This is a genomic window from Arthrobacter sp. TJ-254, assembly GCF_058269175.1.
In genome coordinates this window covers 452,378-565,059 of the sequence record NZ_JBZCNF010000001.1, presented here as the reverse complement: position 1 = coordinate 565,059, position 112,682 = coordinate 452,378, and the positions used below count along the sequence as shown (strand labels likewise).

Genomic DNA, 112,682 nt, shown 5'->3' with positions numbered 1-112,682 from the left:
GTGGCCAGCTGCCGAAACATCGACACCGAGTACCAGTTGGTGTGGCCGTCCGCCCACGCCCCTGCCGAACGGTCGTACCGCCGCTCGGTTGAGCACATCCGGAAGCCCGCGATTGCCAGGCCGCTCGGTGCAAGGTTCAGCCGCACGTCCGTTGCGACGTATCCCCGGACGGTGATGTTTTCGTTCATTGCAATTCCTCTCGCCTGACTCACTCAGCAGCCCGCCACGGGCCCGCATCAAGTCTCCGGCGCAATCGCTCCGCCAACGGGAGCCGGGGGTGCTATGTGGACATCCCCGAACGTGGTCACGGTACAGCCGGTGCGGAAGCCGGCGGCGGCTGTCATGATGGGACCTCCGGTGCGGCTACGGGAAGAATCAGGGGGAATCATGGCTCGGAGCGTGCGGGCACGACTGGGCATCGCGACCTTCGTTGCTGCGGCGTTGATTGTTGCGCTGGCTGCCGCCGCTGTAAGCCTTCGGGGCGATCCCGGTCCCGGTGCAGCGTCCGGACCCGGCGCCACCTCCACCGCAAACCGGCGGGCAGCGGATGTTCCCGCCGCCACCGTCCCGCCCGCCACCCCGTCAGCCACTTCGCAACCGACCGGCGTCACGGGGAGCACCCAAACGCCACGCCAAATCATCGGCATCCTCTCGGACTCCCACGCCTACGGCGCTGACTCCTGGTGGCGGCAGACGGTTGTCACCGGCACCGTGCCCGGACTGCGGTCCGGCCCGTTCGAGTCCCACCCCGGGGCACGGACGTCGGATCTCACCAGCAGGCTCGATGCCGCTGTTGCAGGGGCCGATCTCGTGGTGGTGCAGGCGGGCACCAACGACCTTCACCACGGCACGTCGCCCGAGGAGACCGCACGCGGCATCGGTGTCCTGTGGGACGGAATCACCGAACGGGGCGCATCACCGGTGGCCGCGCTCGTCCCGCCATCGGAGAGGTTGCCGGCACAGGCCGCCGACCTGAACCGCCGAATTGCCGCAGAGGCTGCGGCCCGGGGCTTGCCCCTGATCGACGTCTACACCGCGGTTGCGGAGCCCGACGGCTCCTGGTCGGCGGGTTTCACCGACGACGGAGTCCATTCCAGCAAAAAGGGCTCCGATCTGCTCGCCGCGAGCGCCCGCAGGCAGCTCTCCGCCCTGGCCCGGTGAGCCTGCGTCGGGAGCCAGGGATTGAGGCTTCCGCAACGGCGCGGGTGGCGCAAAAAGCGCCCCGGGGACGATTCGCCCGGTTCGATGACCCTGACGGCAATGGAATCGTCCTCCTGGCCGCGGCGGGGCAGCAGATGGGCTCTTAAACGAGCGGTTCCGGCCAAGCGCTGTGCTTGGCCGGAACCGCTTTTTCGTGTGCCCCCGGCAGGATTCGAACCTGCGACCAGAGGATTAGAAGGCCCCTGCTCTATCCCCTGAGCTACGGAGGCATCAGGCCCAGTTTACTATGCCCTCCGAGCCGGCTGCTGATCATCTCTGCACCGCTGGTGCCGGCTCCGGAGCCAACGGCAGCGGCCGCGCGGCCGATGCTACTCGGGCAGGGGTCCGAAGCTGACCCGCAGTTCAAGGCGGTGCTGCCCGTCGGGGTCCTGCGAGTAGATCGCCTTGCCGGCAATCCCGGCCAGGCCGTCAGTGCCCGAGCCGGGGATGATGTGCCCGGAGGCCGCGGCCGCCGTTCCCTCGGCCACGCCCCAGTGCTGAACGGTCATCGAGCCCGAGCGTTCGCCGACATATCCGGTGAACTGCTCGCAGGCCACGTACCCCGCGCCGACGTCGTTGCCGGTCATGAGCAGCTCCGCGGTGCTTGTGCCGGAGATCTCACCGCTGAACACTTTCACAGCGCGCACCCGTGAGAATTCGCCCGTGCCGCCCTGTACTTCCCAAGGCTGCGCATCCCACTCGGTGATCTCGAATTCGCCGTGGAACAGTGTTTCTCCAGAATCCATCATCCCCCCAGTATTGCCGGTAACCGGGCGGGGTGCATGCCGGCCGGACCCGGCGGCACTCCCGTCCGGGCGGAAACCGGCACCCGTCAGCGCAGCTGCCCGGGGGCTTTCGCCTGGTACCGGCGCCGGAAGAGTACCTTGGTGCGCCGGTCGAGGAACACGAGGTAAAGGGCGAAGCTGAGGGCAACCACAGCCGCGAACTGACGGGCCACAATGAGGCTCAGTTCGAAGTAGGGGAAGATGTCGAGCTGGTCGGAAATGGCGTAGATCATGAAGAAGGATACGAGGAAGTAGAGGGTCTTGACCTGCCAGTCCTCGCGGATCCCGGTGACCGCGAACAGTGGGATAAGCCACACCACGTACCAGGACTGGATCATCGGTGCGAGGAGGACGACGGCGGACAGGGCCAGCGCCAGCCTCCGGACGATCCGGCTGTGCTGCCCGCGGAACACCTGCCAGAGGATGATCCCTACCGACGCGAAGGTTCCGGCCTTATGGATGCCTGCGGCAAGGACCGCTCCGGGTAGACCGGCCGCGTTCGCGAGGGACTCGATCAGCATGCCGAGGAAGCCCACGGGCGCGTACCAGATCCATACGCTTCCCGGTGTGCTGAGCGCGCCGACCCAGCCGAATCCGAGCCCGTTGAGCATCCCCATGATTCCCAACAGCCCGAGCGAGAGGGCCGCGGTGATGGCCCAGTACCGGATCCTGCGCCCCCAGGAGGCTCCCTTCCCTGCCCAGATCAGCCCCAGGAAGGGGAGGAAAATCAGGGTGATGGGTTTGATTCCCACGGAGAGGGTCACCAGCAGGATGCCAAGGAGCGGGCGGCGGGTTGCCGTCAGGTAAAGCCCGGCCAGAGCCAGGCCCACCATCAGCGAGTCGTTGTGGATGGCGGCCACGAAGTTGATGAGGAACAGCGGGTTGGCCGCGGTCAACCACAGGGCGCGGTTCGGGTTGATGCCGTGGAGTTCGGCGAGCTTAGGCACGAAGTAGACGCAGAGCGCAACCCCGATCAGGGCCAGGACCCTGAACAGTGCAACCGAGAAGTCCGGCTGCCCGCCGGTGAGGCGGACGACCAGTTCCTCGAGCCAGAGGAACACCGGCCCATACGGCGTGGGGCTCTGCGCCCAGAAGTCGTCCGCGCCGATCTGCAGGTAGTTGGAGATCTGCGAATATCCGTCGACATAGGGATTCAGCCCCGCAACCATTACCTGGCCCTGGGCGATGTAGGCGAACACGTCACGGCTGAACAGCGGGAGTGCCAGACACATCGGAGCTGCCCACGCGACGATGGCGCGCAGCACGTGGGGCCGGGACTCCGGGCCCCACCCGCCAAGCCGCTGCCCCAGGCGCAGCCAGGACCGCACGAGCAGCATGCCCCCGAGCGCGAGCATGAGCACCGAGAACAGGGCGCCGGCCGGCTCGAAGCGCAGCCAGATGATGACCGGCACGCGCCGCAGCTCTACCGAGGCAAGCGAGAGCCAGCCAACCCCGAGGGACCCGACCCACATCAGGAGCGACCCGATGAACCCCTGGAGAATCGCCGTGTTGGGCCGGTCGGCACGCGGTGCGGACGATGGCTCAGTCACGGGGACCTGGGCGGTCATGTACGGGTATCCAATCGTTATGCGGCATGGGCAGTCGGTCGGCCCGTTCAGGCCGCCGCGCACTGCACGCCGGAACACCGACCGGACCGGCGTGCACTGCCTGTGTGCGTCCGCCGGCACAACCAATCGTTCCCCGGTGGACCGCGGTTAACGGGATTGGCCCGGCCAAGACCGGTCAAAGATGGCCTTCGGTGAACGCATCCAAACTGCCTCGATATTAGCACCGGGCCCTGGACGGCCGGCCGGAAGCCGCACCGGGCCGGAAAGATCCATACCGCCAGACGCATGGTGGCACGCGTCGTAATCCCAAGGCACCGGCTGGCCCGCCCCGGCTGCGCGGTACATTTGTCGGGTGCCGATATCAAATGAACACATCGTGTGGATCGATTGCGAAATGACGGGCCTCAACCTCGAGGCCGACGCCCTCATCGAGGTTGCCGTGCTCGTCACGGACTCGGAGCTGAACATCCTGGGGGAAGGGGTCGACGTCGTCATCGCGCCCGATCCCGGGGCACTTGCCCAGATGGGCGACTTTGTCCGCACAATGCACACCACCTCGGGGCTGCTCGGTGAGCTTGCCGACGGGATCAGCATGCAGGAAGCCCAGGAAAAAGTGCTTGAGTACATCCGCGCCTGGGTGCCCGAGCCGAACAAGGCCCAGCTCGCCGGGAACTCCGTTGGCACCGACCGGAACTTCCTGGTCCGGGACATGCCAGAAGTCGTCGCCCACCTCCACTACCGGGTCATCGACGTGTCGACGATCAAGGAACTCGCCCGCCGCTGGTTCACCCGCGCCTACTTCAACGCCCCGGCGAAGGTCGGAGGCCACCGCGCCCTCGGTGACATCCAGGATTCGATCCGTGAGCTGCGCTACTACCGGCAGGCCGTGTTCGTGCCAAGCCCCGGCCCCGATTCGGCGGCCAGCAAGGCCCTCGCCCAGCAGCTCGACGCCTGATCCGGCCCGCCTTCGCAGGCGCGGCGACACCCCGGACCGGCCCGCTGGCAAAAGCATCCGGAAAAGTGTGTAAACTTGTTTCCGCTGCCGTTACACAACGGACCGGCTCCCAGCAGGATCAGGGTGCGGGTCCAGCGAGGCTGCATGGTGGGTATAGCTCAGTTGGCAGAGCGCCTGGTTGTGGTCCAGGAGGTCGCGGGTTCAACCCCCGTTACTCACCCGCGCGGCGGATTGCACAGCGATCCGCCAACACCAGCCGTTCCGGAGATTCTCCGGGACGGCTGGTGTTTTTTACGGCCGCCCCCGGCGGCCTGCCCCAGGTTTCCAGTTATCACCGACCACGTTTTGAGAGGTCTGCCGCATGGAGCGCCGAGTGTTCGAAGAAGATCACGAGCTATTCCGCGAGGTAGCGCAGGAGTTCAACTCCCGCGAAGTCTCCCCCTTCTACTCCCAGTGGGACGCAGAGCACCGGATGCCGCGCCGGGTCTGGGAGGCTGCCGGGGAACAGGGCCTGTTGGGCATGGCCGTACCCGAGGAGTTCGGTGGTGCCGGCATGGGCGACTACCGCTTCCGCGCCGTCCTTGACGAGGAGTTCGCGCGCAGCAACCACCTCGCCGTCGGGCTCGCCTTCCACCTGCACGACGACATGGTGCTGCCCCATCTGCTCGCCTACGGTTCCGAGGACCTCAAGGAGCGGTGGCTTCCGGCCATGGTGTCGGGGGAAAAGGTGACCTCGGTGGCATGGACGGAACCCGGCGCCGGCAGCGACCTGCGCGGAATCCGCACCAAAGCCGTCCGCGACGGCGACGACTGGCTGCTCAGCGGCCAGAAGACCTTCATCGGCAACGGCATCACCGGCGACGCGTCCCTGGTGCTTGCCCGGACCGACGGCGGAACCGGGCGCGGAGCCAGCGACTCCTTCTCCCTGTTCATGGTCGAAAAGACCGAGGGCTACACCACCGGGCGCCAGCTGGACAAGATGGGCCTTCGCGCGTCCGATACAGCCGAGCTGTTCTTCGACAACGTGCGGGTTCCGGGAAACAACCTCGTGGGCGAGGTGGGCTCCGGCCTGCGGTACAGCCTGGAGCAGCTTCCCCAGGGCAGGCTCGGCATTGCCGTTGCGTCATCGGCCCTGGCCCGTGCCGTCTATGAGCAGACCGTGACGTACACCCGCGAGCGCAATGCGTTCGGCGAACGGGTCATCGACTTCCAGAACACCCGGTTCGAACTTGCCGATATCCTCACTGAAGTCGAGGTCACCGAGGCCTACGTCGATGCCGCGATGACGGCGTTTAACGAGGGCAGGCTCGACGCTGTCGCCGCTGCCCGCGCCAAGCTGTGGGCCAGCGAACGGGTCAAGTCGATCGCCGACCGCTGCCTTCAACTTCACGGCGGTTACGGGTACATCCTCGAGTACCCGGTCTCCCAGGCATTCCTTGCGGCCCGGCTGCTCACGATCTTCGGCGGCACGAGCGAAATCATGCGCGACGTCGTCGGCCGTTCAATCGCCCGCTGACCCACCGCACGCCCGCCCGATCCCCTGTCTACCCGACCACCGGAAGGAACCATGGCTGTCCACCCCGTGACCATCGCAGGCGAACCCGTGCTGCACCGCCGGGCCGCGCCCGTCGAGGCGTTCGACGACGAGCTGCGCACCCTGATAGCGGACATGTTCGAGACAATGGACAAAGCCAACGGGGTGGGCCTCGCAGCACCCCAAATCGGTGTGGGCCTCCGTGTCTTCGTGTACGGGATGGCCAACGACGACGGCGTGCCGCCCCGCGGCGTCCTGGTCAATCCGACGCTTGTCACCTCGAAGATCTCGGGCGCGGACCCGGACCCGGACGAGGAATCCGAGGGCTGCCTTTCCGTGCCGGGCGAGTCCTTCCCCCTGAAGAGGGCCGAGTGGGTCAAGGTCACGGGGTTCGACGGCGATGGGCAGCCGGTAGAGTTCGAGGCAACCGGCTGGTTCGCGCGCTGCATGCAGCACGAGTACGACCACCTGGACGGCAAGCTGTACATCGACCGGCTCAACAACCGCCAGGGCCGCAAGGCACGCAAGGCGATGAAAGCCCACGGGTGGGGCGTTCCCGGCCTGACCTGGCTGCCCGGCGTCGACCCCGACCCCTTCGGGCACTAGCGCCTCAGGCTGCTCCGGGCGACGGGGCAGGTTCAAGGTCCTCGAGCCGCTGCACCTTCCGCAGCGGTCCGAAGATGGCGATCAGGGGCGCCCCGAAGGCGATCACCACGCCGATCAGGACCGCCGTCCTGACCCCGAAGGCCTCGGCGAGGATTCCTGCCGAGAAGCTGGCGACGGCAAGCATGCCCCAGCTCACCGTGCGCGATGCCGCTCCCAGCCTGCCCATCATGTTGGGGGGGCACACCCGCTGGCGGAAGCTCGTTCCGACAACGATGTTCCATGCGACGCACGCGCCCATCACGAACATCCCGGCGACGCCGGGCAGCATGCCCAGGCCTGGGGTCATGACCAGCAGCGATGCGTACCCGAGCACGCCGGGCACCATGGACCAGCGCCACAGCGGGCCCGAGCCGAGGCGTTCACTTATCGCCTTGGCCGTGATGCCGCCGACCGCGCCGCCCGCCGAGGCCCCCGCGAGCAGGAATCCGAGCCAGATCTCCGACTCGCCCAGTGTGCGCAGGACGAGCAGCACGATCAGCGACGCCGCGATGTTGCCGCCGAGGTTCCACAGCGCGGCGTTGAAGAGGATCGCCCGGAGTGGGCCCGTGCTGAAGGTGTAGGCCATCCCGTCGGCCATTTCACGGAGCAGCTTGCGTTTGGTGGGAGGTGGCGGAACCTCCTTCACCTTCAGGGTCGACACGGCGGCAAGCGACACCCCCGAGGCGCCCACCTGGACCAGCAGCGAGTTCGACGCCCCGGCGGCACTGGTGAGCCAGCCGGCTACGGCCCTGCCTGCGGCGTCGGCGGCGGCCCCCCACCCGGTCATCAACCCATTGCCCTCAACCAATTCCTCCTTGGTGACGACCTGCTGAACCAGTGCCTGGTCGGCGAGGTTGAAGAAGACGGAGGACACCCCCGCGAGGAAGGCGACGAGGAACAGCTGCGGGGTGCTCAGCACGCCGTACCAATAGGCCAGAGGCAGGGACAGCAGCGCAACGATCCGCAGGACGAGCGACCAGAGGATCACCGGCTTGCGTGGAAGCCGGTCGACCCACACGCCGATCACCAGGCCAAAGAGCAGCCATGGGAGGAAAACCATGCCCGCGAGGGCGGCCACCTCGAAGTCGCTGGCGCGCAGTTCAACCGCCGCTATCACCGGGAGCGCGACGGAGGCGACCGCGTTGCCGAACACTCCTGCCGTCCCGGAAATCCAGAGCGACCGAAAGTCCGTATTGCGGAGCAGGAGGTGCCTCCGCGGCGCTACGGTGTCGGTCATTGACACAGGGTAGCGGAGCGCCGGTGTTCCTCAAGGGCCCAACGAGGATTCTCCCGGCACCGATTGATGCAGTATTGACGGCGGTCATTCTTGCTGATAGCTCCGCAGTCATATCTGCGCCGGTTTTATGCAGGTTTCCGGGGTGTTTGGGTGGATGGGTTGACCGATACGCCGGGTTCTGTCATCCCGCGCTGTTGCCGGCGCGGGAGTGGCGGCCATCCATCTACGAACACCGTTGCCGGTGCCCTCCAGCGGCCTACCCGGACACTCGAGCGAGCAGCCCTCAAGCGCGTCCTGTCTGGCCTTGCTCCGGGTGGGGTTTACCGAGCCGTGCCGGTCACCCGGCACGCTGGTGGTCTCTTACACCACCGTTTCACCCTTACTTCCACCCCGGCGGAACCGGGAGGAAGCGGTCTCTTTTCTGTGGCACTGGCCTGCGGGTTACCCCGAGTGGGCGTTACCCACCACCCTGCTCTGCGGAGCCCGGACGTTCCTCGGTGGGCGTTCCGGTCTTGCAACCGGGGCCCAACGCGACCGCCTGGTCAACCCATCCGGAAGCCATTCTACGTTGCCGGTGGAGCGGGAAGAGGCACGCGGCCCGGAAGGTAAAGTGGACCAGTGCTGATTTTGCTGCCCCCGTCCGAAGGAAAAACCGCAGCCTCCCGGGGGCTCCCGTTGTCCTTTGAGGACCTCCATTTCCCGGAGCTCAACGCCGCACGCCGGGTGGTGCTCACGGCACTTCAACAGGCGAGCAAAGCCCCCGACGCCCTCGCAGTCCTGGGAGTCGGAGCCACGCTTCACGCCGAGGTCCTGCGGAACGCCGAACTCGAGGCCGAACCGGCCGCCCCCGCCCACAGCGTATATTCCGGCGTCCTCTACGACGCCCTCGACTACCAGGGGATGACGCTGGCCCAGCGGCGGAAGGCACGCGAACACATCGTCGTCGTCTCGGCGCTCTGGGGCGCCGTCCGGTTCGGGGACCCCATCCCCGCGTACCGCCTGTCGATGTCGGTTGACCTTCCGGGCACCGGGAGGCTCGGCGCGTTCTGGAAGCGGGAACTGGACGGGTCGCTGCGCGCCCACTCCGAGGGGAACCTCATCGTCGACTGCCGCTCAAGCACCTACGCGCAGGCGTGGGCTCCCCCCGCCGAGCGCACCGCGGCGGTGCACGTCTTCCAGGAGCGGAACGGGAAACGCACAGTCGTCTCGCACTTTGCCAAGCACACGCGCGGCGAGCTCGCCCGGCACCTGCTCACACGGCGGGGCAAGGCGCCGTCAACGCCGGCCCAGCTGCTGAAGGCGGCGCAGGAGCGGTGGACGGCGGAACTTGAGCCGGCTTCGGCCACCAAGCCCGCCCGCCTGAACATCATCCTGGCCTCCTGAAGCGGCGGGAAGCCCCGGGTCAGGACGTTCCGGCAACCAGCTCGATCTCGCACCCGTCGGCGTTCTCGAGGTACGCCGCGTAATGCTCGGCTCCCCCGGCGTACGGATGGCGGTCCGCGAAGAGCAGCGTCCACCCATGGCTGGCCGCGCGACGGGCCAATAGATCGACCTCGCTGCGGGTTCCGGCGTCGAAGGCAAGGTGGTTCACTCCGGGGCGGCGCCGCTGATGCGGCTCGGCCGTGACGTCGGGCCCGGCTTCGAGGACGATGTAGCACCCGTCCCCCGCATAACTCAGGCCGTCCTTCCAGGTGTCCTTGACGATGAATCCGAGCCGCTCCAAGAGCCAGCCGAGGCTGGCCTTCGCGGCTTCGAGGTCCCGCACCCACACCTCAACGTGGTGCAGCCTGCCGCGGGCGCGGGGTGGTTCCACCACCTCAGCGGTACCCTGATCCGGGACCGGCGTGTTCGCCGCCTTCGCTGCGGCGTTGCCCTTGGGAACCCACGGCACCCCGGCCATGCCGGCATCCATCGCTTCGTTGGACAGCCGGTCGGCGTCCTTGTTGCGCTCCCGCGGGATCCACTCGTAGGTCACCCGGCGGGGGTCGACGATCTTCCGCGCCTTCGCTGCCAGCACCCGCATGTCGGCGTGCTTGATCTGCCAGCGGCCCGACATCTGCTCCACAACAAGCTTCGAGTCCATCTTGACGTGGATCCGGCTCGCCGGATTGAGTTCGTGCGCGAGTTCGAGGCCCGCAACGAGGCCCGAGTATTCGGCAACGTTGTTCGACGCCTTGCCGATGTATTCGGCCTTCTCAACGAGGATCGTGCCCGTGGCCGGATCACGGACGAGGGCACCGTATCCGGCGTGCCCGGGGTTGCCGCGGGAGCCGCCGTCCGCCTCCACAACGAGCATGGGGGCGTCCTGGGCGGCAGCGACCGCGGTGTCGTTCCCGTCGGCGGCGGGAAAGAGGAAGGGGTCGGCCGTCACCGGGTTCAGTGTCCCCACTCGCTTGAGCGGACGAGGATGCACCCCGAGTCGGGGCACATGACGACATCGTCGGGTGCGGACCGGGAGATGTCCGCGAGGTCGCCGGGGCTCAGCTGCATGCCGGAGCCTTCCGACTTTCCGTGGAACAGCCGGGCGGCGCCGACGCCGCGCTTGGCGAGCGTCTTCTCGTAGAGGCCGAGCAGGCCCGCCTCGAAGCTGCCGGCAAGCTCGTCGCGCTGCGCCTGGACCTCGTCGCGCTGCACCTTCAGCGCCTCGAGCTCGGCGTCTCGCGCCGCTTCGAGGGCGGCAAGTTCGCCGCGGACGCCGTCGGTGGCCTGCCGAACGGTTTCCTGCTGCGCACGCGCAGCCTCAACGCGCTCCATGACGTCAAGTTCAACGTCCTCGAGCGCCGAGCGCCTGCGCGTGAGGGAGGCGACCTCGCTCTGGAGGGCTGTGAGGTCCTTCGAGGTGCCGGTGCCGCTGTTGAGCCGCTGCTCGTCGCGCTCCAGCCGGGTCACAACGGCCTGGACGTCGTCCTCGGCACGGGTGAGCTCACGCTCGAGATCGGCGAGCTCGGTTGTCGCCTTCACGAGCTCACCGTCCGCTGTGGCGGCCCGTGCTGCGAGCGCCGCGATTTCGGGGTTGTTGCGGACCGTTGCTGCCTGCCGCTGGAGCTGGTTCAGGCGCGAGTCGAGCGCCTGCAGGTCGAGCAGGCGCAGTTGTTCCTCTGGTGCAGCCTTAGCCACGTGTACCTCCGCGTTGTGGACGATGACTTTCCTTCTAGCCTATTGCACCGGGCAGCAGGCGGAACCGGTCGGCGCCGGAGCGCCCCCGCTTAGGAGCGGCCGGGCGTCAGCACGAAGTCCCATGGATCGGTGTTGACGGAGCTGACACGGATGTCGGAGGCGAAGCCCTGGTCGGTCAGGACGTTGCCGAGCGCCGCCGCGGCCGGGGTCAGCCACAGCCACTCACTGCCGAAGTGGGAGACGTCGATGAGGTAGGGACGTCCGCTGATTGCGCCTTCGCGGGCTTCCGAGGCCGGATGGTGGCGCAAATCCGCCGTGACGTAGACGTCGGCCTGGCTGAGGCGCGCCTGCCCCAGCAAAGAGTCGCCGGCGCCGCCGCACACCGCAACGCGGCGCACCAGGCCGTCCTTGTCGCCCGCAACGCGTACGCCGCCGGCGACGGCGGGAAGGATCGAGAAGACGGCCTCGGCAAAGCCACTGAGCGTGGTGGGCTCCCGGAGGTCACCCACCCGGCCAATTCCTTCCTCGGGCAGTCCGTCCTGCGCGCGGACCAGGGGCTGCACGTTGGTCAGGCCGAAGGCGTCGGCGAGGACGTCCGAGACCCCGCCGACCGCGCTGTCCCCGTTTGTGTGGACAGTCGCCAGCGCACAGCCGCTCTCGATGAGCCGGTGAAGCACATCTCCCTTCGGGTTTGATGCGGCGATCGAATTCACGGGCTTGAGGAGCAGCGGGTGGTGCGTGATGATGAGCTGTGCGCCCCACTCGAGCGCCTCGTCGAGGACGGCGCTGGTCGGGTCGACCGCGAACAGGATGCGTCCGGCCTCGGCGCCGGCCCTGCCTGCGACGAGGCCCACGGAGTCCCAGTCCTCGGCAAGCGATTCGGGCCACAGCTCTTCGATTGCGAGGAGAACTTCTCCGACCGTCGGAACCGCCCCGGGGCCGGACGGGGCGGCGGGGGATGTCTGCTGGTCATCTTCCATGACACCAGTTGTACCCCGGGCTCCGCGCCGCCGACCAATTAACCGGAAGGTCATCTGGGCCCCCGATGGGGAATGTTCCGGAGGGCAGGCGCATTGTATATAGCATGAAGACATTTGTGCTTGGCGGCGGGTGCTTTTGGTGCTTCGACGCCATCTATCAGAAAACCGTCGGTGTGAAGGAAGTTCTTTCCGGTTATACGGGCGGACACGACCGGAGCCCCAACTACGAAACCGTTTCCTCGGGTATCACGGGCCACGCTGAAGTCGTGGCTGTGACCTTCGACGAGACGGTCATCCCCGAAGACGTGATCCTCGACATGTTCTTCGTCTCCCACGACCCCACAACGCTGAACCGGCAGGGCTACGACGTCGGAACCCAGTACCGCTCAGCGATGTACTACGAGGACTCCGAGCAGAAGGCGCTTTTCGAAGCGGCCCTGCAGCGCAACCAGAAGAATTGGGACGATCCAATCGTGACGGAAATCTCGCGGCTTCCCGAGTTCTTCGTCGCCGAGGAATATCACCAGAATTTCTACGCGAAACATCCCGAGCAGGGTTACTGCCAGGTGATTATCAACCCGAAGCTGGCCAAGGCGCGCAAATATTACGCTGAATGGCTTGTCGCATAGGCTGTCAAGACCGGCGTCGTTAAGCTGACCATGGGCACGGCCGGGCACCGGAGAACGGTGCCCGGCCGAAGCCACCGTCCCTCGGCTCACCTCCCTTAGGCAGGCTTTCTCATGGCACGTATCTACGACAACGTCACGCAGCTGGTCGGACGCACTCCCCTGGTGCGCCTTAACCACCTGGCCGAGGGCCTGCCCGCCCAGGTTGCGGTGAAGCTTGAGTTCTACAACCCGACGAACAGCGTCAAGGACCGCATCGGCGTTGCAATCGTCGACGCCGCCGAGAAGTCGGGCGCACTGCGTCCGGGCGGCACAATCGTCGAGGGCACCTCGGGCAACACGGGGATCGCGCTCGCAATGGTCGGAGCGGCCCGCGGGTACAAGGTCATCCTGACCATGCCCGAGACCATGTCCACCGAGCGGCGCGTGATGCTCCGCGCCTACGGGGCCGAGATCATCCTCACCCCCGGTTCCGAAGGAATGCGCGGGGCGGTCGAACGCGCGAAGGAAATCGTCGCGACAACCGAGAACGCAATCTGGGCGCAGCAGTTCGCCAACGCCGCCAACCCCGAGATCCACCGGACCACCACCGCCGAAGAGGTGTGGGAAGACACCGACGGCGAGGTCGACATCTTCGTCGCCGGAGTGGGCACCGGTGGAACCGTGACTGGCGTCGGCCAGGTGTTCAAGGAGCGCAAGCCCGGGGTGCAGATTGTCGCCGTCGAACCGGCCGACTCGCCGATCCTCAACGGCGGCTCACCCGGCCCGCACAAGATCCAGGGCCTCGGGGCGAACTTCGTTCCGGATATCCTCGATACCTCCATCTACGACGAAGTCATTGACGCCTCCGTCGAGGACTCGGTGCGCGTCGCGCGTGCCCTCGGGACGAAGGAGGGAATCCTCGGCGGAATCTCCTCCGGCGCGATCGTCTGGGCGGCACTCGAGCTCGCCAAGCGGCCGGAAAACGCTGGCAAGCTCATTGTCGCCATTGTCTGCGACTTCGGCGAGCGCTACATCTCCACGGTACTGTTCGACGATATCCGCGGCTGACCAGCCCGGCCGACCGACCACCAGCGAACAGGATGCATCGGTGAGCTTTTTCAGCAGACTCCGCGAGGATCTTCAGACCGCGCGCGACCACGATCCCGCCGCGCGCGGCCCGGTGGAGAACGCGATCGTTTACTCGGGGCTCCACGCCATCTGGACGCACCGGCTTACCCACCGCATGTGGTCGCGTCCCGGACTGCGGTTTCCGGCCCGGGTCCTTGCCCAGCTGGCCCGCTCCGCCACGGGCATCGAAATCCATCCGGCCGCCACGATCGGCCGGCGGTTCTTCATCGACCACGGCATGGGCGTCGTCATCGGCGGCACCGCAGAGATCGGCGACGACGTCATGATGTACCAGGGCGTCACCCTCGGCGGGCGCTCCCTTGAGAAGGTCAAGCGCCACCCGACGATCGGCGACCGGGTCACCATCGGTGCCGGCGCCAAGGTGCTCGGCCCGATCACGATCGGCGCCGGAAGCGCCGTCGGTGCCAACGCCGTCGTCGTCAAGGACGCTCCGCCGGATTCGATCATCACCGGCATACCGGCAACGCACCGCCACCGCGACTCGACCCGGGAGAACCTCCCTGCCGTCGACCCTGCCGAATACGTGGACCCGGCGATCTACATCTAGCGCCGGCGGATCCCGCTCCGCTGCCTGATTACACGCGAAGGCGGTAACGCGAAAGGCCCCGGGCAACCGGGGCCTTTCGCCGTTTCATGGATGTGCCGCTGGGAATGCGGCACGCCTTCGGTTAGTGGGTGTCGACCGCTTCGACCTCGGACCGGTCCTCGCCCCACAGGGTGTGGAAGGTGCCCTCGGCGTCGACCCTGCTGTAGGTGTGGGCGCCGAAGAGGTCGCGGAGGCCCTGGGTGAGGGCCGCGGGGAGGCGCTTGCGGCGCAGCCCGTCGTAGTAGGCAAGGGATGCGGAGAAGACGGGCACCGGAATCCCAAGCTGGACTGCTGTCGCGATGACGCGCCGCCAGGCCGGGACCGCCTCGGCGATTGCCTCGGTGAACGCCGGAGCCAGCAGCAGGTTCACCGGGTGGTCACCGCCCTTGTAGGCCTTCATGATGTCGTCGAGCAGTTCGGCGCGGATGATGCACCCGGCACGCCACAGTGCGGCGATCTCGTCGAGCTTGAGCTCCCAGCCGTACTCCTTCGCAGCAGCGGCCAGCATGTCCATGCCCTGCGCGTAGCTGACGAGCTTCGAGGCGTAGAGGGCAAGGCGCACGTCTTCGACGAACGATTCCGGAAGCTCGACCTCCGCTTCCCTGCCCTGCAGCGCCTCCTGGGCCTGCAGGCGCTGTTCCTTCTGGGAGGAAAGCCCGCGCGCGAACACCGATTCGGCGATGCCCGATGTCGGGCTGCCGAGTTCGAGAGCTGAGACGACGGTCCAGCGGCCGGTTCCCTTCTGGCCCGCGGCATCGACGAGGACGTCAACGAAGGGCTTTCCTGTGCGCACATCGGTGTGTCCGAGCACCTCGGCCGTGATCTCGATCAGGAACGAGGAAAGCGTTCCCTTGTTCCACTCCTTGAAGATCTCCGCCTGCTCGGCCGGTTCGATGCCGGCTGCCGAGCGAAGGACGTCGTAGGCCTCGCCGATGACCTGCATGTCGGCGTACTCGATGCCGTTGTGGACCATCTTGACGAAGTGGCCGGCGCCGTCGGTGCCGATCCAGGAGCAGCAGGCCTCGCCCTTGTACTTCGCCGAGATCTTCTCGAGCATGGGTCCGAGCGAGTCATAGGACTTGCGGGATCCGCCGGGCATGATTGAGGGCCCGAGCAGCGCCCCCTCCTCACCGCCGGAGACTCCGACACCCACGAAGTGGAGGTTCTTTTCGGCAAGGGCAGCTTCGCGCCGCCGGGTGTCTTCGTAGTGCGAGTTGCCGGCGTCGATGATGATGTCTTCAGGCTCAAGCAGCGGCACCAGCTGCTCGATCACCGCGTCAACGGGCTTGCCGGCCTTGACCATGATCAGGACCCGGCGCGGCTTTTCGAGCGAATCCACGAGCTCCTGAAGGGATTCGGTGCGGATGAAGTTCCCTTCATGGCCGTGCTTCTCAAGCAGGGCGTCGGTCTTTTCGACCGATCGGTTATGCAGGGCCACCGTGTACCCGTTGCGGGCAAGGTTGCGAGCAAGGCTTGCGCCCATGACAGCCAGTCCGGTCACACCAATTTGTGCACTCAATGATCTCTCCGATGAGTCGGGGCGCCTCATACGCGCCGGTGCTGGATGTGCGCCTCAACGCGCCCATCCCTTAAAACTCAGCCTATTACCGACCGTCAGCCCGAAGCCATAACGGGCACTGTGCGCTCAGTAACATTCGAGCGGGAAGCCGACCAGCACAGCCCGGACCGCCCTCACCCGCCCCTGCGCCGTCCATGAAAGAATGGAGGCAATGTCTGATGTAACGCTCTCCCCTGTCCCCGCCTCTTCCCGCCCCCAGGTTCGCCCGGAGGTGGAAGGTGCAACGCCTATTGTCGCAACCGACGGCCGCCCGCTCCTTCAGTTCAAGTCCCCCCGGGTCAAGCAGCCGCCGGTGCACCTGGCGGACCTGACCCTTGCTGAGCGGCAGGAGCGGCTGAAGGAACTGGGACACCCGGCCTTCCGGGCGAAACAGCTCTCGACCCACTACTTCAGCCACTACACCACCGACCCCGCGCTGATGAGCGACCTGCCCAAGGACGGACGCGAGGAACTGGTCAAGGCCGTGTTCCCGCCGCTGCTCACCGAGGTGAAGCGGCTGACCACCGACAACGGCGACACGATCAAGTTCCTCTGGCGGCTTTTCGACGGCGCCCTGGTCGAGTCGGTCCTCATGCGCTACCCGGGCCGGGTGACACTTTGTGTTTCCTCCCAGGCCGGCTGCGGCATGAACTGCCCGTTCTGCGCCACGGGGCAGGCCGGGCTCACCCGGAACATGTCGACGGCGGAGATCGTCGACCAGGTTGTCGCCGCCAACCGCGCCCTCGCCGAGGGTGCCCTCGGTGGCAAGCGCACCGACGGCGGCCACGACGCCGACCGCGTCACCAACATCGTGTTCATGGGCATGGGTGAACCGCTGGCCAACTACAAGCGCGTGATGGCCGCCGTCCACCGCTTCGTCGACGACTCCCCCGAGGGCCTGGGCATGTCTGCGCGCCACATCACCGTCTCGACAGTGGGCCTGGTGCCGGCGATCAATAAGCTTGCCGCGGAGGAAGTCCCCGTGACCTTCGCCCTCTCCCTGCATGCGCCCGACGACGAGCTGCGCGATGAGCTCATTCCGGTGAACACGAAGTGGAAGGTGGACGAGGCCCTCGACGCCGCGTACAACTACTACGCCACCACCGGCCGGCGGGTCAGCATCGAGTACGCGCTGATCAAGGACATGAACGACCACGCCTGGCGTGCCGACCTCCTGGCGAAGAAGCTCAACAAGCGTGGCCGAGGCTGGGTTCACGTCAATCCGATTCCGCTGAACCCGACGCCCGGCTCCATCTGGACGGCCTCTGAGAAGGACGTCACCGCCGAATTCATCAACCGGCTCCGGGCCGCCGGTATCCCCACGACCCTGCGCGATACCCGCGGCGAGGAGATCGACGGCGCCTGCGGGCAGCTCGCCGCGGCCGACTGACGCACCGCAAAGCGCCCAGCGCACCCGATAACGACGGACGCACCGGATTCTTTCGGTGCGTTCGTCGTTTAAGGGTGCGTTCGCCGCGAGGTGGTGCGCCGGCGGAAAGCAAAAACCCCGCCGCTCCAAGGTCTTGGCCTGAAGCGGCGGGGTTTCGCGGTGGTGGGTCCTACCGGGATCGAACCGATGACATCCACGGTGTAAACGTGGCGCTCTACCAGCTGAGCTAAAGACCCGAAGAGGGTTTCGGCGCCGCCCGGGATTCCCCCGAAACACGCCTCATTCCGAAGGAAGACTCTACCCGATCAACGGCCGACGGCGCCAATCGGCCTAGGCCTGGAGGTCGGGAAGCTTCTCGGCGAGGTAGGTCAGCGCCTCGGAAACGCCGGCATCAACGAGCAGCGTGGCGAGGTCATCGCCCCGTGTCTTGCCCCGGTTGATGATCACCACCGGTTTGCCCGTCTTCACCGCATGGCGGACGAACCTGAGCCCGCTCATCACGGTCAGGGAGGAGCCGGCGACGAGCAGCGCGTCGGCGTCGTCGACGATCTGGTACGCGGTCGCGACCCGGGGCTTGGGAACGTTCTCGCCGAAGTACACGAAGTCCGGCTTGAGTATCCCGCCGCAGACCGGGCAGGGCGCGACGACGAAGTCTTCGGTCTCGGTGATGTCCGCGTCGGCGTCAGGGGCGATATCACCGGCATCGGAGACACGCTCGAGGTAGCCCGGGTTGAGTTCTTCGAGGAGTTCCGCGATGCGCGCCCTCGGGAAGGATGAGCCGCAGGAGAGGCAGATCACTGAGTCATAGGTGCCGTGGAGGTCGACCACGGCCGTGCTGCCCGCGGTCGAGTGGAGACGGTCGACGTTCTGCGTGATGAGCCCGACCATCAGTCCGCGCTGTTCCAGCTTCACGAGCGCCGCGTGGCCGGCGTTGGGGTCCGCGTGGCGCAGGTGCCGCCATCCAACGTGGTTGCGCGCCCAGTAGCGCCGGCGGAGGACTTCGTCGCCGACGAACTGCTGGTAGGTCATCGGGTTCCGCGGCACCGCCGTCGGCCCGCGGTAGTCGGGGATGCCGGAATCGGTGCTCAGGCCCGCACCGGTGAGCACTGCGAGCCGGCGGCCCGACAGCAGTTCAACCACTTCATCGAGCCGCTCCCGTATCCGGGGATCGAGCGGAGCCGGCACGGCCGGTCCCGACGTCCGGAACCCGGTGAGGCCGAAGCCGGGATTCGCCTCGGGCCCGGGTGTTTCCGGCGCCCCGCTCATGCGGCACCGTCCAACCGGGCGAGGGCGTCGGTGTAGTCCGATACCTTCCGCGGTTCACCCGGCGCCGAGCCGAACACCGAGCTGACGATTCCGTTCCCGTCGATCGCGAAGCTGTACCGCTCCGCATGGCCGGACTCAGCGTTGAACACGCCATAGGCCCGTGCCGCTGCTCCGTGCGGCCAGAAGTCGGAGCAGAGATCGAAGCTGAGGCCCTCGGCCTCCGCGTACGCGCGCAGCGTGTACTTTGAGTCGGTTGAGACGGCGACAAGCCGGATCCCTGGCCCGGCCGCCGGGCGGACCTTTGCCTGAAGGTCGGCAAGCTCCGCCGTGCAGATCCGCGAGAAGGCGAAGGGGATAAAGACGAGCAGCACCCGCTCCCCGCGGCGCCCGGACAATTCCACGGGCTCGCCGTGCTGGTTCAGCAGCTCGACTTCGGGAGCACGCTCACCCTGGGAAGGGAGCCGCGGCACGCTACTGTTTCCGCCCTCGCACCAGCCGGGTGGCCGCCCATTCCTTTGAGACACCGGCCGACGACGTCGAGTACAGGCCCGCGGTGGGTGCGGCCTCCTGGATCTCGGATGGCGCTACGTAGCCGTCACGGCCGGGCTTCGGGGTGAGGACCCAGACGACGCCGCCGACGTCGAGGGCGGTGAGCGAGTCAACAAGAGCGTCGACCAGGTCGCCGTCGCCGCTGCGCCACCACAGGATCACCCCGTCGACGACCTCCTGATCATCTTCAGTGAGCAGTTCCGAGGCGATATCCGCTTCGAGGTCGTCGCGGAAGTCGAAGTCGACATCCTCGTCGTATCCGAGCTCCTGAACAAGGTCGCCGGACTTGAAACCCAACTTGCCCGCCACGGTTACTGCAGTGGCGGCTTCGGCCTCGCTCACTTAGTTCCTCCTGAGAAACACGGGAACCGCCCAGGTGGCGGTTCCACAAAAAGGTAGTCATGCATTACTACCAGCCAACACCTTTATACGCCACGCATCAAGCCAGCACGACCAATTGGGGAACCCATGGGATTCGAAGGCGCAGGCAACCCTACTCAGCAGTCACATCCATCCCACTCACCGGGGGCGGCGAACTCCCGGCTACGCATCATTGCCGTACCGGAGATAGAGTGATTCGGTGAACGGCCTCGGTTCAACAGCCCCCGGCCGGACCTGCACAATCTTTCGGGCAATCGATCCGAAGCACAAAGTCATAAGCGTCGCAGACATAATCGGCGACAAGTGGAGAGGTTTTCGCGTGGCTGCAGAACAAGGTACGGCAGATATTCTCAGCGGTCTGACCGTGGGCAAGCCGGATGCGGATCCTGAGGAGACGGCAGAGTGGGTCGAGTCCCTCGACCAGCTGATCCGGACCCAGGGAACGGAGCGCGCGCAGTACATCATGCGTTCGCTGCTTCAGCGGGCGGGTGCCCAGAGCGTTGGTGTTCCGATGGTGACCACCACGGACTACGTCAACACCATCCCGGCGGACCAGGAACCCGAGTTCCCCGGCGACGAGGAGGTCGAGCGCAAGTACCGGGCGTGGCTGCGGTGGAACGCCGCGGTCATGGTGCACCGTTCCCAGCGCCCTGAGGTCGGGGTCGGCGGGCACATCTCGACGTATGCCGGCGCCGCAACACTCTACGAAGTAGGGTTTAACCACTTCTTCCGCGGCAAGGACCACCCCGGCGGCGGCGACCAGGTGTTTTTCCAGGGCCACGCCTCCCCCGGCATGTACGCCCGCGCCTTCCTTGAAGGCAGGCTCACCGAGGAGGACCTCGACGGGTTCCGCCAGGAGAAGTCGAAGGAAGGGCACGCACTGTCCTCCTACCCCCACCCGCGCCTCATGCCGGACTTCTGGGAGTTCCCCACCGTGTCGATGGGCATCGGCCCGATGAACGCCATCTACCAGGCGCAGTCCAACCGGTACCTGCACAACCGCGGCATCAAGGACACCTCGGACCAGCAGGTCTGGGCATTCCTCGGCGACGGCGAAATGGACGAGCCCGAATCGCGCGGCCTCCTGCAGCTCGCCGCTAATGAAAACCTTGACAACCTGAACTTCGTCATCAACTGCAACCTGCAGCGCCTCGACGGTCCCGTCCGCGGCAACGGCAAGATCATGCAGGAGCTTGAAGCGTTCTTCCGCGGCGCCGGATGGAACGTCATCAAGGTCGTCTGGGGCCGCGAGTGGGACTCCCTGCTCCAGAAGGACACCGACGGGGCGCTCGTCGAGATCATGAACAGCACCCCGGACGGCGACTACCAGACCTACAAGGCCGAGTCGGGCGGATTCGTCCGGGAGCACTTCTTCGGCAAGTCCCCGGCGACGAAGGACATGGTCGCCGACCTGAGCGACGATGAAATCTGGAAGCTGAAGCGCGGCGGCCACGACTACCGCAAGGTCTATGCCGCCTACAAGGCCGCAACCGAGTTCAAGGGCAAGCCGACCGTCATCCTCGCGAAGACCGTCAAGGGCTACGGCCTCGGCCCGCACTTCGAGGGCCGCAACGCGACCCACCAGATGAAGAAGCTCACCCTCGAGGACCTCAAGAAGTTCCGCGACCACCTGCGCATCCCCATCTCCGATGAGCAGATCGACAACGACCTCTACAACCCGCCGTACTACCACCCGGGCCCCGACGCACCGGAGATCAAGTACCTGCTTGAGCGCCGCAGGGAGCTCGGCGGTTTCGTGCCGGAGCGCCGGACCAAGCACGCGGACGTCGCGCTGCCGCCGGAGAAGGCGTACGAGGTTGCCAAGCGCGGCTCGGGCAAGCAGCAGGCCGCCACAACCATGGCGTTCGTGCGCGTGCTCAAGGACCTCATGCGCGACAAGGAGTTCGGCAACCGGATCGTGCCCATCATTCCCGATGAGGCACGGACCTTCGGCATGGACTCGTTCTTCCCGACGGCGAAGATCTACAACCCCAAGGGCCAGAACTACCTGTCGGTCGACCGCGACCTTATCCTGGCCTACAAGGAGTCGATCCAGGGCCAGATCCTCCACGCGGGCATCAACGAGGCTGGTTCCGTTGCGGCCTTCACCGCCGCCGGCACCGCCTACGCCACGCACGGCGAGCCGCTGATCCCGGTCTACGTGTTCTACTCGATGTTCGGTTTCCAGCGCACCGGTGACTCCATCTGGGCGGCCGCCGACCAGATGGCCCGGGGGTTCATTATCGGAGCCACCGCCGGAAGGACGACGCTGACGGGTGAGGGCCTGCAGCATGCCGACGGACACTCCCCGATCCTCGCCTCGACCAACCCGGCCGTCGTCACCTACGACCCGGCCTACGGATACGAGATCGGGCACATTGTGCGCGACGGCCTCGAGCGCATGTACGGCAAGAACTCCGGGCCTGAGTCCTCACGGAACCTCATGTACTACCTCACGGTGTACAACGAGCCGATCGTGCAGCCGGCCGAACCCGAGGAACTCGACGTCAACGGACTGCTCAAGGGCATCTACCTGCTGGCCCCGGCCAAGGTCGACGGCCCCCGCACGCAGCTCCTTGCTTCGGGCGTCGCAGTGCCGTGGGCTCTCGAGGCGCAGCAGATCCTCGCCGAGGACTGGGGCGTTTCAGCGGATGTCTGGTCGGTGACCTCGTGGAACGAACTGCGCAGGGACGGCCTCGAAGCCGAGGAGGAGGCATTCCTCAACCCCGGCGGCGAAGCGCGCAAGCCCTTCGTCACCCAGCAGCTCGAAGGCGCAACAGGCCCGATCGTTGCGGTCAGCGACTACATGAAGGCCGTGCCGGACCAGATCCGGCAGTTCCTGCCGAATGAGTTCGCCACCCTCGGCGCCGACGGCTTCGGCTTCTCGGACACCCGCGCCGCGGCACGCCGCTTCTTCAAGATCGACAGCCACTCCGTGGTGGTGCGGGCCCTGGAGATGCTTGCCCGCCGCGGTGAAGTCGACGCCGAGGCGCCGCGCGAAGCCATCGAGAAGTACTCGCTTCTCGATGTCAACGCCGGAACCACCGGAAATGCGGGCGGCGAAAGCTGATCAGCCACTGACCGGCGGCTGAAAAGCGCGCCGTGAACGACGGCGGGGAGTGGGCGGAAGCCCGCTCCCCGCCGTCGTTGTCCACCGGCTTCTTTTGTAGCCTTCGCACAAATGGAGCTTCACCAGGGAAAACCGTATGCTCAGTGCATGCCGCTCTCCCAAACGCCAGTGACCCCGTCCCGAAACGGCGGCGCAGCGGGCGGGTCCGCTGCGGCTCCCGATCCAGATACCGTCGAAAGGCTGCGCGGCAAAATCGGGGCCCTGTCGACCGCGACGCTGAAGCAGCTCGAGTCGGACCTCCCGTGGTACCGCAGTCTCCGCCCCGACGAGCGGTCGGCCCTGGGGATGGTCGCGCAGAAGGGAATTGCCTCCTTCGTCAACTGGTACCAGCGTCCGGTGTCCCCCGCCTGGGTGCTCAGTGACGTCTTCGGCACCGCCCCCACCGAACTCACCCGCTCGATCAGCCTCCAGAAGGCGCTCCAGCTCATCCGCGTCGTCGTCCAGGTCGTCGAGGACCAGGTCCCCTTCCTTGCGCCGGTCGCCGATCAGGCACCCCTGCGCGAGGCGGTCCTGCGCTACTCGCGCGAGGTGGCCTTCGCCGCTGCCGACGTCTACGCCCGGGCGGCTGAGACCCGCGGCTCGTGGGACACCCGCCTCGAGGCCCTCGTTGTCGACGCGATCCTGCGCGGCGAGAGCTCCGACGCCCTCCGTTCCCGGATTGCCGCCGTCGGCTGGAAGTCACAGGGCCGGATCACCGTCATGGTGGGCAGTTCCCCGCCGGAGCCCAACGCGGCATTCCTCAACGAACTGCGCCGCATCACCGGGCGGCTGGCTGAAGACACGCTCGTCGGCATCCAGGGCGACCGCCTGATCCTCGTACTCGGCGGGATCCACGACCGCGATGCTGCCTACGCGCGCCTCAGCGAACTGTTTGGGCCGGGTCCGGTTGTCTACGGGCCCGAAGCTGAATCCCTGGTGGCCGCGAGCAGTTCCGCGCAGGCGGCATTCGCCGGGCTGACCGCGGCAAAGGCCTGGCCCTCGGCCCCGCGCCCTGTTTCGGCGGAGGACCTCTGGCCGGAGCGGGTTGTGTCAGGCGACGACACCGCGCGCAGAGCGCTGGTGCGCCAGATCTACCGGCCCCTCGTCAACGCCTCAAACGGGCTCGAAGAGACCCTCTCGGCCTACCTCGCGCTCGGCCACTCACTCGAGGCCACGTCGCGCGAACTCTTCGTCCACGCCAACACAGTCCGGTACCGCCTGCGAAGGGTGTGCGACGTCACCGGATGGGATCCGCTCCTCCCCCGGGAGGCCTACGTGCTGCAGACTGCGCTTGTCGTCGGACGGCTCTACCAGCCCGGGGCAACCCCCTCCGAACGTCAATCCCAGCGCTAGCGCGGCCGGCCCACCTTGTAGACTTCCTACAAAGCGGGCCAAAGAGCTTCGTTCGAGTAAACACCCGAGAAAGCACACCTCATTTGGAAAGGTGGAAACGTGCTCGCAATCGCCTGCCCCGGTCAGGGGTCCCAGACACCAGGATTCCTCAGCCCGTGGCTCGAACTGCCGGGCGTCGCCGAGCACCTCGCAACCCTCAGCGACAGGGCCGGCGTCGACCTCGTCCGCCACGGCACGACCTCCGACGAAGAGACGATCAAGGACACCGCCGTCGCCCAGCCGCTGATCGTCGCCGCGGGGCTGATGACCGCCCGCGTGCTGCTCGAGGGCCGTTCGATGACCGCCGGTACCGTTGTGGCGGGCCACTCCGTCGGCGAGCTCACCGCAACCGCGATCGCCGGCGCGCTGTCCGAAGCCGACGCGATCGCTTTCGTCCGCGCCCGCGCAACGGCGATGGCCACGGCCGCCGCGGCCGTCCCGACGGGCATGAGCGCCGTCCTCGGCGGTGATCCAGCCGACGTCGAGCAGACCCTCGCCGGGTTCGGCCTGACCGCGGCGAACGCCAACGGCGGCGGGCAGGTGGTGGCCGCCGGCACCCTCGAACAGCTCGCAGCATTGGCCGCCCATCCTCCGGCCAAGGCCCGGGTCATCCCCCTGAAGGTGGCGGGAGCGTTCCATACTGCACACATGGAGCCGGCGATGACGGCCCTTGAGGAACTGCGCCCATCCCTCTCTCCCGCGGATCCGGTGCCCACCCTTCTCTCGAACTACGACGGCCAGCCGGTAAGCACCGGTGAAAAGAACCTTGACAGCCTGATCGCCCAGGTGTCGCGTCCGGTGCGCTGGGACCTGTGCATGGCGTCAATGCTGGAAATGGGGGTCACCGGGCTGCTTGAACTGGCCCCGGCGGGCACGCTCACCGGCCTTGCCAAACGCGGAATGCGCGGTACCGCGGCATTGCCCGTAAAATCTCCGGAGGACCTAGAAGCGGCGCGCGCGTTCCTCGACGAGCACTGGCGCACCTTGGATTCGGATTCATCCCTTATTGCAGAAGGAAATCAGTGAGCACTCCGGTGATACAGCAGGCTCCCCTGCGTGAACACACACGCATTCACGGCGTCGGCGCCTACCGTCCCGAGTTGATCGTCACAAACGACGACATCGTCCAGTGGATCGACTCCTCCGATGAGTGGATCCGCCAACGGACCGGCATCGTCACCCGGCACCGCGCCCCGCGCGAGGTCAGCGTCATCGACATGGCCGAAGCGGCCGCCCGCGACGCCCTGGCCAGCGCCGGAATCGACCCGAAGCAGCTTGGCGCCGTCCTCGTTTCGACGGTGACCCACCCGTACGCCACGCCCTCGGCCGCCGCCCAGCTTGCGGACCGCCTCGGTGCGACCCCCGCTCCGGCCTACGACATCTCCGCCGCGTGCGCCGGCTACTGCTACGGGATTGCGCAGGCCGATGCGCTGGTACACGCCGGAACCGCCGAGTACGTCCTGGTCGTCGGCGTCGAGAAGCTGTCTGACTTCATCGACAACTCCGACCGCACCATCTCCTTCCTGCTCGGCGACGGCGCGGGAGCGGTTGTTGTCGGCCCTGCCGACGCACCGGGCATCGGCCCGTCGGTGTGGGGCTCGGATGGAAGCAAGCACGAGTCAATCCGGATGACGCGCTCGCTCATCGATGTGCGCGACTTCGCCCTGGGCACCGCCGCGGCCGACGACGACGGCGCCGGGGACTCAGCCGACGGGCGCTCCGACCTGTGGCCGACGATGCGCCAGGACGGGCCAACTGTCTTCCGGTGGGCGGTCTGGGAAATGGCGAAGGTGGCCCAGCAGGCACTGGACGCCGCCGGAATCACCGCCAATGACCTCGTTGCGTTCCTGCCCCATCAGGCGAACATCCGTATTATCGATGAGATGGTCAAACAACTGAAGCTGCCCGAGCATGTGAGTGTCGCCCGCGACATCGTCGATGCCGGCAATACTTCGGCGGCCTCAATCCCGTTGGCGATGCACCGCCTCCTCAAGGAAGAACCTTCCCTCAGCGGCGGCCTTGCCCTGCAGATCGGGTTCGGTGCGGGTCTCGTCTTCGGGGCGCAGGTTGTAGTACTTCCCTAGGTTTACACGCACAGACCGCAGAGCGCGGTTGACCAACCACGCCGGGGTTCGCCGGCATCAACAGAAAAGGAGCCACAATGGCTAGCAACGAAGAAATCCTGGCCGGTCTGGCAGAGATCGTCAACGAGGAGACAGGCCTCGCTCCTGAGTCCGTCGAGATGGACAAGTCCTTCACCGACGATCTGGACATCGACTCCATTTCCATGATGACCATCGTGGTCAACGCCGAGGAGAAGTTCGGCGTGCGCATCCCCGATGAAGAGGTCAAGAACCTGAAGACCGTAGGCGACGCCGTAACTTTCATCGCTGGCGCACAGGCCTAGTACCTGCTCCGCGGGAGCATCGGCGGCCGTGCCGGCAAACCAACCGGGGCGGCCGCCTTCTTTACACCCAGCACCCGTTTCGCACGGTGCTAACCAAACGCTTCGAAAAGAGTGACACCATGCCACGCAAAGTAGTCATCACCGGTCTCGGTGCAACAACGCCGATCGGCGGTGACGTTCCCACGATGTGGGCCAATGCCCTCAAGGGAGTCTCCGGTGCCCGGACCATCGAAGCCGACTGGGTGAAGCAGTACGAGCTCCCCGTCACCTTTGCCGCGCAGATCTCAACGCCGGCCACCGAAGTGCTCTCCCGGGTCGAAGCCAAGCGGATGGACCCCTCCACCCAGTTCGCCGTCGTCGCGGCACGGGAGGCCTGGCGTGACTCCGGCATCGAAGAGGTCGACAAGGACCGCCTCGCCGTCGCCTTCGCCACCGGCATCGGCGGTGTCTGGACCCTGCTCGACGCCTGGGACACGCTTCGGGACAAGGGCCCGCGCCGCGTGCTCCCCATGACCGTACCCATGCTGATGCCCAACGGTCCGGCCGCTGCGGTGAGCCTTGACCTTGGTGCGCGCGCGGGCGCGCACACCCCGGTGTCGGCCTGCGCCTCGGGCACTGAGGCGCTCCACCAGGGGCTTGAGCTCATCCGTTCCGGCAAGGCCGATGTCGTGATGTGCGGTGGCGCCGAAGCGGCGATCCACCCCATGCCGATCGCCGCATTTGCCTCGATGCAGGCCCTCTCACGGCGCAATGACGACCCCGAGCACGCCTCACGGCCCTACGACGTCAACCGCGACGGCTTCGTCATGGGTGAAGGCGCCGGTGCGTTGGTCATCGAAGCCGAGGAGCACGCCCTGGCCCGGGGTGCCCGCATCTACGGCGAGCTCGCCGGCACCTCGGTGACCGCCGACGCGTACCACATCACGGCACCCGACCCGGAGGGGCTTGGCGCCACACGCGCCCTGAAGGCGGCACTGTTCGACGCGCGGGCCCTGCCCTCGGACGTGGTCCACGTCAACGCCCACGCAACGTCGACGCCGGTCGGCGACAAGCCGGAATACACCGCGCTCAAGGCCGCGATGGGCGACCACGTCGGCAACATCGCGGTCTCCGCCACGAAGTCCCAGACCGGGCACCTCCTTGGCGCTTCCGGTGCTGTCGAGGCGGTGATGACAGTGCTCTCCGTCTACGAGCGGAGCGCACCTGTGACGATCAACCTTGAGACCCAGGATCCCGAGATCCCCCTCGACGTCGTGACCTCCGAGCGGAAGCTGCCTTCGGGCGACATCGTGGCTCTGTCGAACTCGTTCGGCTTCGGCGGACACAACGCCGTTGTCGTCATCCGCAACGTCTAGGACCGGCAACAGGACACAGGGAACAGACACAGAAAAGGCGCCTCCCGGAAGCGGGGGCGCCTTCTCTGTGTCCGGTCGGTGGACGTATCACCGGCCGGCGGGGATGGCGGGTTGTCTGGCGGCGGTGCTAGCCGACCTGATGGAGCCAGCGGACCGGGGCACCCTCGGCGGCGTGCCGGAAGGGCTCGAGCTCCTCGTCCCAGGACTCTCCAAGCGCGAGCGAGAGTTCATGGTAGACGGCTGAGGGGTCGCCGGCTCCGGCTTCATAGGCGTAACGGATGCGGTCCTCGGACACCATGATGTTCCCGTGGACGTCGGTTGTGGCGTGGAAGATCCCGAGCTCGGGGGTGTGGGACCAGCGTCCTCCGTCGACCCCGGCGCTCTGTTCCTCGGTCACCTCGTAGCGGAGGTGGGCCCACCCGCGGAGGGCGGAGGCCAGCTGCGCTCCCGAGCCCTGGGGTCCGACCCAGGAGAGCTCGGCGCGGTGCATTCCGGGCGCGGCAGGCTGCGGCCTCCACTCGAGGTCGGCCCGCTTGTCGAGGACCGAGCCAATGGCCCACTCGATATGGGGGCACAACGCAGAAGGAGCCGAGTGCACGTACAAAACGCCGCGCGCCATCACAACAGACATTCCATCCTCCATAGCTTTAGGTACGTCTTCCCCTACGACCCTCATGCTGAAGTAATGGTTTGCTGTTCGCTTCCAGTGGTGTCGACATCCGAAATTGATAGACGCCGGATGACTAGTCTTCATTGTGCCGTACAAGTTCCGATAACGCCACTGTAACTACTCGCCAAAATCGAAAAACTACTTGGTTTTCGTTTGGGACCCTGTCAAAGTCAAAGCGCTCACTATTATGCGCTGATGAATTTCGGGCGTGCGGGTGCGTTGTTGACGGAAGTGTGATCAGGCGCGAGGATGCGACTGCTCGTAGCTCCGGCGGAGCCGATCAACTGAGACATGGGTATAGAGCTGGGTGGTGGCGAGGCTGCTGTGCCCGAGGATTTCCTGAACGGCCCGCAGGTCCGCCCCGCCGTCAAGCAGGTGGGTTGCAGCGCTGTGCCGAAGGGCGTGGGGTCCCGACGCCGACGTTCCGCCGAGGTCGGCGAAGATTGTCTGCAGCAGGTGCCGAACCGTCCTCTGGTCGATGCGCCCTCCCCTGCGCCCCAGGAAGACGGCGGGCCCGCTTGCGGAGGTGGAGAACTGCGGGCGGCCCCGGCGCAGCCACGCATCGAGGGCATGGGCGGCCGGCACGCCGAAGGGAACCGTCCGCTCCTTGTCCCCTTTGCCAATGACCCGCAGCGTGCGCCGTTCCATATTCAGGTCGTCGATGTCCAACCCCGTCAGCTCTCCGACCCGGATGCCGGTGCCGTAGAGGATCTCCACGAGGGCCCGCGCCTGCAGTGCGCCGCCTTCGCCCTCTTCGGCCGCCGCGGACAGTGACGCGAAGATGCTGTCGAGCTGGGCGCGGGTTAGGACGTGCGGAAGCGATTTTTCCCGCTTGGGTGCCCTCAGGCGCAGGGCAGGATTCGTCTCAAGAAGACCCTCGTTCACGGCCCACGCCATGAAGCTTCTCGCCGTCGCGGCCCTGCGGGCAATGGTTGCCCGCGCCAGCCCGGAACCGTCGAGGCTCCCAAGCCATCCGCGGAAGTGCCGCAGTTCGATGTCCTCGAGCCGCTCGGCACCCTGCGCCTGGGCGAAGCGGAACAGCTGCTCCAGATCGGTGGTGTAGGCCCGCAGCGTGTGGGCCGACCGGTTCCGCTCTGCCGACAAGTGAAGGCGGTAGGCGTCGACCGCCTCCCGGAAGGAGGTCGGCAGGGCCGGTACCGTGACGTCGCTGCTGGAGGGTGGAGCGGCCATGTCCCTCCTTTCGGGTCTCGAGGCGGTGTCGAAGCTTCAGCGCGGCGTGGGGCGGAGTGCGGTCAAGGCCGGAACGTTCACTGTGGTTCCCATTGTTCCATTCCGGGAGGCGGTGCCCTGCAACGCCATATTGTGCCGCCGGGTTTTATTATTCGGCTCGGGGTCATTATGCTGCCCCGGAATTGAATTCGCGGATTCAAGGACGAGGAGGAATTGTTTGGCCTCCACCCCGGCGGCGTAGCCGGTCAAGTTACCCCTGCCGGAGACGACCCTGTGTCCGGGGATGAGGATGGACAGCGGGTTCAGGCGTATCGCTGCTCCGACAGCCCTGCCCATGGCAGGGTTCCCAAGCAGGGCAGCCACGCTTCGATAGGTGCGTGTCTCGCCGTACGGAATCTCCAGGACGGCGTCCCACACCCGGTGCTGGAAGCCCGTTCCAGTCGGGTCCATGGGCAGGTCGAAGCGCCGCCGGGCACCCGAAAAGTACTCCTCCAACTGGATGGCCGCTGCCGCAAGCAGCTCCGACACGGCCGTTGGAGGCCCATCGTCGAGTCGTTTCCCGAGGAGGACCTCCCCCGGTGGCGGGTCGTGCCGCAGGTGGTAGATGCCCACGAGCTTTCCCTCGGCGGCGACGAGAATAAGGTCGCCGACCGGGCTCTGGATTCTGCGGTGTTCCCTCATGTCATTTTCCCTTCTGTGATGTGGTGGCTCTCCGCTGCCGGGAATGGGAAGTCCCGTGCCGTGGATTGACGCATTCATGAAGCGGGCGGATCGGGGCTCGTCAGGATCTCGTTGTTCTTCGCCACCCGCCCGCGTTCCGTGAGGCAAGTCCCTCGATTTCCAGCCGGGCAAGGCCTGCGAGGACATCCCTTTCGCTCACCCCTGCGACTGTTGCGAGCTTCTCAACGGTTGAGGACACCCGGACCGGCAGCGCGTCGAGGACGAGCAGGTCCGGCACTGTCAGTCCGTCATGGTCCCGGAGTGGGGTGTCAGGTTCCGGTACCGGCGCGGCCCCGATCGGACCGGCGAGTTCGGCCACTTCCGCGGCGTCGGTGACGCAGACGGCGCTGCCGTCGCGCAGCAGGCGGTGGCACCCGGCGGAGTTTGCGGAAAAGACCGATCCCGGAACGGCACCAACCGAGCGTCCCAGCCCTGCCGCATGGTGAGCGGTGTTCAGGGCTCCGGAGCGCCAGCGGGCCTCGACGACGACGGTCGCCGCGCTCAGCGCCGCGATCAGCCGGTTCCGCTGGAGGAATCTCCACCGGGTGGGTGATGATCCGGGAGGTACCTCAGACACGAGCAGCCCCTGCTCCGCGATGCCGCGCAGCAGCTCCTCGTTCCCGGCCGGATAGTAGCGGTCAACCCCGCAGGCCAGCACGGCCAGTGTCGGTGGACGCGCTGGGCCGGAGGCCACGGCGAGGGCCGCCCGATGCGCCTGGGCATCGATGCCGTAGGCGCCGCCGGACATCACCGAGTATCCGCGGCCAACCAGTCCGGCCGCGAGGTCCGCGACCACGGCCGTTCCGTAGTTCGTGCTGTCGCGGGAGCCGACCAGGGCAACCGTCCGGTTCAGGGCAGGCAACGCCGCCCGCCCCCGAACCCAGAGGCACAGCGGAGCGGAGAGCTGCAGGTCGGCCAGCGCCTCAGGCCATTCCGCCGACTCCGGGGTCAGCAGCCTGCCGCCAAGCCTGTCCAGGGTGGCAAGGTCGCGCTCCGGCGCCAGATCCCTGCGCCGCGGCGCCCAGCGTTCGAGCGCCTCGGCCAGGATCTTCCCGGCGCCAACCCCGGGGGAAAGGTACTCGGTGAGCTCGCGCTGCAGCTCGCGGCCCGGCTTCGCGGCGCCGGTGGCTATCCGCAGCGCGTCGACGGGCCCTGCGGCGGCCGTGAGCGCCAGTCCGACGGCGTCCGAGGGTTCGAAGAGCCGCGAGAGGGCAGCCCGGGCGGTGAGCGGTGAAGGATCCGGGGACATGTTCACGCCGCCTGCTCCTGCAGACGGAACCCGAGGGCCAGGCCGACGTCATCGGCATCGGGCGAGGTGTGGCCGCCGAGGTCGGCGATGGTCCAGGCGACCCGCAGTACGCGGTCCCAGCCCCGGGCGCTCACCAGGTTGCGTTCGAGGGCCCGGTCCAGGGCCGCAGTGACCGAGCGGGCGAGCCCGAGGTCGGTTCGCAGGACCCGTCCGCGCACCTCGGCGTTGGTCGAACAGCCCCACGGCGCGAGCCGCTGTGCCTGCGCCGCACGCGCCGAGGCAACGCGCTGCGCCACAACAGCGCTTGTCTCGGCGGTGCCGCCGCCCACGTAGTCGTTGAACGCGACCCGGTGCACAACGAGCTGCAGGTCGACGCGGTCGAGCAACGGACCGGACAACCGGTGGAAATACCGCCGGCGCTGCTGTGCGGTGCACATGCATTCCACCCCCTTGCCGTGGGCGAGACCGCACGGGCACGGATTGGAGGCGAGGACGAGCTGGAACCGGGCCGGGTAGGCGGCCGTTCCAGCGGAACGGTGCAGAACAAGGGTTCCGCTCTCAAGCGGCTCCCGCAGCGCTTCCAGAACGCGGCGCTCGTACTCGGGTGCCTCGTCGAGGAACAGGACGCCCCGGTGCGCGCGTGAGGCCGCCCCGGGACGGGGAATCCCGCTTCCCCCGCCGATAATCGCCGCCGTGGTGGCCGTGTGGTGCGGGTTTTCGAAGGGAGGACGGCGACGCAGGGAATCACACTGGGCGTCTCCGCTCAGTGAGTGGATGGCCGTGACCTCCATCGCGTGCTCGTCGCTGAGATCGGGAAGGATGCCCGGCAGCCGCTCGGCAAGCATCGTTTTGCCGGCACCGGGCGGTCCAACCATCATCAGGTGGTGTGCCCCCGCTGCGGCGACCTCGACGGCGAACCGGGCCTCGGCCTGCCCCGCAATCTCGGACATGTCGCGGAGGGGCTGCGGCGGTGGCCCGGCCCCGGGCCGGCCCTGCGCGGGCGGCCCGGCAGGCGGCGGAAGGTGCACCGCGGCAGGGTCGGCCCCGAAAGCGAGGAAGACCTCACCGAGGGAAGCGAAGCCGCGCACCTCGGCACCGGGGACAAGCGCGGCCTCGGCATGGTTTCCAGCGGCCACCACAATCCGCGGGTGGTCTGCCCGGACCGCCGCCATTACTGCGGGAAGGACGCCGCGGACGGGTCGGAGCTGTCCATCGAGGCCAAGTTCGGCAAGGAAGACGGTATCCGCGCACCCGCGGACATCACCGGCGGCGGCGAGGGCCGACATTACGATTGCCAGATCGAACGCCGATCCCCGCTTGGGCAGTGACGCCGGAATCAGGTTGACCGTGATCTTGCGCCGGCTCAGGGGAAGCCCCGCGTTCCGCGCGGCGGCCCGGATCCGGTCCTTGGCCTCGTTGAGTGAGGCATCTGGAAGTCCGAGCAGCACGAAGGCCGGCAGGCTTTGGCCGATGTCGGCTTCGACCTCCACGAGGTGGCCGTTGAGTCCGACAAGGGCAATGGAGTAGGTGCGCCCCAGCATCCTCAGACCACTCCCCTTAGGTGATCGATCCGCGGCCGGCCCGACCCGTCATCGAGCACTGCGACCGCATCGATGCGGATCCCGGCGAACCGCTGCCCGTGCGCCCTGGCCCACTTCGAGGCCAGCACGAACAGCCGCTGGAGCTTCTCGGCACCGATCGCCTCGAACGGGTGGCCGTAATCCTCCGAGGACCGGGTCTTCACCTCAACGATCACCAGCGTCGATCCCTCAACGGCCACCAGGTCGATCTCCCCCACCGGGCACCGCCAGTTGCGGTCAACGATCCGCAGGCCCTCCCGCTCGAGGAACTCCGCGGCGGCCGCCTCGCCGGCCCGGCCCAGCTGATCCTTCGCCAGCATCTCACCACCTCCACACACCAGCCTGAAGGCGGCCGCACCGCCGGTGCCGGACCGACAGCCCTATGTGCACAACCAGCGCAACCAGCCCGGCTGTGGAGGAACAGTCGACCCGTCCCGGTATACCAGGCCGCCGGGCACGCTCCTCGCAGCGGCCTTATACGCCCCGGTTTCCGGGCGGGGAAGCATTAGTAGTGGAGGTCTTTGTCGTTGCCCGCACTTTTTGCCCTGCCTACCGTTGAGGGGTACGGAGCGAGGATCGGGGGAGGTGAATTCATGGACAGAAGAAACCTGAAGAGCATGCCGGCGGTCCTGAGCATCAGTGCACTCCTTTTGGTGGGCTGCGGCGGAGGCGGCGGAGAAGAGGCGCCGGCCGAGGAAGCGCCCCAGCAGCAGACGACAACCCTCGAAACCCCTGATGGAACGGAAACCGCATCCTGCGGGCCGACCACCGGAACGGGAACCGAGACCGAAGCCACCGACGAAGAAACCGGGCTGGGGGGACCGGCACCCGAGACTGAGGTAACCGAGTCCCCAGGCACCGGCGAAGACGGTGAAGGCGGCGGAACCGGGACCGAAGGCGGGGAACCACGCGGCGGCGAAGGAACGGGCGGTACCGAGACCGGCGGTGCTGAAGCAGGCGGCACGGAAGCGGCAACCGAAGGCACCGGTGACGGCGGTGACGTGGTTGATGCGTGCCAGCCGATCAGCAATGCGACGGGCCCCGGTGGCACCGAAACCGGCGGCACCGGCACCGAAACCGCCGAGGCGGAAACCGAGACCGAAGGCGGCTGATCCGCTTTCCATACCAGGGCAGCCGCCCTTCCGTCAGGGCCCCTCCAGCGATTCGGGAGGGGCCCTGACGGCAATCCCACCGGTTCCGGCCGCCGGTTCAGCAGGCTCCCGCCAGTGGACCCGTTGCGGCGCGGAGTGATGCATGACGAAAAATGGCCGCATCCAGAGCCGCCGGCGGCCGTGTGGCCGGCTGCACAAGTCAAAAGGTGAACAAGTCTTCGGTCGAAAAGGTTCTAGGTGAATCATGAGCACACCGCCCCCGCCCCGTGTCCGGCAGCTTCGCCTCGTCGTCGAGGCCGAGGACTATGAGCAGGCCCTCGCGTTCTACCGCGACGTCCTTGGTCTTCCCGAGGAAGAGGCGTTCGAGGGCGAGGATGGCGCGCGCGTCACCATCCTCGACGCCGGCCGGGCCACCCTCGAACTCTCCAATCCGGCCCAGGTGCGCTTCATCGACAAGGTGGAGGCGGAGGGGCAGCCCAGCCGGAAGCTTCGGGTGGCGCTCGAGGTGGCGGACTCGGCGACGGCGACCCGCGACGCCGTGAACTCCGGGGCGGAACTGGTTGCCGCCCCGCGGGAAACGCCGTGGCGGTCGCTGAACTCGCGGCTCAACGCCCCAGGCGGACTCCAGCTCACGCTCTTCCAGGAACTCGATGCGCCCGCGGACCGTACCGGCCCCCGGGACGCCGTGGACGGGGATTCCAAGGCAGCGGATTCCGAGGCAAGCGGCTCCGGTGAATGGGGTCCGGAAGAGGCGGGTCTCTAGTACGCTTGCTGGCTATCAATCCCCTCCGCCAACTGCAGGAAGGAAAGGCAATGACTCCGATTGGCGACAAGCTCACCGGTGGATCCGAGGCCGACAACCTTGAGCAGCAGGAACCGGCCGTTCCGGAGCCCGCCGACGACACGTACAGCGTCAGGGGCGACGCAACAGGTCTGGGCACCGGCGGCTCCGAGGCGGATCTGCTTGAGCAGGCGGCTGCAGTCCCGGACGACGGGGACAGCGACTACCCGCGCGGCGACGAAGACGAGCCGTAAGCGCAAGACAGTTATGGACGAAAGGAACGCCCAACTACTGGGACCCCGCGGGACGTGGGACCCCGCGAGACGCGGTCATGGAAACCGGGCTAGCCGCCCAGGGTGCCGTCCTTGGGCAGGGCAATGTCGTCGGACTTCGCGAGCTCTTCGACGTTCACGTCCTTGAACGTGATGACCCGGACATTCTTGACGAAGCGGGCTGAACGGTAGACGTCCCACACCCATGCATCCTGGAGGGTCAGGTCGAAGTACACCTCGCCGTCAGCGGACCGGGCCTGAAGGTCGACGTGGTTGGCAAGGTAGAACCGCCGCTCCGTCTCGACGACGTAGCTGAACAGACCGACGACGTCGCGGTACTCCCGGTACAGCTGGAGCTCCATGTCGGTTTCGTAGTTCTCAAGATCTTCGGCGCTCATGTGTCAATCATCCCCCAATTCCGAGGCTCGGCAGGTCCGGCCTTTCGGTACTTCCCAGCCGCCACGACCTGCGGTGGTATTCACTGGCTCCGGTGGCGTCGATCGCCGCGCGGTGCGCGGCAGTCGCGTACCCCTTGTTGACGTCCCAGCCGTAGCCCGGACTGTCCCGGGCCAGCGCGATCATCATCGCATCGCGTTCCACCTTCGCCAAAACGCTTGCGGCAGCAACGCTCAGGCACTGCAGATCGGCCTTGATCCGAGTGTGAACCGGAGCGTCGCAGCCGGGGCTCGCATCGGCTTCACCGAAGAGGCAACCCTGGCCGTTCGCCGAAAGCCAATCGTGGTTGCCGTCGAGGATCACTGCCTGCGGCCGCACCGTCTCGAGCACCTGGGCCCACGCCCGGTTCCCGGCCGCGCGCAGCGCTTCCATCAGCCCTACGGCGTCAATCTCCGCGGCGCTGGCGTGGCCGACCCCGTACGCGGCCGCCCACCTGCGGATCCGCGGTACGAGGGCTTCGCGCTGAGCCGGTGAGAGCAGTTTGCTGTCGCGCACTCCGCGCAGGCCTTTCACCGCCTCGAGGTCGATCACGACGAGGCCCACCGAGACGGGTCCGGCCAGTGCACCTCGGCCCACTTCGTCGCACCCGGCGATGTACCGGTGGCCGGCCTGGGTGAACGAGCGTTCGAAGGTCAGGCTTGGGGCCTTGGTCCGGGTGGCGGTGCGGATCGGGCTCACTTGGCGCCTGTCGCCGCTTCCGCTGGTTCGGGGATGCCGTCGAAGACCTCGGGGTAGTTCCCCAGAACTCCCGCACGGCCCAGCGGCCAGGCAATCACTGCCGCTTTGCCTTCGATGTCGTCGACGTCGATGAATCCGGCGCCTTCCTTGTCCTGGTTGGCCCGGGAGTCGGCCGATGCGTTGCGGTGGTCGCCCATGACCCAGATCTTGCCCTCGGGAACTGTCACGTCGAAGGGAACGTCGGAGGGGCTCGCTCCGGTGAACAGGTACGGCTCGTTGAGGGGTTCCCCGTTGACGGTGACCCTTCCGTCCGCGTCGCAGCAGACAACCCGGTCGCCGGCGAGCCCGATCACGCGCTTCACGAGGTGCTGCTGGGACTGGTCGGGTGCCAGGCCGACGAAGACCAGCGCTTCGGCGAGCCAGTTCTGCTCGGTTTCCTGCTGCACCTGCTCCGGCAGCCAGCCCTCGGTATCGCGGAAGACCACGATGTCGCCGCGCTGAAGACCGAACGGCTCCGGGACAAGCTGGTTGACGAAGATCCTGTCGTCGATCTGGAGGGTGTTTTCCATCGACCCCGACGGGATGAAGAACGCGCGGAAGAGGAAGGTCTTGATGAGGAAGGAGAGAACGAGGGCGATGATCACAATCGTGGCGATTTCCCTGAGCCAGCTCCCGAAGCCCCGGGCGGCCCGGCCCTTCCGCGATCCGCCCTTCGCCGACGCGGCGGCCGGCTCGGAAGCAGCGGACGAGGAATCCGCCGGCTGCGAAGCGTCGGCATCATCGGGGGACTTCCCCTGGAAGTGTCGTGCCATGCGCTGATTCCTCTGCTCAGAGGCCGGCTGGGCTGCCGTGCCGTCGTCCATACTCACTGTCCGTGCTCAATTCGTTTCAAGAAGTTTCCTACCCCGCGGGCTGTTCGATCGGCCGTGCCCTGTCGGGCGGCCAGATGAGCTGGACGGCCCGGCCCAGCACCCGGTCGGTTGAGACAAGCCCGCCGCCGGGCGCTCCGAGGAGGGACCGCGAGTCGACGGACTGGGAGCGGTGGTCACCCATCAACCACAACCTACCCTCTGGGACCACAACGTCGAAGCGTATTTCGCTTGGCGCATCACCGGCATAAACGTACGGTTCATCGGAGGCGTGCCCATTGACGGAAACCAGGCCGTCATCGGTGCAGCACGCAACCCGATCACCTGCCACTCCAATGACGCGTTTGACGTAGACGGTGTCGCTGCCGCTGATCCCCAGCCACTGCCCAAGCGCCGCCCCGGCTTTCGCGGCGGGGCTGCGGTCGTCGGTGATCGGAGCGAGCGATCCCCGCCCATCGAACACCACAACGTCACCCCGGTGGATTCCGCCGTCGCTGCCCCCGGTCTTGCTGACCAACACCCGGTCGCCTTCGGCGAGCAGCGGCTCCATCGACGCCGAGGGGATGAAGTAGACGTCGATGACCGTCATCCGCAGGATTCCGGCCAGGATGACGGCGAGAACGGCCGCCGGTAGCACAAAACGCCAGCCCCGAAACCTGGGCCGGCGTTTTGCGTGTTCCCCGGCGGAATGCCGGGGAACTGATTCTTCGGGTGCCAAAGAGAATTACTTGACCGTCTTGGGGTCGCGCTTTTCCTTGATCTTGGCAGCCTTGCCGCGGAGATCCCGCATGTAGTAAAGCTTTGCGCGGCGGACGTCACCCTTGGAGACGACCTCGATCTTGTCGAGGACCGGGGAGTGAACCGGGAAGGTACGCTCCACACCGACACCGAAGCTGACCTTGCGGACGGTGAAGGTTTCGCGGATGCCGTCACCCTGGCGTCCGAGAACGAAGCCCTTGAAGATCTGAACACGGGTGTTCTTGCCTTCAATGATGTTCACGTGGACGTTGATGGTGTCGCCGGCGCGGAAGTCCGGGATGTCGTTCCGGAGCGATCCGGTGTCGACCATGTCGAGAATATGCATTTTTATACTCCTGGTGAACGCCACAGGTCATTCACGTTGGTCACAGCGGTCAAGGCCGGTGAAGCAGGGCAATTACCGCCGAAGAAGAGATACCGGCTGCGCCGATGCTCGGGGCCGGCGTGCCTGGCTGTTGACTGCGCTCCCCCTGTGGCAGGGGCCCGTCCAGCAGGCACAAGCCCCAATTATTCCACACCCTCCGCGGGAGGAGCTAATCCCGCGGCTCGGCCCGCGGGACAAGCCGCCCGTCGACGACGTCGATTCCCGCCTGTTCCAGCGCGGCGCGGTCACCCTTGCTCAGGGAGGCGGCATCCACGGCCTCGAGCAGGTCCGGGCGCCGGGCCGCCGTCCGGAGGAACTGCTCGGTGCGCCGGAACTGGGCGATCTTGGCGTGGTTGCCGCTCAGCAGCACCGGGGGGATGCCCCGGCCCCTCCAAAATGACGGTTTCGTGTAGACGGGGTATTCGAGCAGCCCGTCCGCGTGGGACTCCTCGACGAGGGATTCGGGGTTGCCCACGACCCCGGGGATGAGCCGCCCGACGGCCTCGACGATGGCGAGCACCGCCACCTCACCGCCGTTGAGGACGTAGTCGCCGAGGCTGACGGGCAGTACGTCATAGGACTCGGAGGCCCAGTCGAGCACGCGCTCGTCGATGCCCTCGTACCGTCCGCAGGCGAAGACCAGATGCTCGCGCCCGGCGAACTCGTGGGCCATCGCCTGGTTGAACACCGTCCCGGCGGGCGAAGGCACGATGAGCACCGGGCGGGCGCCTCCTGGGCTCTCCCCCGCAATCGAGTTGAGGGCCTGAGCCCAGGGCTCGGGCTTCATCACCATTCCGGCTCCGCCCCCGTAGGGGGTGTCGTCGACGGTGCGGTGCTTGTCCACCGTATAGCCACGCAGGTCGTGCACCCTCACGTCGAGCAGGCCGTCCTGCCGCGCCTTACCGATCAGTGAGACATCGAGGGCGGAAAGGTACTCGGGGAAGATGGTGACGACGTCGATACGCATCAGTGCCGGGCCGCCCCGGCGCCGCCCGCCAGCTCGTCCCCGTCGTCGGGGGCGGAGTTGGAACCGGGCAGGTTGAGTTCGAGCAGGCCGGCGGGAGGAACGATCGTCACGTAACCGCCCTCCGGGTTCACCTCGGGGACGATTTCACCGACGAAGGGAACAAGCACTTCGTGTCCGTCGGCCAGCTCCACGATCAGCAGATCCTGGACGGCCATGGTGCGCAGCGCAGTCACCTTGCCGACGCTCCTGCCTTCGACGCGCGCCTCCAGCCCGACCAGTTCGTGCTCGTACCAGGCGTCATCGTCGTCATCAGTGGCATCGTCGCTGTCGATGAACAGGTTTCCGCCGCGCAGCGTCTCGGCCGCATTCCGGTCGGGCACCTGCTCGAATCCGACAATCAGGATCTCCTTGTTCCACCGCGCGCTGGTGACGGTGAGCTCCGGGGTGGAAATACCTTCGGCACGGAAAACGGCTCCCGGTTCGAACCGGTCCTCGGGGGCATCGGTGAACAGCTGGACGGTTACCTCCCCGCGGATTCCGTGGGGCTTGCCTATCCTTGCGACAAGTACGTCCATGTGCGCTGCTCCTGCTGCTCTGAAGAAAAGTGGGGGAAGGGGAAATCGAAGGGGGTGTTCAGGCCGGCCGGGCCCCGCCGGACGCCCCGGGAAAGCAGTTCGGCCCCACCACCATCCTCTGGTGCGGGGCCGAACGGCGAAGCAGATGTACCGGAAAAACCGGCAGATCGTGAAGCTGGTGGATCGCGGCTAACCGCGGCGGCGATCCGTGTCGACGACGTCCACGCGGACGGGTTCGCCGTCGGCAAGCGCTGAGACAACGGTGCGGAGCGCCCGGGCGGTGCGGCCCTGACGGCCGATCACCCTCCCGAGGTCCTCCTGGTGGACCCTCACTTCGAGGGTCTCGCCCCGGCGGTTGCTCTTTGCGGAAACCTGAACGTCGTCAGGGTTGTCCACAATGCCGCGGACGAGGTGCTCCAGCGCTTCGGCAAGCAACTTACTCGGCCTCGGTGGTTTCCGCGGCGTCGTCGGCGTCGGACTTCTTGGCCTTCGGCGTGATTGCCTCAGGAACGATCACCGAGCCCTTTTCGGGAGCAACGAAGGCTTCCTTCGGTGCTTTCGTCCGAAGGGTACCCTCCTGCCCTTCAAGGCCCTTGAACTTCTGCCAGTCGCCGGTGATCTTCAGCAGCGCGGAGACCTGCTCGGTCGGCTGTGCGCCGACTCCGAGCCAGTACTGCGCACGGTCCGAGTTGATCTCGATGAACGAGGGCTCCTCGGTGGGGTTGTACTTACCGATTTCCTCGAGGGCACGGCCATCACGCTTGGCGCGCGCATCCATGACGACGACACGGTAGAAAGGTGCGCGGATCTTACCCATGCGCTTCAGGCGAATCTTTACGGCCACTTGTGTGGTCACTCCTTGTAAATGAAAGGGGCGAACCCGTCGTCCTGCTCCCGTGGGGCGGGCCAATCAGAGGGGTTCAAAGGACACAATTCACGCGCAGAGAGAGGGGCTGCACGGATCGAGTACGAATCTATTGTGCCAGACCGTTGGTCATTTGTGCGATTCCTGCGCCGGGCGCGCCAACCGCGACCCGGATCCTGTTGTTCCACGGGTCTCCGAAGCGCAGTTCGCTGCCGGTGTGCAGGTGCTCGATCCGGGCCGCCTTCAGCCGGTCGGTCAGGGCATCGACCTCCTCGGCGCGGGGCACGCGGATGAGCACCTCGCCCAGCCCGAGGGTGTCGCGGCGGGGCCCCGCTCCCCTGCTGTTCCAGATGTTCATCGCCATGTGGTGGTGGTATCCTCCGGCGGAAACGAAAAGGGCCTGGTCGTGCCAGCCGGCCGTCCGCTCAAAGCCGAGGGTTTCGACGTAAAACTTCCGGGCCGTGTCGATGTCCCCCACCTGGAGGTGGACGTGCCCGACGTCGGCTGCCGACCCGGTCAGGTCGGCAACTGCCTGCTCGGTCAGGTGTTCCTCAAGGTACTGCCGGGGTGGGAGGGCGACGTTGTCCATGACGACCGTGCGCTCCTTCCCCGAACCGGTCCACTGCCACGTATCGCGGGGCTTGTCGAAGTACAGTTCAACCCCGTTGCCTTCCGGATCGGCGAAGTAGAAGGCCTCGCTGACGAGGTGGTCGGCGCTTCCGACGTACCGGCCCGCGTTGTGCCGGGCAGCGGAGGCGACGGTGGCGGCGAGCCCGGCGCGGTCGGCGAACAGCAGTGCGGTGTGGAACAGGCCGGCTTCGCTCGGGGCGGGAAGGCGCAGCCCCTCGGCGGGCGCGAGATGCACAAGGGCCGTGCCGCCGCGGCCCAGATAAAGACCGTCAGCGGTTTCGGCGACGGGCTCGAGCCCCAGCGCCTCCGTGTAGTAGTCGGTCATAACCTTCCGGTTGCCGACCTTGAGCGAAACAGTTCCCATTCCGGTTCCGGCGGGCAGCAGATCCTGGTTCAGCATGAAATCCTCCTCGTGGTGAAGTCCTTACCGGTACAACTAGTTGAAGCTTCAACTTATTCCGGGAGGACGTTCGGCGTCTAGGCCTGCCCGGTGCGGAGGAAACTGCGGATGACCCGGTCGCCCTCCGCTGTGTCGTGGGGCCGGTGTCCACCGCCCGTCACCCGGTGCACGGCTCCCGTGCCGGCGAGGTATTCGGCAATCTCTTCATACAGGGGTTCCCAACCGCCGGTGAGAACAAGGGTCGGCACGCCGGGGACGATGTGGAGCGGCGCCGACCAGGGCGGAGCCTGAAGGCGCAGCCGCCGGGCGGTGCGGCGGGCGTCCTCGGTGGCGGGCCGCTCCGCCTCGGCGGAGAACACCAGCCGGACGAACTGGCGGAGGAAATCCTCGTCGGAGAGCGTGTCCCGACGGGCGTAGAGGGGAGCCACGAGGTCGATGTGGGCGGCAGTGGCAGGCAGATCGGCGGTCAGCGAGAAGCACGCCGGCTCAACGAGGGTCAGGGACGTGACAAGGTCGGGCCGCTCCACCGCGGCAAGCATCGCTGCGATTGCTCCCTGCGAATGGGCGACGACGTGCCCGCCGGTACCAAGCGCCTCAATGACGATGCGCTGATCTTCGCCGTAGTCGGTGGGAAGCGGCTCGGCCACGGGGTCGAAGCCGTGCCGCCGAAGGAACAGGCTGTCGTAATCGAGTGACAGTCCGTGCTGGCGCGGCCAGGCCGCGGAGCCGAACGCGCCGCTGCCGTGAACGAAGACGATGCGTTCCTGCGTCATGCTGCCAATCTTTGCCATCGCTCACTGCACGGTCCGCCGGCGGACGGACCACCGGCGGTCCCCCGGGAGGGGTCCGCTACTTGCCGAGGAACTTCTCGAAGCCCTTGGGGAGGTTCAAGGACGCCGGGTCGAAGTCGTTCTGCCCGCCGAAGGCGGCGCCCGTCGGTGCGGCGGAGCGGGCTGCGCTCCGCTTTGCCTCGGCTGCTGCGAGCTCCTGGGCTGCCTTGGCGGGGTTTCCCGAGCGGGCCTTCTTCTTGCCCTTCGCCGCGACCGCCTTCTTGCGCGGGCCGCCGAACCCGCCGGGACCGGCCATACCCGGCATGCCGGGGATTCCGCCGCCGGAGGCCATCTTGCGCATCATCTTCTGGGCCTGGCCGAACCGCTCGAGCAGGCCGTTGACCTCGGAGACGTGCACCCCGGAGCCACGGGCGATGCGGGCACGGCGGGAACCGTTGATGATCTTCGGTGCGAGGCGCTCGTGCGGTGTCATGGAGCGCACAATGGCTTCGACCCGGTCGATTTCGCGCTCATCGAAGTTCTCGAGCTGCTCGCGCATGCCGGCGGCGCCGGGCATCATCATGAGCATCTTCTTCATTGAGCCCATGTTGCGGATCTGCTGCATCTGGGCGAGGAAGTCGTCGAGGGTGAAGTCTTCCTGGTCGGCGAACTTCTTCGCCATCCGTGCCGCTTCGTCCTTGTCCCAGGACTGCTCCGCCTGCTCGATCAGGGTGAGGATGTCGCCCATGTCGAGGATGCGCGAGGCCATGCGGTCGGGGTGGAACAGTTCGAAGTCGCCAAGGCCCTCGCCGGTGGAGGCGAACATGACCGGCTTGCCCGTAACCGAGGCGACGGAGAGTGCAGCTCCGCCGCGGGCATCGCCGTCGAGCTTGGTCAGCACGACGCCGGTGAAGTCGACGCCTTCGTTGAACGCCAGCGCCGTGTTCACGGCGTCCTGGCCGATCATGGCGTCGATGACGAAGAGCACCTCGTCGGGGCTGATGGCGGACCGGATGTCTGCGGCCTGCTGCATCAGTTCGGTGTCGACGCCGAGGCGTCCGGCGGTGTCGACGATGACGACGTCGTACAGTTTCGTCCGCGCCTCGGCGACTCCCTGGCGGGCGACGGCGACCGGATCGCCCGTGGCCGACTCGAACTCCGAGCTCACCCCGGGGTGCGGCGCGAAGACGGGTACGCCGGCGCGCTCACCGTTGACCTGGAGCTGGCGTACCGCGTTGGGGCGCTGGAGGTCGGCGGCGACGAGCAGGGGGCTGTGGCCCTGGCCCTTGAGCCATTTGGCGAGCTTTCCGGCAAGCGTCGTCTTGCCGGCACCCTGGAGGCCGGCGAGCATGATGACGGTCGGGGCCGTCTTCGCGAGCCGGATGCGGCGGGTCTCACCGCCGAGGATCCCCACCAGTTCCTCGTTGACGATCTTGACGACCTGCTGGCCCGGGTTCAGGGCCTGGGACACCTCAAGGCCGAGCGCCCGTTCCTTCACGCTGGCGGTGAAGGCGCGCACCACGGGGACGGCGACGTCGGCGTCAAGGAGCGCGCGGCGGATTTCCCGCACTGTTGCGTCGATGTCCGCCTCGCTCAGGCGTCCCTTGCCTTTGAGGTTCTTGAACGTCGTGGTCAGCCGGTCGGAGAGTGAATTGAACACGGGCCGGAAACTACTTTCATCGGAGGTTGGAGGAACTCAAGCTCAAGGGTATCAACTGGTGGCCACGGCGAAACCCGAAGGGGATGACATCGTGGGACATTGGCGGGCGAAAGTGGCAGGCTAAAGGGGTGGATACTACTTCATTAGCCGAACCCCAGACCCTTCCCCGCGGAGGCACCGAGCGTCGGGTGAAAACCCTCCTGATCCTCGGTGCTTCGGGGGACCTCACCGGGCGCCTCCTGCTTCCCGGGCTCGCCCGGCTCATCCGCCTCGGCCGTGCTCCCGGACTGCGACTGGTGGGCGCTGGGTCGGACAGCTGGACCGACGAGCAGTGGCACGAACGCCTCGACTCCTCCTTCGCCCTTGCCATGGGCAAGAGTGACGACGCCGGGCGGGCCGCCCTCAAGGAGGTGCGCGACGCAAGCACCTACCACGCCCTCGACGTCACCGCGCCGGGCGCGCTCGGCGAGCTGGTCCAGACCCTTGAAGGGCCTGTCGCCATCTACTTCGCGCTCCCCCCGGCGATCAGCCAGCAGGCCTGTGCTGCCATGGCCCCGCTGGGGCTGCCCGTGGGAACCCGGCTGGTGATGGAGAAGCCGTTCGGCACCAGCCAGGCTTCGGCCCACGCGCTCAACCAGAACCTGGCCATGATGGTTCCCGAGGAGCACATCCATCGGGTCGACCACTTCCTGGGCAAGGCGACGGTGTTCAACATCCTTGGCATGCGCTTCGCCAACCGGATCCTTGAGCCGGTGTGGAACAACCTCCACATCGAGAAGGTCGAGATCATCTTCGACGAGGACCTCGCCCTCGAGAACCGTGCGCGCTACTACGACAAAGCCGGCGCCCTGCGCGACATGATCCAGAGCCACCTGCTTCACGTCATGGCGCTGCTGGCCCTCAACGCTCCGTCGACCCTGCACGAGCGGGACCTGCGCGACCACATCGGTTCGGTGCTTCGGGCGAGCTCGATTGACGTCTCCGTCCCCGGAAACACCCGGCGGGCCAGGTACACAGCGGGCAGCATCAACGGCCGCGAGGTTCCCGACTACGTAGCGGAACCGGGCGTGGACGGCAGCCGGGGAACCGAGACCCTCGCCGAAGTTGTTGTGTCGATCAACAACCAGCGGTGGGCCGGAGTGCCTTTCATTCTCCGCTCCGGCAAGGGGATGGGCACCAGGCGCAAGGAGGCGGTGATCACCTTCAAACCCGTCAGTCACCTCCCCGCCGGCTTTACCGGCCAGGACTCCCCCACCAGGCTGCGCATCGGATTCGGCCCCGACACCCTGCAGCTCGAGCTTGACGTCAACGGGCCCGGTGACATCTTCTCCCTCGACCGGGCCACCCTCACCGCCGAGCTGAATGCCACCGACCTGCTGCCCTACGGCGAGGTCCTTGACGGCGTGCTCGCCGGCGACCCGACCCTGTCGGTGCGCGGGGACATCGCCGAGGACTGCTGGCGGATCGTTGAGCCCGTCCTTGCGGCGTGGGCTGCCAACGAGGTGCCAATGGAGGAATATCCGGCCGGAACGCGCGGCCCCACGGACTGGCAGAGCTGCGCGTCGCTCTGACCGCTGCCCACGCAGGCCACCCCCGGTCCGCAGGAGCCGGACGGGCTCGTGCGGCCGGGGGTGGCCTGTCTTGCGCAGGGATCCGTCAGATCGCGGCCTCGCCGCGTTCTCCGGTGCGGACCCGGACTGCGTCCTCGACCGGAATGACCCAGACCTTGCCGTCGCCGGCGTTGCCCGTATTGGCGGTTGAGACAAGCACGTTGACGATGTCGGTGACCCAGTCATCGGCCACGAGGACCTCAACCCGCGCCTTCTGCAGCAGGTCGACTGTGTACTCGGCACCCCGGTAGACCTCGGTGTGCCCGCGCTGGCGTCCGTAGCCGCTGGCCTCGCTGACCGTAAGCCCCTGCACCCCGTAGTCCTCAAGGGCACCACGCACGTTGTCGAGTTTGTCCGGACGGACAATCGCTGTCACGAGTTTCATGAATTTACGCTCTCCGTCTGCTCGATGTGCTTCTTCTCGCGGAACTGATCGGCGAAGGGGTGGAAGGATCCGCCGACGCCGAGGCCGCCGAATTCGTAGGCCGTCTCCGCGTGCTCCGACAGGTCAACGCCTGCCACCTCGTTGTCGGAGGTGATGCGGAACCCGACGGTCTTGTGGATGCCCAGGCCGATGATCGCCGTCATGACGGCCGACAGGGTGATCGCGACGAGGACCGAGACGGACTGGGCGAGGAGCTGAGCTCCGCCGCCGCCGTAAAGGATTCCTCCGCCCGCGCCGTCGACCGGAAGGGCGATGAAGCCCAGGGCCAGGGTGCCGGCGATGCCCGCCACGAGGTGAACCGCGACGACGTCGAGGGAGTCATCGAAGCCGAGCTTGTACTTGACGCCGACGGCGAGCGCACACAGGGCGCCGGCCACGAGGCCGAGGCAGATGGCGCCGATGGGGCTGACGTTGGCACAGGCCGGTGTGATCGCAACAAGGCCCGCGACAATGCCAGAGGCGGCGCCGAGGGAGGTGGGCCGGCCATCGCGGAAGCGTTCGGTGACGAGCCAGCCGACCATTGCCGCGGCAGGAGCGGCCATCGTGTTGACCCAGATGAGGCCCGCTTCCTCTGCGGTTCCGGCTGCTCCGCCGTTGAACCCGAACCAGCCGAACCAGAGCAGGGCCGCACCGAGCATCACCAGGGGGATGTTGTGCGGGCGCTGTGCCGGGTCCTTGCCGAATCCCTGGCGCTTGCCGAGGATCACGGCGAGGACGAGTGCGGCTACGCCTGCGCTGATGTGGACGACCGTCCCGCCGGCGAAGTCGATCGCTTCACCGACGGCGCCTCCGATGGCTCCGTCGGCGCTGAGCAGTCCACCGCCCCACACCATGAAGGCAAGCGGGCAGTAGACGGCAGTCACCCAGATGGGGACGAAAAGGGACCATGCCCCGAACTTCGCCCGGTCGGCGATCGCCCCACTGATCAGGGCGACGGTGATGATCGCGAACGTCACACCGTAGCCGGCTCCAATGAGGTCCTCGGTACCAATCAGTCCCTGCAGGCCGAAAGCGGCGAAGGGATTTCCAAACAGCTGGGCTACGCCCTCACCGCCGGTCATTGAGTACCCCCACAGGACCCACACGATTCCCACGAGGCCGACCGCGATGAAACTCATCATCATCATGTTCAATGCAGCCTTGGCACGGGTCATGCCGCCGTAGAAGAAGGCAAGACCCGGCGTCATGAGCAGTACCAGGGCGGCCGAAACCATTACCCAGACGTGACCTGCTGTCAGATCCATTTTCACGTCCTCTCAGAGGTGGCGGGCACTTCCCGCACTTCCCAGAGTGACGCTCCGGTGTTTCAGCCCGGAGGAGCTTTGATTGCGGCCACGTTACGTACCCGCGGGTAACGTTAAAGGCCAATGACGCGGTTGTTTCGGCGGTGTTTCGCGCGCCGCGCCACCGGCCACCCGTGCAGGTCCGGCCGGGTCGGTCCAGCAAAGAGCCGGTTCGTGGAGGGCCGGCTCGGCGGGGGCTCAGTTCAGCAGTGCGTCAACGAAGCTTTCGGCGTCGAAGGGCGCGAGGTCGTCGGCGCCCTCGCCCAGGCCAACCAGCTTCACGGGTACCCCGAGGGACCGCTGGATTGCCACGACGATCCCGCCCTTGGCTGTGCCGTCGAGCTTCGTCAGGACGATGCCCGTGATGTTAACGACCTCGGAGAAGACCTTCGCCTGGTTGAGCCCGTTCTGCCCGGTGGTCGCGTCAAGGACGAGGAGAACCTCATCGACCGTCCCCTGCTTCTCGATGACGCGTTTGACCTTGCCGAGTTCGTCCATGAGCCCGATCTTGTTCTGGAGGCGTCCGGCGGTGTCGATCATGACGACGTCGACCTCCTGGTCGATTCCCGCCTTCACGGCCTCGAAGGCCACCGAGGCGGGGTCGGCGCCGTCGATGTCGGACTTCACCGTCGGCACCCCGACGCGCTGGCCCCAGGTGGCAAGCTGCTCCGCGGCGGCCGCGCGGAAGGTGTCGGCTGCCCCGAGCAGGACGTCCTTGTTGTCGGCGACGAGCACCCGGGCAAGCTTCCCGACGGTCGTCGTCTTGCCGACACCGTTGACGCCGACGACCATCACGATGGCGGGGCGGTCAAGGTGGCGCTCGGTGGCCAGTGTGCGGTCCATGGAGGGGTCGACGAGGCGGATGAGCTCTTCGCGGAGCATGCTCTTGACCTCGGCGGGGCTCCTGCTGCCCGCCACCTTGACCCGCTGGCGCAGCGCCGAGACAAGCTCAAGGGTCGGCTCGGTGCCGAGGTCGGCCATCAGGAGGGTCTCCTCGACTTCGTCCCACACGTCCTCGTCGATCGTGTCGCGTGAGAGGAGGGCAAGCAGTCCCTTGCCCAAGGCGTTGTTGGAGCGGATGAGGCGGGCCCGCAGCCGTGCCAGCCTGCCCTGCACCGGGTCCGGTACGTCGACGGGGATCGGCTCGGCGATCGCCTCGTCGAGGTCGCTCAGGTCATCGGGGACGACAACGTGCGGCGGTGCATCGGTGTCGGAGGGGTTGTCCAACAGGGCCGTCGACGTCGATCCGGACGCTTTGAGCCCGCCCGTGTCGTCTGCGTCGCGGACTGCCTGATAGGTGCCCGGGGGCGTCCTGCGGCCTTTCAGAAGAAGCACCGCCAGGGAGCCGAGAACCGCGATGGCAAGGGCTACGAAGATTACGATCTGGAGAGTCTCATTCACGGTCCCAGCTTCTCACACGAGCCGATTGAGCATCTTCCCGCACCCAATGAAAGACTCAATGCATTATGGTCAGACTTCCCCGGCGGCTCCCCTTCCCTGCGATGTTCCGAGCGGCACCCCCGGGTGCCGGAGGGAAGCCCGAAGCGGTGCGTATTCCGCAGGAGATCCGGGTCCTCATCGCGGCGGCCTTCGTGATCGCCCTCGGCTTCGGGCTTGTTGCCCCGGTCCTCCCCCAGTTCGCCCAGAGCTTCGATGTGGGAGTGGCGGCTTCCTCGATCATCGTCAGCGCCTTCGCGTTCACCCGCCTCGTGTTCGCCCCGGCCGGCGGGCGCCTCATCGAACGCCTCGGGGAGCGCCCGGTCTACGTGATGGGGCTGTTGATCGTTGCGTTGTCGACGGCGGCCTGCGCCTTCGCCGGCAGCTACTGGCAGCTGCTTGTCTTTCGGGGCCTCGGCGGAATCGGCTCAACCCTGTTCACCGTCTCGGCCATGGGCCTCATCGTCCGGCTGGCACCGCCCAGCATCCGGGGCCGTGTTTCAAGTGCGTACGCGTCGGCCTTCCTGCTGGGCAGCATCGGCGGCCCGCTCCTCGGCGGGCTGCTCGCCGGCTTCGGGCTGCGGGTGCCGTTCCTTGTCTACGCCGCCGCACTGCTCCTTGCCTCGGCGGTCGTGTTCCTCAGGTTGAAGGACACAACGCTCGCCGAGCGGCGGTCGGGTGAGGTGCCGGCGGTGCTGCCGTTCCGCGAGGCGCTCACGGATTCGGCGTACCGGGCATCCCTGGTTTCCGCTTTCACCAACGGGTGGTCGTCCTTCGGGGTGCGCATGGCGCTGGTGCCGCTGTTCGCGACGGCCGTGCTGGGCGCCGGACCCGAAATCGCGGGCATCTCCCTTGCGTTCTTCGCCGCCGGAACCGCGATAGCCCTTCCATTCTCTGGACGCCTTGCCGACACCGTTGGCCGGCGGCCGCTGATCCTCACCGGCCTTGCCGTCAACGGACTTGCCATGGCCGCCCTGGGCTTCACGGGCAGCGTCCCGGCCTTCCTCGCCGTGTGCGCGATCGGGGGGCTCGGCGCCGGGATCCTGAATCCTGCCCAGCAGGCGGCAGTGGCCGACGTCGTCGGCAATACGCGAAGCGGCGGAAAGGTGCTTGCCGCCTTCCAGATGAGCGCCGACACCGGTGCCATCCTCGGCCCGATCCTTGCGGGGGTCATCATCGATGTCCTCCCCTACGGCTCGTACGGGCTGGCGTTTGCCGTCACCGGAGCCACCGGCGCCGTCGCGTTCGCCGTCTGGGTGGCCGCGCGGGAAACCCTGCCCGGGCGGGCGGCCGCTGCGCCGCCGGCCGGCCCGGCCTCTCCTGCCGCGGAGAGCTGACCCCTTCGGCGGGGCCGCTCAGGCCTCGACCAGGCGCTGGCTGATCACCGTTGAGACGCCGTCACCGCGCATGGTCACCCCGTACAGGGCGTCGGCGACCTCCATGGTGCGCTTCTGGTGGGTGATGATGATGAGCTGGCTCGATTCGCGAAGCTCCTCGAAGATGGAGATCAGCCGGCCCAGGTTGGTGTCGTCGAGGGCCGCCTCGACCTCGTCCATCACGTAGAACGGCGACGGCCGGGCCTTGAAGATGGCGACGAGGAGCGCGACCGCGGTGAGGGAGCGCTCACCCCCTGACAACAGCGACAGCCGCTTGATGCGCTTCCCTGCCGGACGGGCCTCCACTTCGATGCCGGTGGCCAGCATGTCATCGGGGTCGGTGAGCACCAGGCGCCCCTCGCCGCCGGGGAAGAGCGTCGCGAAGACCCGCTCGAACTGAATCGCGGTGTCACGGTAGGCGGCGGTGAAGACCTGCTCAACGTGCTCGTCGACCTGCCGGATGATGTCGAGCAGGTCCTTCCGTGTCGCTTTGAGGTCTTCGAGCTGGGTGGTGAGGAAGGAGTGCCGCTCCTCAAGCGCTTCGAATTCCTCAAGGGCGAGGGGATTGACCTTGCCGAGGGCGCTGAGATCCCGTTCGGCCTTCTTGAGCCGTTTTTCCTGCTCGGCCCGCACGAAGGGGATGCCTTCGGGAATCGGTGTGCCGTCCTCGTCGACCGGAGCGCGCAGTTCGGCCCACTTGTCGCCTTCGGCCGCGCCGGCCGGCACCGGAAGGTGGGGACCGAACTCGGCGGTGAGGTGTTCCGGGGTGAGCCCGAGCTCTTCGATCGAACGGTTCTCAAGTGCCTCGATGCGCAGGCGCTGCTCGGCCCGGGCAAGTTCGTCGCGGTGCACCGACTCGGTCAGCCGGGCCAGTTCGGCGGCAAGTTCGTCGATTGTGGTGCGGACCGCGCCGAGCTCGGCATCCCACTGGGTGCGGATCCGCTCGGCTTCGTCGCGCTTGGCGGCGGCGTCGGCGATTGAGAGCTCGATGAAGGCAAGCACCTGCTGGACGGCCGCCGCAACGGCGGCCGCACGGGCGGCCTGGCGGGCGCGGATCCGTGCCCGTTCGGCGGCCTGCTCGCGGGCGGCGCGCTCCGCAGCGGCGGCACGTTCGAGCGAAGCGGCGCGGTTCGTCAGGGCGTTCAGCTGCTCCTCGGAACCGCGCAGGGCAAGGCGGGCGTCCATTTCGGCCTGGCGGGACTGCACCGCTGCTCGGGCGAGCCGGTCCCTTTCGGCGACCGAGGGGTCCGGGTCGGCCGGCAGGTCCTGGACCGCGGCGAGGCGTTCAGCCGCATCGTGGAGCTTCGACTGCTCGGCGGCAAGGTTCACCTCGGCGGCACGGGCGAGCTGTCCGAGCCGCTCCGCCTCCCCGTCGGCGGACCGGAGGGCCGACCCGAGCTGGCCAAGCTGCTCGGACACGGCGGCAAGGCGCGCATCGGATTCGTGGAGCCGCTCCAGGGCAGCATTGGCCCGCGACTCCGCTTCGGTGCGTTCGGCGGCCACTGCGGCGAGCCGGAACTTCAGCTGTTCAAGCTGCCCGGAGGCGTTGCGGAGGCGGTTCTCGGTCTCCTCGGCGGCTGCCCGCAGTTCCAGGACACCCGGCGCACCGGGCGATCCGCCGCGCGCGGTGTGGGCGGAGACGACGTCGCCGTCACGGGTGACCGCGGTCAACGCGCCGTTGGCCTCAACCACCGCCCGGGCTTCACTGCCGTCCTCGACGACGACGACGCCCGCCAGCAGGGCGGCGAGGGCCGGGGCGAGGGATGGGCTGCAGGTGACAAGGTCCCTGGCGCGGCGGCCGATTCCAGCCGCGGCGGTTCCGGCGGGACCGGCCGGGTTTCCTTGCCCCGGCGCTGCTGCGGCCTCGTCGGCGACAACCAACGCGACCTGGCCCGAGTTCTCCCGTTTCATCAGGTCGAGCGCCTCGACGGCGCTGGCAAGATCGGCAACGGCGACGGCTTCGGCGAGGCCGGAGAGCGCTGCCGCGACAGCCGTTTCGAATCCGGGTTCAACCCGGAGCAGGCCTGCGAAGGGTTCAAGGACCCCGGAGAGCCCCGAGGCAAGGAGCGCCCCCGATCCGTCGCGCTGCTGCAGACCCTCCAGCTGGGCCTCGCGCCGGGCCGCGAGCGCATCACGTTCCCGCTCGGCGGATCGCGCTTCCTCGCGCAGCCCGGCGGTCCGGGCGGCAAGGGCATCGACGGCTACCCGTGCCTCCTCGTATTCCGCGTCGAGGCCTTCCTCGCCCTCCTCGGCGCCGGCCACCTGCGCCTCAAGGGCCGCATATTCGGCCCTGGCGGCGTTCTTCCGTTCCCCCGCCGAGGCGATTGAGCTGCGCAGGCGGCCCAGTTCGGCTTCGATGGATTCAACCCTCGACCGCGCGGCGCCCACCTGCCCGGCGAGGCGGGCCACGCCTTCGCGGCGGTCGGCGGCAGCGCGAAGGAGCGCGGCGAGCCGTTTGTCCTCGTCCGCCGCGGCGGCCTCGGCGTTGGTGCGGCGCTGTACCGCTTCCTCGAGCCCGGAACGCTGTTCATCGACCTGCTTGGCGAGCTCCGCCTGCTCGGCCCGCAGCCGTGCGGCAGACCGTTCGAGCTCCTGCGGGTCGCGCCCGGATTCGGCCGGGGCATCGGCGGAGCCGAGCAGTTTGCGCCGTTCGGCCGCCAGGGTTCCCAGCGACGCGAAGCGGTCACGGGTGGAGGTGAGGCGGTACCAGGTGTCACGGGCTCCGTTGACGGCGGGTGTGGCCTCCGCCGCGAGACGCTCCAGCTCCGCCAGGCGCGTCCGGGAACCGGTGAGCTGCCGCTCGACGTCGGCGCGGCGCTCCTTCAGCGCCGCCTCCTCGGCGGCTTCCCTCTCGACGTCGGCGCGGAGCCCGACCAGCTCGTCGGCGAGAAGGCGCGCCCGCGCATCGCGCACTTCGAACTGCACCTGCTGTGCACGCCGGGCGACGTCGGCCTGCCTGCCCAGCGGCGTCAGCTGCCGGCGCAGTTCACCGGTGAGGTCCGTGAGACGGGCGAGGTTGGCCTGCATCGACTCGAGCTTCCGCACGGTCTTTTCCCTGCGCCTCCGGTGCTTGAGGATTCCTGCGGCTTCCTCGATGAATCCGCGCCGGTCCTCAGGGGTTGCGTGAAGTACCCGGTCGAGCTGGCCCTGCCCCACAATCACGTGCATCTCACGGCCAAGGCCGGAGTCCGACAATAACTCCTGAATGTCAAGCAATCGGCAGTTTCTGCCATTGATCGCATATTCCGAACCTCCCGCGCGGAACAGCGTCCGGGAGATCGTCAACTCTGAATATTCAATCGGCAGGGCGCCGTCGGCGTTGTCAATTGTCAGCGTCACCTGCGCACGGCCGAGCGGTGCGCGCCCTGACGTACCGGCGAAAATGACGTCCTCCATCTTCCCGCCGCGGAGGGTTTTCGCCCCCTGTTCGCCCATAACCCAGGCAAGTGCGTCGACAACGTTGGACTTTCCGGAGCCGTTGGGCCCAACGACCGCGGTAACGCCGGGTTCGAAGTTGAAAGTCGTCGCTGAGGCGAAGGACTTAAAGCCGCGCACGGTTAGACTCTTCAAATGCACAGTGGTCAGGATCTCCAGAAGGGGGCGGGTCTCCCCAATCTACTGGGTCGTGAGACCAACAAGCGGCATTCACAGTGTGAGCGTGCCAACGAAAATCGAACAATGGCACAAATTACGAAGTAGGCTTTCCAAAGGTTCGAAAGAATCCCGAGCTCCCTGGCCGGCCCGCACGCGGGTCACGGCGTCCGTTTCAGGGAGCTGAACAGTTGATGAGGCAGGAAATTTGACCGGTAACGCGACGTTTCGACATGAGAACACGGCACTGCTTGCCGTCACGAGCGTGGAGGCCCCGGTAGTCGTCAGTTCCGCGGAGTTCGACGAACGCCTGGCGCCCAGCCTCAAACGGCTGCGCCTTTCCAAGAGGCTGCTTGAGCGCGTTGCCGGAGTGACGGAACGCCGCTGGTGGTCCCCCGGGACGGGATTCGACGATGCGGCGATCGAGGCGGGCGCCAAGGCGATGGCCGAGGCCGGCATCGAACCCGGAGAGGTGGGGCTGCTGATTAACACCTCCGTCACCCGGCGGAACCTCGAACCCTCGGTGGCGGTGAAGATCCATCACTCGCTTGGCCTTCCCTCCTCAGCGATGAACTTCGATCTGGCCAACGCCTGCCTCGGCTTCGTCAACGGCATCACCCTCGCTGCGAACATGATCGATTCAGGGCAGATCAAGTACGCCCTGATCGTTGCCGGCGAGGATGCACAGGGCACCCAGGAAGCGACCTTCGCGCGGCTGAACCATCCCGATTCGACCCGCCAGGACTTCCTCAGCGAATTCGCCACACTGACCCTCGGCTCGGGCGCTGCGGCCGCCGTCATCGGCCCTGCAGACCTGCATCCCGGTTCGCACCGGATCCTCGGCGGTGTGTCGCGGGCCGGAACGCAGCACCACGAGCTGTGCGTGGGCGGCGTCGACGGGATGTACACCGACACCAAGGGCCTTCTCGACGGCGGCCTCGAGCTGGTGGTGACCGCCTGGCACGAGGCGCAGGCCGACGGGTGGAAGTGGGACGCCATGGACCGATACGTGACCCACCAGGTATCAAACTCCTACACGAACGCCATCATCAAGGCGGTCAACCTCGTGCGCGACCGCGTGCCGATCACGTTCCCCCGGTGGGGAAACGTGGGGCCCGCCTCCCTGCCCATGACCCTCGCCCAGGAGGGGCAGTCGCTCAACGCCGGCGACCGCGTCCTGTGCCTCGGAGTTGGCTCGGGGCTCAACACCTCCATGATGGAGATTGCGTGGTAGCACTTCCCGGCCTTGACCCGTCGTGGTCACGGTACATCGACGTGCCTTCCTCAAGCCCGGCCGATGCCCCCGGCAGCTCCTTCACCTGGCACTACCTGGACAACACGGCGCTCCTCGAGGCATCCGGTGCTACTCCCCGGGGAACGATCCTGTGCGTCCACGGAAACCCCACCTGGTCCTACCTGTGGAGGTCGCTGCTGGCCCCCGGCGCGGCAGCCGGCTGGCGCGTTGTCGCCGTCGACCAGTTGAACATGGGCTTCTCCGCCCGCACCGGCGTGTTCCGCAGGCTCGCCGACAGGGTGGGCGACCTTGAGGATTTCACAACGGCGCTCGGGCTGTCGGGGCCGCTCGTCACCGCCGGCCACGACTGGGGCGGAGTGGTCAGTCTCGGATATGCACACCGCAACCGCGAGCGCCTGCGCGGAGTGATCCTGACCAACACCGCCGTGCACCAGAGTGATGCCCGGCCCATTCCCGCTCCCCTGAGGCTCGCACTGCTGCCCGGGGTGCACCGGACCGGCACCCGTTCAACCTCCGCCTTCCTCGACGTGACGCTCGCCCTCGCCCGGCCGAAGCTGGACCCGGAAGTGAGGGCCGCCTTCCGGGCGCCCTACCGGAGGCCGGCCGACCGCACGGGCATAGCGGATTTCGTGTCCGACATTCCCCGCAACGAGGCCCACCCCAGCTATCCCGCCCTTGCGGAAATCGCCGAGGGCATCCGGAGCCTCGAGGTTCCCTCGCTGCTGCTGTGGGGCCCCCACGATCCCATCTTCTCCGATACCTACCTCGAGGACCTCACGCAGCGGCTTTCGGATGCCGACGTGCACCGGTTCGAGGACGCCGGCCATCTCGTCCACGAGGACGCCGACGTCGCAGGAACACTGTTCTCCTGGCTTCACACGCGGCTCGGCGCCACAGCCGGTGCCACGGCGGAAGCCCCTTCCCCTGATGATGATGGCGCGGCGCGCCGACCCACGGGCGGCACCGGGTTCACCCCGCTGGAGCACAGACTCCTCCAGGCAGCAGGGGCCGCAGGGGCGACCCCGGCCGTCGCCGAGATGGGCGCCGACGGAGCCGTCCGCCGCACCCTCACCTGGTCGGAGCTGGCGGGAGAAGTTGAAACAGTGGCCGCCGGCCTCCGGGGACTCGGCGTGGGCACCGGCAGCCGCGTCAGTCTCATGGTTCCCCCCGGGGTCGACCTCACCGTTGTCCTCTACGCGTGCCTGCGCATCGGCGCCGTCGTCGTCGTCGCTGATGCAGGGCTCGGCACACGGGGCCTTTCACGCGCGGTCAAGGGAAGCTCCCCCGATCTCCTGATCGGCATCGACCGGGCCCTCACCGCGGCCCGCGTGTTGGGCTGGCCCGGCCGCCGGGTCAGCATCGAAAAGCTCGATGCGCCCCGTCGCGGAGCGCTCGGGGTTGAAACCTCGCTGCAGGAACTGCGCCAGGCGCCGCGGCCGTCCGACACCGTAGGCTCCGGCCCGTCTGCACCGGGCCCCGATGACGACGCGGCGATCCTCTTCACCTCCGGCTCGACCGGCCCGGCGAAGGGCGTTGTCTACACGCACCGGCAGCTCTCGGCGATGCGCGACACCGTTGCCGAGACGTTCGGGCTTGCCCCCGGCGGCGCGCTCGTCGCAGGATTCGCGCCCTTCGCCCTGCTCGGGCCCGCCCTCGGCGTCGTATCGGTGACCCCCGATATGGACGTGACGGCGCCGCGCACGCTGACGGCATCCGCCCTGGCCGACGCCGCTGCGGCCGTCGGAGCGACCGCCGTCTTTGCCTCCCCGGCAGCGCTCCGGAACGTCCTTGCAACCGCGGCGGACCTGAAGCCCTCGGGCGCTGAAGCACTGCGGAATGTTGAACTGGTGCTTTCAGCCGGCGCCCCCATCCCTGCCCCGCTGCTGGAATCCGTCAAGGAGCTGCTTCCGGCCGCCTCCCTCCACACCCCCTACGGCATGACGGAGGCGCTGCCAGTCACCGACGTCGATCTCCTCCAGATCCGCGCGGCCGAAGCCGACGCCGCCTCGGGCATGCCCGGAGCGGGAAACGGTGTGTGCGTTGGAACGGCCGTCCACGGCGCCAGGGTGGCGGTCAGCCCCCTCTCCGCAGACGGATCGGCGGCGGGCGATCCATCGACCGAGCCCGGGGTCACCGGCGAAATCCTTGTTGACGCACCGCATGTGAAGGACCGCTACTACCGCCTGTGGCGGACGGAGCACGAGTCGTCGCGGACTGCGCCGTGGCACCGCACCGGGGACATCGGGCACTTCGACGCCGCCGGACGGCTGTGGGTCGAGGGACGCCTCGGGCACATCATCACCACTCCGGACGGCGTGCTCACGCCCGTCGGTATCGAACACGCAGTCGAGGCCGTTAACGACGTCCGGCTCGCGGCAGTGGTCGGTGTGGGCCCCGAGGGCACCCAGGCCGTCGTCGCCGTCGTCGAACTGGCCGAACCCGCGCGGCGCCGGGACAAACCAGCCCTCGCCCCTTCGGCCCTCGCCGCCAAGGTGCGTGCGGCCGGCCTTGCGGCGGGCACGCAGGTCGCGGCCGTGCTGACGGTGCCGTCGCTGCCCGTGGACATCCGCCACAACTCCAAGCTCGACCGCTCACGGCTGGCCCGCTGGGCCACCAAAACGCTCGCCGGCGGCCGCGTCACCCGGCCATGAGGGTTCTCGTGACCGGCGCGAGCGGCCTCCTCGGCGGCGCCGTCGCCGTGCTGCTGCGGGCACGGGGGCACACGGTGCGCAGCTTCCAGCGCCGCCCCGCGGGACTTGAGGGCATTGAGGACCTGCTCGGCTCGGTAACCGACCCGGCGGCGGCGGAGCGGGCCGCGCGCGGAATGGATGCGGTGATCCACCTCGCCGCCAAGGTCTCCTTCGCCGGAAAGGCATCCGAGTTCGAGGAGATCAACGTCCAGGGAACCCGCATTGTCCTTGAAGCGGCCCGGCAGGCCGGAGTACGGGACTTCGTGTTCGTCTCCTCACCCTCGGTCGCGCACACCGGAACCTCCCTCATGGGCATCGGTACAACCCCTGCGACGCCGGAGCGGGCACGGGGCGATTACGCCCGCACCAAGGCGCGGGCAGAGCTCCTCGCGCTCCAAGCCTCAGGGCCGGACCTCCGGGTTGCCGCGGTGCGCCCGCACGTCGTATGGGGTCCCGGCGACACCCAGCTCGTGGAACGGGTGCTCGAGCGCGCCCGCGCCCACCGGCTCCCCCGGCTCGACGCCGGGATGGCGATGATCGACACAACCTATGTCGACAACGCCGCCGCCGCGATCGTTGCCGCACTGCACCGCATCGAGCACGTTGAGGGCGAAGCCGTTGTCGTCACGAACGGCGAACCTAGGCCGATCGGGGAGCTGATCGCCGGAATCTGCACCGCCGGTGGAGTGAGCCCTCCCCGCTGGCACGTGCCCGGCCCACTGGCGCGTACCGCCGGGTCGGCCGTGGAGCGGCTGTGGCGGGGGGCCGGCTGGACCTCCGAGCCGCCGATGACCCGCTTCCTCGCCGAGCAGCTCTCGACCGCCCACTGGTTCGACCAGCGGCGGACCCGGAAGCTGCTGGACTGGACGCCGGCCGTATCCATCGATCAGGGCCTTGAAAGGCTCGCCGGCTATTACAGCCGCTCCAGATAAGGCACAAAGAAGGCCGGCGCCCAGGGGCACCGGCCTTCTTCATTCATTCCGTGCGCTTAGCGGGTGTAGTACCCGTCAACCTGCATGGCGCTCACGTCGTGGACGAGGGTGCCCTGCGAGGGGTTGAGGGCGCTGATCATCTTGCCGCCGCCGAGGTAGATGCCAACGTGGCCTCCACCGTTCTGGCTGACCAGGTCACCGGGCTGCGGGTTGCTGGTCGGCTTCAGGGCTGCGAACTGGGCCCAGGTGGTGCGGGGCAGGTCGATGCCGTGCTGGGCGTAGACCCACTGGACGAAGCTGGAGCAGTCCCAGGTACCGAACCCGGTGCCGCCGTACACGTAGCCCGCGCCAACGCCCTGCATGGCCGTGGCGACGATGCCGCTCTTGGCTGCAACGCCGATGGGCTGGATGTTCGCACTCTGGCTGCTGATGCCCATCTGGCCGGCAGTTGTGACTGCGGCGGTCTGGATCGGCGCAGCCTGCTCTGCCGGAGCTGCAGGCTGGGCCGGAGCGGCCGGAGCGGCCGGAGCGGCCGGAGCCGGTGCCGCTGCGACACCTTCACCGGAGATCACAACGGACTGTCCCGGGTAGATAACCGATGACCAGCTAAGGCCGTTCGCTGCGAAGATCGCATCGAGGCTGACGCCGTAGTTGGCCGCGATGAGGCCGAGGGTGTCACCGGCGCGGACCGTGTGGGTCACTGAGCCGCCGTTGGCAGGAGCCGGTGCGGGGGCGGGAGCCGGAGCTGCCTGCTGGACGGGTGCCGGTGCGGCCTGGGCCGACAGGTTGACCTCGCCTGCGGCGCTTGCCGGAAGCGCGGCGCCAAGCATGATGCCCGATGCAGCGACGACAACGGCTGCGGGGCGACCCGCGACACTGGCGCCGGCGGATACTGCACGTGATGCTGTCTTAAGGGGATTCGAGCGGACCGGGGTTGCACGGTGGCGCGCGATTGAACGATTCTTCGACATGATGTTGCCTCTCCCGATGCCTGCGGAGTTAGCTGTCGGGTTCGGATGGGACACCCGGACACACGAAGTTGGACATCTCCCCAGCAGATGTCCGTCATGCGTCTTAACCCCAAGGACCTTTCAAGAAAGGTCCGCTATCGGTTCCCCCGCCCCTGTCGGAAATGTTAAGCGAACGGTCCTTCAGTCACCGACAGGGTTAGGCAGTCTGACGAAGGGCGCCGATGCCGAGTGGCCCGGCGCAGACTCAAGGCTACCTGCGAGATATCGGATTGTCACATTTGGATCACAGCCCGGTAAACGTTGACTAACGACGCGGCCTCTGCGGGGCTTTTTGACAACGCGGACAGGTGTAGGAAGAGCGGTTCATGAAGGCATCGCGCCGGATCAGGGAGGCCACCCCATCCGTCTCGCAGCGCCTGCAGGGCTGCCCGCCCCGTCCGTAGGCGTTGAGTGAGCGGACGAAGTAACCCGACTCCCCGTTGACGTTGACGTAGAGGGAATCGAAGCTTGTGCCCCCGGCATCGAGGGCCCGCAGGAGCACATCCCGCACCGCCTCCACGAGCCGAAGCGTGTCTGGCCTGCGCATTGTCTCGGTGGGGCGCGCGAAGTGGAGGCGGGATGCCCACAGGGCTTCGTCGGCGTAGATATTCCCGATTCCCGAGATGAGCCCCTGGTCGAGCAGCGCCCGCTTGAGGCCCACCCGCCGCTTCCGAAGCCGCTCGTGAAAGGCCTCGAATGAAAAGGCTGGATCGAGCGGATCGCGGGCGATGTGAGAAGCCTCACGGGGAATCAGGGCGAGATTAATCTCACTCGTCCCGCCAATGTGTCCATCCTGGGTGGGCTCGAGGTCGGTGAGGAACATCCCACCGAAGATCCGTTGATCCACAAAGCGCAGTTCCGACGGCAGCGGCGCACCCAGACCGTCGACCGCGGACGAAAGCTCGAGACGGACCTTCAGGTGTTTTTCGGACGGTACCCGCGGTTCCTGCATCAGGATCTGGCCGCTCATCCCGAGGTGCGCCATGAGCGCCACGGAGGGTGTCTTGTCCTCGGGTGCGTCGGCGGGGAGCAGCGGCATCCACAGGAACTTCCCACGGCGGACGACGTCGACGATGCGTGCGCCGGTCAGGTTCCCGGCGAAGTCGTCGGGCCCCAAAGGGTGGCGGCGCAGGGAACGGGGGTCGAGGACCTCCACACGCTCCACGGAGCGGCCGAGGGCCCAGCGGGCCAGACCCCGCCGGACGACTTCAACTTCCGGGAGTTCGGGCAAACTGTGCCTAGCGCCCTTCGACCGGTGCGGTGTCGCCGAGGATTTTCCAGGAAGCGGCGGCTGCTGCCTGCTCTGCTTCCTTCTTTGAGTGGCCTGTTCCGGTTCCGTAGGGGGTGCCCCCGATGACGAGCAGCGCCTCGAAGGAGCGCGCGTGGTCGGGCCCGGTGCCCGTGACCTGGTAGTCGATCAGCCCCAGGCGCCGTGCCGCGGCGGTTTCCTGGATGCGGGTCTTCCAGTCGGTGCCTTCCCCGAGCGCGTCAGAGTCCTTGAGCAGCGGTCCGATCAGGCGCATCACCAGGGCCTGCGCCGTCTCTATGCCGTGGCTGAGGTAGGCGGCGCCGATGACGGCCTCCATGGTGTCGGCAAGGATCGAGGATTTGTCGCGTCCGTTGGTCAGCTTCTCCCCCTGACCGAGCAGGATGTGCTGGCCAAGGTTCAGGCCGCGCGCGACGCCGGCAAGGGCGCGGGTACTCACCACGGCGGAGCGGCGCTTGGCCAGATCGCCCTCGGAGAGTTCCGGGTTGTCCCGGTAGAGGGCATCGGTCACCGATAGCCCGAGCACAGAATCCCCGAGGAATTCGAGACGCTCGTTGGTGGGGATGCCTCCCTGCTCATAGGCATAGGAGCGGTGCGTGAGTGCAAGACGAAGCGTCCCGGCATCGATTTCGACACCGAGACGCTTCGCGAGTTCTTCGATGGGAGGCACGTCTACCTGCGCTTCCGCAGCGACTCGATAGAGCCCTGATGCGGGCCGGTCGCAGCGACCATGTTAGACGTCGGCTACCTTGCGGCCCTTGTACTCAAGGAACAGCGGGGTGCCGGCGGAGTCGGTTACTACCTTTGCCTGGTGGGCAAGGCTGTAGGTGACGCGGCCGTTCTCAACGGTCTTCACCAGTTTGGGGGCAGTTGCCTTCCACTGGGACCGGCGTGCGCGTGTATTGGCGCGGGACATTTTCCGCTTGGGAACAGCCACGACTAACTCTCTTCTCTCTCGTCTGACTCTGTACGTGGTGCCGCATCATTCTCAGCGACAGTGCCGGCCAGCCCTGCAAGGGCGGACCAGCGAGGATCCAAAATTTCGTGATGATGGTCCGGGTCGTCATTAAGGCGCGCTCCGCATTCGGAACACAGGCCCTTGCAGTCCTCCCGGCACACCGGCTGGAACGGCAGCGATGTAACAACTGCGTCCCGCAGCACTGGTTCAAGATCGATCGCATCGCTCTCAACCCGGTGCAGCTCTTCTTCATCTTCAGCGTCGAGCGACTCGGAGTCACCGTAGTAGAAGAGTTCCTGAATCTCCACATCGCTTGTGTATCGGATGGGAGTCAGGCAGCGGCCGCATTCGCCCGTTACCTCGACGTCTGCGGTGCCCGATACCAGAATTCCCTCATGAACCGCTTCAAGCCGCAGGTCCAGTTCCATTGTGGAACCTTCCTGCACGCCAATCAGCGCCACGCCGAAATCCTTGGGTGCGGGTACATGTTCTTCGATTGTCCGCATGCTTCCCGGGCTGCGCCCGAGGTCTTTGACACTAAAGATCAAAGGCGAACTGAGATCGCTTTTAATGGTGACTCCTGTAGAACATATGACCGACATATCATCCTAGCCTGACATGCTCCCTCAGCCCAAAACGCGTACTCTCCGGCCCAGCCCCACCCATCCCGCGCCGGCCGGGGATCGACCGGCTCGAATTGCCACGGGCGGCTTCGGAGGCCCGTGCGGCACTTCTTGCCCGTCACCGCCTCCTCCCGAGGATACGGCACGGCTCTGAAATAGATGCCCCACCGCCTTACCTCGCCTGATCTGAGGGAGTACTGTCCTTCTTATGCCGCATATACGGATACGCGACGCAGCGAACTACCTCGGCGTGAGCGATGACACCGTCCGCCGCTGGGTCGAGGACGGAACCCTCCAGGCCCGCCGGTCCGGGTCGGGGATCCTGGAGGTTGACGGTGTGGAGCTTGCCGCGCTAGCGCGGAAACGGGCGGTGGTGCTCGGCGACCCCTCCCAGGGGGGAAGCTCCGCGCGCAACCGGTTCGTCGGCCTGGTCACGAAGGTGACCGCAGACACCGTCATTGCCCAGGTCGAACTGCAGTGCGGGCCGCACCGCGTTGTGTCCCTGATGAGCTCCGAAGCAGTCCGGGAACTGGGCATTGAACCGGGGAGCGTTGCAGTGGCCGTCGTGAAGGCAACCGCAGTCATCGTCGAAACTCCGCTGGGGCAGCGGCGGCCATGACAGCCCGCAAACTGCGCCGCGGCGTCCTTGCCGCCGGACTCGTGGCGGCCCTGATGTCCGGGGGCTGCGCCGGCGGCCCGGAGCCATCGGGAAATGGCGAGCGGAGCCCGGTGAACGTCTTCGCCGCGGCATCGCTGCGCGCAGTGTTCGAGCAGGTGGCGGCCAACTACGAAGAGAATAATCCCGGGGCTGAAGTGGTCCTCAATTTCGCCGGTTCGTCCGATCTCGCAACCCAAATCACGGCCGGGGCACCGGCCGACGTTTTTGCTGCGGCCGATACGGCGGTCATGCAGCGCCTCGTTGACGACGGGCTGATCGACGGGGCGCCCTCCAACTTCGCCGGCAACACTCTGACCATCGCTGTTCCGCCCGGCAACCCGAAGGAAATCACCAGTTTCGCGGACCTCGCGCGCCCCGCGGTGAAGGTGGTGGCATGCGCCCCCCAGGTGCCGTGCGGCGCCGCTGCCCAAAAAGTGCAGCAGCAGGAGGGCGTGCGGCTCTCACCCGTCAGCGAGGAGTCCTCGGTCACTGATGTCCTCGGCAAGGTCGTCTCCGGCGAGGCAGACGCCGGTCTGGTCTACGTGACCGATGTGGCCGCGGCCGGACCGAAGGTCGAGGAAGTGAAGCTGGCCGACTCCGCAGCGGGGAGGACCACCTACCCGATCGCGGCGGTGCGCGGCGGAAACACCGAAGATGCGCGCCGCTTCATTGCCGCCGTCCTGAGCCCGTCAGGTGACCGGCTGCTTCGCGCGGCGGGCTTTCGGCCGCCGGAGGAATCCGGATGAGGGCTGGCGGCTTCAGCCGCAGCTACCGGGACGGCGGCGCTCCTCCCCCGGCCCGCACCCGGGTCCCTGGCGTCCCGGGATGGGTCTTCGCCGTGGCCGGACTCGGCGCCCTGTTCATCCTCCTTCCCCTCGCCGCGATGCTGCTGCGGGTCGACTGGAGCCGGTTCATCCCCCTGGTGACCTCGGACTCCTCTCGGGCCGCCCTGGTGCTCAGCGCAAAGACTTCGGCTGCGGCGACCGTCCTCTGCGTGGTGGTTGGAACCCCCATGGCCCTGGTGCTCGCGCGGAGCACGTTTCCGGGCCAGAAGATCCTCCGGTCGCTGGTCCTGCTCCCGCTTGTGCTGCCCCCGGTGGTGGGCGGCATCGCCCTCCTTTACGTCTTCGGGCGCCAGGGGCTGCTGGGCGGCACGTTCGGGGCACTCGGGATCGACATCGCCTTCTCAACCACCGCCGTCATCCTTGCCCAGACTTTTGTCGCACTGCCTTTCCTGGTGCTCAGCCTCGAGGGGGCGCTGCGCAGCGCAGGCGGCCGGTATGAGGCAGTGGCCGCGACGCTGGGAGCCTCACCCTCAACGATCCTGCGCAGGGTGAGCCTGCCCCTCGTCCTGCCCGGCCTGCTCTCGGGCGCGGTCCTGTCCTTCGCCCGTGCGCTTGGCGAATTCGGCGCGACCCTGACATTTGCAGGCAGCCTGCAGGGGGTCACCCGCACGCTCCCTCTCGAAATCTACCTGCAGCGCGAAACCGATCCTGACGCGGCCGTTGCGCTGTCGCTCGTGCTTGTTATCGTTGCAGGAATCGTCGTCTCACTGGTCCACCGGTCCGCTGCGGCAGGCCGGCAGTGAGTTTCACCTTCTCCGCCTCTGTTGCCGCACGGAGCTTCGACGTGCGGTTCTCAATTGACGACGGTGAGACCCTTGCCCTCCTGGGTGCCAACGGTGCGGGCAAGTCCACGCTCCTTGCCGTCGCAGCGGGGCTCCTGCGCCCCGACGCCGGCCGGGCGGAACTGAACGGGCTCACCCTCTTTGACGGCCACTTCTTCCGGGAGCCGCACAAACGTGGGATTTGCCTGCTGTCCCAGGACGCACTGCTTTTCCCTCACATGAGCGTGCTCGACAACGTTGCGTTCGGTCCGCGGAGCGCCGGGGCATCGAGGGGGGCGGCACGGGAGCGGGCCCTGCACTGGCTGGGCGAAGCCGAAGCGCTCGACCTCGCAGAAGGACGGCCGGCGGAGCTGTCTGGCGGCCAGGCCCAGCGCGTCGCCGTAGCACGGGCCCTTGCCGCCGAACCCGAACTGCTGCTTCTCGATGAGCCGTTCGCCTCGGTGGATGCCGCCGTCGCCCCCGCCCTGCGGAGGATGCTCCGCAGGGTCCTCACGGGACGCAAGGCAATCATCGCCACGCACAATGTCCTCGACGCGCTGATGCTCGCCGACACCCTGGCCGTGCTGGAGAAGGGCCGGGTCGCCGAGGCAGGCGATGTCCGGGCGGTGCTCGAGCGTCCGCGCAGCGCATTCGCGGCGGGGCTTGCAGGCCTGAACTTCGTTTCGGGCCAGAGCACAGGTCCGGGGCTTCGAGGCCAGGACGGCGTCGCGATCGAAGCGGGTGCGGAGCCCCTCCTGCAGCCCGGGTCACCGGCCGCCTCGGTGTTCAGTCCGCGGTCCGTTTCGGTTTTCCTTGCGCCACCGGCGGGCAGCCCGCGCAATGTCATCCCGGTCACCGTGACCGATCTCGAACCCCGGGGCAGCTTCGTCATCGTGCATGCCGGGCACCTGAGCGCCGAGGTGAGCGCGGCGGCGGCAGCCGAACTGGACCTCGGGCCGGGCTCGCCTGCCTGGTTCGTTGTGAAGGCGGCCGCAGTCAGCCTTTACCCGCTCTAGCCCCCCGCTGCCCGGACGGACCCGCGCGGCCACGCGTACTCAGCGCGTTGGGCGCCCTTGGTGCGGGGAACCGGGGAGCAGGTCAGACCGCCGACTTCTCCCCGGCGCCGGATTCCTCGCCTTCGCGGCGGTCGAGTTCCTCGGTGAGTTCTTCGTGGCGGGCGTCGGTTTCCGGGTCCGGCTCGCCCTCTTCGACATATTCCTTGTCGAGCTGGCGGTGCACCTTGCTGTTGAGGACCTCGACTTCTTCGTCCTGGAGCGTTTCCAGTTCCTCAGGGAACTCCTCATCAGGCGAAATCCGGGTCCGATCTCCCACAGCGTGAACTCTCTTCCGTGTTAAAAAGCAGGCAAACGTGAAGACCCGATCATACGCACTAAAGGAGCCGGCGACATTCAGTACCCTTAGCACCGGCGGTGCTAGGCGGACTCCTGCTGACGCAGGCGCCGGAGCACCGCTTTGGGGACGAAAGGAGAGATGTCACCGCCAAGCGCTGCAACTTCCTTGAGCAGCGTGGAGGACAGGTGGATGTAGCTGCTCTCGGCGGGAAGGAAAACGGTTTCGACGCCGGCGAGCTGGCGGTTCATCGTCGCCATGGGGAGCTCGTAGTCGAGATCGTGGCTCGACCGCAGGCCTTTGACAATGACGTTTGCGCCATGGCTGCGGCAGAACTCGGCGAGCAGCCCGTTGCCCAATGGGAGCACGGAAACGCCCCGCAGGTAGGTGAGGGTTTCCCTGGCGATCTCAAGCCGTTCCTCGAGGTCGAAGCGGTACTTCTTTGAGTAGTTCGTTGAAACGGCAACGATGACCTCGTCGAAAAGGCTCGCGGCCCGGGCAATCACCTCCACATGCCCGTTGTGGATTGGGTCGAAGGATCCGGGGCAGACGGCACGGCGCATTCCTCTAAACTACCCACCTGTGAGGGTTGATGCGGGAAGGCACTCCACGCAGCGGTGATACTTGAAGTTATGACCTCCTTCCGCACCGCCCAGGGGCCGGGCCCCAAGAGCCTGCCCGAGGCCTGGGAGCGTACCGCCCGCGGCGCCAATATCCTCGGGCCGGGCGGCGAGCTGGGCATTACGATCTTCGAGGAGATCACGGCCCTGGCTGCCCGGGAAGGTGCGATCAACCTCGGCCAGGGGTTCCCGGATGAGGACGGGCCCGCCGCGATCCTCGAGGCCGCGCGCGCGGCAATCGCCTCCGGCGCCAACCAGTATGCGCCGGGAAAGGGGGTGCCTGCCCTCCGCGAAGCAATCGCCGCCCACCAGCAACGGTTCTACGGTCTCGAACCCGATCCCGAAACGGAGATCATCGTCACCACCGGGGCAACCGAGGCCATCGCCGCGGCGGTCCTTGCCCTTGCGGGGCCGGGTGACGAGGTGCTCACTTTCGAGCCGTTCTACGACTCCTACGGGGCAGTGATCGGTCTTTCGGGTGCAACGCACACCACGGCGCCCCTCCGCGCCCCGGACTTCCAACCGGATCTCGATGCCCTCGAAGCTGCGTTGAGTGAACGCACCAAGCTCATCCTCATCAACAATCCGCACAACCCCACGGGTTCGATGTTTTCCCGGGAGGCGCTTGGGCGGATTGTCGAACTCGCGGCCCGGTACGATGCCATCCTGCTGACCGACGAGGTGTATGAGCACCTCACCTTCGGCCGGCAGCATGTGCCTGTGGCATCCCTCCCGGGCGCCGGCGAGCGCACTCTCACTGTCTCCTCGGCCGGGAAGACGTTTTCGGTGACCGGCTGGAAGATCGGCTGGCTCAGCGGACCCGCCTCCCTGGTGGGCCAGGTGCGGACGGTGAAGTCATTCCTCACCTACAGTTCGGGCACCCCCTTCCAGGGCGCCGTCGCACTCGGCCTCGCCTTGCCCGACTCGTATTTCGACGGTATCGCCCAGGTGCTTGCCGCCAAACGCGACCTCCTCACCGCGGGGCTGGGAGCTGCCGGGTTCCGTGTCTTCGACTCGCAGGCCACCTACTTCGTTGTCGCCGATGCGGCCCCGCTGGGCGTCACCGACGCCACCGAGTTCGCCCGCCGCCTGCCCGCCCTGGCCGGAGTTGCGGCAATTCCGGTACCCGTCTTCTGCCATGCCGAGGGCGCCCGCGAAACCCGCACGCTCCTGCGTTTCGCCTTCTGCAAGAAGCACGAGGTCCTCGAAGAAGCGGTGGCCCGCCTCGGAGCCGTAAAGGATCAGCTGTGAGGACCAAGCTGTGAAACGCTCCTCCGTCCCGTCCCGCTGGCTGCGCGCTGCAGGCGCCCACGCCGAGCTCGATGAGGACGCGTTCATCGAAGGGGCCTACATCCTGAGCATCGGGGGCGCGCAGCAGTCGCACGTGAACCTCGCCCGGCCCGACCGCGTCTTCTACGAGTACCTGCGCCGGATCGCGAACGTGATCGACCTCGCCGGGCAGCCCGGTGAGCCGCTGCGGGTGCTCCACCTCGGGGCAGGTGCCCTGACCCTGGTGCGTTACGTCGAGGCAACAAGGCCCGGGTCAGAGCAGACGGCGGTTGAAATTGAAAGGGAGCTCCTCGACTTCGTCCTCGAGCACATGCCGCTGGCCGACGGCACCCGCTGCCGGATCATCGTCGACGACGCCGCCGCGGCTGTCGCAGATCTTCCGGACGGCGCATTCGACGTCGTCGTGCTTGATGTCTTTGCCGGTTCAGACGCCCCGGCGCACCTGACCGGCGCCCCGTATTACAGGGAACTGCTGGGGCTCACCGCACCGGGGGGCGTGGTGCTGGTGAACGTGGGAGATGATCCGCCGCTGGCGTTCGTCCGTCGTCAGGCTCGGGCGCTGGCCGAAGTAGCCGGCGGTTACGCGGCCCTCGGCGAGAGCGGGATGTTCAGCGGCCGCTACCCGGGAAACATCGTGCTCGCTGCAACCATGGAAGCCTGGCCCGCGGCCTGGACCGGCCTGCTCACTGCGGCAGGACCACACCCCGCAACGGTCCTCACCGGCCTCGATTACGAGGAGTTCGCCGAGCACGGCGGCGCGGGGCGCTAGGGCCGCTGCGGCCGCATCCGCAATAAGGTTGCCGGCGCAAAACACCGGTTGCAGTGCCCTTGGCTGCCTGCCTATCCTGATCGCACCTGTTGCCGGGTACGGAGCTACCCTGACGAAGGGACGCCGAAAATGGAAGCGCCAACCATAGTGGCTCCGAGCGTCACCGCACGCGGCGCAAGGCGGCGGTCATGAAAATCCGCATGTTCCTGGCTGCTGGTGTTGCCGCTGCTGCGGCCGCGGTTGCGCAACAGCGGCGCCGCCGGCCGTCGCCCGACGCCCGGGAACGGTGGCGCACCGTCACGATCTATGCGCCCGCTGAGCGCGCAGTTCCCGGCGGGATCTATCCGGCGCCCCTCGAAGCGCTGCGTCAGAGCGTCGACCTGCGGACGCAGCCGGCTCCGGGCGACAAGGGAACCGAGATAGCGGCCCGTCCCCGCCCGGGCGCCGCCGACGGAACAGTGGAAAAGCTCCGCACCGCGCTGCGGCAGTCCAAGGAGGTCCTTGAAGCCGGCGAACCCCTGCGCAACGAGCCGCGGCCGCACGGCCACCGGCCCTCAACCGCCGCAGGAGCCGTGGTGGACGCCTTGGAGCGGCGGTCGCGGGGAAAGGGGATCCTGTGAAAGCGCTGACATGGCAGGGGATCAACAAGATTGGCATTGAGACGGTGGCCGATCCCCAGATCCTCAACTCGCACGACGCCATCGTGAGGGTGACACGGACGGTGACGTGCGGGTCCGACCTCCACCTGATCGGCGGATATGTTCCGACGATGCGCGGTGGCGACGTTTTCGGCCACGAGTTTGTCGGCGAAGTCGTGGAGGTGGGCGGATCGGTCGTGAAACACCGGGTCGGCGACCGCGTTGTCGTTTGCTCATTCATCGCGTGCGGGAAGTGCTGGTACTGCAGGCACGACCTTTTCTCCCTCTGCGACAACGGCAACCCCAACGACGCGATTCCGGAAACCCTTTGGGGATCACCGCCCGGAGGCTGCTTCGGGTATTCCCATGCGCTGGGCGGCTGGGCCGGGAGCCACGCCGAATACATCAGGGTGCCCTATGCCGACGTCGGCGCGTTCCAGATTCCTGACGCGGTGAGTGACGACCGCGCGCTCTTCGCTTCCGATTCCGCTCCCACGGGCTGGATGGGTGCCGACCTTGGCGGTGTGGGCCCCGGCGACGTCGTCGCGGTATGGGGCGCCGGCGCGGTGGGCCAGATGGCGGCCCGCGCAGCCATCCTCAAAGGCGCCGCGCGGGTCGTGGTCATCGACCGCTACCGTTACCGCCTCGACCAGGTTTCTCACTACATCGGTGCGGAGACCCTCGACTACACCGCCAGCAACGTCCTTGCAGAGCTCAAGGAGATGAGCGGAGGCCGCGGTCCCGACGTCTGCATTGAGGCGGTGGGAATGGAAGCGCATGGCCGCGGCATCCCGGGAGCCTACGACCAGGTGAAGCAGCAACTGCGGCTGCAGACGGACCGGCCCACCGCGGTTCGCGAGGCCATCCACGCGTGCCGGAAGGGCGGAAGCGTGTTCGTGCTTGGTGTCTTTGGCGGCGCGGTCGACAAGTTTCCCCTCGGAGCGATCATCAACAACGGATTGACGGTCCGCGGCGCCCAGCAGCACGGCCACCGGTACATCCCCCGCCTGCTGAACCTGATGGCCGCCGGAGAGCTGAAAACCGAACACCTCGCAACCCACGTCCTGCCGCTCGAGGAGGGCCCCCGCGGGTACGACCTCTTCAAGAACAAGAAGGACAACTGCGTCAGGGCAGTCTTCATCCCCTGATTGGCCCGCTCCAGCTGCATGGTGCTTAACGGTCAATCGGGACCGCACCGCCCCGGCGCGCGCCGCGAAGCCCCTAATAGCCAGAAGCGCCCCGGGATGGTTTGATTGAACAAGCGGTCTCTTCCGCTGCCATCGGGATCCTGGCGTCCGCTAAAAGCGGGCAAAGCGATCCTGGTGGACTATCAATCGGCGGGCCTGCAGCATTGCTTCGCGCGCCGAATGAAGGGATACCTATGAACGAACCTAGTCGTTTGGCGCCGGGAGACAGTTTCCCGGAAGATCTCACTACCCTCGACAGCAGCGAGGTCGAGGTGCTCAACAGCAAGGTCCACCGCGAAATCGACTCCGAGTACATCACGTACGGGGTGCCTGATCCTGAAACGCAGGCCCGCCTCGCCGAGATCACCGAGGAGTTGGACCGCAGGGACGACGCTTCAGCCGAAGGTTTCCAGCCGGTTCTCCTGTCGGAAACCAGGCCTTAAGCCGCTGAAGCGCAGGAAAGCCCGTTTCCACGGGAAAAGACATCAGGGTCAAGGAGCGGCCCCGATGTCTACCTCCACTTTCCGGCAGTGCCGTTGTTAGCCGGCGGTTTCCTGCCATCCCATGCCTGCTGGCCCTTTCCATACCAGCCGCGCTGGCGTTTCATCTTCCTCATCTCCCTGCTTCATCTGCCGCGGCACCTCCTCCCGCCGGCATCGCCTCCATCGCACTGAGGCAGACGAGACGTGAGCCCGGGCCACGCGCATGGCACTACATTCATCTGACGCACCTCCCATCCAGTGCACCGGGCGCCCCGAATAACCCTTGTTCCCGGCGGACGCCCCACCTTACGAACCTCTTCGTGAGTATCCTTGGACGGTGCCGAGTCTCCGGGTCCGGCCCGAAGCAGAGCCGAGTCAACCAAGGAAACCGAAGGGGCGCAATGAGGGAGCAGGGTGCGACGCGGTACCTCCGCTCCGGCTTCCTGACGGCCCTGATCGTCCTTGTCAGCGCCACCTCCCACGTTCTCGGGGGTGGCACCCTTCCCGCTCCCGGCATCATGGTCCTGACGGCGGCCCTGCTGATGGTTCCAGTGACGGCGCTCGCCGGACGGCCCCTGCCCATCCCGGCCCTGGGGGCCATCCTGCTGGGGGGCGAGGTGATGCTTCATTCGGCCTTCACCACCTTTTCACTTGCCGCGGCGCCGGCCTCCTTGGGCGGGCCTGTGTGCTCCGGCGCGGTGGTGTCCGAACATCACGGTGCGCCCGCCCTTGACTGCGGCACCGCCCTCGGAGCAGCCGAAAGTGCTGAACCGGCGCAGGGCATGATGCTGCTTGCCCACGTCCTCGCCGCCACCGTGCTCTCAGTGGGCATCGCCAAGGGCGAGGCTGCGGTGCTGCTGCTGGCCGCCTGGCTCGCCCCGCTCGTAACCCCGCCGACGCCGCCGGTGGGCGTTCCTGCCGGCCGGAACCTCATCCTGTACGGCTCCCCCGAGGTCCCGCAGCGCTGGCGCTACCTGCGTGTGCCGCTCCTGCGCGGCCCACCTGTCGCAGTATTTCCGCGCCTGCTCCCGTTCTGACCGGCGAGCCGCAGCGGAATACCTAGCGACCACTTAACTTCTTGATCCGGAAAGGCGTACCCGCCGCCGGACACCCGAAAGGCACTTTCATGAACCCGCGATCCCACCACCGGCACGCCCTGAGAACCGTTGCAGCCACCGTCACCACGGCCGGCCTCCTGGCCGTTGGCGCAGCGGCTGCAACCGCCCATGTCACGGTTTCGCCGCAGTCAACCACCGAGAACGGCTATTCGCAGCTCACCTTCAGCGTCCCCAACGAATCGGAAACCGCCGGCACCAGCAAGATCGAGGTCGAACTCCCGAAGGACGCCCCGTTCACCTCCGTGCGGGTCAAGCCCCTCGAAGGCTGGAAGGCGGAAGTCATCACTGGAAAGCTTCCGAAACCGGTGACAACCGAGGACGGCGCCACGATCACCGAGGCACCCACAACCGTCGTCTGGACAGCGGAGAAGGGCTCAGAAATCTCGCAGCAGGAATACCAGACGTTCTCGATCTCGGTCGGCAAGCTTCCGGCGGCGGGCACCACTGTCACCCTGCCTGCTGCGCAGCACTACACCGACGGCTCGGTCCGCGAATGGGACGAACCGACGGCTGAGGGTAAAGAACCGGAGAGCCCGGCACCGGCGTTCGTCACGACGCCGGAGGAAGGCGGAACCGGACACGGATCGGGCCACGCAACCACAGCCGCGGCGGAGCCGGCGGACGACGCCGTACCGGCTTCCGCGACCGAATCGTCGGGCAGCAGCGCCGCCGGTTGGGCCGGCCTCGTCGCCGGGCTGCTCGGACTCGCGGCCGGCGGCACCGCCCTTGCACGTAGCCGCCGGACCAGCAGCGGATCCTGAGGCGCCGGGGGCAGCCGAAGCTGCCCCCGGGTCTTACCGGCTCAGGCGTAGACGTTCTTGAGGAACGTCCCCCAGGCGTGGGCAGTGGTTCCGCTGTCCGCGGCTCCGCTGAAGTCGTGAACAGTCATGCCCACCGGCGCCCCAAAGGCGTTGCGTCCGAAGAACCGGTAGAGCGCATCATCAGAGCGCAGGCCCAGGAAGTTCTCGTTGCGGAAGTCGACCTCCGCCTCGACTGCGCCCGTGCCGGGATCGAACGTGACGCGCTCCCCTTGCCTAGTTCCGCTGACTCCGAGCGCTTCGACGAGGCGGTTGAACCCGTCCGGCGTATTCGACGTGTCGGGCGCCTTGATGTCGGTGAACACCACCGGCCTGCCGTCGAAGTGGCGCAAGTACTGGTCGAGGGTGTGAAGGTAGAAGATTGTGTGCCGTGACGCGCCGTCGTACTGGGTCTCCCAGTCGTCAACGAAGATGCCGCTGTGAACGTAGTGGAGGTGCGTTCGTCCGCCTTCGAGCGGGGTCAGGACGTGTTCGAGCTGGTTGAACCACCCATCCGGGCCCTCAATGCGGCCGACCCGGTGGGTCGGATATTCATCGACCGGCGTTTCCTCGGGCCACTCGTCCGTCGGGAACATCCAGGCGGGTGTTCCGCTGGTGACGGCTTCCCACACACGCTCGGGGGTGCCCGAGAGCTCGGTGTCCACGACGATTTCGAATTTCTTCTCAGTGCTCATTGTCTAGCTCCTTTGCTACGGGGTTGGGGATTGCGCCGCCACCATAGGGTGGAGCGCGACGATGAGCCGGTGTCTGCGGCCCGTCGATGAACTGGGGTCGGAGTAGGTCTCAACCAGCCGTGCCACCGTTGAGCCGAGCTCTTCGGCGAACGCGGCACGGTCGGCGGCGGTGCGGAAAGTGATCTCACCGTCAATGGCGAAGGTGGCCAGTGGCTTGCGGGCAGCCGAAGCACCCGCGATGAGCCTTCCCATCTCCTGGACCATCCGCGAAGCGAGTGCCAGAAGCCAGAAGGCCGAAAACCTGTCGGTGAACCGGCGCGGATCGGGTGCGACGGCGGCGAGTGCTTCAGGGGAAATGACGAACGAAGAAGCGGCGGAGCGAACGATCCGCTCGGTGACGTTACCCTTCCTTCGCTCCTCGACCAGCTCGACGAGCCCCACACCCTCAAGCGCCTTCAGGTGGTAGTTCACCTTCTGCCGGGTCAGTCCGACCCTGGTGGCCAGCGCCGTCGCCGACGCCGGCTCCACCAGCTCCCGCAGGATCCGCGCCCGGATGGGATCGAGCGAGGATGCGGCGGCTGCCGGATCGTCGATGACCTTGATGTCCATGGACTCAGGATGCGACCGACAATATTTATTGTCAAGAAAAACTTTTTAGTCGGTCACGCCTCGGCGGGTTCGAGGTACCACAGGCGGGTTTCACCGTACTTCTTCTCGGCGAAACGCTCGAGCCCCTCGGGCCAGGCCGGTTCGGGCGAACGCGAGGACCGTTCAAGGACGACGACGGCACCCGGGGCGAGATGCGGCACGAGCCGCTTCAGGATGGTGATCAGCGGGTCGTCCTCAAGCGGGTAGGGCGGGTCGAGCAGCACGAGGTCCCAGACCTGGTCCTCACCGGCGCGTTCGAGGTAGGACTCGACCTTCGCCCTGTGAACCCGTACGGCCGTCCACCCCAGAACCTTGTTGATCATCCCGGCGTTCTTCTGCGCCACGGCCGCAGGCTTATCACCCGATTCGACGAGGTCGACCGTCGCGGCTCCCCTGCTGGCGCTTTCGATGCCAAGCGATCCCGAGCCTGCGAAGAGGTCAAGGACGTGAGCGCCGTGGATCGCGTTGTAGGCCTCGAGCCGTGAGAAGAGCGCTTCCTTCACCCTGTCGGTGGTGGGGCGCGTTCCCGTTCCAGGAACACTGGTCAGGGTTGTCCCTCCGGCTGCCCCGGCAATGATGCGCGTCATTCCTTCACTCTAACCGCGTTCTAGGAAGGCTTCCCGCTCCGGGTTGAGGTACAGCTCGATTGCCGCGGCGAGTCCTGGGTGCTCGAGCAGATCCGGGTCCTCTGCGACGATCTCCTGTGCGTCGGTTCGTGCCTTTTCGATGATTTTTCCGTGCTGGATCACCTTGAGGAACCGAAGTGCGGAGGATCCGCCGGACTGGGAGGCTCCGAGGATGTTCCCTTCGCGGCGGAGTTCGAGATCCTTCTGGGAGAGTTCAAACCCGTCGGTGGTTGAGGCGACCGCCGCCAGGCGTTCCCTGCTGGGGTGCTCCGGTTCGAGCCGGGTCACGAGCAGGCAGGTGCCGGCGTGGCCGCCGCGGCCAACCCGTCCGCGGAGCTGGTGGAGCTGGGAGATGCCGAAACGGTCGGCATCCATGATGACCATCAGGGTGGCGTTGGGGACGTCGACGCCGACCTCAATCACCGTGGTTGCCACGAGCAGTTGGATCGAGTTCTCGTTGAACCTGGTCATGACGTCGGCCTTTTCGAGCGGGTCCATCCGTCCATGGAGCATGCCAAGGGCGATGCCCTGGAGCTGCGGCGCCGTCTGCAGGGAGTCGTAGAGTTCAACGACGCTGGTCAGCTCCTGCGGAGCGCGGCCCGCCTCCCCCTGATTGTCGGGCTGGTACAGCTCAAGCGCCGTCGGGTCGTCTTCCTGGGTTACGGTGCCGGAATCGCCGATCTTTGGGCAGACGACGTAGACCTGGCGTCCTTCCTCAATCTCCTCGCGCGCCCGGGACCACACCCTGTCGATCCACGCCGGGTGTTCAGTGAGGCCCACCTCGTGGGTGGTGATGGGCGAGCGTCCCGCCGGCAGCTCGGAAAGCGTGGACACCTCCAGGTCGCCGAAGACCGTCATTGCAACGGTTCGCGGGATCGGAGTGGCGGTCATGACGAGGACGTGTGGTGAAGCGGCGGCCTTGGAGCGCAGCGAATCGCGCTGCTCCACTCCGAAGCGGTGCTGTTCGTCGACCACGATCAGTCCCAGGTCGAAGAACTGGACGTTTTCCGAAAGCAGCGCGTGCGTTCCGATGATGATTCCCGCTTCCCCCGACGCGGCCTCAAGCATGGCGCGCTTACGCTGCGCCGTGGTGAGCGATCCGGTGAGCAGCACCACCCGGGTTCCATCGGCGGCACCCCCGAGCATGCCTCCCTCTGCAAGCGGCCCGAGGGTCCGGGTGATCGACTCGTAGTGCTGGGCGGCGAGCACTTCGGTCGGCGCAAGCAGTGCGGCCTGCCCGCCGGCGTCGATGACCTGCAGCATGGCGCGCAGGGCCACGAGGGTCTTTCCGGAGCCGACCTCCCCTTGGAGCAGCCGGTTCATTGGATGGTCCCGCGCCAGTTCGGCTGCGAGAGTCTGCCCTATCTCCTGCTGGCCGCGGGTAAGGGTGAACGGCAGGCGTGAATCGAACTGGTCGAGTAGGCCACCCGCCGCCGGCGGCCTGGATGTTGCATCCTCCCGGGCGGTCAACGCCCGGCGCCGCGCCAGCGCCGCTTGAAGGACGAAGGCTTCCTGGTACCGGAAGCGGTGCTGGGCGCGGTAGGCGTCTTCAACCACGGTGGGGCGGTGGATGAGCTCGTACGCCTGGGAGAGCGTCATGAGTTTGTCGCGCCGCGCGATCGCATCGGGGATCGGGTCGTGGAGCTGCTCCCGGTCGAGGGTATCGAGCACGGTCCCCACGGCCAGGGCGATGCGTTCGCTGCTGACCTTCTCCGTGGCCGGGTAAACGGGGATTGGCTGGTCAACGTATTGCGGGTCGTCGTCGTCCTCGTCGAGCAGCACGTAATGCGGGTTGGTCAGCGACAGCTTGCTCCGGTAGACGGTGACTTTTCCGGAGAACACCGCACGCACGCCCGGACGCAGTTCCTTTTCCGCCTTGTAGCCGTTGAAGAAGGTGAGGTTCATTCCACCGATCCGCCCGTCGGCGTCGTCGGTGATCACCACCTCGAGCAGCATGCCCTTGCGGGTGTGCATGCGGCGCGAGTTCGCCGCCTGTACGCGCGCGATCAGCGTGACTTCTTCATCGACCGGAACGTCGGCGATCGGCGTCAGTTCACCGCGCTTGAGGTAATTCCGGGGGAAGTGGTTGAGCAGCTGTCCCACGGTGAAGAGGTTGAGGTGCTTCGCGAGCAGTTTTGCCTGCGGTCCCAGAAGACGGTCGAGCGGAACGTCGAGCTCCGCGGTGGTCCTGCTACCCATTGCCCTCGGCGAGCAGGGCGTCCCCCGCCGGGAGCGCGCTGGCCAGCTGGGTTACTGCAACATTGTCAGGTTCCCCTGCCTCATAGATCAGTTTCAGCGCGGCTTCGGGCTCCGCCACGTGGACGTGGACCCGCCACCGGTACCCCTCGGGGACCTCCGTGACCGCGCTCATAATGACCGATTCGCCGATTTCATCGAGGTGGAGCCTCAGGGTTGCGGCGTCGAGCGGGCTGAGGTTGATGGTGAACATGATCTCCACCCCGTCGGCGTCGCCGCCTCGGTGAATGTGCGGAGCCTGGATGTCGTAGCCATGAAGCCCGTCGAGGAGTTCGTCCTTGAGTTCCTCGCCGAGGGAGGCAGCCCGCAGCGCGTCGAGGATGAGCAGGAATCCCACGCCGCCGGCGTCGACGACGCGGGCCTCGGTCAGCGCACCCAACTGGCTTTCGGTGTGGATGACGGCAGCCAGCGCGTCGTCGACCGCCGCGTGAAGCGTGAGGGCGAGCGCCTGGTTGCTGTCGTCGCTGTCAAAGGTGGCCGCTTTCTCGGCCGCACCGCGGGCGGCGGCCTCGAGAACCGAGAGCATGGTTCCGGGCACAGGATCACTGAGCGCCGACCAGCTGCGGATCTGTGCCCGGTGGAGGGCTGAAGCGAGCAGCCGGCTGGTCAGGCGCGTCGTCCCGTGGAGGGGTTCGGCGATGGCGCAGAGGAAGACAGCGAAGAGGGTGCCGGAGTTGCCGCGGGCGTCCTCCATGGCGGCTCGTCCAGCCAAGGCCAGGAGGTCGCCAAGGTCGGTCGTGTCGGCGTCGTGCGCGCCTTGGGCGGCGGCCCGCATCGTGAGGTAAAGGTTGGTGCCGGTGTCGCCGTCGGCCACGGGGAAGATGTTGATGGCGTTGAGCCGGTCGCTGTGATTGCCGAGGGACTCTTCGGCTTTGCTTAACCATCGCTTCATCGCTGTCGCGTTTGCGGTGATTTTAGTCTGCAAAGTGATCCCATCCCATGGAAGCTGGAGCCTGCGACCCAAGCGTCACGTGGGGCGTCCCTGCCGTTACCGAGCCTACCGCAGTAAAACGGTGAGGGAGCGTAACGTTTCGGTCAAAGGTCGCCAGCAGCCCGTGGTCTTCGCCGCCACCGAGCACCCACAGCGTGGGGTCGACGGAGAGCAGGTCGGCGGCGGACTGCAGGGGCTGTGTGAGCAGTTTGACGGCGTCGACGTCGAGATCGATCGCCACGCCGCTGGCGCGCGCGATCCGTCCGGCATCGCGGACGAGCCCGTCCGAGACGTCGAGCATTGCCGTCGCGCCGGCGAGTGCCGCTTCGGGGCCGGCCGTGAGGGGCGGCTCGGGGCGGCATTGGGTGTTGATGAGGCCGATTGCCTCGTCGTTGAGTTCGCCGATGTCGAGGGCCGACTCAAGCAGGGCCAGCCCGGCTGCTGCCCTGCCGACGGTTCCTGCGAGAGCGACGACGTCGCCCGGCTTTGCTCCCGAGCGGAGCACCGGCGCCCGTCCCTCGAGGGATCCGGTGACCGCTGCGGTCACCACGATCTCAGTTCCGCCGCCGAGGTCGCCACCCACCACGCCACAGCCGGCGGCACCTAGCTGGTCGACAGCAGCGGCAAGCCCGTCGGCCAGGGACTCAACCCACTCGACCGGCGTGGTGGGGGGAAGGGTCAGGCTGACCACCAGGGCGGTGGCCCGAGCCCCCATAGCGTTGATGTCGCTGAGGTTCTGGGCTGCGCACTTCCACCCGACGTCAAAGCCTGAGGTCTCGAACCCGTTGTCCCTGCGGAGCCGGAAGTCCTTGTCCTGCACCAGGGTGTCGATTGAGAGGACCGTCCGGCCGTCCTGCACCGCAAGCACGGCGGCGTCGTCGCCTGGGCCCACAACGGTGGCTTCCGCCCCAGGCAGGCGCGGAAAAATGCGCTGAAGCAGGGCGGACTCGCTGAGGTCTCCGACGGTAAGAGGCATGGTTCAAAGGTACGGTGCGGCTGTGACTTTCAGCGGAGCACCCGTCACGCTGTCACATCAACAGCGTGAGGGCGTCCTGCCGGGTGCCTAGTTCGATGCCCCTGATGAGTCGAAGAATTCACCGAGTGTGCCGGCGTCGAGCGCTTCAGCTACTTGGGCGATGGCGGCGTCGTCCTTGACGACGATCGACTGCCCGTCCGGAGAGGTTCCGACGCCGAGGTTGGGGAGGGTCGAGAAACGGATGTCCTCGGAGCGGACCTTCCGCAGCGAGACGGCAATGCTACCGGCCGCGGCGGAGTCAAAATCTTCATCAACGCTCAGGTACGGGGAGATTTTCTCGACGACGTCGTGGAGCTTTGCCGGGTTCGTGAGTGTCTCGGCGCTGAGGATTTCGCCAAGCACTCCCTTGATGAACAACTGCTGGTTCTTCACCCGGGTGTAGTCGCCGTCGGAGAAGGCATAGCGTTCGCGGACGAACTTGAGGGCTGACTCGCCCTGCAAAGTGATTGGACCCTGGGCGAAGCTTTCTGCGTCAGGGCCGCTGGAATCGAACGCCGTTGGGTTGTCGACCGTAACGCCGCCGAGGGCGTCCGTCAGGTCCTTAAAGCCTTCGAAATCGACGATTGCAACATGGTCGATTGGGGTGTCGAACAGGCTCTCCACAGTTTCGACGACCAGCGGAACGCCACCCAGGGCCTGTGCGGCGTTGATCTTGTGCTCACCGTGCCCGGGTATTTCGGTCCAGGTGTCGCGCATGATCGACATCACGAAGATTTCCGAACGGTCGGCGGGAAGGTGCATCAGCATCATGGTGTCGGACCGGCTGTCCCCCGAAGCGGCAGGGTCGGACTCCTCCGCACGTGCGTCGCTGCCCAACAGAAGGATATTCCGCGCCCCCTCGGCTGCGGCGGGGCGGTTGCCGGTGGGGAAGGCCGCTTCGATAGTCTGCGTCTTCGAGTCGAAGGTGCGCGCCAGACTGAACAGGTATCCGCCTGCGACCAGCGCCGCAACGAGAACGAGACTGAGCATCACCAGCAGTGTTGTCCGCACGGGGTGCTTTTTCCTGCGGTGGACCATCGGGCCCATTTCTTCGTACTCGTCCGTGTACTGAGTCACACCAATTCCTCTGTTCTGGACCATTTCTTCGGTCTGGAGACCAGCCATCATGGTACCGCCCGCACCCTGGCACACCCGGCGCTGATCCGCCGTCGGAAAGCATTAGGGTGGAAACATGCCACCTCTCCCCCGGCTTCTGCGCGCCGCCGTACCCCTCGGGCTGCTCCTTGCGGGCACTGCCGCGTGTGCGCCCGTCGTCGACGTCGACACTGCCGCTGATGCGGCGAATCCTGCCTGTGCCAGCGTCATGGTTTCCCTTCCCCCGGAGGTGGCCGAGAACAGCCAACGGGAAACGAACAGCCAAGCGACGTCGGCCTGGGGCGACCCGTCAAAGGTGGTGCTTCGCTGCGGAGTGGAAGTCCCGGGGCCCACCACCGACGCATGCGTTTCAGTGAACGACATCGACTGGATCCTCCAAGAGGGCGAGTCGGCATGGACCGCGACAACCTACGGGCGCGACCCGGCCGTTGAAGTGCTGTTCGACCCGGAACAGGTGGCCTCGAGCACCGTGCTGGTGGAACTCGGCGCACCCGTTTCGGTGATCAAGCAGACGCGCGCCTGCATCGATATTTCCGACCAACTCGACCTGCCCGCCGACGGGTAACAGTTATGGAGCGCCCGATGAAAGCTGAACAGATCACCGATCCCTGCACCTTTCATGGGGAGGGGCCATACTGGGATCCGCGCACCTCGTCGCTGCTTTTCGTCGACATGCTTGCCGGTGACGTGCTTGTGCGGGCCGGCGACGGGGCTCCAGTGCGGCATTCGGTTGACCCGAAAGTCGCAGCAGCAATCCGCGGACGCGCATCCGGTGGCTACGTCCTCGGCGTCGAGCGGGGTTTTGCCTTTGCCGATCAAAGTTTCTCCACCATCACGCCAGGGCCTGTTGCCTTCACCGACCCGTCGGTGCGGATGAACGATGGCGGATGCGACCCGCAAGGCCGCTTCCTCTGCGGTTCGATGAGCTGGGAATCGGAGTTCGGCGCCGGTGCGCTTTACAGCCTCGGCACCGATTCGACGGTCACCACGGTACTGCAGGGCGTCACCACCTCCAACGGCCTTCACTTCAATGCCACCGGCGATACCGCGTTCTACACGGACACTCCCACCCAGCGCATCGATGCATTGGATTACGACGCCGACTCAGGCCGGTTCACGGGCAGACGCACCTTTGCCGAGGTTGATCCCTCCATTGGGGCTCCCGACGGAATGGCGATCGATTCCGACGGGGGCCTCTGGATCGCGCTTTATGGCGGCTCGGCCGTCGTGCGGTTCGGCACCGATGGATCCTTGAGCGACCGCATCGAAGTCCCGGCTTCGCAGGTGACCGCCTGTGCCTTTGGGGGTAAGAACCTGGACACCCTCTTCATCACAACATCGCGGCAGAACCTTGGGGACGGCGACGAACCCGCGGCTGGCTCCGTTTTCGCGGCAAACCCAGGTGTCCGCGGGGTCGAGTTGCCCATGTACCAGGGCTAGTCGACGGCGACTCAATGGGCAAGCAGGATCATCCGGCGTGGGAGGGGTCGCACTGCCCTGATACCTGAAATGCCGGGAACGTCGGGCTTTGATACCGGGCTCTCATCCGAATCGGATGCGAGCATCTAGACCGCGGTAATTCAGGGATTCACCGGCCTAAATTGTCAGTGGCGGATGACACATTAGAGGTATGCAAACAGCATCCGCTGACCCTGCCGCCACCGACACCTTAGCCTCGTGGGAGGCCTTGGTGGCCGGTGTTGTCGGTGCGGAGCGGCGCGACGACAGATTGTCGCCGGAGGAGCTCGATCTCGACGGGGCGGTCGCCGCACTGCAGGCGGTGCAGCGACTCAAGAGCTGGTCAGATGCGCAAACGGCGCGGCTGACCGAACGCATCCGGGTGCTGGCCGGCGAGCGGCTTTCAGCGCGCGGGATGCGGCCCGGGTCCCTCGGAGACACGCTCGCAGCTGCCGAAATCGCCTGTGCAATTCGTGTTCCTGAGCGGACCGCCCACCTGCTGGTTCAGCACTCCAATGTCCTCACCCAGCGCTACGACGCAACAATGACTGCTCTCGAAAGCGGACGCATCACGTGGCGGCACGCCGTGACGGTAGTGGAGGAGTCTTCGGGCATTCCCAACGGTGCAGCGGTTGCCTTCCAGGAACAACTCGTGCCGATTGCCGAAGACACAACTGTCCCGAAACTCGCCTATCGCGCGCGCAGGCTGCGTTCGATCATCCACCCCGAGAGCCTCGCGGAGCGCACACGGAACGCAATCCGAAACAGGCGCGTGGAATTGAGCCCCGACCACGACGGCATGGCCTGGCTACACGTGTACCTGTCGGCAGAACGCGCAGTTGCGGTGAACGATCGACTCACGGCGATGGCCCGGAGGTTGCAATGTCCGGAGGAATCCCGAAACCTGGCCCAGCTTCGGGCCGACGTATTCACTGACCTGCTGACCCACAGCTGCGAAGCTGGCGGGAGCAGCCGTTCCGCAGCCCCACATGGGGTCCAGGCGCACGTGAACATTACAGTGCCGGTTCTCACCCTCCTCGGCGTTGATGATGCGCCAGCCGATCTCGAAGGGTACGGCCCAATCTCCGCAGAGATTGCGCAAATGCTTGCCGCGCATGCCCCGTCATTCACCCGGCTGCTCACGCATCCGGAAACGGGAGCCGTGCTGAGCGTGGGCCGAAACAGCTACGCTGTTCCCGCAGACCTGAAGAAGTGGCTTCGGGTCAGGGACCGGACGTGCAGGCATCCGGGCTGCAACAGGTCGGCGGCTTCAACGGAGCTTGACCATACGGTCCCCTGGTCCCGCGCCGGAACAACTGCCCATAACAACCTTTCCAATCTCTGTCGTCGCCATCACATGCTCAAGAGTGAGGGGCTATGGCACTACGAGCAGCCCGAGCCCGGCGTCATTCAGGCCACCTCCCTGGCGGGAAAGAGTTACACGACGCTGCCTGAACCGGTCCCGGCGTAACGCTGCCTTCCCAGGAGGACGTTGCCTGCACGGGTCATCACAAACCCTGTTGTCGGTCGACCGGGTGTGGTTGCTGGGAAGGGAGACACCGTCACCCGCCGGTCGGGCCTTGGCAGCCGATGCCCGTTGGATTGTCTATGCAATCTTCCGCAACGTTGTGGCCCTCAGTTCTCCAAATGCTCATCAGGTGAGGCGTTGAGGTGACACTAGCTTGACCTGCGACTGGTTGGAATGGCCCGCCATCGACCGAGTAATCGCCGGCGAAATAGGTGGTGAGGGTGACGTTGTAGTCACCGGTGGTGCTATACAAATGGCTTGTGGGAGTTTCGGTGTTAAAGGCGTCACCATTCAACGCCGCCCCGGGGACTGTGGTCGTTGCACTGGTGCCGTCGCCGTAGTTCCATTCATACGCCACTGGCCACGCGCGCAGGGTGATCAGGGCATTACGGAACTCAAAGGTGAATTCCTGGTCCTCCGCTTCGGCATAGAGGTTCGAGTGGGCATTCTTGAGACCAAAATTCTGGGGCTGCGAAATTACCCGGGCAGCCGTGATTGGTTGGCTTTCGAACTCGGTAATCGTGATGACGATGGGTTCCTCCGCAGGTTCCCCCTCCGTGGGAGGAACCGGAGTCTCACCTGGGTAGATGCATGAGTGGCGGCCGGTTCTCCGCTCACTGGGCGGGTCGTTGTTCCGGTTGACCTCGATCCATTCGACCAGCACTCCGTCTTCGTTGGCGTCACACTGCGCGTTCACTCGTTCGCAGTGTGCCGGATCCAGCGCATCCCCCACCCTGCTCGTGCACACTCGCTCGTAGCTGTATTCAATGCCATCGCTGACGGGTAGAGCGGCGGGCTCAGCGGGGGCATCCCCTAGATCAGAGGTTGCCTGAGAATCACCAGCGCGACCGTTGATTCTTTCGACGAAATGATTCACCCCTTCGAACTTGTTGCCGGATGTGCCAATCTCTGGAAATGGTTCCTCGGGTGACTGTAGAGACACCGCTGCCTGCACCGTGAGCACCCCTAGGGCCATCATCCTCGCGATGGTAGTCCGGGAGGGCATTAGGAGGTTCCTTCCGGTGGCCCATAATCCAACACCAGCCAGGACCCTTGATCCCAGATTGCGATGACCACGTCCATGGACGGTTGGGGTTGCGGGGGTTCAGTCTTAAGCACTGACCCATCGGATTCGAAGTACACGATCTCGTTTTGCCGGTTCTCCACGAAAGAGCTTATTGAACCCGTCGTCGTGGTCTCAAAGTTGCTCGAAAAACTGAGCACCGCGACCTCAGCTCCTTGAACCCAGCGACCCTGAGAATAGAGCTCCGCCACGTTGTCCTTGATGCTTTCGCAGGTACGGCAGCCGGGGTCTGTCTCTGCCTCAAAAGGGCCCCAATCATTTGTTAGATATGCGTAGTTCAAGAGCTCGAACCAATACCGGGTGAATGCTTCGAGACCTTCCTTCGTGTTTTCGTCGGCGAGCGCCGGCTTGACCGGCACGGGGAGGTGAGCCGCAGGACCGTCGGAGGATGCCGGTGTAGGCGACGGCTTGGCTTCCGCAGTAGGACTCGGCGAGGTAGATCCGGGCGTCGCTGGGCTCAGTTGGCCCTTCGCCGTCGTTGTTGTTGGTCGCGGCTCAGCCTCTGAGGCTTGGCATCCAGTCAGGAAAAGCGAGCCAGCCGCAATGACGCACAGTGACTGCAACCTGAAGCGACGCACTACTTGCGAGGATGGGAGCACGTGTGATCCTCCAGCCTTGAAGAGTGGCAAGAGCGCTGGTCGTGCTTCCGAGCCTAAACCTGGATAACTGGCCATGGTGCGTTATCCACAGCTTCGTTCGGAATTCGAGTAGTGCTGCGTCCTCAAGGAAGAAGTGGGTCACTGTGCTTGCGAAACGTCTCGGGACCTAACTGCCCTCGGGCGTTCCGAAGTCGAGCATTCTCCATCCGTTGCCATCATGCTGAGCGACAATGACATTGACACTGGGTTCCAGCGCCGGAGATCGGCCCGCTTCCCTACCGGACTGGTCGCGGTAGATCAGTTCGGTTTGCTGGACTTCAACAAGTGAGTTGATCGATCCATTCTGGTTCGCCTGAAACTGCGTTGAAAAATCACTGATTGTGATTTCGCCACCTTGGATCCAACCGCCCGTTTCGTAGTGCTTTTGCACTTCCGCGGTGACGTTTTGACAGGTGTCGCACCCCTTGTCGGTCACTGCACCAAACGCCGTCCAATCGTTCGTGGCATATCCATAACTAAAAAGTGCGAACCAGTGCTGGGCAAACGCCTGAAGACCCTCTTTCGAGTTCTGGTCCGCGAGCGCTGGCTTCTTCGGCACCGGCAAGTTCACCGCCGGCCCGCTGGCAGAGGCTGACGCAGGCTCCGTTGATCGGGCTGAAGCCGACGCCGTTGCAGCACCTTCGGCTCCAGCTCCCGGCCCTAACCCGTCACAGCCGCTCAGGAGCAGGCATCCGATCGATGAAACAGCTAGGATTCGCAGGCGAAGGCGCTGCTCGGAATGGAGTCGGAGCACAGAGCTCTCCCAGTTCGAGTGGGCGCTTGCCGAGTACGCGCCGCAGGGTGATTGTCGTAAACAGGCTAGACGCTCTAGGGAACGTTCTGGCACCGCAACCCGGCCATCCGGGAGAAACCAAGTAGTGCGGCAGCGAAGAATGGGTAGTGCGGTTCAAACGTCGAAAAACGTTGCGGACTACCGCGTGAGTGTGTTGCTCTCTCAGAGAATCGGCTGACCACCCGTCACGGCAATCCGCGCTCCGGAGACGTAACTTGCTTCGTCGGAAGCCAGGAGAACGTAAACCGGGGCGAGCTCCGCAGGTTGTCCAGCTCGCTTCATGGGAACCTGCTGTCCGAAGTTCTTCACTTCTTCCTCGGGCATTGTTGCCGGAATCAGCGGAGTCCAAATGGGACCCGGCGCAACACTGTTGGCGCGGATACCCCGCTCGGCCAAGAGCTGCGCCATAGCCGCGGTCATATTCGCAATGCCGGCCTTGGTGGCCGAGTAGGGCAGAAGCTGGGGCACCGGATTGTCGGAGTTGACCGAGCTTGACCCGATGATCGATGCACCGGGCTTCATGTGGGGAAGAGCGGCCTTAGTGAGGTGGAAGAATGCGCTGAGGTTGATTGCGATCGTCCGGTCCCACTCTTCATCGGAAATTTCCTCGAGCGTCTCGTGACTCATCTGGAAGGCCGCATTGCTCACCAGCACATCCACCTGCCCGAATTCCTCGACCGCCTTAGAAATGATCGACCTGCAGTATGCGGGGTCGGCAAGATCACCGGGAAACAGGACGGCTTTCCGTCCGGCTGCTTCCACCCAACGCGCGGTATCCTGGGCGTCCTCCTCCTCGGAACTGAGGTAACTGATGAGCACGTCCGCGCCTTCGCGGGCGTACGCGATCGCGACCGCCTTTCCGATGCCGCTGTCGCCACCGGTGATCACCGCCGCCTTTCCGAGGAGCCGGCCCGATCCCTTGTAGCTCTGCTCACCGTGGTCGGGTCGTGGATCCATCGCTTCGGTGCTTCCGGGCGGCGTCTGCTGCTGGGCGGGCTGAGTCATATTTCCTCCTCGAATCCATACGGGCAGATTGAGCTTCTACTTGCGCAATCACAGTAGGCACACTTAGCTGAGTAATACAAAGCAGACTTACTAGTTGATGCCTGCGATCGACTTTGCCGATAAGTTACGGAAGGATCCAGGTTCTTGATGGGACTGGCAGCGGAATACATCCTCCCCTTGAAGTGGAACGACGACGGCCCACTTGAGGAGCTGGCCGATTACCTTGCCCAGCTCCCCCACTGGGCCGATATCACGGTTGTGGATGGCTCCCCCGAAGTCATTTTCCAGCGCCACGCAGACCGGCTCCCGCCTCGGGTGCGCCACGTGCAGCCCGAAATCTCCGGATATGGCAACGGCAAAGTGATGGGGGTAGTGACCGGCATCCGGATTGCCCGGCACGACCGTCTCGTCATAGCCGACGACGACGTCCGTTACCGTGCTGCCGAGCTCGAACAGGTAGTGCGCCTCCTCGACTCTGTGGATCTGGTGCGACCACAGAACTACTTCAGCCCCATGCCATGGCACGCGCGGTGGGACACTGCGCGAACCCTCCTCAACCGCGCCTTGGCCTCCGACTACCCGGGCACGCTGGCCGTACGGAGATCGCTTCTCGACCCAGCGAACGCCTACAGTGCTGAAGCACTTTTCGAGAACCTCGAGCTTATTCGGACCCTGCGCGCCCGCGGAGGTCGTCAGAGGAAGGCCGACGACGTCTTCGTTGTTCGGCGTCCTCCAACGGCCCGCCACTTCCTCGGCCAACGCGTACGGCAGGCGTACGACAGTTTTGCCCAACCGGGAAGGCTCAGCGTCGAACTCGCGCTCCTGCCCCTTAGCGTCTTCTGTGCCAGACGGCCGCGGCGCCTGCTGACCGCGTTGCTTGCGGTAGTGGCGCTCGCGGAGGTTGGACGGCGCAGACACGGAGGCCAGGCGATCTTCGGCCCGATGTCAGCCCTATGGGCACCCTTGTGGGTACTTGAGAGAAGTATCTGCATCTGGGTGGCCATCCTCTACAGGTTGCGCGGTGGCGTCCCCTACGCCGGACAACGCATGAAGCTGGCGGCTCACTCCAACCGGCGGCTTCGCCGTGCCCACCAGCAATCCGGCGCCGTCGGCCGCAGTTCGTCAGCACCGGATATGTCCCCTGGCGCAGCCCCAAAGAGCGGCCCGCGGCGGGAGAAAGTAAGTAGACTGAGAGAATATTCGGAGTCCAAGTGATGGGAAACTCAATGGCAGACACCCTGGGAAGCGCAACTCCCGAACCGAGCGGCAACCCCGAACGTGACCCTGCCGATTGGGTCACCGGGGATGAACCAATGACCGACGCTCAACGCAGCTACCTCGACACCCTCGCCCGCGAGGCGGGCGAAGAGATACCCGCGGACATAACCAAGGCAGAGGCATCCCAGCACATCGACCGCTTGCAGAAGAAGAGCAAACGGGTTTCCGACTAGGCACGGGTATGCCCAGTGGTGCCGGGACCCGCTCCCCGCGCCTGCGAGCCGTGCTGCGGCAGATACCTAGCGCGTAGCTGCGAAGTTGAACTCGGTGCAGATGTCCTGCCCAAATACGAAGCGCCGCACCGGTGCTGTGCGCGCTTCGGCGAGGGCGTCTGCGCCCGCGAACCGTATGCCGGGCAGCCCGTCACCCACCAGGACAGGAGCGGTCGTCAGGTAGAGGCGGTCCAGCGCACCGTCGCCAACAAAACGCGAGACGGTACGTCCGCCTCCCTCGACCAGCACCGTGCGCAGTCCCCGCTGGGCCAGAAGCTTCAAGAGTTCATGCGGTGCGAACTGCTCCTCACGGAGCCGGACAACGGAAACGTGCGCGGCGAGCACTTCCGGCACCCGGGTGTCGACTCCGACGAGCCACAAGGTTGGGGCGGCTCCGTCGGTGAGCACGCGCGCATCGGCGGGCACCCGCGCCGCGGTGTCGAGAACCACCCGCACAGGGTTTTCCCCCGGCACCTCGCGCACTGTCAGAGCGGAATTGTCTGCAATGACGGTGTCCGCACCGACGATGACGGCTTCGACGAGCGCGCGTAACCGGTGCAGATGCTCCCGGTCCTCACGGGATGCCGCGACATCGCCGTCACCTGTGCGGGAGGCGATGAAACCGTCGAGGCTCTGCCGGAGCTGGCCGAGAGCGAGGGGTGTTCGCGCGGCGGCAATGAAACCATAGCGGTGAATGAGCTCTTCGGATTCCGCAGTCGCGGGGGCGGTGGGGATGGTGCCGGCGAGAAGATCCCGCCATACATCGGTTGACGGCGAGGAGTCGTGGCGCATACGGGCGCGCTTGGTGGCGAGGTATGAAGCATTTTCGGCCCGTTCCGGCACAGGGAGTCCACGCCGCTCGACGACGTCGATCCCGAGGTCCTGCAGCGCCTCCTGCTTCGCAGGGTTGGAGGAGAGCAGGCGAATGCGTCCCACGCCAAGATCCTGAAGAATCTCGGCTGCCTGGAGGTAGTTCCGCGAGTCGACGGGGAGGCCGAGGGAGGTGTTGGCATCAACGGTGTCGACCCCCTCGTCCTGCAGAGCGTAGGCCTTCAGCTTGGCCAGCAGCCCGATTCCTCGGCCCTCATGCCCACGTACATACACGAGGACGCCGTGGCCCTCGTCGCTGATCGCGTGGAGGGCGGCGTCAAGCTGCTCACCGCAGTCACACCGGTAAGAACCGAACGCGTCGCCGGTGAGGCACTCCGAATGGACCCGGACAAGCGGCGGCGCCGCCGGACGGCGGCGGTGTGCCGTCCCTGGAATCTCGTCACCGATTCCGCGGCTCAGGGCAACGTGCTCGACGTTCTCGGCGTCGCGGTAGCCGACCATGCGGAAAGTGCCGTACTTCGTCGGCAAGAGGGTTTCGGCGACCCGTTCCACCGTGGCGGGTACGGACGCCGCTTTCATCTGAGTAGGCATTCATCAACCTTATTGGCGGAGTATTCAAGACAACCAACCGCCGTCATCCGGCGAAGTGAATGCCCTTTGAAGCAACGCGGACGACCGCCGGTTTATTGCACGCCGGCGTCTTATTCAATGTCAGACCGTGGTACCGGCGGGACGCCACTGCCGGAGAGCGGGCGCCTCAGGGCTCATCCGGCAGTGGCGTCCCGCCGCCCGCATCGCTTGCCACCCGAACTAGCGCTGCCGAGCGTTGCAGGACTTCCCGGCAGGCGACCAGCGCCGGCCGCCCGGCCCCTGCACGACGCGCAGATGTGAAGACCGAGCGGCGGGGATCGTCGGGGAGGTCGATAAGTTCGACTGTCGTCCGACGCCCGGTCCACACGAGGTCGGGCATCAGGGCGACCGCATTTCCTGATTCGATCAACCGGATCTGCGCCTGGAGGTCAGCGGTCTCGTATCGCACATCGGGCTCGAATCCGGCGCGGCGGCAGGCCTGCTCGGCCCAGTGCCGGGAGGCAGCCCCACGCGGTTCCATGACCCATGCCGCATCCGCTGCGTCAGAGACAGAACGGATGCCCGCCGGGTTCAGCGGCCCGGGCGGAACCGCGAGCCGGATGGCGTCCGAAGTCAGCGGCACCTGGTCCAGCTCGGGGTGCCGGGGCGCCGCATGGCCGGGATACTGCTCGGCAATCACAAGGTCGAAGTCCCTGGCGAAGGTCTCATACAACGCGGTCTCCGGTTCCCGCTGCACCATTTCGACACGGACCTCGGGATACTCCGCGGCCATGATGGTCAGCGCATCGGGCATGAGCGCCAGGGCGGCCGACTGGAACACTGCGACGCGCACGGTTCCGGCAACCGATGTCAATGACGCCGCGAGATCCGCTTCCGCACGCTCGAGGATTTCGAGCAGTTCCGCGGTGTGCGCCACCAGCACCTCGGCCTGCGGCGTCAGGGTCACCCGCCTGCCGGTCTTCCGCAGCAGCTCCACCCCTGCTTCCTTCTCCAGGAGGGCAAGCTGCTGGGATACCGAGGATGGGCTGTACCGCAAGGCGGCCGCCACCTCGCCAAGGGTTCCCCTCAGCTTGAGCTCCCGGAGCAGCCGCAGCCTTCGCACGTCAAGCATTGCTACCTCGATTCATTAAGGAATCTGAACAGTATCATTCGTAAAAGCTCACTTTCCCTTATCGAAGTTGCGCTCCATAATTGATCAGATCGCAAAGTGGCGTGACCGCTGTCCACAGGGGGCAATGCCGCCCAATTACCCGTTCCTTCTCCCGGATGGACTGTTATGACGAATTCATCGAATCAAGGGCTGCCCTCCGCGGGCGGAATGTCAACGTCCGTTCTCCGCCGGAAGCCCATCGAAGAGGTGGAGGACGAGCACAAGGGCAGTGGGCTGTTCAAGAGCCTCGGCCTGTGGCAACTGACCGCCATCGGTGTCGGCGGCATTATTGGCGTCGGCATCTTCACCCTGGCCGGGCTGGTTGCCAACGGCGGCGCCGACGGCGAGCCGGTCGGACCAGCCGTTCTGATCTCCTTCCTCGTTGCGGGACTTGCCAGCGCGGCTGCCGCACTTTCCTACGCCGAGTTCGCAGGGATGATTCCCCGCGCTGGTTCCGCCTACACCTACGGCTACGTCGCGTTGGGCGAAATCATCGGCTGGTTCATCGGCTGGGACCTGCTCCTTGAATACATCGCGATCGTTGCGGTAGTCGCCATCGGCATCTCCGGCTACTTCACGGAATTCATGTCGGGCATCGGCATTAACGTCCCGGTCTGGATGCAGGGTACGGCCGACACCATTCCCGGCGGCGTCGTGAACATTCCGGCCATCGTTGTGTGCCTCCTCATCACCTTCATCCTCAGCCGAGGCACCAAGACCTTCGGCCGGTTCGAGCTGATCGCCGTCGGGCTGAAAATCCTGCTGATCCTCGGCATTGTTGGCCTCGGCTTCTTCTACGTCAACGCCGACAACTACACCCCGTTCATGCCCTCCGGCTTCGGCGCGGTGTTCGCCGGCGCTGCCACCGTATTCTTCGCAGTCTTTGGTTACGACGCAATGAGCACGGCCGCCGAGGAGGCAACCGACGGCAAGAAGCACATGCCCAAGGCCATCCTGCTCTCCCTGGCCATCGCCATGACCCTCTACGTCCTGGCCACGCTGGTGCTCACCGGTATGCAGAACTACACCGAGATCAGCCCCACGGCCGGCTTTGCGTCGGCCTTCCAGTCCGTGGGCCTGCCGGTCATCGCCACAATCATCTCGGCCTTCGCCGTCATCTCCATCCTGACCGTCATGCTGACGTTCCTCCTCGGGGTCACCCGGGTCTGGTTCTCCATGAGCCGCGACGGCCTGCTTCCCCGCTGGTTCTCGGCAACCGATCGGCATGGCACCCCGCAGCGCGTCACCTGGATCGCCGGTGTGGCCGCGGCCCTGCTTGCCGGCGTCTTCCCCATCCGTGCGGTGGCCGACCTGACCAACATCGGCATCCTCGCCGCGTTCGTCGTGGTCTGCATCGCGGTCATCGTGCTGCGGCGCAACGCACCGGATGCTCCCCGGACCTTCCGGCTTCCGCTGATGCCCTTCGTACCCGCCTTCGGCGTCCTGTCCTCCGGGTTCCTCATGCTTCAGCTTGAGTTCGAAACCTGGATGCGCTTCTTCGTCTGGCTGGTCATCGGCCTTGCGATCTACTGGTTCTACGGGCGGAAGCACTCCCTGATGAACCCGGGCAGCCCTCGGCACCCTGAAGACCTCCGGAGCACCTAAACCCGGCGCACCGGCTCCCCACCGTCCACCCAGGACGGCACCATTAACAGTCGAATGGATAGAAAATCATGACAAGCTCATTGTCCGACCGCGAAGACGTAGTCTCCGACGGCGGAAAAGGCGCCGCAGCCCCCACGGGCCCGAGTGCCGTTGCCGGTGCAGGAGCGATTCCGGAGCACCTGGCCGCGGAGTCAACGGCGCTCGTGCGCCGCTGGCTCGAAGAAGCAGCAACAATCCCGGTTGATGCATCGGCGCAGCAGCTGGCCGGAGTCCTCAAGGATCCGCACGGACTCGAATTCACTGTCGGCTTCGTTGACGGTGTGATCCGCCCCGAGGACCTCTCGGTGGCCGCACGCAACCTCGCCGCCATCGCCCCGAAGGTCCCGTCCTTCCTGCCCTGGTACATGCGCTCCGCGGTGCGCCTCGGCGCAACCGTCGCTCCGGTGCTCCCCCAGGTCGTCATCCCCGTGGCGCGGCGTGTGCTGCGGGAGATGGTGGGACATCTCATCATCGACGCTTCTGATAAGAAGCTTGGGCGTTCGATCAGCAAGATCCGCAAGGACGACGTGCGGTTGAACGTCAATTTGCTCGGCGAGGCGGTCCTCGGCGAGCACGAGGCCGAACGCCGGCTTGAGGGCACGATGAAGCTGCTCGCCCGCCCGGACGTCGATTATGTCTCGATCAAGGTTTCCTCCACTGTGTCGCCGCACTCCCCCTGGGCCTTCGAGGAGGCGGTGGAGCACGTCGCCGAGAGGCTCATCCCGCTATACGAGCGCGCCGCGAACGCCCCCCGCCCCAAGTTCATCAACCTGGACATGGAGGAATACAAGGACCTCGACATGACGATCGCCGTATTTACGGCGATCCTGGACCGGCCGGAGTTCCACAATCTCGAGGCCGGCATCGTCCTGCAGGCCTACCTGCCCGACTCACTCGCCGCAATGATCCGCCTGCAGGAGTGGGCAGCAAAGCGCCGAGCGAACGGGGGCGCCAGCATCAAGGTCCGCGTTGTGAAGGGCGCAAACCTGCCCATGGAGCAGGTGGAGTCGTCACTCCACGACTGGCCGCTGGCCACCTGGGGCTCCAAGCAGGAATCCGACACCCACTACAAGCGCGTCCTCAACTACGCGCTTGACCCCGAGCGCATCCGCAACGTTCGCATCGGCGTTGCGGGACACAACCTCTTCGATCTCGCGTTCGCCTGGCTGCTTGCCGGTGAGCGCGGAGTCCGCGACGGCATCGAATTCGAAATGCTCCTCGGCATGGCCCAGGGACAGGCCGAGGCAGTGAAGAGGGACGTCGGCTCGCTGCTCCTCTACACCCCCGTTGTCCACCCCCGCGAGTTCGACGTCGCCATCGCCTACCTGATCCGCAGGCTCGAAGAGGGAGCCAGCCAGGAGAACTTCATGTCGGCGGTCTTCGAGCTCTCCTCCAACGAGGCCTTGTTCGCCCGCGAGGAAGAACGTTTCCTTCGCTCCCTCGAGGCCCTCGACGACTCCATTCCCGGACCCAACCGGATCCAAAACCGCACCAAATCCGCCCCCGTCTCCCCCGCTGAAGGTTTCCACAACACTCCGGACACCGACCCGTCGCTGCCGACGAACCGGGCGTGGGGCCGCGCCGTGCTTACGCGCGTTCCGACCTCGACGCTCGGAATTGCAACTGTCGCGGCCACCACCCTCACCGATTCCGGAACCCTTGATGCCGTGATCTCCGAGGCCCTCGCCGAGGCGGATGCCTGGGGGTCAATGAGCGGGGCCGAAAGGGCCGTCATCCTGCACCGTGCCGGAGACGTCCTCGAGTCCCGGCGCGCCGACCTGATGGAGGTGATGGCTTCCGAGACGGGCAAGACCCTCGACCAGTCTGACCCCGAAATTTCCGAAGCCATCGACTTTGCCCACTACTACGCCGAACTCGCCCGCGGGCTCGGCGACGTCGACGGCGCTGTCTACACGCCGGCGAAACTGACGGTTGTCACTCCCCCGTGGAACTTCCCCGTCGCCATCCCCGCGGGATCGACCCTGGCCGCGCTTGCCGCGGGATCCTCGGTGATCATCAAGCCGGCCACCCAGGCCCGGCGCAGCGGCTCGGTCATGATCGAAGCGCTGTGGGAGGCGGGCGTTCCGCGCGGAGTGCTTCACCTCGTGCAGCTGGATGAACGTTCGCTCGGTAAGCAGCTGATCTTCGACCCCAGGGTGGACCGCGTGATCCTCACCGGCGGTTACGAGACGGCAGCGCTCTTCCGGTCCTTCCGCAAGGACCTTCCGCTGCTGGCCGAAACCTCGGGCAAGAACGCGATCATCGTGACACCGAGCGCCGACTTCGACCTCGCCGCGAAGGACGTTGCCTACTCCGCCTTTGGCCATGCCGGCCAGAAGTGCTCCGCCGCTTCGCTTGTGATCCTTGTCGGAAGCGTTCGGCACTCCCAGCGTTTCCGCAACCAGCTCGTTGACGCCGTCAGCTCAATGAAGGTGGGCTACCCCGACGACCCAACAACCCAGATGGGACCGATCATCGAACCGGCGGAGGGCAAGCTGCTTGAGGGCCTGACCTCCCTGGGTGAAGGGGAAAACTGGTTGATCGAACCGCAGCGCCTCGACGACACCGGGCGGCTCTGGAGCCCCGGCGTCCGCGCCGGCGTGAAGCGCGGCTCGCACTACCACCTCACCGAGTTCTTCGGCCCGATCCTGGGAGTGATGACGGCTGAAACCCTCGAGGAAGCCATCGAGCTGCAGAACGGCGTCGATTACGGGCTCACGGCAGGCCTCCACTCGCTGGATCCCGCCGAGATCGGAACGTGGATCGACACTGTGCAGGCCGGAAACCTCTACATCAACCGCAGCATCACCGGGGCAATCGTCCAGCGCCAGCCCTTCGGCGGTTGGAAGAAGTCGGCCGTCGGTGCGGGAACCAAGGCCGGTGGGCCCAACTACCTCGTCGGGCTCGGCAACTGGTCCACACGGGAATCAATGGCATCGGCGGAGCCCGTTCCGGCCGCGCAGCCGCTGCTCGCCGCCGTGGCACCCGATGCGGGCTCGGAACTGCACGGCGACGACTTCGCGATGCTCCAGCGCGCCGCCGCCTCCGACGCCGTCGCCTGGGCTGAAGAGTTCGGGGCCGCCAAGGACGTCTCCGACCTCACCGCCGAGCGCAACGTGTTCCGCTACCGCCCGGTTCCCGTCACGGTCCGGCTTTCGGAAGGCGAGCCCGTCGCCAAGCTCGTCCGCGTCCTCGCGGCGGCGGCGGCAGCGGGTTCCCCCGTGACGGTTTCTTCAGCGGTGCCGCTGAGCAGTGCCTTGGGCACTGCAGTGCGGTTGTTCGCCGAGTCCGTGACGGTCGAGGACGACGCCGCCTGGCTCGCCAAGGCGGATCAGTTCTCCGCCGGCCGCATCCGCCTCATCGGAGGGGACGCTTCGGCGCTTGCCGCGGCAACCGGCGGACGCCCCGACATCGCCGTCTACTCCCAGCCGGTGACCGAGGCGGGCCGCATCGAGCTGCTGCCGTTCCTCCACGAGCAGGCTGTCAGCATCACGGCACACCGCTTCGGCACGAAGAACGAACTCTCGGTGGGCCTCATCTAGGCGCCCGGGTCAATGAGAAGCGCCCCTCCCCGAATGGGGAGGGGCGCTTTTCATTGCGCGTGGCGGAGAGTCTGGCCGGTGGCGACGCCGCCGCGGCGCCGCAGGGAAGGCCGTTGGCGGCTCAGCGAAGCCCTGTGCCGCGGCTGAGGGCCAGGCTGATCAGCTCATCGATGAGGTCGGTATACGTCAGCCCGGACTTCGCCCACATCTGCGGGTACATGCTGATCGGGGTGAATCCCGGCATGGTGTTGATTTCGTTGATGATCAGGTCGCCGGCCGGTGTATAGAAGAAGTCGACGCGCGAGAGGCCCTCAGCGCCCACTGCGTCGAACGCCCGGGCCGCTAGGTCCTGGACCTTTGCCGTCACGTCGGGCGGTAGATCAGCCGGGCAGCTGAGTTCAGCCGCGGCGCCGTCTACGTACTTCGCCTCGAAGTCGTACCACTCGTGGTCGCCGGGCTGTACGGCGATTTCGCCGGGCAGGGACGTCCGGGGCTCGTCGGTTCCGCGGCCCTGAAGCACCGCCACCTCGATCTCACGCCCGGTGATCCCCGCTTCGACGATGACCTTCGGGTCGAACGAGCGTGCCGCTTCGACGGCGCCGCGCAGGCCCGCAGGGCCTTCGACCCTCGTGATCCCCATCGACGATCCGGCCCGGGCCGGCTTGACGAAAACGGGGAAACTCAGGGCGGCCGCCCGCCGCAGGCAGTCGTCACTGTCCCTCAGCCACTGGCGGTCGGTGATCACCTCGTAGGGTCCGACCGTGAGCCCCGCAGCGGTGAACACCACCTTCATGTAGTGCTTGTCCATTCCTACCGCCGAGGCAAGGACGCCCGCGCCAACGTACCGGACATCAGCCATCTCCAGCATGCCCTGAAGCGTGCCGTCCTCGCCGAACGGACCATGAAGCAGCGGCAGCACAACGTCGATTCCGCCGAGGCTGCGCGGAAGCTGGTCCGGAGCCGAGACGCGCAGTTCATGACCGCTTCCGGACCCGTCAACCGAGACGCTTGACATGGCGACGGACTCGGCCGAGGCCGTCACCTCCGGCTGCGTGTCGGAGCGCAGCGACCACTGGGACGGGTCCGAGGAGACAAGCGCCCACTGCCCGTTTTTGGCGATGCCTACGGGCACGACGTCGTACTTGGTGCGGTCAATGGCATTGAGGACGCCGGCGGCTGTTACGCAGCTGACCGCGTGTTCGCTCGAACGGCCGCCGAAGAGCACCAGGACGCGGGGCTTTCGCCCGGAGGTGATGCTGGATTCGCTGGTCACAGAGTATGTTCGCCTTCCGGCTTGAGGTCACGGGCCAGCAGTCGCGGCCCTAAGTCGTCAACGGAGATGTTCCCCTGGAGCACCGACACCACGTTATCGGTAATGGGCATGTCGACTCCAAGCTGGGTGGCGAGGTCGAGGACCGCCTGGGCCGATTTGATGCCCTCCGCCGTCTGGTTCATGCGCACTGTGACCTGCTCGAGCGTGAGTCCCTGCCCAAGAAGGCGACCCGCCGTGTGGTTGCGCGACAGAGCCGAGGAGCAGGTGGCGATGAGGTCTCCCATGCCGGCCAGTCCCGCCAGCGTCTCGGACCGCGCCCCGAGTGCGACGGCGAGGCGGGTTGTCTCGGCGAGGCCACGGGTGATGACGGAGGCCTTCGTGTTGTCCCCCATGCGGCGGCCCTCGCAGATTCCGACGGCGAGGGCGATGACGTTCTTGACGATGCCGCCGATTTCCACGCCAACGACATCGGTGGTGGTGTAGGGGCGGAAGTAGGAGGCGGTGCAGGCCGCTGCGATCCAGGCCGCGACGTCGTGGTCCTGGCATGCCACAACGGAAGCTGTCGGTTCCTGCCGCGCAATCTCCATCGCAAGGTTCGGTCCGGAAACGACGGCGACCCGGTCCGCTGGCAGCCCGAGTTCGGCGGCGATGACTTCGCTCATGCGCGCGTCGGTTCCCACCTCGAGTCCCTTCATCAGGGACACGACGACGGCGTTCGCGGGCATCAGCGCTTTCCAGCCCACAAGCTGCGGGCGGAGTGACTGCGCCGGCACGGCGAGGATGACGAGCTCGGCTCCGGCGAGCACCTCGTCGACATGGCTTGAGGCACTGATATTCCCCGGCAGCACGGTGTCCCCCAGATAGCGGCTGTTGCGGTGCAGGCCGTTGATCTCGAGGGCCACTTCCTCGCGGCGCGCCCACAGCCTGACCGGCAGATCAGGGTTGGAGTCCGCGACGACCTTCGCGAAGGTGGTTCCCCAGCTTCCGGCGCCGAGGACGGCAACCCGGGCCGGGCCCGGACGGGCGGCAACCGGAGTCATGACGCTCACGCGCCGTCCCCTTCGGTCACTTCGAAGTTCCTGCCGGTGCGCTTCTGACGTTTGACCGCGGGATCCCAGCGCTCCGCTGGAGGTTCTTCGCCCCGCAGCTGGGCGACGAGGGAGGTGATCGAGTCGAGGATGCGCTCGGTTGCCGCGTCGAGGGTCGCCCTTGTGATCGGGGCGCCCTCGAACTCGCTGAGGTCCACCGGGTCCCCGGCGATCACGCGCGAGGTTTTCCGCGGGAAGAGGTAAAGCCGCTTGGCGTACCGGGGGAAGACTTCCTGTGCGCCCCAGTGGACCAGCGGAACGACAGGCGCGCCAGTCTGCAGGGCGAGCCGTGCTGCACCGGTCCTGCCCTTCATGGGCCACATGTTCGGATCGCGCGTCAGCGTTCCCTCGGGATAGATGATCACGCCGCCGCCGTCGGCGATCGCCGCCCGCGCCGCATCAAGGGACCGGTTGGCGCCCGCCGTCGTCCTCTCGACAGGAATCTGCCGGGTGGCGCGCAGTGCGGCACCAAGGACGGGGACGGAGAACAGCGACGCCTTCGCGAGGAAGTGGGGCATCACCTTGTTGTTGTACAGGAAATGCCCGACGATGACCGGATCAATCTCGGTGACATGGTTGGGGCAGACGATGAAGCCGGTGTCCCGGGGCAGCTTGTGCTCGTCGATCCACTGCTTGTTCATCAGCAGGTTCATCACCGGCCGAAGAATTGCGGCGAGCACGGCGAACGTCGCCCGTGACCTGCCTGGTTCACCCATGGCGGTACCCCGGCCCTTAGCGGAGTCCCGCGGCCAGAACCGGGGCTTCCTCCGTGATGTCGAAGTCGGCGCCGAGGCCCTCGAGCTTGTCCTGGAAGCGCTCGTATCCGCGGTTGATCAGCTCGATGCCGGTGACGCGCGAGGTGCCGTCGGCGGCGAGGGCGGCGATCAGGTGGCTGAAGCCGCCGCGCAGGTCGGGGATATCGATGTCTGCGCCGTGGAGCTGCGTCGGCCCGGAAATCACTGCCGAGTGCAGGAAGTTCCGCTGGCCGAACCGGCACGGGACGCTGCCGAGGCATTCGCGGTGCACCTGGATGTTCGCGCCCATGCGGATCAGGGCTTCCGTGAACCCGAAGCGGTTCTCGTAGACGGTTTCGTGGACGATCGATACGCCCGACGCCTGGGTCAGCGCGACGACGAGGGGCTGCTGCCAGTCGGTCATGAAGCCGGGGTGGACGTCGGTCTCAAGCACCAGCGGGGAAAGCGGCCCGCCCGGGTGGTAGAAACGGATGCCGTCGTCGTCGACGTCGAAGGCGCCGCCGATCTTCCGGTAGGTGTTGAGGAACGCCGTGAGGTCGAGCTGGCGCGCGCCCTCGACGTAGATGTCGCCCTTTGTAACAAGTGCCGCCGAGGCCCACGAAGCGGTCTCGTTGCGGTCGGAGATCGCCTTGTGGTTGTAGCCGGTGAGTTCCTTGACGCCTTCGATGCGGATCACGCGGTCGGTCTGGACCGTGATGATCGCACCCATCTTCTGGAGCACGGCGATGAGGTCCATGATTTCCGGCTCGACGGCTGCACCGGAGAGCTCGGTGATGCCGTCGGCGCGGATCGCGGTCAGCAGCACCTGCTCGGTGGCGCCGACGCTGGGGTACGGCAGGGAGAGCTTCGCGCCGTGGAGGCCCTTGGGCGCGGAGATGGAGATGCCCCCGGGGCGCTTGTCGACGACGGCGCCGAAGTTGCGCAGCACCTGGAGGTGGTAGTCGATGGGGCGGTCGCCGATCTTGCAGCCGCCGAGGTCTGGGATAAATGCCTCGCCGATGCTGTGCATCAGGGGACCGCAGAAGAGGATGGGGATACGCGAGTCACCGGCGTGGGCGTCGATATCTTTCGACTGGGCGATCTTCGCATTGACCGGATCCATGGTGAGGTCGCCCGTGACCGGGTCCTTGGTGACCTCGACGCCGTGCAGCCGCAGCAGGCTCGTGACGACCTCGACGTCCTTGATCTCCGGAACGTTGCGCAGAATCGACGGCGAGTTGCCAAGAAGGGAGGCCACCATGGCCTTCGGCACGAGGTTTTTCGCTCCGCGAACGGAGACCTTCCCGTTGAGAGGAACACCACCGCGGATGGTCAGAACGCTACCCATGAATACCTAATTTCCTCATACAAATAAGCCCCCGGAAAACGTGATTGCCCTCGTCCAGCATAGGAGCTTGTTCATCAAGACTGAAATGCAAGGGTATTTCATCATTGCCTTGCCTAACGGTAGGAACCGCGCGCCGGCGGCGATGATTCCATAATGAAAGGAGCATCACACAAGACCGGCCGAAGGGCATGGCCAGCGGTCCGGAAGTGCCGGAGAAGGCCCGGGACGGGCGGGACGGCGGCTCACCGCCGTCCGGCATCAGGTGCGGACGGGCAGCGTTTTGGGCTTGAAGGTGGGCCTTGTGGCCTCGAAGGCGGTGATGTCTTCCTCGTGCCGGAGGGTGAGCCCGATGTCGTCGAGCCCCTCCAGCAGCCGCCACCGCGTGTAGTCGTCAATCTGGCACGGCGCTGTGACCGTGCCGCAGTGCACAGTGCGTGCCTGGAGATCGACCGTGACCGTGGCCCCGGGTTCGTTCTCGAGAACCTTCCAGATCAGTTCGATGTCGTCCTGGGCCACCTGCGCGGCCACAAGGCCCTGTTTGCCCGAGTTGCCGCGGAAGATGTCGGCGAACCGCGAGGACAGCACTGCGCGGAATCCGAAGTCCTTAAGTGCCCAGACCGCGTGTTCGCGTGAGGAGCCGGTGCCGAAGTCCGGACCCGCAACGAGGACCGAGCCGCGGTTGTAGGGCTCGCGGTTCAGGATGAAGTTCTCGTCCTTGCGCCAGGCTGCGAAGAGGGCGTCTTCAAAGCCGGTCCGGGTGATGCGTTTGAGGTAGACCGCGGGGATGATCTGGTCGGTGTCGACGTTGCTCTGGCGCAGCGGGACACCGATTCCCGTGTGGGTTGTGATTTTCTCCATGGCGGGGCTCCTAGGCTGCGGGGGGTGCGGAAGGCGGCGTTGCGGCGGCAGCGCCGGAGTACTCGCGGGACGGTGGCAGCGGGTCGAGGTCCGAGGGCGAACTCAGGGTTCCCCGCACGGCGGTTGCGGCGGCGACGACCGGCGACACCAGGTGGGTGCGGCCTCCCTTGCCCTGCCGGCCCTCGAAGTTCCGGTTCGACGTCGACGCGCAGCGCTCCCCCGGCGCCAGCTGGTCCGGGTTCATGCCGAGGCACATCGAACATCCGGCGAAGCGCCATTCGGCACCGAAGTCCTTGAAGACCTGGTCGAGCCCCTCGGCCTCGGCTTCGAGCCGGACGCGGGCCGAGCCTGGAACAACCATCATGCGCACCGCCGGATCCTTGGTGCGGCCCTTGATGATGTCGGCGGCGATCCGGAGATCCTCGATCCTGCTGTTGGTGCAGGAGCCGAGGAACACGGTGTCAACGCGGATGTCCTTCATGCGCGTGCCGGCTTCAAGGGCCATGTAGTCGAGGGCGCGTTCGCAAGCGGCCTTGTCGTTCTCGTCGGAGAAGTCCGACGGCGCGGGAACGGTCTGGGAGAGGGAAACGCCCTGCCCCGGGTTGGTGCCCCAGGTGACGAACGGCTCAAGGTCGTTCGCGTCGAGGAAGACCTCGGCGTCAAAGACGGCGTCGTCGTCGGTGCGCAGTTCGCGCCAGTTCTCGACGGCGGCATCCCAGTCGGCGCCCTGCGGGGCGTGCGGGCGGCCCTTGAGGTAGTTGAACGTCGTGTCGTCGGGAGCGATCATCCCTGCGCGGGCGCCGGCTTCGATCGACATGTTGCAGATGGTCATCCGCGCTTCCATCGACAGTGCCCGGATGGCCGACCCCCGGTATTCGAGCACGTAGCCCTGGCCGCCGCCGGTCCCGATCTTCGCGATGACAGCCAGGATGATGTCCTTCGAGGTGACTCCCGGCTTCAGGGTTCCCTCAACAGTGATCCCCATCGTCTTGAAAGGCTTCAGCGACAGTGTCTGGGTGGCCATGACGTGTTCGACTTCGGAGGTTCCGATTCCCATGGCGAGGGCGCCGAACGCTCCGTGGGTGGACGTGTGGGAATCGCCGCACACGACCGTCAGCCCCGGCTGGGTGAGCCCGAGCTGCGGGCCGACAACGTGGACGATGCCCTGCTCGGCGTCGCCGAGCGAGTGCAGGCGCACCCCGAACTCCCTGCAGTTCGCGCGGAGGGTCTCGATCTGGGTGCGGCTGGTGAGGTCGGCGATGGGCTTGTCGATGTCGAGCGTCGGGGTGTTGTGGTCCTCGGTGGCAATGGTGAGGTCGGGCCTGCGCAACGGGCGCCCGGCGAGCCGAAGCCCCTCGAAGGCCTGGGGGGAGGTGACTTCGTGGATGAGGTGAAGGTCAATGTAAAGGAGGTCGGGCTGGGCCTCGGCTCCCACGACCTCGCCCTTGCGGACCACATGCGCGTCCCACACCTTCTCGGCCAGTGTCTTTCCCATATCCCGTTTCCTCCGCTGCTCTCCGCACGCGCTTCGCCGTGGAACTGCCACCGGTCCAGCCGGACCGTCGCATTCCCTCCGCCGAGCGGGGCCTTCCCGATCAACTGAACCAGCGGTGCGCCGCAAAACGCCAGTTCCTCGACTTGCGTCTCAGATAATGAGACGGCAATATCAACTTATGGACAATTCTAGCGGTGTGGGAGTGATAGACAAAGCGGCAATGGTGCTCGATGCCCTCGAGGCGGGACCGACCACTTTGGCGCAGTTGGTGGCATCGACGGGCCTTGCCCGCCCTACGGTCCACCGGCTGGCACTTGCACTGGCCCACCACAGGCTTGTGAGCCGCGACATTCAGGGCCGGTTCGTGCTCGGCAGCCGCCTTGTCGAACTTGCCAGTGCTGCAGGTGAGGACCGGCTCATTGCCTCGGCGGGGCCGGTCCTGCTTCAGCTCCGGGACGACACCGGCGAAAGCGCCCAGTTGTTCCGCCGCCAGGGCGAGTGGCGGGTGTGCGTGGCCTCCGCCGAACGTCCCGTTGGCCTGCGCGACACCATTCCGGTCGGCACGCAGCTGTCGATGAAGGCGGGATCGGCCGCCCAGTGCCTCCTCGCGTGGGAGGACCATGACCGGTTGCTCCAGGGCCTGCAGAACGCCCGGTTTACGCCAACGGTCCTCGCCGGAGTGCGCCGCCGCGGCTGGGCGCAGAGCCTCGGCGAGCGGGAACCCGGCGTCGCTTCGGTCTCGGCCCCGGTGCGCGGACCGTCCGGCAGGGTGATCGCCGCCGTCTCAATATCCGGACCCATGGAACGGCTCACCCGGCAGCCCGGCCGGATCCACGCCGAGGTCGTCACGAGCGCCGCGCAGCAGCTCACCCAGGCCGTCAGCAAGGCCGCGGCCCAGTGACGCCGGCGGCGCAGAAGGTAGCCGGGACTCCGGGGCGGTATGCCGTGTTCCTGCGCGGCATCAACGTCAACGGCATCACCCTGCGCATGGAGGATCTGCGGCAGGCGGTCGCGTCCCTTCCCGTGGCCGAGGTCAAGACAGTCCTTGCGACAGGGAACCTCGTCTGCACTTCGTCGCTGGGGCCGGCGGAACTGAAGGCTCGGGTGGAGGAGCGCCTGCGCGAGGCCTTCGATTACGAAGCCTGGGTGGTGGTGCTTGAGGCCCGCCAGCTCGCCGAACTCGTCAAGGCGTGCCCGTTCCCTGCGGACGATCCCGACGTCCACGCCTACGTCACCCTCTTCTCCGACGGCAAGGCCTTGAGCGAGATCGCATCAGCCGCGGCAGCCGCCGGCGAGAACCTTGTGGTGCTGAGCACCGAAGCCGCCGCCTGGCAGGCACCGCGCGGTGCCACCCTCGACTCCGAACTCAGCAAACTCACGTCAAAGGGCCGGTTCCGGCCGGTCTCGACGACCCGCAACCTCCGGACGCTCAACAAGGTCCTCGCGGCGCTGCCCGGCTAGCTTGCCGACGCCGACGGGCCCCGTTCCCGACTGGCTGGCTGGCTGACCGACGCCGACGCTCCCATTTCGGGCGCGCTGGCCAACCGCGAAGCTCCCCTGTGGACAGCTAGCCACGGAACGGGCACCGGCCGGGACCGGAGGAACGCCTCAGCGGGGGTTCTGCGCCGCGGCAACGGCTGACCGGAAAGCGTTGTACCGCGCAATTTCGGCGGACACCGGCTTGATGACGAGGGTTTCGGCAACCCGTGCACAGGCGGCCCGCAGCCGCCGTCGGGCCTTTGAGCCCCGCGCCTTCGCGGTGAAGCGGGCAATGAACGCCGCAAGGATCGCCAGTGCGATGCCGGCCGCAGCTCCCCCGAGAACGAGCAGGGTCGGCAGCGGGAAGCCTTCATACTCGGGTGCGTCGGGCACATTGAGCTGCAGGAACCCGAGCACGGCAAGCACGGCCAGCCACCCGGCGCCGGCTGCCAGCGCGACAAGCGCGATCCACTGCAGCAAACCAACGAGCGGCCACCACCATGACCGTTTCCCGGTGTCGAGATCCGCCCCTGCGACGGCCTGGTCAAGTCCGTCGAGCAGTGCCGGCACGGAGTCCCGGGCCGCCGAACGGATCGAGGTGCGCCAGGGTTCGACGGCGGACCCTGCCGCCGTATCGGCAAAGGTGCGCAGTGCCTGGTCGACCCTCGCCTGCTGTGCCGGGCTGCCCTGCGGCAGCGAGGTACGGCGGAGGGCGGCGTCGATATCGCTGCGGCGCAGGTTTAATCGTCGCAGCGGGTCCGGACGGAGCGCCGCGAGCCAGCGGGTCACCGGCCAGCCTGTGGCTGCGCGTGCATCACGCCGGTAGGAGGCGGTGACGGCACGCACCACGGTATCGACCCCTGCAGCCTCGGCGAGCCGAGCAGCGAGTGCGCCCTGGGCCGCCTTGTCCGGCACTGCAGCATCCAGTGCTCCGGTGAAGGCGGCGAGGTGCGCTGACGCATCGACGACGTCCGCGGTGAGGCGGGCGTTTGCCGCTTCCTTGCCGGCGGCGATCGCCTGAATGGCACCGGACAGGTCCTCAAGGCCCTCCCCGGTGCGCGCGGAGACGGGGAACAGCTGAACTGCGCCAAGGCCCTCGCCCTTGAGGATTCCGGCAAGCGACTCAAGCACCTGCTTGCGGTCCTCCTGCGACAAGCGGTCCGCCTGGTTCAATGCCACGAGCGTCACTGCGCCGTGCGAGGCGAGCGGCCGCAGGAAGTCGTAGTGCAGCGCCGCATCGGCGTACTTCTGCGGGTCAACCACCCACAGAAGCACGTCGACCTGGCCCGCCATGCGCTGGACAACCTCACGGTGTGCCAAGGCGGTCGAGTCGAAGTCAGGCAGATCGAGCAGGATCAGGCCACCCGTGGGCTGACCCTGCGCGGGAGCTGGCATCTCGTGCCGCTGGTTCACCTCGAGCCAATCGAGGAGGGCTCCGCTTCCTTCGGGACGCCATACGACGGCGAGCGGTTCGGAAGTCGTCGGCCGCCGTGCAGCCACGCGCGCCACCTCGGTGCCGCTGAGGGCGTTGATCAACGAGGATTTTCCGCTCCCCGTTGGGCCGAAAATGCCGACGACGGTGTGGTCCGCGGAAAGGGACCGCCTGCTGCTCGCGCGGTCGAGAACCCCGAAGAGCTGCTGCAACGGCTCCTCAGGAAGCCTTCCCTCCCCCAGTTCCCGCGCTTTATCGAGCGCCTCCAGCTGCTCCGTGAGCCCGTTCTTTGACCGCGTCCCGCGGTGCCTGCTCATCGGCTGCCGCCCGGCCCTGCTGGTGTGCCGCCCGCGAAGTTCGTGCGCGCCAAGGCGCGGGCATATCCGGCAAGGGTTTCGGGCGGCGTCTGCTGGGACACCGGTTCAAGCAGCACCGTGAATTTTTCCTGTTCCACATCAAGCAACAGCCTGCAGCGGCGCTGCAGGTTGTCGCGGGCAGTACGGGCGAGCCGTCGCACGGCATCTTCGCCGAATACCGCCTCGAGAAGTTTCTGACCGACAATCGCCGAACCGCCGGCGATGCCGATTTCCGCGCCGGTGAGGCCGCCGGTGGACGCGAAAACCACAACCATCAGCGCGACCGCAACTCCGTTGACCCCGAAGGACAGCATCCGCGCAGCAAACCGCTTGTCGGAGCCTTCGGTGCTGACGAGGTCAAGCAGATCCTGCTGCCACGCCCGTACCTGACGGGCCGCTTCCTCGGAGAACTCGTCACTGTCATAAGAAGAACGTTCTGCAAGCAGCGGCCGGCCGGCGTCCTCGCTGCTCCAGCGCCGCTCGGTTTCCTCGTACGCCTTCGCCGCCTCCTCAACGATGACCGAATGGAGTCCGGTCTCGATCGCGGCTGCGACTGTCTGCGCGGGGGCGGGTTTGCCAGTAAAGAACGAAGTGATCCGGTCGCGCACCCAGCCCACGCGGGTTTCGATGCCGCGCATGAACTCCCCTGTGCCCACGAAGTCCTGCCACCGGGCCAGCACCTCGCCGCGTAGCATCGTGCCGTCTTCGGTGGAGCGCAGGATGGCAGCGAGGGCGTCGTCGTATGCCGCCGCCGCAGCAGTGCGGAAGCGCAAGGCTGCCGCCTGCTGCGTTTCAGCGGCCTCGGCCACCTCCCCCACACTTCCGGCGAGGGCACGCACCGCCCCGGCGAGTGTCCGCCGGGCGATGTCGGCGCGTCCCTCGGCGTCCGCCGCGATTGCCGAAAGCCAGTGGCGGATCGGATCAACGGGTTCGGGCGGCAGCATTCCGCTTTGGTCGAGCGGGGACTCCGGCACCACGAAGATCGGGGCGTGCCCCAGGTTCTGGGCGGCGAGAAGGCTCATCAGGTCGCCGCGCACCTCTTCTTCGACCCCCTGCGGAACCCTGTCGAGCACCACGGCAAGGAGGATGTCCCTGCTCGCAGCCCCCGCGAGAAGCTTCCATGGGACGGCGTCGGCATAGCGGTTCGCCGTCGTCACAAAGAGCCAAAGGTCAGCAGCGGCGAGAAGCTGGTTGGCCAGGCGCCGGTTCTCGTCGGCGATCGAGTCGATGTCGGGGGCGTCGAGGAGTGCGAGCCCGCGCGGCACCCGGGGCTCCCCCTGGAGCAGCAAGGTGTCGGGGGAATCGGATGCGGCACCGGCCTGTTGCGGGTCTCCGCTCGGAAAGACCCGGCTCAGCGTCGGGAGAACGCGCTGGTCCGAAAACCAGGCGGCGTCGTCGGGGTGGTGAAGCAGAATCGGCTGGCGCGTGGTCGGACGTACCGCACCCGTCCGTGTCACCGGCCTCCCGACCAGCGCATTCACAAGCGTTGACTTACCTGCCCCGGTGGAGCCTCCAATGACGGCCAGGAGCGGCGCATCAAGACTGTCGAGCCTCGGAAGGATGTAGTCATCGAGCTGCGCCGCTGCGGCAAGGGCCGCGGTCCGTGCCCGGGGTGCGTTGCTGAGCGCGAGGGGGAATCTTGCACCGAGGAGGGCCGTATGTACCTCCCGGAGGAACACCGCGAGACTGCGGGCGTCTGCGGCGGGGAGGGATGGATTCATAATGCCCATCATGCCATTTCACCTCACCGGCTGCGGGAAGCACTGAATGTGCGGCGCACCCTTGATTTCGAGGCACAAAAAAGTCCCGGACACCTCTGTGTCCGGGACTTTTCCCGATGTCCCTTTGAAGGACTTTCGTGACCCCAGCGGGATTCGAACCCGCGTTACCGCCGTGAGAGGGCGGCGTACTAGGCCGCTATACGATGGGGCCAGTACTGACATTGCCTTTTACTGCTTGGTACTACGTTTCCTGCTGTACTGCATTTACTGCGCTGGGGTACCAGGACTCGAACCTAGAATGTTGGTACCAGAAACCAGTGTGTTGCCAATTACACCATACCCCAATGGCACTTTTCGGAAGCCCATCAGTGCTGGCTCCCGGTCGCGTAACCGCTCCGCGCCGAGAAATAACTTTACCGGATACTGGGCAGGAATCGCAAAACGTCCGACAGATCGGTGATGCGACGCGCCACTGCGCCCTCGAAAGCCGCCCCCCGCCGGTCCAGCCAAACGCCGACGAGGCCCGCCGCGTCGGCTCCCTGGGCATCGACGACGGGGTTGTCTCCCACGTAGAGCGTGCTGCCCGGGGAGGTCCCCAGAACGCGTGCCCCTTCAAGGAAGATCGCCGGGTCGGGCTTGGCGGCACCGACGGCGTCGATGCCCACCAGCCGTGCGATGCGGGAGAGCCCCGAACGATCGAGTTTTGCCCGCTGGTAGTCGTGGACGTTATTGCTGACCGCCCCGTAGGGGATGCCCCGGGCATCGAGTTCGTCAAGGAGTGGCAGGACATCCTCGTACGGCCGAAAGTGCAGCGGCAGCGTGGCTTCGTAGGCGGATGTCCAGCGGTGGGCCGCCTCGCCTTCCAGCGGGTCGGCGACGAACCGTGCCTGAGCGTGGCGGGCCCTGCGCAGACGCTGTTCCGCGAAGGTCACTTCGCCTGCCAGGAAGTTCTCGTAGTGGCCCTGCGGGTCCTGGGCAAACAACTGCTTGTACTCGGCCCAGTCATCCTCGGTCAGATGCTTCAGGGCCTCGCCGGCGATGGTGTGAAGGGTTCTGCCCATCGCGCTTTCGAGGTCGACAATCGTGTCGTCAATATCGAACAGCACGCCCTCGATGACCGGATGCTGCCCTCCGGCGGCCGCCGCCGTCTCAGCGCCCACTTCAGCCCGCCGTTGCCTTGAATGCCCGCAGGCGCTCCAGCGACGACTCGCGGCCGAGGATCACCATCGACTCGAATAGCGGCGGCGAGATCCGCCGGCCGGACACGGCGGTGCGTACGGGGCCGAAAGCGAGCCGGGGCTTGAGGCCCAGCTCGTCGACGAGCGCAGCACGCAGCGCTTCCTGGATTGCGGTGGCGTTCCAGTCGGTTACGGCTTCCAGTGCGGCGAGGGCGCGCCCGAGCGCCTCGTCGAGGTTGTCGGGAAGCCCCTTGCGAGCGTCGTCGGCAATGTCGACCGCGTCGTCGTCCTTGAAGAGGAAGGAGAGCATTTCGGGCGCCTCGCCCAGGAGCGTGATGCGTTCCTGCACGAGCGGGGCGGCTTCGGCGATGACTGCGGACTCCCGCTCCGAGGGCGGGTTCCCCACGAGTCCGGCGGACTGGAGGTAGGGAACGATCCGGCCCTGGAAGTCCTCGGGCTCAAGCAGGCGCACGTGGGTTCCATTGATCGCTTCGGCCTTCTTGAGGTCGAAACGGGCAGGGTTGGCCAGCACGTCGTGGATGTCGAACTTCTCGACGAGCTGGGCCACAGTGAAGATGTCCTCATCCGCCGACAGGCTCCATCCGAGCAGGGAGAGATAGTTGAGCAGCCCCTCCCTGATGAAGCCACGCTCGCGGTGCAGGAAGAGGTTCGACTCGGGGTCCCGCTTCGAAAGTTTCTTGTTCCCCTGCCCCATCACGTAGGGCAGGTGGCCGAAGAGCGGCATGTGCTTGGCCACCCCGATATCGATCAGCGCCCGGTAGAGGGCGATCTGCCTTGGGGTTGAGGAGAGGAGGTCTTCGCCGCGCAGTACGTGGGTGATGTCCATGAGCGCGTCGTCGACGGGATTGACGAGGGTGTAGAGAGGAGCGCCGTTGGCGCGCACCACGGCGAAATCCGGGACGCTGCCCGCGCGGAAGGTGATCTCGCCGCGGACCAGGTCATTGAACGTGATGTCTTCGTCGGGCATCCGCAGCCGCAGTACCGCCCCACGGCCCTCGGCGCGGAACGCTTCGCGCTGGGCCTCGCTCAGGGTGCGGTCGAAATTGTCGTAGCCGAGTTTGACGTCGCGACCGGCCGCGCGGTGGCGCTCCTCCACTTCTTCAGGAGTGGAGAAGGATTCGTAGAGGTGCCCGGCCTCCACGAGGCGAATGATGACGTCCTGATAGATGTCGCCGCGCTGGGACTGCCGGTATGGACCATGGGGGCCGCCCACTTCAACACCCTCGTCCCAGTCGATCCCAAGCCACGTCATCGCGTCAAGGAGCTGCAGGTAGCTTTCCTCGCTGTCGCGCGCCGCGTCGGTGTCCTCGATGCGGAAAACCAGGGCGCCGCCGGTATGGCGCGCATAGGCCCAGTTGAAAAGCGCGGTGCGGATGAGGCCCACGTGCGGCGTACCGGTTGGCGAGGGGCAGAACCGCACGCGGACCGGGGTGGAATCGGTGACAATGGGGAAATCGGCTGCAGTAGTCATGATGCGCCAAGTCTAGTCGGCGGTCCCCCGGCGGCCCGCACCGCGCCCACTCGGCAGTGGGCGCCCGGCGGTCACTGAAGGTAGAAGTACCAGCCTCCGAAAAGGGCGGCGGCGACGGTGAGTCCCACTGCGGCCATTACCTCGATCCGGGTCTGCGGCCGCAGCGCCCGCAGGGCGAATGCTGCGAAGAGTCCAAATCCGAGCGCGGCACTTGCCGAGGTGAGCAGCTGCGGGCCGGCGGCCATGCGCACGGCACGTCCCAGGATCAGGAATCCGAAACCGGCAACGAAGGCGAAGGTCCAGTTCTGCCGGCTCCTTCCCCTATGCCGCCGCTGACGCTCCGGGGACCCGCCGCCGCCCACCGGACCTACCTGCGTGCGGGGTTGGTCAGCCGGCCAATGCCCTCGATATCAACTTCGAACCGCTGACCATCAGTGATCATGCCCACGCCGGCAGGGGTACCCGTGAGGATGATGTCTCCGGGCAGCAGGGTGAAAGCCTGGGACACGTAGGAAACGAGTTCCTTTGCCCCCCAGACCATCTGGCTCGTCGAACCATCCTGACGCAGCTCGCCGTCGAGCGAGCCACGCACGGCAAGGTTCTCGGGGTCAAGGTCGGTTTCGATCCACGGCCCGATCGGGCATGAGGTGTCGAACCCTTTGGCCCGGGCCCACTGGTTGTCGGTCTTCTGGATATCGCGGGCGGTGAGGTCGTTGGCGCAGGTGTAGCCAAAGACGACGTCGTCAACGCGTTCGAGGGGAACGTCCTTGCATATCCGGCCGATCACCACGGCCAGCTCGGCTTCGAAGGAAATCTCGTCGGAGAAGGACGGAAGCAGGATCGGATCGCCCGGCCCGATGACGGAGGTGTTCGGTTTGAGGAACATGAGCGGAGCCGGGGGCACCTCGTTGCCGAGTTCAGCGGCATGGTCGGCATAGTTGCGTCCGATGCCGACAATCTTGCTCCGCGGAATCACGGGCGCGAGGAGGCGCACGTCGGCAAGCGCATGCCTGGCACCGGTCAACTGGACGCCGGAGTAGAAAGGATCGCCGTTGATCACGGCGACCTCCTCGCCGCCGTCAGGCCCTTCAACCACTCCGAACATTGGATCGTTATCTACGACAAAACGGGCTATACGCATTTTCCTAGGCTACAGCCTCACCCAATCCCGGCGCGGGCAGCAGAAAGGCCGTGAACTCGCCCCCCAGAAGGCGGGTTCACGGCCCTTATTCGGCTGGAAAACGGCGGTTGAAGCGCGGGCCGCTCAACGCGGGCACTGCGCAGCCGTCGCCAGGTTCAGTAAGGCCAGGTGTTGACCCGGTCGGTGCTGACGGTGCCCGAACCCGACTTGGCGGTCGTGTCCGCAGCGAATGCGGCAGAGCCTCCGCCGGCGACGAGCAGCACGGACAGCACGAGTGCCGATGCAATTTTCTTCATAGTGAATTTCCTTCGGGTTTGAGGCGGACGCATAGGACAAGGAAGTCCCAAGCTCTTGCTATAGCACTATTAGTATACAAATCAAAAGTCGCCACACCAGCCCCAAACGTAACAATTTTTTGTTTTCACTGGTGATACTGTCTTACGTCCTAGACTGGACCCTGGAAGTAGCTTCCAGTTGTACAGCGGACCGCCGGATACAGCCGGCGGCCGCGCAGATATATAAGGAGGAGATGGCCGTGCATGAAAAGCCGGGCGAGCAGGTCCTCCTCGAGCTTCAGGCCCGCGATGCCTGGAACCAGCGGGATTATGAACATGCAAACCGCATCGCAAAGCAGGCGGTAGCCCTCGCCGAGGAGCTTCACGACGAGAACGCCTGGTGGAACATGACCTTCCTTCAGGCCGAGTGCCTGCGCAAG

The 112,682-nt window shown here is 66.5% G+C and carries 110 protein-coding genes, 5 tRNA genes, 1 other RNA gene and 1 riboswitch (2 of these 117 running past the window's edge); of the genes, 45 read left to right on the top strand and 71 right to left on the bottom strand.

Annotated features, from left to right (window positions below; translation table 11 throughout):
- Positions 1-188, bottom strand: the 5' end (the start) of a protein-coding gene (locus AC4D14_RS02660) for a single-stranded DNA-binding protein (protein ID WP_490900028.1). It extends 397 nt beyond the left edge of the window; 188 of the gene's 585 nt are visible here — the first part of the coding sequence; its start codon is at positions 186-188; its stop codon lies beyond the left edge, outside the window.
- 199 nt (positions 189-387) lie between these two features.
- Between AC4D14_RS02660 and AC4D14_RS02655 the strand changes: the two genes are divergently transcribed.
- The gene (locus AC4D14_RS02655) at positions 388-1,161 is read left to right on the top strand and encodes an SGNH/GDSL hydrolase family protein (RefSeq protein WP_490900027.1); all 774 of its coding nucleotides are present in this window, start codon (positions 388-390) and stop codon (positions 1,159-1,161) included.
- Between the two features lie 196 nt (positions 1,162-1,357).
- Here AC4D14_RS02655 and AC4D14_RS02650 read toward each other — a convergent pair.
- From AC4D14_RS02650 to mptB, 3 genes are all read right to left on the bottom strand, one after another.
- A tRNA-Arg gene (locus AC4D14_RS02650) sits at positions 1,358-1,430 on the bottom strand.
- Between the two features lie 99 nt (positions 1,431-1,529).
- Complete coding sequence (locus AC4D14_RS02645; RefSeq protein WP_490900026.1) at positions 1,530-1,949, bottom strand: DUF3224 domain-containing protein; 420 nt, start codon at positions 1,947-1,949, stop codon at positions 1,530-1,532.
- Between the two features lie 83 nt (positions 1,950-2,032).
- Entirely contained in the window at positions 2,033-3,535 is a 1,503-nt protein-coding gene (gene mptB / locus AC4D14_RS02640; RefSeq protein ID WP_490900025.1) for a polyprenol phosphomannose-dependent alpha 1,6 mannosyltransferase MptB, read from the bottom strand.
- 370 nt (positions 3,536-3,905) lie between these two features.
- On the opposite strand from mptB, the gene orn reads away from it, so the two are divergent.
- The 4 genes from orn to def all read left to right on the top strand — a co-directional run bounded on the left by orn (position 3,906) and on the right by def (position 6,648).
- On the top strand, positions 3,906-4,508 hold the full coding sequence (orn, locus tag AC4D14_RS02635) for an oligoribonuclease (RefSeq protein WP_490900024.1): 603 nt from the start codon (positions 3,906-3,908) through the stop codon (positions 4,506-4,508).
- A gap of 147 nt (positions 4,509-4,655) precedes the next feature.
- Positions 4,656-4,728 (top strand) — tRNA-His (locus AC4D14_RS02630).
- Positions 4,729-4,869: 141 nt separating this feature from the next.
- Positions 4,870-6,024 carry an acyl-CoA dehydrogenase family protein gene (locus AC4D14_RS02625; RefSeq protein ID WP_490900023.1) on the top strand — a complete coding sequence of 385 codons (1,155 nt, stop codon included), beginning with the start codon at positions 4,870-4,872 and terminating at the stop codon, positions 6,022-6,024.
- Positions 6,025-6,075: 51 nt separating this feature from the next.
- Positions 6,076-6,648, top strand: coding sequence for a peptide deformylase (def, locus tag AC4D14_RS02620; protein ID WP_490900022.1), 573 nt, complete (start codon positions 6,076-6,078; stop codon positions 6,646-6,648).
- Between the two features lie 4 nt (positions 6,649-6,652).
- Here the strand turns inward: def and AC4D14_RS02615 are convergent, their stop codons facing one another.
- Both AC4D14_RS02615 and rnpB read right to left on the bottom strand, forming a co-directional pair.
- Complete coding sequence (locus AC4D14_RS02615) at positions 6,653-7,924, bottom strand: MFS transporter (RefSeq protein ID WP_490900021.1); 1,272 nt, start codon at positions 7,922-7,924, stop codon at positions 6,653-6,655.
- 151 nt (positions 7,925-8,075) lie between these two features.
- An RNA gene (rnpB, locus tag AC4D14_RS02610) (RNase P RNA component class A) lies at positions 8,076-8,474 on the bottom strand.
- 68 nt (positions 8,475-8,542) lie between these two features.
- Between rnpB and AC4D14_RS02605 the strand changes: the two genes are divergently transcribed.
- The gene (locus AC4D14_RS02605; RefSeq protein WP_490900020.1) at positions 8,543-9,307 is read left to right on the top strand and encodes a YaaA family protein; all 765 of its coding nucleotides are present in this window, start codon (positions 8,543-8,545) and stop codon (positions 9,305-9,307) included.
- 19 nt (positions 9,308-9,326) lie between these two features.
- On the opposite strand, the gene AC4D14_RS02600 is transcribed toward AC4D14_RS02605, so the two are convergent.
- The 3 genes from AC4D14_RS02600 to AC4D14_RS02590 form a co-directional block, all read right to left on the bottom strand.
- Positions 9,327-10,313, bottom strand: coding sequence for a reverse transcriptase-like protein (locus AC4D14_RS02600; RefSeq protein WP_490900019.1), 987 nt, complete (start codon positions 10,311-10,313; stop codon positions 9,327-9,329).
- Positions 10,301-11,041, bottom strand: a complete 741-nt coding sequence (locus tag AC4D14_RS02595; RefSeq protein WP_490900018.1) for a zinc ribbon domain-containing protein — start codon at positions 11,039-11,041, stop codon at positions 10,301-10,303. Before AC4D14_RS02595 ends, AC4D14_RS02600 begins: the two co-directional genes overlap by 13 nt.
- 89 nt (positions 11,042-11,130) lie before the next feature.
- Positions 11,131-12,021: a Nif3-like dinuclear metal center hexameric protein gene (locus AC4D14_RS02590; RefSeq protein ID WP_490900017.1), complete on the bottom strand. Its 891-nt coding sequence runs from the start codon at positions 12,019-12,021 to the stop codon at positions 11,131-11,133.
- Between the two features lie 104 nt (positions 12,022-12,125).
- Between AC4D14_RS02590 and msrA the strand changes: the two genes are divergently transcribed.
- The 3 genes from msrA to epsC all read left to right on the top strand — a co-directional run bounded on the left by msrA (position 12,126) and on the right by epsC (position 14,325).
- Complete coding sequence (gene msrA / locus AC4D14_RS02585; protein WP_490900016.1) at positions 12,126-12,650, top strand: peptide-methionine (S)-S-oxide reductase MsrA; 525 nt, start codon at positions 12,126-12,128, stop codon at positions 12,648-12,650.
- A 111-nt stretch (positions 12,651-12,761) separates the two neighbouring features.
- Positions 12,762-13,697, top strand: coding sequence for a cysteine synthase A (gene cysK / locus AC4D14_RS02580; protein ID WP_490900015.1), 936 nt, complete (start codon positions 12,762-12,764; stop codon positions 13,695-13,697).
- Positions 13,698-13,737: 40 nt separating this feature from the next.
- Positions 13,738-14,325 carry a serine O-acetyltransferase EpsC gene (epsC, locus tag AC4D14_RS02575; protein ID WP_490900014.1) on the top strand — a complete coding sequence of 196 codons (588 nt, stop codon included), beginning with the start codon at positions 13,738-13,740 and terminating at the stop codon, positions 14,323-14,325.
- A gap of 121 nt (positions 14,326-14,446) precedes the next feature.
- Here the strand turns inward: epsC and gnd are convergent, their stop codons facing one another.
- Positions 14,447-15,883 (bottom strand): NADP-dependent phosphogluconate dehydrogenase, encoded by a 1,437-nt coding sequence (gnd, locus tag AC4D14_RS02570; RefSeq protein WP_490900013.1) that lies wholly within the window; start codon positions 15,881-15,883, stop codon positions 14,447-14,449.
- A 202-nt stretch (positions 15,884-16,085) separates the two neighbouring features.
- Here gnd and rlmN point away from each other — a divergent pair, with 202 nt between their 5' ends.
- Entirely contained in the window at positions 16,086-17,312 is a 1,227-nt protein-coding gene (gene rlmN / locus AC4D14_RS02565; protein ID WP_490900012.1) for a dual-specificity RNA methyltransferase RlmN, read from the top strand.
- Between the two features lie 160 nt (positions 17,313-17,472).
- Here rlmN and AC4D14_RS02560 read toward each other — a convergent pair.
- The 4 genes from AC4D14_RS02560 to AC4D14_RS02545 form a co-directional block, all read right to left on the bottom strand.
- A tRNA-Val gene (locus tag AC4D14_RS02560) sits at positions 17,473-17,548 on the bottom strand.
- A gap of 94 nt (positions 17,549-17,642) precedes the next feature.
- Positions 17,643-18,578 (bottom strand): NAD-dependent protein deacetylase, encoded by a 936-nt coding sequence (locus tag AC4D14_RS02555; RefSeq protein WP_490900011.1) that lies wholly within the window; start codon positions 18,576-18,578, stop codon positions 17,643-17,645.
- Positions 18,575-19,048: a redoxin domain-containing protein gene (locus AC4D14_RS02550; RefSeq protein ID WP_490900010.1), complete on the bottom strand. Its 474-nt coding sequence runs from the start codon at positions 19,046-19,048 to the stop codon at positions 18,575-18,577. Before AC4D14_RS02550 ends, AC4D14_RS02555 begins: the two co-directional genes overlap by 4 nt.
- A 1-nt stretch (position 19,049) precedes the next feature.
- Complete coding sequence (locus AC4D14_RS02545; protein WP_490900009.1) at positions 19,050-19,469, bottom strand: DUF3052 domain-containing protein; 420 nt, start codon at positions 19,467-19,469, stop codon at positions 19,050-19,052.
- 358 nt (positions 19,470-19,827) lie between these two features.
- Here AC4D14_RS02545 and aceE point away from each other — a divergent pair, with 358 nt between their 5' ends.
- The 6 genes from aceE to fabF all read left to right on the top strand — a co-directional run bounded on the left by aceE (position 19,828) and on the right by fabF (position 27,771).
- Positions 19,828-22,578 (top strand): pyruvate dehydrogenase (acetyl-transferring), homodimeric type, encoded by a 2,751-nt coding sequence (gene aceE / locus AC4D14_RS02540; RefSeq protein WP_490900008.1) that lies wholly within the window; start codon positions 19,828-19,830, stop codon positions 22,576-22,578.
- A 147-nt stretch (positions 22,579-22,725) separates the two neighbouring features.
- Positions 22,726-23,970, top strand: coding sequence for a PucR family transcriptional regulator (locus tag AC4D14_RS02535; protein ID WP_490900007.1), 1,245 nt, complete (start codon positions 22,726-22,728; stop codon positions 23,968-23,970).
- Positions 23,971-24,069: 99 nt separating this feature from the next.
- Complete coding sequence (locus AC4D14_RS02530) at positions 24,070-25,035, top strand: ACP S-malonyltransferase (protein WP_490900006.1); 966 nt, start codon at positions 24,070-24,072, stop codon at positions 25,033-25,035.
- Complete coding sequence (locus tag AC4D14_RS02525; RefSeq protein WP_490900005.1) at positions 25,032-26,093, top strand: beta-ketoacyl-ACP synthase III; 1,062 nt, start codon at positions 25,032-25,034, stop codon at positions 26,091-26,093. Before AC4D14_RS02530 ends, AC4D14_RS02525 begins: the two co-directional genes overlap by 4 nt.
- Before the next feature lie 77 nt (positions 26,094-26,170).
- A complete protein-coding gene (locus AC4D14_RS02520; RefSeq protein ID WP_133402200.1) occupies positions 26,171-26,416 on the top strand; it encodes an acyl carrier protein in 246 nt (81 codons plus the stop codon).
- A 119-nt stretch (positions 26,417-26,535) separates the two neighbouring features.
- Positions 26,536-27,771: a beta-ketoacyl-ACP synthase II gene (gene fabF / locus AC4D14_RS02515; RefSeq protein ID WP_490900004.1), complete on the top strand. Its 1,236-nt coding sequence runs from the start codon at positions 26,536-26,538 to the stop codon at positions 27,769-27,771.
- Between the two features lie 127 nt (positions 27,772-27,898).
- Here fabF and AC4D14_RS02510 read toward each other — a convergent pair whose 3' ends face one another.
- The 6 genes from AC4D14_RS02510 to AC4D14_RS02485 form a co-directional block, all read right to left on the bottom strand.
- Positions 27,899-28,402 carry a DUF3145 domain-containing protein gene (locus AC4D14_RS02510; RefSeq protein ID WP_490900003.1) on the bottom strand — a complete coding sequence of 168 codons (504 nt, stop codon included), beginning with the start codon at positions 28,400-28,402 and terminating at the stop codon, positions 27,899-27,901.
- 276 nt (positions 28,403-28,678) lie between these two features.
- A complete protein-coding gene (locus AC4D14_RS02505) occupies positions 28,679-29,632 on the bottom strand; it encodes a tyrosine recombinase XerC (RefSeq protein WP_490900002.1) in 954 nt (317 codons plus the stop codon).
- Between the two features lie 36 nt (positions 29,633-29,668).
- Complete coding sequence (locus AC4D14_RS02500; RefSeq protein ID WP_490900001.1) at positions 29,669-30,313, bottom strand: methylated-DNA--[protein]-cysteine S-methyltransferase; 645 nt, start codon at positions 30,311-30,313, stop codon at positions 29,669-29,671.
- A 100-nt stretch (positions 30,314-30,413) separates the two neighbouring features.
- Positions 30,414-31,601 carry a DNA-processing protein DprA gene (gene dprA / locus AC4D14_RS02495; RefSeq protein ID WP_490900477.1) on the bottom strand — a complete coding sequence of 396 codons (1,188 nt, stop codon included), beginning with the start codon at positions 31,599-31,601 and terminating at the stop codon, positions 30,414-30,416.
- 2 nt (positions 31,602-31,603) lie between these two features.
- Entirely contained in the window at positions 31,604-33,142 is a 1,539-nt protein-coding gene (locus AC4D14_RS02490; RefSeq protein ID WP_490900000.1) for a YifB family Mg chelatase-like AAA ATPase, read from the bottom strand.
- A 2-nt stretch (positions 33,143-33,144) separates the two neighbouring features.
- A complete protein-coding gene (locus AC4D14_RS02485; RefSeq protein WP_490899999.1) occupies positions 33,145-33,501 on the bottom strand; it encodes a YraN family protein in 357 nt (118 codons plus the stop codon).
- Positions 33,502-33,774: 273 nt separating this feature from the next.
- On the opposite strand from AC4D14_RS02485, the gene AC4D14_RS02480 reads away from it, so the two are divergent.
- The 3 genes from AC4D14_RS02480 to AC4D14_RS02470 all read left to right on the top strand — a co-directional run bounded on the left by AC4D14_RS02480 (position 33,775) and on the right by AC4D14_RS02470 (position 35,328).
- On the top strand, positions 33,775-34,293 hold the full coding sequence (locus AC4D14_RS02480) for a hypothetical protein (protein ID WP_490899998.1): 519 nt from the start codon (positions 33,775-33,777) through the stop codon (positions 34,291-34,293).
- Between the two features lie 244 nt (positions 34,294-34,537).
- Positions 34,538-35,056, top strand: a complete 519-nt coding sequence (locus AC4D14_RS02475) for a VOC family protein (RefSeq protein WP_490899997.1) — start codon at positions 34,538-34,540, stop codon at positions 35,054-35,056.
- 50 nt (positions 35,057-35,106) lie between these two features.
- On the top strand, positions 35,107-35,328 hold the full coding sequence (locus AC4D14_RS02470) for an Rv3202a family protein (protein WP_490899996.1): 222 nt from the start codon (positions 35,107-35,109) through the stop codon (positions 35,326-35,328).
- An 89-nt stretch (positions 35,329-35,417) separates the two neighbouring features.
- Here the strand turns inward: AC4D14_RS02470 and AC4D14_RS02465 are convergent, their stop codons facing one another.
- From AC4D14_RS02465 to ffh, 12 genes are all read right to left on the bottom strand, one after another.
- Positions 35,418-35,744 (bottom strand): DUF2469 domain-containing protein, encoded by a 327-nt coding sequence (locus AC4D14_RS02465; RefSeq protein WP_490899995.1) that lies wholly within the window; start codon positions 35,742-35,744, stop codon positions 35,418-35,420.
- Positions 35,745-35,751: 7 nt separating this feature from the next.
- Positions 35,752-36,480, bottom strand: a complete 729-nt coding sequence (rnhB, locus tag AC4D14_RS02460) for a ribonuclease HII (protein WP_490899994.1) — start codon at positions 36,478-36,480, stop codon at positions 35,752-35,754.
- Entirely contained in the window at positions 36,477-37,292 is an 816-nt protein-coding gene (lepB, locus tag AC4D14_RS02455; RefSeq protein WP_490899993.1) for a signal peptidase I, read from the bottom strand. Before lepB (AC4D14_RS02455) ends, rnhB begins: the two co-directional genes overlap by 4 nt.
- A gap of 88 nt (positions 37,293-37,380) precedes the next feature.
- Positions 37,381-37,986, bottom strand: coding sequence for a signal peptidase I (lepB, locus tag AC4D14_RS02450; RefSeq protein WP_490899992.1), 606 nt, complete (start codon positions 37,984-37,986; stop codon positions 37,381-37,383).
- Positions 37,987-38,073: 87 nt separating this feature from the next.
- Positions 38,074-38,433 carry a 50S ribosomal protein L19 gene (rplS, locus tag AC4D14_RS02445; protein WP_490899991.1) on the bottom strand — a complete coding sequence of 120 codons (360 nt, stop codon included), beginning with the start codon at positions 38,431-38,433 and terminating at the stop codon, positions 38,074-38,076.
- 208 nt (positions 38,434-38,641) lie between these two features.
- Complete coding sequence (gene trmD, locus AC4D14_RS02440) at positions 38,642-39,439, bottom strand: tRNA (guanosine(37)-N1)-methyltransferase TrmD (RefSeq protein WP_490899990.1); 798 nt, start codon at positions 39,437-39,439, stop codon at positions 38,642-38,644.
- Entirely contained in the window at positions 39,439-40,014 is a 576-nt protein-coding gene (gene rimM / locus AC4D14_RS02435) for a ribosome maturation factor RimM (RefSeq protein ID WP_490899989.1), read from the bottom strand. The genes trmD and rimM overlap by 1 nt, the downstream gene beginning before the upstream one ends.
- A gap of 189 nt (positions 40,015-40,203) precedes the next feature.
- On the bottom strand, positions 40,204-40,449 hold the full coding sequence (locus tag AC4D14_RS02430) for an RNA-binding protein (RefSeq protein WP_490899988.1): 246 nt from the start codon (positions 40,447-40,449) through the stop codon (positions 40,204-40,206).
- Between the two features lies 1 nt (position 40,450).
- A complete protein-coding gene (rpsP, locus tag AC4D14_RS02425) occupies positions 40,451-40,858 on the bottom strand; it encodes a 30S ribosomal protein S16 (RefSeq protein ID WP_490899987.1) in 408 nt (135 codons plus the stop codon).
- A gap of 130 nt (positions 40,859-40,988) precedes the next feature.
- Positions 40,989-41,909, bottom strand: a complete 921-nt coding sequence (locus tag AC4D14_RS02420) for a VOC family protein (RefSeq protein WP_490899986.1) — start codon at positions 41,907-41,909, stop codon at positions 40,989-40,991.
- A gap of 77 nt (positions 41,910-41,986) precedes the next feature.
- On the bottom strand, positions 41,987-42,682 hold the full coding sequence (locus tag AC4D14_RS02415; RefSeq protein ID WP_490899985.1) for an alpha/beta fold hydrolase: 696 nt from the start codon (positions 42,680-42,682) through the stop codon (positions 41,987-41,989).
- A gap of 76 nt (positions 42,683-42,758) precedes the next feature.
- Entirely contained in the window at positions 42,759-44,339 is a 1,581-nt protein-coding gene (ffh, locus tag AC4D14_RS02410; protein WP_490899984.1) for a signal recognition particle protein, read from the bottom strand.
- Positions 44,340-44,422: 83 nt separating this feature from the next.
- Here ffh and AC4D14_RS02405 point away from each other — a divergent pair, with 83 nt between their 5' ends.
- Positions 44,423-45,910, top strand: coding sequence for a glucose-6-phosphate dehydrogenase (locus tag AC4D14_RS02405; protein ID WP_490899983.1), 1,488 nt, complete (start codon positions 44,423-44,425; stop codon positions 45,908-45,910).
- 85 nt (positions 45,911-45,995) lie between these two features.
- On the opposite strand, the gene AC4D14_RS02400 is transcribed toward AC4D14_RS02405, so the two are convergent.
- The 3 genes from AC4D14_RS02400 to ftsY form a co-directional block, all read right to left on the bottom strand.
- Complete coding sequence (locus AC4D14_RS02400; RefSeq protein WP_490899982.1) at positions 45,996-46,334, bottom strand: P-II family nitrogen regulator; 339 nt, start codon at positions 46,332-46,334, stop codon at positions 45,996-45,998.
- Positions 46,331-47,638 (bottom strand): ammonium transporter, encoded by a 1,308-nt coding sequence (locus AC4D14_RS02395; protein WP_490899981.1) that lies wholly within the window; start codon positions 47,636-47,638, stop codon positions 46,331-46,333. Before AC4D14_RS02395 ends, AC4D14_RS02400 begins: the two co-directional genes overlap by 4 nt.
- Before the next feature lie 237 nt (positions 47,639-47,875).
- On the bottom strand, positions 47,876-49,078 hold the full coding sequence (gene ftsY, locus AC4D14_RS02390) for a signal recognition particle-docking protein FtsY (protein ID WP_490899980.1): 1,203 nt from the start codon (positions 49,076-49,078) through the stop codon (positions 47,876-47,878).
- Between the two features lie 101 nt (positions 49,079-49,179).
- Between ftsY and AC4D14_RS02385 the strand changes: the two genes are divergently transcribed.
- Positions 49,180-50,451, top strand: a complete 1,272-nt coding sequence (locus AC4D14_RS02385; RefSeq protein WP_490900476.1) for an MFS transporter — start codon at positions 49,180-49,182, stop codon at positions 50,449-50,451.
- An 18-nt stretch (positions 50,452-50,469) separates the two neighbouring features.
- Here AC4D14_RS02385 and smc read toward each other — a convergent pair whose 3' ends face one another.
- On the bottom strand, positions 50,470-54,066 hold the full coding sequence (gene smc / locus AC4D14_RS02380) for a chromosome segregation protein SMC (protein WP_490899979.1): 3,597 nt from the start codon (positions 54,064-54,066) through the stop codon (positions 50,470-50,472).
- A gap of 223 nt (positions 54,067-54,289) precedes the next feature.
- On the opposite strand from smc, the gene AC4D14_RS02375 reads away from it, so the two are divergent.
- The 3 genes from AC4D14_RS02375 to AC4D14_RS02365 are packed head-to-tail and all read left to right on the top strand — an operon-like array spanning position 54,290 to position 58,958.
- Positions 54,290-55,315, top strand: a complete 1,026-nt coding sequence (locus AC4D14_RS02375; RefSeq protein ID WP_490899978.1) for a 3-oxoacyl-ACP synthase III — start codon at positions 54,290-54,292, stop codon at positions 55,313-55,315.
- On the top strand, positions 55,309-57,987 hold the full coding sequence (locus AC4D14_RS02370; protein ID WP_490899977.1) for an alpha/beta fold hydrolase: 2,679 nt from the start codon (positions 55,309-55,311) through the stop codon (positions 57,985-57,987). Before AC4D14_RS02375 ends, AC4D14_RS02370 begins: the two co-directional genes overlap by 7 nt.
- The gene (locus AC4D14_RS02365) at positions 57,984-58,958 is read left to right on the top strand and encodes an NAD-dependent epimerase/dehydratase family protein (protein WP_490899976.1); all 975 of its coding nucleotides are present in this window, start codon (positions 57,984-57,986) and stop codon (positions 58,956-58,958) included. Before AC4D14_RS02370 ends, AC4D14_RS02365 begins: the two co-directional genes overlap by 4 nt.
- 56 nt (positions 58,959-59,014) lie before the next feature.
- Here AC4D14_RS02365 and AC4D14_RS02360 read toward each other — a convergent pair whose 3' ends face one another.
- The 5 genes from AC4D14_RS02360 to AC4D14_RS02340 all read right to left on the bottom strand — a co-directional run bounded on the left by AC4D14_RS02360 (position 59,015) and on the right by AC4D14_RS02340 (position 62,741).
- Complete coding sequence (locus tag AC4D14_RS02360) at positions 59,015-59,929, bottom strand: C40 family peptidase (protein WP_490899975.1); 915 nt, start codon at positions 59,927-59,929, stop codon at positions 59,015-59,017.
- 3 nt (positions 59,930-59,932) lie between these two features.
- Positions 59,933-60,110, bottom strand: a riboswitch (cyclic di-AMP (ydaO/yuaA leader).
- Positions 60,111-60,233: 123 nt separating this feature from the next.
- On the bottom strand, positions 60,234-61,199 hold the full coding sequence (mutM, locus tag AC4D14_RS02355; protein ID WP_490899974.1) for a bifunctional DNA-formamidopyrimidine glycosylase/DNA-(apurinic or apyrimidinic site) lyase: 966 nt from the start codon (positions 61,197-61,199) through the stop codon (positions 60,234-60,236).
- Between the two features lie 7 nt (positions 61,200-61,206).
- Positions 61,207-61,905, bottom strand: a complete 699-nt coding sequence (gene rnc / locus AC4D14_RS02350) for a ribonuclease III (protein WP_490899973.1) — start codon at positions 61,903-61,905, stop codon at positions 61,207-61,209.
- A 63-nt stretch (positions 61,906-61,968) separates the two neighbouring features.
- On the bottom strand, positions 61,969-62,172 hold the full coding sequence (gene rpmF, locus AC4D14_RS02345; protein WP_120165325.1) for a 50S ribosomal protein L32: 204 nt from the start codon (positions 62,170-62,172) through the stop codon (positions 61,969-61,971).
- Between the two features lie 2 nt (positions 62,173-62,174).
- The gene (locus AC4D14_RS02340; RefSeq protein ID WP_490900475.1) at positions 62,175-62,741 is read right to left on the bottom strand and encodes a YceD family protein; all 567 of its coding nucleotides are present in this window, start codon (positions 62,739-62,741) and stop codon (positions 62,175-62,177) included.
- A 283-nt stretch (positions 62,742-63,024) separates the two neighbouring features.
- Between AC4D14_RS02340 and AC4D14_RS02335 the strand changes: the two genes are divergently transcribed.
- Genes AC4D14_RS02335 through AC4D14_RS02320 form a run of 4 tightly spaced genes read left to right on the top strand, consistent with a single transcriptional unit; the run spans position 63,025 to position 66,096 of the window.
- Entirely contained in the window at positions 63,025-63,435 is a 411-nt protein-coding gene (locus tag AC4D14_RS02335) for a TOBE domain-containing protein (protein ID WP_490899972.1), read from the top strand.
- Entirely contained in the window at positions 63,432-64,220 is a 789-nt protein-coding gene (modA, locus tag AC4D14_RS02330) for a molybdate ABC transporter substrate-binding protein (RefSeq protein ID WP_490899971.1), read from the top strand. The genes AC4D14_RS02335 and modA overlap by 4 nt, the downstream gene beginning before the upstream one ends.
- Complete coding sequence (locus AC4D14_RS02325; protein WP_490899970.1) at positions 64,217-65,062, top strand: ABC transporter permease; 846 nt, start codon at positions 64,217-64,219, stop codon at positions 65,060-65,062. Before modA ends, AC4D14_RS02325 begins: the two co-directional genes overlap by 4 nt.
- Positions 65,059-66,096 (top strand): sulfate/molybdate ABC transporter ATP-binding protein, encoded by a 1,038-nt coding sequence (locus tag AC4D14_RS02320; RefSeq protein WP_490899969.1) that lies wholly within the window; start codon positions 65,059-65,061, stop codon positions 66,094-66,096. The genes AC4D14_RS02325 and AC4D14_RS02320 overlap by 4 nt, the downstream gene beginning before the upstream one ends.
- Positions 66,097-66,178: 82 nt before the next feature.
- On the opposite strand, the gene AC4D14_RS02315 is transcribed toward AC4D14_RS02320, so the two are convergent.
- Together AC4D14_RS02315 and coaD are read right to left on the bottom strand one after the other, a co-directional pair.
- Positions 66,179-66,412 (bottom strand): hypothetical protein, encoded by a 234-nt coding sequence (locus tag AC4D14_RS02315; RefSeq protein WP_490899968.1) that lies wholly within the window; start codon positions 66,410-66,412, stop codon positions 66,179-66,181.
- A 101-nt stretch (positions 66,413-66,513) separates the two neighbouring features.
- Positions 66,514-66,993, bottom strand: a complete 480-nt coding sequence (gene coaD, locus AC4D14_RS02310) for a pantetheine-phosphate adenylyltransferase (RefSeq protein ID WP_490899967.1) — start codon at positions 66,991-66,993, stop codon at positions 66,514-66,516.
- 69 nt (positions 66,994-67,062) lie between these two features.
- Between coaD and AC4D14_RS02305 the strand changes: the two genes are divergently transcribed.
- From AC4D14_RS02305 to AC4D14_RS02275, 7 genes are all read left to right on the top strand, one after another.
- Positions 67,063-68,301: an aminotransferase class I/II-fold pyridoxal phosphate-dependent enzyme gene (locus AC4D14_RS02305; protein WP_490899966.1), complete on the top strand. Its 1,239-nt coding sequence runs from the start codon at positions 67,063-67,065 to the stop codon at positions 68,299-68,301.
- Positions 68,302-68,311: 10 nt separating this feature from the next.
- Positions 68,312-69,109, top strand: a complete 798-nt coding sequence (locus AC4D14_RS02300) for a spermidine synthase (protein ID WP_490899965.1) — start codon at positions 68,312-68,314, stop codon at positions 69,107-69,109.
- Between the two features lie 188 nt (positions 69,110-69,297).
- A complete protein-coding gene (locus tag AC4D14_RS02295) occupies positions 69,298-69,729 on the top strand; it encodes a hypothetical protein (RefSeq protein ID WP_490899964.1) in 432 nt (143 codons plus the stop codon).
- Entirely contained in the window at positions 69,726-70,895 is a 1,170-nt protein-coding gene (locus AC4D14_RS02290) for a zinc-dependent alcohol dehydrogenase (protein WP_490899963.1), read from the top strand. The genes AC4D14_RS02295 and AC4D14_RS02290 overlap by 4 nt, the downstream gene beginning before the upstream one ends.
- A gap of 233 nt (positions 70,896-71,128) precedes the next feature.
- Positions 71,129-71,377 (top strand): hypothetical protein, encoded by a 249-nt coding sequence (locus AC4D14_RS02285; protein WP_490899962.1) that lies wholly within the window; start codon positions 71,129-71,131, stop codon positions 71,375-71,377.
- 440 nt (positions 71,378-71,817) lie between these two features.
- Positions 71,818-72,453 (top strand): hypothetical protein, encoded by a 636-nt coding sequence (locus AC4D14_RS02280; protein WP_490899961.1) that lies wholly within the window; start codon positions 71,818-71,820, stop codon positions 72,451-72,453.
- 89 nt (positions 72,454-72,542) lie between these two features.
- Complete coding sequence (locus AC4D14_RS02275) at positions 72,543-73,295, top strand: YcnI family copper-binding membrane protein (protein ID WP_490899960.1); 753 nt, start codon at positions 72,543-72,545, stop codon at positions 73,293-73,295.
- Positions 73,296-73,336: 41 nt separating this feature from the next.
- On the opposite strand, the gene AC4D14_RS02270 is transcribed toward AC4D14_RS02275, so the two are convergent.
- From AC4D14_RS02270 to AC4D14_RS02240, 7 genes are all read right to left on the bottom strand, one after another.
- Positions 73,337-74,026: an SRPBCC family protein gene (locus tag AC4D14_RS02270; RefSeq protein ID WP_490899959.1), complete on the bottom strand. Its 690-nt coding sequence runs from the start codon at positions 74,024-74,026 to the stop codon at positions 73,337-73,339.
- Positions 74,027-74,041: 15 nt separating this feature from the next.
- The gene (locus AC4D14_RS02265) at positions 74,042-74,635 is read right to left on the bottom strand and encodes an ArsR/SmtB family transcription factor (RefSeq protein ID WP_490899958.1); all 594 of its coding nucleotides are present in this window, start codon (positions 74,633-74,635) and stop codon (positions 74,042-74,044) included.
- A 53-nt stretch (positions 74,636-74,688) separates the two neighbouring features.
- Entirely contained in the window at positions 74,689-75,261 is a 573-nt protein-coding gene (rsmD, locus tag AC4D14_RS02260) for a 16S rRNA (guanine(966)-N(2))-methyltransferase RsmD (protein WP_490899957.1), read from the bottom strand.
- A 9-nt stretch (positions 75,262-75,270) separates the two neighbouring features.
- Positions 75,271-77,499: an ATP-dependent DNA helicase RecG gene (locus AC4D14_RS02255; protein WP_490899956.1), complete on the bottom strand. Its 2,229-nt coding sequence runs from the start codon at positions 77,497-77,499 to the stop codon at positions 75,271-75,273.
- Positions 77,492-78,448, bottom strand: coding sequence for a DAK2 domain-containing protein (locus AC4D14_RS02250; protein WP_490900474.1), 957 nt, complete (start codon positions 78,446-78,448; stop codon positions 77,492-77,494). The genes AC4D14_RS02255 and AC4D14_RS02250 overlap by 8 nt, the downstream gene beginning before the upstream one ends.
- Positions 78,449-78,470: 22 nt before the next feature.
- A complete protein-coding gene (locus AC4D14_RS02245) occupies positions 78,471-79,463 on the bottom strand; it encodes a thiamine-phosphate kinase (RefSeq protein ID WP_490899955.1) in 993 nt (330 codons plus the stop codon).
- A gap of 87 nt (positions 79,464-79,550) precedes the next feature.
- Entirely contained in the window at positions 79,551-80,579 is a 1,029-nt protein-coding gene (locus tag AC4D14_RS02240; protein WP_490899954.1) for an LCP family protein, read from the bottom strand.
- A 115-nt stretch (positions 80,580-80,694) separates the two neighbouring features.
- On the opposite strand from AC4D14_RS02240, the gene AC4D14_RS02235 reads away from it, so the two are divergent.
- The 3 genes from AC4D14_RS02235 (at position 80,695) to AC4D14_RS02225 (ending at position 83,547) form a co-directional block, all read left to right on the top strand.
- On the top strand, positions 80,695-81,183 hold the full coding sequence (locus tag AC4D14_RS02235) for a DUF3515 family protein (RefSeq protein ID WP_490899953.1): 489 nt from the start codon (positions 80,695-80,697) through the stop codon (positions 81,181-81,183).
- Between the two features lie 17 nt (positions 81,184-81,200).
- On the top strand, positions 81,201-82,058 hold the full coding sequence (locus tag AC4D14_RS02230; protein WP_490899952.1) for an SMP-30/gluconolactonase/LRE family protein: 858 nt from the start codon (positions 81,201-81,203) through the stop codon (positions 82,056-82,058).
- Between the two features lie 190 nt (positions 82,059-82,248).
- Positions 82,249-83,547 carry an HNH endonuclease signature motif containing protein gene (locus AC4D14_RS02225; protein WP_490899951.1) on the top strand — a complete coding sequence of 433 codons (1,299 nt, stop codon included), beginning with the start codon at positions 82,249-82,251 and terminating at the stop codon, positions 83,545-83,547.
- 91 nt (positions 83,548-83,638) lie between these two features.
- On the opposite strand, the gene AC4D14_RS02220 is transcribed toward AC4D14_RS02225, so the two are convergent.
- The 4 genes from AC4D14_RS02220 to AC4D14_RS02205 form a co-directional block, all read right to left on the bottom strand.
- Positions 83,639-84,583, bottom strand: a complete 945-nt coding sequence (locus AC4D14_RS02220; RefSeq protein ID WP_490899950.1) for a PKD domain-containing protein — start codon at positions 84,581-84,583, stop codon at positions 83,639-83,641.
- Positions 84,584-84,609: 26 nt separating this feature from the next.
- Complete coding sequence (locus AC4D14_RS02215) at positions 84,610-85,362, bottom strand: DUF6318 family protein (RefSeq protein ID WP_490899949.1); 753 nt, start codon at positions 85,360-85,362, stop codon at positions 84,610-84,612.
- Positions 85,363-85,453: 91 nt separating this feature from the next.
- A complete protein-coding gene (locus AC4D14_RS02210; RefSeq protein WP_490899948.1) occupies positions 85,454-86,080 on the bottom strand; it encodes a DUF6318 family protein in 627 nt (208 codons plus the stop codon).
- 201 nt (positions 86,081-86,281) lie between these two features.
- Positions 86,282-87,124: an SDR family oxidoreductase gene (locus tag AC4D14_RS02205; RefSeq protein ID WP_490899947.1), complete on the bottom strand. Its 843-nt coding sequence runs from the start codon at positions 87,122-87,124 to the stop codon at positions 86,282-86,284.
- A gap of 147 nt (positions 87,125-87,271) precedes the next feature.
- On the opposite strand from AC4D14_RS02205, the gene AC4D14_RS02200 reads away from it, so the two are divergent.
- Both AC4D14_RS02200 and AC4D14_RS02195 read left to right on the top strand, forming a co-directional pair.
- A complete protein-coding gene (locus AC4D14_RS02200; protein WP_490899946.1) occupies positions 87,272-88,339 on the top strand; it encodes a glycosyltransferase family 2 protein in 1,068 nt (355 codons plus the stop codon).
- Positions 88,340-88,350: 11 nt separating this feature from the next.
- Complete coding sequence (locus AC4D14_RS02195) at positions 88,351-88,575, top strand: DUF3072 domain-containing protein (RefSeq protein ID WP_490899945.1); 225 nt, start codon at positions 88,351-88,353, stop codon at positions 88,573-88,575.
- Between the two features lie 66 nt (positions 88,576-88,641).
- Here AC4D14_RS02195 and ribA read toward each other — a convergent pair whose 3' ends face one another.
- Both ribA and AC4D14_RS02185 read right to left on the bottom strand, forming a co-directional pair.
- Entirely contained in the window at positions 88,642-90,036 is a 1,395-nt protein-coding gene (ribA, locus tag AC4D14_RS02190) for a GTP cyclohydrolase II (RefSeq protein WP_490899944.1), read from the bottom strand.
- 166 nt (positions 90,037-90,202) lie between these two features.
- Entirely contained in the window at positions 90,203-91,147 is a 945-nt protein-coding gene (locus AC4D14_RS02185; protein WP_490899943.1) for a LysR family transcriptional regulator, read from the bottom strand.
- A gap of 207 nt (positions 91,148-91,354) precedes the next feature.
- On the opposite strand from AC4D14_RS02185, the gene AC4D14_RS02180 reads away from it, so the two are divergent.
- The gene (locus AC4D14_RS02180; protein WP_490900473.1) at positions 91,355-92,791 is read left to right on the top strand and encodes an amino acid permease; all 1,437 of its coding nucleotides are present in this window, start codon (positions 91,355-91,357) and stop codon (positions 92,789-92,791) included.
- A gap of 68 nt (positions 92,792-92,859) precedes the next feature.
- A complete protein-coding gene (locus AC4D14_RS02175) occupies positions 92,860-96,372 on the top strand; it encodes a bifunctional proline dehydrogenase/L-glutamate gamma-semialdehyde dehydrogenase (RefSeq protein WP_490899942.1) in 3,513 nt (1,170 codons plus the stop codon).
- Between the two features lie 121 nt (positions 96,373-96,493).
- Here AC4D14_RS02175 and AC4D14_RS02170 read toward each other — a convergent pair whose 3' ends face one another.
- The 6 genes from AC4D14_RS02170 to leuC form a co-directional block, all read right to left on the bottom strand.
- Positions 96,494-97,645, bottom strand: coding sequence for a D-alanine--D-alanine ligase family protein (locus tag AC4D14_RS02170; RefSeq protein WP_490899941.1), 1,152 nt, complete (start codon positions 97,643-97,645; stop codon positions 96,494-96,496).
- The gene (locus AC4D14_RS02165) at positions 97,642-98,685 is read right to left on the bottom strand and encodes an NAD(P)H-dependent glycerol-3-phosphate dehydrogenase (RefSeq protein WP_490900472.1); all 1,044 of its coding nucleotides are present in this window, start codon (positions 98,683-98,685) and stop codon (positions 97,642-97,644) included. Before AC4D14_RS02165 ends, AC4D14_RS02170 begins: the two co-directional genes overlap by 4 nt.
- Positions 98,686-98,690: 5 nt before the next feature.
- Positions 98,691-99,449, bottom strand: a complete 759-nt coding sequence (locus AC4D14_RS02160) for a lysophospholipid acyltransferase family protein (RefSeq protein WP_490899940.1) — start codon at positions 99,447-99,449, stop codon at positions 98,691-98,693.
- Positions 99,450-99,465: 16 nt separating this feature from the next.
- A complete protein-coding gene (gene murA / locus AC4D14_RS02155) occupies positions 99,466-100,815 on the bottom strand; it encodes a UDP-N-acetylglucosamine 1-carboxyvinyltransferase (RefSeq protein ID WP_490899939.1) in 1,350 nt (449 codons plus the stop codon).
- Positions 100,816-101,073: 258 nt separating this feature from the next.
- Positions 101,074-101,673 (bottom strand): 3-isopropylmalate dehydratase small subunit, encoded by a 600-nt coding sequence (leuD, locus tag AC4D14_RS02150; RefSeq protein ID WP_490899938.1) that lies wholly within the window; start codon positions 101,671-101,673, stop codon positions 101,074-101,076.
- A gap of 10 nt (positions 101,674-101,683) precedes the next feature.
- Positions 101,684-103,168 carry a 3-isopropylmalate dehydratase large subunit gene (gene leuC / locus AC4D14_RS02145; RefSeq protein ID WP_490899937.1) on the bottom strand — a complete coding sequence of 495 codons (1,485 nt, stop codon included), beginning with the start codon at positions 103,166-103,168 and terminating at the stop codon, positions 101,684-101,686.
- 178 nt (positions 103,169-103,346) lie between these two features.
- Here leuC and AC4D14_RS02140 point away from each other — a divergent pair, with 178 nt between their 5' ends.
- Complete coding sequence (locus AC4D14_RS02140; protein WP_490899936.1) at positions 103,347-104,069, top strand: IclR family transcriptional regulator; 723 nt, start codon at positions 103,347-103,349, stop codon at positions 104,067-104,069.
- Entirely contained in the window at positions 104,066-104,629 is a 564-nt protein-coding gene (locus AC4D14_RS02135; RefSeq protein WP_490899935.1) for a DUF1697 domain-containing protein, read from the top strand. The genes AC4D14_RS02140 and AC4D14_RS02135 overlap by 4 nt, the downstream gene beginning before the upstream one ends.
- A gap of 147 nt (positions 104,630-104,776) precedes the next feature.
- On the opposite strand, the gene AC4D14_RS02130 is transcribed toward AC4D14_RS02135, so the two are convergent.
- From AC4D14_RS02130 to AC4D14_RS02090, 9 genes are all read right to left on the bottom strand, one after another.
- Positions 104,777-106,396: a GTPase gene (locus AC4D14_RS02130; RefSeq protein WP_490899934.1), complete on the bottom strand. Its 1,620-nt coding sequence runs from the start codon at positions 106,394-106,396 to the stop codon at positions 104,777-104,779.
- Positions 106,393-108,156, bottom strand: a complete 1,764-nt coding sequence (locus AC4D14_RS02125; RefSeq protein WP_490899933.1) for a dynamin family protein — start codon at positions 108,154-108,156, stop codon at positions 106,393-106,395. The genes AC4D14_RS02130 and AC4D14_RS02125 overlap by 4 nt, the downstream gene beginning before the upstream one ends.
- Positions 108,157-108,294: 138 nt before the next feature.
- Positions 108,295-108,367: transfer RNA gene (locus AC4D14_RS02120), tRNA-Glu, on the bottom strand.
- A 61-nt stretch (positions 108,368-108,428) separates the two neighbouring features.
- A tRNA-Gln gene (locus AC4D14_RS02115) sits at positions 108,429-108,500 on the bottom strand.
- A gap of 69 nt (positions 108,501-108,569) precedes the next feature.
- Positions 108,570-109,316, bottom strand: a complete 747-nt coding sequence (locus tag AC4D14_RS02110) for an HAD family hydrolase (RefSeq protein WP_490899932.1) — start codon at positions 109,314-109,316, stop codon at positions 108,570-108,572.
- A 1-nt stretch (position 109,317) separates the two neighbouring features.
- Complete coding sequence (gene gltX / locus AC4D14_RS02105) at positions 109,318-110,826, bottom strand: glutamate--tRNA ligase (protein WP_490899931.1); 1,509 nt, start codon at positions 110,824-110,826, stop codon at positions 109,318-109,320.
- 71 nt (positions 110,827-110,897) lie between these two features.
- Complete coding sequence (locus AC4D14_RS02100) at positions 110,898-111,188, bottom strand: hypothetical protein (RefSeq protein WP_490899930.1); 291 nt, start codon at positions 111,186-111,188, stop codon at positions 110,898-110,900.
- Between the two features lie 5 nt (positions 111,189-111,193).
- A complete protein-coding gene (locus AC4D14_RS02095; RefSeq protein ID WP_490899929.1) occupies positions 111,194-111,967 on the bottom strand; it encodes a fumarylacetoacetate hydrolase family protein in 774 nt (257 codons plus the stop codon).
- Positions 111,968-112,122: 155 nt separating this feature from the next.
- Positions 112,123-112,263, bottom strand: coding sequence for a hypothetical protein (locus AC4D14_RS02090; protein WP_490899928.1), 141 nt, complete (start codon positions 112,261-112,263; stop codon positions 112,123-112,125).
- 233 nt (positions 112,264-112,496) lie between these two features.
- Between AC4D14_RS02090 and AC4D14_RS02085 the strand changes: the two genes are divergently transcribed.
- Positions 112,497-112,682 carry the beginning of a hypothetical protein gene (locus AC4D14_RS02085; RefSeq protein WP_490899927.1) on the top strand. 849 nt of this gene lie beyond the right edge of the window, so only the first 186 of its 1,035 coding nucleotides appear in the window; its start codon is at positions 112,497-112,499; the stop codon falls past the right edge of the window.

Coding starts and splice junctions, on each gene's coding strand:
- def (WP_490900022.1), top strand. CDS start 6,076: ATGGCTGTCCACCCCGTGACCATCGCAGGCGAACCCGTGCTGCACCGC.
- AC4D14_RS02465 (WP_490899995.1), bottom strand. CDS start 35,744: ATGAGCGCCGAAGATCTTGAGAACTACGAAACCGACATGGAGCTCCAG.
- AC4D14_RS02095 (WP_490899929.1), bottom strand. CDS start 111,967: ATGCGTATAGCCCGTTTTGTCGTAGATAACGATCCAATGTTCGGAGTG.
- AC4D14_RS02265 (WP_490899958.1), bottom strand. CDS start 74,635: ATGGACATCAAGGTCATCGACGATCCGGCAGCCGCCGCATCCTCGCTC.
- AC4D14_RS02475 (WP_490899997.1), top strand. CDS start 34,538: ATGAGCACACCGCCCCCGCCCCGTGTCCGGCAGCTTCGCCTCGTCGTC.
- AC4D14_RS02480 (WP_490899998.1), top strand. CDS start 33,775: ATGGACAGAAGAAACCTGAAGAGCATGCCGGCGGTCCTGAGCATCAGT.
- coaD (WP_490899967.1), bottom strand. CDS start 66,993: ATGCGCCGTGCCGTCTGCCCCGGATCCTTCGACCCAATCCACAACGGG.
- cysK (WP_490900015.1), top strand. CDS start 12,762: ATGGCACGTATCTACGACAACGTCACGCAGCTGGTCGGACGCACTCCC.
- AC4D14_RS02590 (WP_490900017.1), bottom strand. CDS start 12,021: ATGGAAGATGACCAGCAGACATCCCCCGCCGCCCCGTCCGGCCCCGGG.
- rsmD (WP_490899957.1), bottom strand. CDS start 75,261: ATGACGCGCATCATTGCCGGGGCAGCCGGAGGGACAACCCTGACCAGT.
- AC4D14_RS02470 (WP_490899996.1), top strand. CDS start 35,107: ATGACTCCGATTGGCGACAAGCTCACCGGTGGATCCGAGGCCGACAAC.
- AC4D14_RS02405 (WP_490899983.1), top strand. CDS start 44,423: ATGACATCGTGGGACATTGGCGGGCGAAAGTGGCAGGCTAAAGGGGTG.
- trmD (WP_490899990.1), bottom strand. CDS start 39,439: ATGCGTATCGACGTCGTCACCATCTTCCCCGAGTACCTTTCCGCCCTC.
- AC4D14_RS02520 (WP_133402200.1), top strand. CDS start 26,171: ATGGCTAGCAACGAAGAAATCCTGGCCGGTCTGGCAGAGATCGTCAAC.
- AC4D14_RS02505 (WP_490900002.1), bottom strand. CDS start 29,632: ATGGCCGCTCCACCCTCCAGCAGCGACGTCACGGTACCGGCCCTGCCG.
- rplS (WP_490899991.1), bottom strand. CDS start 38,433: ATGCATATTCTCGACATGGTCGACACCGGATCGCTCCGGAACGACATC.
- AC4D14_RS02275 (WP_490899960.1), top strand. CDS start 72,543: ATGAACCCGCGATCCCACCACCGGCACGCCCTGAGAACCGTTGCAGCC.
- AC4D14_RS02215 (WP_490899949.1), bottom strand. CDS start 85,362: ATGGCCAGTTATCCAGGTTTAGGCTCGGAAGCACGACCAGCGCTCTTG.
- AC4D14_RS02225 (WP_490899951.1), top strand. CDS start 82,249: ATGCAAACAGCATCCGCTGACCCTGCCGCCACCGACACCTTAGCCTCG.
- AC4D14_RS02395 (WP_490899981.1), bottom strand. CDS start 47,638: ATGGATCTGACAGCAGGTCACGTCTGGGTAATGGTTTCGGCCGCCCTG.
- AC4D14_RS02185 (WP_490899943.1), bottom strand. CDS start 91,147: ATGCTTGACGTGCGAAGGCTGCGGCTGCTCCGGGAGCTCAAGCTGAGG.
- leuD (WP_490899938.1), bottom strand. CDS start 101,673: ATGGAGAAAATCACAACCCACACGGGAATCGGTGTCCCGCTGCGCCAG.
- AC4D14_RS02490 (WP_490900000.1), bottom strand. CDS start 33,142: ATGCTGGGGCGCACCTACTCCATTGCCCTTGTCGGACTCAACGGCCAC.
- AC4D14_RS02365 (WP_490899976.1), top strand. CDS start 57,984: ATGAGGGTTCTCGTGACCGGCGCGAGCGGCCTCCTCGGCGGCGCCGTC.
- AC4D14_RS02420 (WP_490899986.1), bottom strand. CDS start 41,909: ATGCTGAACCAGGATCTGCTGCCCGCCGGAACCGGAATGGGAACTGTT.
- AC4D14_RS02625 (WP_490900023.1), top strand. CDS start 4,870: ATGGAGCGCCGAGTGTTCGAAGAAGATCACGAGCTATTCCGCGAGGTA.
- AC4D14_RS02360 (WP_490899975.1), bottom strand. CDS start 59,929: ATGTCGAAGAATCGTTCAATCGCGCGCCACCGTGCAACCCCGGTCCGC.
- AC4D14_RS02140 (WP_490899936.1), top strand. CDS start 103,347: ATGGACAATTCTAGCGGTGTGGGAGTGATAGACAAAGCGGCAATGGTG.
- AC4D14_RS02200 (WP_490899946.1), top strand. CDS start 87,272: ATGGGACTGGCAGCGGAATACATCCTCCCCTTGAAGTGGAACGACGAC.
- AC4D14_RS02655 (WP_490900027.1), top strand. CDS start 388: ATGGCTCGGAGCGTGCGGGCACGACTGGGCATCGCGACCTTCGTTGCT.
- AC4D14_RS02645 (WP_490900026.1), bottom strand. CDS start 1,949: ATGATGGATTCTGGAGAAACACTGTTCCACGGCGAATTCGAGATCACC.
- AC4D14_RS02280 (WP_490899961.1), top strand. CDS start 71,818: ATGAGGGAGCAGGGTGCGACGCGGTACCTCCGCTCCGGCTTCCTGACG.
- AC4D14_RS02415 (WP_490899985.1), bottom strand. CDS start 42,682: ATGACGCAGGAACGCATCGTCTTCGTTCACGGCAGCGGCGCGTTCGGC.
- rlmN (WP_490900012.1), top strand. CDS start 16,086: ATGGAGGCAATGTCTGATGTAACGCTCTCCCCTGTCCCCGCCTCTTCC.
- AC4D14_RS02125 (WP_490899933.1), bottom strand. CDS start 108,156: ATGAATCCATCCCTCCCCGCCGCAGACGCCCGCAGTCTCGCGGTGTTC.
- AC4D14_RS02090 (WP_490899928.1), bottom strand. CDS start 112,263: ATGAAGAAAATTGCATCGGCACTCGTGCTGTCCGTGCTGCTCGTCGCC.
- AC4D14_RS02535 (WP_490900007.1), top strand. CDS start 22,726: ATGCCGCTCTCCCAAACGCCAGTGACCCCGTCCCGAAACGGCGGCGCA.
- AC4D14_RS02205 (WP_490899947.1), bottom strand. CDS start 87,124: ATGACTCAGCCCGCCCAGCAGCAGACGCCGCCCGGAAGCACCGAAGCG.
- msrA (WP_490900016.1), top strand. CDS start 12,126: ATGAAGACATTTGTGCTTGGCGGCGGGTGCTTTTGGTGCTTCGACGCC.
- AC4D14_RS02555 (WP_490900011.1), bottom strand. CDS start 18,578: ATGAGCGGGGCGCCGGAAACACCCGGGCCCGAGGCGAATCCCGGCTTC.
- AC4D14_RS02270 (WP_490899959.1), bottom strand. CDS start 74,026: ATGAGCACTGAGAAGAAATTCGAAATCGTCGTGGACACCGAGCTCTCG.
- AC4D14_RS02175 (WP_490899942.1), top strand. CDS start 92,860: ATGACAAGCTCATTGTCCGACCGCGAAGACGTAGTCTCCGACGGCGGA.
- AC4D14_RS02255 (WP_490899956.1), bottom strand. CDS start 77,499: ATGGGTAGCAGGACCACCGCGGAGCTCGACGTTCCGCTCGACCGTCTT.
- rimM (WP_490899989.1), bottom strand. CDS start 40,014: ATGGACGTACTTGTCGCAAGGATAGGCAAGCCCCACGGAATCCGCGGG.
- AC4D14_RS02160 (WP_490899940.1), bottom strand. CDS start 99,449: ATGGGTGAACCAGGCAGGTCACGGGCGACGTTCGCCGTGCTCGCCGCA.
- AC4D14_RS02165 (WP_490900472.1), bottom strand. CDS start 98,685: ATGACTCCGGTTGCCGCCCGTCCGGGCCCGGCCCGGGTTGCCGTCCTC.
- modA (WP_490899971.1), top strand. CDS start 63,432: ATGACAGCCCGCAAACTGCGCCGCGGCGTCCTTGCCGCCGGACTCGTG.
- leuC (WP_490899937.1), bottom strand. CDS start 103,168: ATGGGAAAGACACTGGCCGAGAAGGTGTGGGACGCGCATGTGGTCCGC.
- AC4D14_RS02285 (WP_490899962.1), top strand. CDS start 71,129: ATGAACGAACCTAGTCGTTTGGCGCCGGGAGACAGTTTCCCGGAAGAT.
- AC4D14_RS02325 (WP_490899970.1), top strand. CDS start 64,217: ATGAGGGCTGGCGGCTTCAGCCGCAGCTACCGGGACGGCGGCGCTCCT.
- AC4D14_RS02510 (WP_490900003.1), bottom strand. CDS start 28,402: ATGTCTGTTGTGATGGCGCGCGGCGTTTTGTACGTGCACTCGGCTCCT.
- AC4D14_RS02245 (WP_490899955.1), bottom strand. CDS start 79,463: ATGCCTCTTACCGTCGGAGACCTCAGCGAGTCCGCCCTGCTTCAGCGC.
- AC4D14_RS02385 (WP_490900476.1), top strand. CDS start 49,180: ATGTTCCGAGCGGCACCCCCGGGTGCCGGAGGGAAGCCCGAAGCGGTG.
- AC4D14_RS02500 (WP_490900001.1), bottom strand. CDS start 30,313: ATGAGGGAACACCGCAGAATCCAGAGCCCGGTCGGCGACCTTATTCTC.
- murA (WP_490899939.1), bottom strand. CDS start 100,815: ATGGGTAGCGTTCTGACCATCCGCGGTGGTGTTCCTCTCAACGGGAAG.
- AC4D14_RS02195 (WP_490899945.1), top strand. CDS start 88,351: ATGGCAGACACCCTGGGAAGCGCAACTCCCGAACCGAGCGGCAACCCC.
- AC4D14_RS02295 (WP_490899964.1), top strand. CDS start 69,298: ATGAAAATCCGCATGTTCCTGGCTGCTGGTGTTGCCGCTGCTGCGGCC.
- AC4D14_RS02250 (WP_490900474.1), bottom strand. CDS start 78,448: ATGAAGCGATGGTTAAGCAAAGCCGAAGAGTCCCTCGGCAATCACAGC.
- AC4D14_RS02230 (WP_490899952.1), top strand. CDS start 81,201: ATGAAAGCTGAACAGATCACCGATCCCTGCACCTTTCATGGGGAGGGG.
- AC4D14_RS02400 (WP_490899982.1), bottom strand. CDS start 46,334: ATGAAACTCGTGACAGCGATTGTCCGTCCGGACAAACTCGACAACGTG.
- AC4D14_RS02305 (WP_490899966.1), top strand. CDS start 67,063: ATGACCTCCTTCCGCACCGCCCAGGGGCCGGGCCCCAAGAGCCTGCCC.
- AC4D14_RS02615 (WP_490900021.1), bottom strand. CDS start 7,924: ATGACCGACACCGTAGCGCCGCGGAGGCACCTCCTGCTCCGCAATACG.
- fabF (WP_490900004.1), top strand. CDS start 26,536: ATGCCACGCAAAGTAGTCATCACCGGTCTCGGTGCAACAACGCCGATC.
- AC4D14_RS02485 (WP_490899999.1), bottom strand. CDS start 33,501: ATGCTGGCGAAGGATCAGCTGGGCCGGGCCGGCGAGGCGGCCGCCGCG.
- dprA (WP_490900477.1), bottom strand. CDS start 31,601: ATGTCCCCGGATCCTTCACCGCTCACCGCCCGGGCTGCCCTCTCGCGG.
- AC4D14_RS02220 (WP_490899950.1), bottom strand. CDS start 84,583: ATGATGGCCCTAGGGGTGCTCACGGTGCAGGCAGCGGTGTCTCTACAG.
- AC4D14_RS02130 (WP_490899934.1), bottom strand. CDS start 106,396: ATGAGCAGGCACCGCGGGACGCGGTCAAAGAACGGGCTCACGGAGCAG.
- gltX (WP_490899931.1), bottom strand. CDS start 110,826: ATGACTACTGCAGCCGATTTCCCCATTGTCACCGATTCCACCCCGGTC.
- lepB (WP_490899993.1), bottom strand. CDS start 37,292: ATGGCACGACACTTCCAGGGGAAGTCCCCCGATGATGCCGACGCTTCG.
- ribA (WP_490899944.1), bottom strand. CDS start 90,036: ATGCCTACTCAGATGAAAGCGGCGTCCGTACCCGCCACGGTGGAACGG.
- AC4D14_RS02180 (WP_490900473.1), top strand. CDS start 91,355: ATGTCAACGTCCGTTCTCCGCCGGAAGCCCATCGAAGAGGTGGAGGAC.
- AC4D14_RS02235 (WP_490899953.1), top strand. CDS start 80,695: ATGCCACCTCTCCCCCGGCTTCTGCGCGCCGCCGTACCCCTCGGGCTG.
- AC4D14_RS02335 (WP_490899972.1), top strand. CDS start 63,025: ATGCCGCATATACGGATACGCGACGCAGCGAACTACCTCGGCGTGAGC.